Source organism: Streptomyces sp. NPDC127068 (assembly GCF_042724695.1).
GTDB lineage: Bacteria > Actinomycetota > Actinomycetes > Streptomycetales > Streptomycetaceae > Streptomyces.
Genome location: NZ_JBHXEN010000003.1, coordinates 35,641 through 150,983, shown reverse-complemented (window position 1 = coordinate 150,983; position 115,343 = coordinate 35,641). Strand labels below are relative to the sequence as shown.

General features: G+C 71.5%; 92 protein-coding genes and 1 pseudogene (1 of these 93 running past the window's edge). 40 read left to right on the top strand and 53 right to left on the bottom strand.

All coding sequences use genetic code 11. The features are described 5' to 3' along the window. The 3 genes in view from ACFWIA_RS02700 to ACFWIA_RS02690 are tightly spaced (each overlapping or abutting the next) and all read right to left on the bottom strand, a layout consistent with a single transcriptional unit that may run on beyond the window. Nucleotides 1–1,509 carry the 5' portion of a TIGR02680 family protein gene (locus ACFWIA_RS02700; protein ID WP_386999711.1) on the bottom strand. Its footprint begins 2,634 nt before the window's first position, so 1,509 of the gene's 4,143 nt are visible here — the first part of the coding sequence; its start codon is at nt 1,507–1,509; the stop codon falls past the left edge of the window. Then, complete coding sequence (locus tag ACFWIA_RS02695; protein ID WP_386999710.1) at nt 1,506–2,741, bottom strand: TIGR02678 family protein; 1,236 nt, start codon at nt 2,739–2,741, stop codon at nt 1,506–1,508. The genes ACFWIA_RS02700 and ACFWIA_RS02695 overlap by 4 nt, the downstream gene beginning before the upstream one ends. Continuing rightward, nucleotides 2,738–4,366 carry a TIGR02677 family protein gene (locus ACFWIA_RS02690; RefSeq protein ID WP_386999708.1) on the bottom strand — a complete coding sequence of 543 codons (1,629 nt, stop codon included), beginning with the start codon at nt 4,364–4,366 and terminating at the stop codon, nt 2,738–2,740. Before ACFWIA_RS02690 ends, ACFWIA_RS02695 begins: the two co-directional genes overlap by 4 nt. Nucleotides 4,367–4,504: 138 nt before the next feature. Between ACFWIA_RS02690 and ACFWIA_RS02685 the strand changes: the two genes are divergently transcribed. Together ACFWIA_RS02685 and ACFWIA_RS02680 are read left to right on the top strand one after the other, a co-directional pair. Beyond that, complete coding sequence (locus ACFWIA_RS02685) at nt 4,505–5,101, top strand: TetR/AcrR family transcriptional regulator (protein ID WP_386999706.1); 597 nt, start codon at nt 4,505–4,507, stop codon at nt 5,099–5,101. Between the two features lie 144 nt (nt 5,102–5,245). Further along, a complete protein-coding gene (locus ACFWIA_RS02680) occupies nt 5,246–6,439 on the top strand; it encodes an MFS transporter (RefSeq protein WP_386999704.1) in 1,194 nt (397 codons plus the stop codon). Nucleotides 6,440–6,487: 48 nt separating this feature from the next. Here the strand turns inward: ACFWIA_RS02680 and ACFWIA_RS02675 are convergent, their stop codons facing one another. Next, nucleotides 6,488–7,345: an NAD(P)H-binding protein gene (locus ACFWIA_RS02675; protein ID WP_386999702.1), complete on the bottom strand. Its 858-nt coding sequence runs from the start codon at nt 7,343–7,345 to the stop codon at nt 6,488–6,490. A 110-nt stretch (nt 7,346–7,455) separates the two neighbouring features. On the opposite strand from ACFWIA_RS02675, the gene ACFWIA_RS02670 reads away from it, so the two are divergent. Continuing rightward, nucleotides 7,456–8,247 carry a TetR/AcrR family transcriptional regulator C-terminal domain-containing protein gene (locus tag ACFWIA_RS02670; RefSeq protein WP_386999700.1) on the top strand — a complete coding sequence of 264 codons (792 nt, stop codon included), beginning with the start codon at nt 7,456–7,458 and terminating at the stop codon, nt 8,245–8,247. Between the two features lie 87 nt (nt 8,248–8,334). Here the strand turns inward: ACFWIA_RS02670 and ACFWIA_RS02665 are convergent, their stop codons facing one another. After that, on the bottom strand, nt 8,335–8,646 hold the full coding sequence (locus tag ACFWIA_RS02665) for a hypothetical protein (protein WP_386999698.1): 312 nt from the start codon (nt 8,644–8,646) through the stop codon (nt 8,335–8,337). Between the two features lie 196 nt (nt 8,647–8,842). Between ACFWIA_RS02665 and ACFWIA_RS02660 the strand changes: the two genes are divergently transcribed. The 4 genes from ACFWIA_RS02660 to ACFWIA_RS02645 are packed head-to-tail and all read left to right on the top strand — an operon-like array spanning nt 8,843 to nt 13,547. Further along, nucleotides 8,843–9,247, top strand: a complete 405-nt coding sequence (locus ACFWIA_RS02660) for a hypothetical protein (protein WP_386999696.1) — start codon at nt 8,843–8,845, stop codon at nt 9,245–9,247. Nucleotides 9,248–9,261: 14 nt separating this feature from the next. Further along, nucleotides 9,262–9,465: a hypothetical protein gene (locus tag ACFWIA_RS02655; protein ID WP_386999694.1), complete on the top strand. Its 204-nt coding sequence runs from the start codon at nt 9,262–9,264 to the stop codon at nt 9,463–9,465. Further along, the gene (locus ACFWIA_RS02650; protein ID WP_386999692.1) at nt 9,428–10,303 is read left to right on the top strand and encodes a cupin-like domain-containing protein; all 876 of its coding nucleotides are present in this window, start codon (nt 9,428–9,430) and stop codon (nt 10,301–10,303) included. Before ACFWIA_RS02655 ends, ACFWIA_RS02650 begins: the two co-directional genes overlap by 38 nt. A gap of 13 nt (nt 10,304–10,316) precedes the next feature. Further along, nucleotides 10,317–13,547, top strand: a complete 3,231-nt coding sequence (locus ACFWIA_RS02645) for a lantibiotic dehydratase (RefSeq protein ID WP_386999690.1) — start codon at nt 10,317–10,319, stop codon at nt 13,545–13,547. Here the strand turns inward: ACFWIA_RS02645 and ACFWIA_RS02640 are convergent. Beyond that, nucleotides 13,495–14,127, bottom strand: a complete 633-nt coding sequence (locus ACFWIA_RS02640) for a class I SAM-dependent methyltransferase (RefSeq protein ID WP_386999688.1) — start codon at nt 14,125–14,127, stop codon at nt 13,495–13,497. The two genes, ACFWIA_RS02645 and ACFWIA_RS02640, sit on opposite strands and share 53 nt — an antisense overlap. A 200-nt stretch (nt 14,128–14,327) precedes the next feature. Here ACFWIA_RS02640 and ACFWIA_RS02635 point away from each other — a divergent pair, with 200 nt between their 5' ends. The 5 genes from ACFWIA_RS02635 to ACFWIA_RS02615 all read left to right on the top strand — a co-directional run bounded on the left by ACFWIA_RS02635 (nt 14,328) and on the right by ACFWIA_RS02615 (nt 19,434). After that, nucleotides 14,328–14,954: a flavoprotein gene (locus tag ACFWIA_RS02635; RefSeq protein WP_386999686.1), complete on the top strand. Its 627-nt coding sequence runs from the start codon at nt 14,328–14,330 to the stop codon at nt 14,952–14,954. Further along, nucleotides 14,951–15,676, top strand: coding sequence for a hypothetical protein (locus tag ACFWIA_RS02630; protein WP_386999685.1), 726 nt, complete (start codon nt 14,951–14,953; stop codon nt 15,674–15,676). The genes ACFWIA_RS02635 and ACFWIA_RS02630 overlap by 4 nt, the downstream gene beginning before the upstream one ends. 7 nt (nt 15,677–15,683) lie before the next feature. Next, entirely contained in the window at nt 15,684–17,249 is a 1,566-nt protein-coding gene (locus tag ACFWIA_RS02625) for a radical SAM protein (RefSeq protein WP_386999683.1), read from the top strand. Next, nucleotides 17,246–18,085: a hypothetical protein gene (locus ACFWIA_RS02620; protein WP_386999681.1), complete on the top strand. Its 840-nt coding sequence runs from the start codon at nt 17,246–17,248 to the stop codon at nt 18,083–18,085. Before ACFWIA_RS02625 ends, ACFWIA_RS02620 begins: the two co-directional genes overlap by 4 nt. Nucleotides 18,086–18,261: 176 nt before the next feature. Continuing rightward, entirely contained in the window at nt 18,262–19,434 is a 1,173-nt protein-coding gene (locus ACFWIA_RS02615; RefSeq protein ID WP_386999679.1) for an RCC1 domain-containing protein, read from the top strand. A 57-nt stretch (nt 19,435–19,491) separates the two neighbouring features. Here ACFWIA_RS02615 and ACFWIA_RS02610 read toward each other — a convergent pair whose 3' ends face one another. The 23 genes and pseudogenes from ACFWIA_RS02610 to ACFWIA_RS02500 form a co-directional block, all read right to left on the bottom strand. Beyond that, the gene (locus ACFWIA_RS02610; protein ID WP_386999677.1) at nt 19,492–20,121 is read right to left on the bottom strand and encodes a DUF3710 domain-containing protein; all 630 of its coding nucleotides are present in this window, start codon (nt 20,119–20,121) and stop codon (nt 19,492–19,494) included. Nucleotides 20,122–20,208: 87 nt separating this feature from the next. Further along, entirely contained in the window at nt 20,209–20,739 is a 531-nt protein-coding gene (locus tag ACFWIA_RS02605; protein WP_386999675.1) for a hypothetical protein, read from the bottom strand. 20 nt (nt 20,740–20,759) lie between these two features. Beyond that, the gene (locus tag ACFWIA_RS02600) at nt 20,760–21,692 is read right to left on the bottom strand and encodes an alpha/beta hydrolase (protein WP_386999673.1); all 933 of its coding nucleotides are present in this window, start codon (nt 21,690–21,692) and stop codon (nt 20,760–20,762) included. A 139-nt stretch (nt 21,693–21,831) separates the two neighbouring features. Next, nucleotides 21,832–22,575, bottom strand: coding sequence for a 2-hydroxychromene-2-carboxylate isomerase (locus ACFWIA_RS02595; protein WP_386999672.1), 744 nt, complete (start codon nt 22,573–22,575; stop codon nt 21,832–21,834). Further along, nucleotides 22,572–23,312: a 3-oxoacyl-[acyl-carrier-protein] reductase gene (gene fabG, locus ACFWIA_RS02590; RefSeq protein WP_386999670.1), complete on the bottom strand. Its 741-nt coding sequence runs from the start codon at nt 23,310–23,312 to the stop codon at nt 22,572–22,574. Before fabG ends, ACFWIA_RS02595 begins: the two co-directional genes overlap by 4 nt. An 8-nt stretch (nt 23,313–23,320) precedes the next feature. After that, nucleotides 23,321–24,274 (bottom strand): 3-hydroxyacyl-ACP dehydratase FabZ family protein, encoded by a 954-nt coding sequence (locus ACFWIA_RS02585; RefSeq protein WP_386999668.1) that lies wholly within the window; start codon nt 24,272–24,274, stop codon nt 23,321–23,323. After that, nucleotides 24,274–24,531 (bottom strand): acyl carrier protein, encoded by a 258-nt coding sequence (locus tag ACFWIA_RS02580; protein WP_385488310.1) that lies wholly within the window; start codon nt 24,529–24,531, stop codon nt 24,274–24,276. The genes ACFWIA_RS02585 and ACFWIA_RS02580 overlap by 1 nt, the downstream gene beginning before the upstream one ends. Before the next feature lie 94 nt (nt 24,532–24,625). After that, nucleotides 24,626–25,564, bottom strand: coding sequence for an ACP S-malonyltransferase (locus ACFWIA_RS02575; RefSeq protein ID WP_386999664.1), 939 nt, complete (start codon nt 25,562–25,564; stop codon nt 24,626–24,628). Continuing rightward, a complete protein-coding gene (locus ACFWIA_RS02570) occupies nt 25,561–26,673 on the bottom strand; it encodes a beta-ketoacyl synthase N-terminal-like domain-containing protein (RefSeq protein ID WP_386999662.1) in 1,113 nt (370 codons plus the stop codon). The genes ACFWIA_RS02575 and ACFWIA_RS02570 overlap by 4 nt, the downstream gene beginning before the upstream one ends. Before the next feature lie 32 nt (nt 26,674–26,705). Continuing rightward, nucleotides 26,706–27,107 (bottom strand): hypothetical protein, encoded by a 402-nt coding sequence (locus tag ACFWIA_RS02565; RefSeq protein ID WP_386999660.1) that lies wholly within the window; start codon nt 27,105–27,107, stop codon nt 26,706–26,708. Between the two features lies 1 nt (nt 27,108). Next, complete coding sequence (locus ACFWIA_RS02560; protein ID WP_386999658.1) at nt 27,109–27,516, bottom strand: hypothetical protein; 408 nt, start codon at nt 27,514–27,516, stop codon at nt 27,109–27,111. Continuing rightward, nucleotides 27,516–27,842: a hypothetical protein gene (locus ACFWIA_RS02555; protein ID WP_386999657.1), complete on the bottom strand. Its 327-nt coding sequence runs from the start codon at nt 27,840–27,842 to the stop codon at nt 27,516–27,518. The genes ACFWIA_RS02560 and ACFWIA_RS02555 overlap by 1 nt, the downstream gene beginning before the upstream one ends. Further along, entirely contained in the window at nt 27,835–28,839 is a 1,005-nt protein-coding gene (locus tag ACFWIA_RS02550; protein WP_386999655.1) for an alpha/beta hydrolase, read from the bottom strand. The genes ACFWIA_RS02555 and ACFWIA_RS02550 overlap by 8 nt, the downstream gene beginning before the upstream one ends. After that, complete coding sequence (locus ACFWIA_RS02545; RefSeq protein WP_386999653.1) at nt 28,839–29,633, bottom strand: SDR family oxidoreductase; 795 nt, start codon at nt 29,631–29,633, stop codon at nt 28,839–28,841. The genes ACFWIA_RS02550 and ACFWIA_RS02545 overlap by 1 nt, the downstream gene beginning before the upstream one ends. Before the next feature lie 39 nt (nt 29,634–29,672). Beyond that, a complete protein-coding gene (locus ACFWIA_RS02540) occupies nt 29,673–30,740 on the bottom strand; it encodes a beta-ketoacyl synthase N-terminal-like domain-containing protein (protein ID WP_386999651.1) in 1,068 nt (355 codons plus the stop codon). After that, nucleotides 30,737–31,942, bottom strand: coding sequence for a beta-ketoacyl-[acyl-carrier-protein] synthase family protein (locus ACFWIA_RS02535; RefSeq protein ID WP_386999648.1), 1,206 nt, complete (start codon nt 31,940–31,942; stop codon nt 30,737–30,739). Before ACFWIA_RS02535 ends, ACFWIA_RS02540 begins: the two co-directional genes overlap by 4 nt. 45 nt (nt 31,943–31,987) lie before the next feature. Further along, nucleotides 31,988–33,043 (bottom strand): hypothetical protein, encoded by a 1,056-nt coding sequence (locus ACFWIA_RS02530; protein ID WP_386999841.1) that lies wholly within the window; start codon nt 33,041–33,043, stop codon nt 31,988–31,990. A gap of 87 nt (nt 33,044–33,130) precedes the next feature. Then, nucleotides 33,131–33,985 (bottom strand): annotated as a pseudogene (locus tag ACFWIA_RS02525) (alpha/beta fold hydrolase); the annotation flags it as partial. After that, nucleotides 33,982–34,956 (bottom strand): beta-ketoacyl synthase N-terminal-like domain-containing protein, encoded by a 975-nt coding sequence (locus ACFWIA_RS02520; RefSeq protein WP_386999645.1) that lies wholly within the window; start codon nt 34,954–34,956, stop codon nt 33,982–33,984. The pseudogene ACFWIA_RS02525 and the gene ACFWIA_RS02520, both read right to left, overlap by 4 nt. Then, nucleotides 34,953–36,110 carry a beta-ketoacyl-[acyl-carrier-protein] synthase family protein gene (locus ACFWIA_RS02515; RefSeq protein WP_386999642.1) on the bottom strand — a complete coding sequence of 386 codons (1,158 nt, stop codon included), beginning with the start codon at nt 36,108–36,110 and terminating at the stop codon, nt 34,953–34,955. Before ACFWIA_RS02515 ends, ACFWIA_RS02520 begins: the two co-directional genes overlap by 4 nt. Before the next feature lie 34 nt (nt 36,111–36,144). Further along, nucleotides 36,145–37,371, bottom strand: a complete 1,227-nt coding sequence (locus ACFWIA_RS02510) for a beta-ketoacyl-[acyl-carrier-protein] synthase family protein (RefSeq protein WP_386999640.1) — start codon at nt 37,369–37,371, stop codon at nt 36,145–36,147. A 19-nt stretch (nt 37,372–37,390) separates the two neighbouring features. Next, nucleotides 37,391–37,642, bottom strand: a complete 252-nt coding sequence (locus ACFWIA_RS02505; RefSeq protein ID WP_385488345.1) for an acyl carrier protein — start codon at nt 37,640–37,642, stop codon at nt 37,391–37,393. A 343-nt stretch (nt 37,643–37,985) separates the two neighbouring features. Next, complete coding sequence (locus tag ACFWIA_RS02500) at nt 37,986–39,671, bottom strand: MFS transporter (RefSeq protein ID WP_386999638.1); 1,686 nt, start codon at nt 39,669–39,671, stop codon at nt 37,986–37,988. A 745-nt stretch (nt 39,672–40,416) separates the two neighbouring features. Between ACFWIA_RS02500 and ACFWIA_RS02495 the strand changes: the two genes are divergently transcribed. After that, on the top strand, nt 40,417–41,091 hold the full coding sequence (locus tag ACFWIA_RS02495; protein ID WP_386999636.1) for a hypothetical protein: 675 nt from the start codon (nt 40,417–40,419) through the stop codon (nt 41,089–41,091). Nucleotides 41,092–41,225: 134 nt separating this feature from the next. Here ACFWIA_RS02495 and ACFWIA_RS02490 read toward each other — a convergent pair whose 3' ends face one another. From ACFWIA_RS02490 to ACFWIA_RS02480, 3 genes are all read right to left on the bottom strand, one after another. Next, entirely contained in the window at nt 41,226–42,500 is a 1,275-nt protein-coding gene (locus ACFWIA_RS02490; protein WP_386999634.1) for an NAD(P)/FAD-dependent oxidoreductase, read from the bottom strand. Then, the gene (locus ACFWIA_RS02485; protein ID WP_386999631.1) at nt 42,500–42,823 is read right to left on the bottom strand and encodes a 2Fe-2S iron-sulfur cluster-binding protein; all 324 of its coding nucleotides are present in this window, start codon (nt 42,821–42,823) and stop codon (nt 42,500–42,502) included. The genes ACFWIA_RS02490 and ACFWIA_RS02485 overlap by 1 nt, the downstream gene beginning before the upstream one ends. Nucleotides 42,824–43,046: 223 nt before the next feature. Next, the gene (locus ACFWIA_RS02480; protein WP_386999629.1) at nt 43,047–43,982 is read right to left on the bottom strand and encodes a LysR family transcriptional regulator; all 936 of its coding nucleotides are present in this window, start codon (nt 43,980–43,982) and stop codon (nt 43,047–43,049) included. Nucleotides 43,983–44,226: 244 nt separating this feature from the next. Here ACFWIA_RS02480 and ACFWIA_RS02475 point away from each other — a divergent pair, with 244 nt between their 5' ends. The 4 genes from ACFWIA_RS02475 to cydC all read left to right on the top strand — a co-directional run bounded on the left by ACFWIA_RS02475 (nt 44,227) and on the right by cydC (nt 49,998). After that, nucleotides 44,227–45,513 (top strand): cytochrome ubiquinol oxidase subunit I, encoded by a 1,287-nt coding sequence (locus ACFWIA_RS02475; RefSeq protein WP_386999626.1) that lies wholly within the window; start codon nt 44,227–44,229, stop codon nt 45,511–45,513. Nucleotides 45,514–45,575: 62 nt separating this feature from the next. Further along, nucleotides 45,576–46,601 (top strand): cytochrome d ubiquinol oxidase subunit II, encoded by a 1,026-nt coding sequence (locus tag ACFWIA_RS02470; protein WP_386999624.1) that lies wholly within the window; start codon nt 45,576–45,578, stop codon nt 46,599–46,601. Nucleotides 46,602–46,630: 29 nt separating this feature from the next. After that, complete coding sequence (gene cydD, locus ACFWIA_RS02465) at nt 46,631–48,310, top strand: thiol reductant ABC exporter subunit CydD (RefSeq protein ID WP_386999622.1); 1,680 nt, start codon at nt 46,631–46,633, stop codon at nt 48,308–48,310. After that, on the top strand, nt 48,307–49,998 hold the full coding sequence (cydC, locus tag ACFWIA_RS02460; RefSeq protein ID WP_386999620.1) for a thiol reductant ABC exporter subunit CydC: 1,692 nt from the start codon (nt 48,307–48,309) through the stop codon (nt 49,996–49,998). The genes cydD and cydC overlap by 4 nt, the downstream gene beginning before the upstream one ends. A 17-nt stretch (nt 49,999–50,015) precedes the next feature. Here the strand turns inward: cydC and ACFWIA_RS02455 are convergent, their stop codons facing one another. The 3 genes from ACFWIA_RS02455 to ACFWIA_RS02445 all read right to left on the bottom strand — a co-directional run bounded on the left by ACFWIA_RS02455 (nt 50,016) and on the right by ACFWIA_RS02445 (nt 52,123). Then, nucleotides 50,016–50,588: a GNAT family N-acetyltransferase gene (locus ACFWIA_RS02455; protein WP_386999617.1), complete on the bottom strand. Its 573-nt coding sequence runs from the start codon at nt 50,586–50,588 to the stop codon at nt 50,016–50,018. A gap of 31 nt (nt 50,589–50,619) precedes the next feature. Continuing rightward, a complete protein-coding gene (locus ACFWIA_RS02450; RefSeq protein WP_386999615.1) occupies nt 50,620–51,075 on the bottom strand; it encodes an NUDIX domain-containing protein in 456 nt (151 codons plus the stop codon). Nucleotides 51,076–51,247: 172 nt separating this feature from the next. Continuing rightward, nucleotides 51,248–52,123 carry a hypothetical protein gene (locus ACFWIA_RS02445; RefSeq protein ID WP_386999613.1) on the bottom strand — a complete coding sequence of 292 codons (876 nt, stop codon included), beginning with the start codon at nt 52,121–52,123 and terminating at the stop codon, nt 51,248–51,250. 499 nt (nt 52,124–52,622) lie between these two features. Between ACFWIA_RS02445 and ACFWIA_RS02440 the strand changes: the two genes are divergently transcribed. The 3 genes from ACFWIA_RS02440 to ACFWIA_RS02430 are packed head-to-tail and all read left to right on the top strand — an operon-like array spanning nt 52,623 to nt 54,750. Beyond that, the gene (locus tag ACFWIA_RS02440) at nt 52,623–52,895 is read left to right on the top strand and encodes an FAD-dependent oxidoreductase (RefSeq protein ID WP_386999611.1); all 273 of its coding nucleotides are present in this window, start codon (nt 52,623–52,625) and stop codon (nt 52,893–52,895) included. Beyond that, complete coding sequence (locus tag ACFWIA_RS02435; protein WP_386999609.1) at nt 52,892–53,851, top strand: NAD(P)/FAD-dependent oxidoreductase; 960 nt, start codon at nt 52,892–52,894, stop codon at nt 53,849–53,851. Before ACFWIA_RS02440 ends, ACFWIA_RS02435 begins: the two co-directional genes overlap by 4 nt. Next, nucleotides 53,848–54,750, top strand: a complete 903-nt coding sequence (locus ACFWIA_RS02430; RefSeq protein WP_386999607.1) for an RNA polymerase sigma-70 factor — start codon at nt 53,848–53,850, stop codon at nt 54,748–54,750. The genes ACFWIA_RS02435 and ACFWIA_RS02430 overlap by 4 nt, the downstream gene beginning before the upstream one ends. 64 nt (nt 54,751–54,814) lie before the next feature. On the opposite strand, the gene aztD is transcribed toward ACFWIA_RS02430, so the two are convergent. The 4 genes from aztD to aztB form a co-directional block, all read right to left on the bottom strand. Then, on the bottom strand, nt 54,815–56,050 hold the full coding sequence (gene aztD, locus ACFWIA_RS02425) for a zinc metallochaperone AztD (RefSeq protein ID WP_386999839.1): 1,236 nt from the start codon (nt 56,048–56,050) through the stop codon (nt 54,815–54,817). A 143-nt stretch (nt 56,051–56,193) separates the two neighbouring features. Next, nucleotides 56,194–57,126: a zinc ABC transporter substrate-binding protein AztC gene (gene aztC / locus ACFWIA_RS02420; RefSeq protein WP_386999605.1), complete on the bottom strand. Its 933-nt coding sequence runs from the start codon at nt 57,124–57,126 to the stop codon at nt 56,194–56,196. 23 nt (nt 57,127–57,149) lie between these two features. Then, nucleotides 57,150–58,439 carry a hypothetical protein gene (locus ACFWIA_RS02415; RefSeq protein WP_386999603.1) on the bottom strand — a complete coding sequence of 430 codons (1,290 nt, stop codon included), beginning with the start codon at nt 58,437–58,439 and terminating at the stop codon, nt 57,150–57,152. Nucleotides 58,440–58,458: 19 nt separating this feature from the next. Beyond that, complete coding sequence (gene aztB / locus ACFWIA_RS02410; RefSeq protein ID WP_386999601.1) at nt 58,459–59,355, bottom strand: zinc ABC transporter permease AztB; 897 nt, start codon at nt 59,353–59,355, stop codon at nt 58,459–58,461. 48 nt (nt 59,356–59,403) lie between these two features. Between aztB and aztA the strand changes: the two genes are divergently transcribed. The 3 genes from aztA (at nt 59,404) to pglX (ending at nt 68,548) form a co-directional block, all read left to right on the top strand. Then, a complete protein-coding gene (aztA, locus tag ACFWIA_RS02405; protein WP_386999599.1) occupies nt 59,404–60,090 on the top strand; it encodes a zinc ABC transporter ATP-binding protein AztA in 687 nt (228 codons plus the stop codon). A 143-nt stretch (nt 60,091–60,233) separates the two neighbouring features. Further along, a complete protein-coding gene (gene pglW, locus ACFWIA_RS02400; protein WP_386999597.1) occupies nt 60,234–64,919 on the top strand; it encodes a BREX system serine/threonine kinase PglW in 4,686 nt (1,561 codons plus the stop codon). Then, a complete protein-coding gene (gene pglX / locus ACFWIA_RS02395; protein WP_386999595.1) occupies nt 64,916–68,548 on the top strand; it encodes a BREX-2 system adenine-specific DNA-methyltransferase PglX in 3,633 nt (1,210 codons plus the stop codon). Before pglW ends, pglX begins: the two co-directional genes overlap by 4 nt. 66 nt (nt 68,549–68,614) lie before the next feature. On the opposite strand, the gene ACFWIA_RS02390 is transcribed toward pglX, so the two are convergent. Beyond that, nucleotides 68,615–68,824: a DUF397 domain-containing protein gene (locus tag ACFWIA_RS02390; protein ID WP_386999593.1), complete on the bottom strand. Its 210-nt coding sequence runs from the start codon at nt 68,822–68,824 to the stop codon at nt 68,615–68,617. Then, nucleotides 68,812–69,648 (bottom strand): helix-turn-helix domain-containing protein, encoded by an 837-nt coding sequence (locus ACFWIA_RS02385; protein ID WP_386999591.1) that lies wholly within the window; start codon nt 69,646–69,648, stop codon nt 68,812–68,814. The genes ACFWIA_RS02390 and ACFWIA_RS02385 overlap by 13 nt, the downstream gene beginning before the upstream one ends. Nucleotides 69,649–70,076: 428 nt before the next feature. On the opposite strand from ACFWIA_RS02385, the gene ACFWIA_RS02380 reads away from it, so the two are divergent. The 9 genes from ACFWIA_RS02380 to ACFWIA_RS02340 all read left to right on the top strand — a co-directional run bounded on the left by ACFWIA_RS02380 (nt 70,077) and on the right by ACFWIA_RS02340 (nt 85,842). Next, a complete protein-coding gene (locus ACFWIA_RS02380) occupies nt 70,077–70,352 on the top strand; it encodes a hypothetical protein (RefSeq protein ID WP_386999589.1) in 276 nt (91 codons plus the stop codon). Then, nucleotides 70,349–70,609, top strand: coding sequence for a hypothetical protein (locus ACFWIA_RS02375; RefSeq protein WP_386999587.1), 261 nt, complete (start codon nt 70,349–70,351; stop codon nt 70,607–70,609). The genes ACFWIA_RS02380 and ACFWIA_RS02375 overlap by 4 nt, the downstream gene beginning before the upstream one ends. Nucleotides 70,610–70,826: 217 nt before the next feature. Further along, a complete protein-coding gene (locus tag ACFWIA_RS02370) occupies nt 70,827–74,750 on the top strand; it encodes a phage resistance protein (protein ID WP_386999585.1) in 3,924 nt (1,307 codons plus the stop codon). After that, nucleotides 74,747–77,653: a BREX-2 system phosphatase PglZ gene (gene pglZ, locus ACFWIA_RS02365; protein ID WP_386999583.1), complete on the top strand. Its 2,907-nt coding sequence runs from the start codon at nt 74,747–74,749 to the stop codon at nt 77,651–77,653. The genes ACFWIA_RS02370 and pglZ overlap by 4 nt, the downstream gene beginning before the upstream one ends. Before the next feature lie 64 nt (nt 77,654–77,717). Next, nucleotides 77,718–79,049: a BREX system ATP-binding protein BrxD gene (gene brxD, locus ACFWIA_RS02360; protein ID WP_386999581.1), complete on the top strand. Its 1,332-nt coding sequence runs from the start codon at nt 77,718–77,720 to the stop codon at nt 79,047–79,049. After that, nucleotides 79,049–81,226 (top strand): DEAD/DEAH box helicase, encoded by a 2,178-nt coding sequence (locus ACFWIA_RS02355; protein WP_386999579.1) that lies wholly within the window; start codon nt 79,049–79,051, stop codon nt 81,224–81,226. Before brxD ends, ACFWIA_RS02355 begins: the two co-directional genes overlap by 1 nt. A 181-nt stretch (nt 81,227–81,407) precedes the next feature. After that, nucleotides 81,408–83,279, top strand: coding sequence for a DNA/RNA helicase domain-containing protein (locus ACFWIA_RS02350; protein ID WP_386999577.1), 1,872 nt, complete (start codon nt 81,408–81,410; stop codon nt 83,277–83,279). A gap of 146 nt (nt 83,280–83,425) precedes the next feature. Further along, on the top strand, nt 83,426–84,619 hold the full coding sequence (locus ACFWIA_RS02345; protein ID WP_386999575.1) for a serine hydrolase domain-containing protein: 1,194 nt from the start codon (nt 83,426–83,428) through the stop codon (nt 84,617–84,619). Between the two features lie 128 nt (nt 84,620–84,747). Then, nucleotides 84,748–85,842, top strand: a complete 1,095-nt coding sequence (locus ACFWIA_RS02340) for a DNA alkylation repair protein (protein WP_386999573.1) — start codon at nt 84,748–84,750, stop codon at nt 85,840–85,842. Between the two features lie 76 nt (nt 85,843–85,918). Here ACFWIA_RS02340 and ACFWIA_RS02335 read toward each other — a convergent pair whose 3' ends face one another. Next, nucleotides 85,919–86,467: an ATP-binding protein gene (locus tag ACFWIA_RS02335; protein ID WP_386999571.1), complete on the bottom strand. Its 549-nt coding sequence runs from the start codon at nt 86,465–86,467 to the stop codon at nt 85,919–85,921. Between the two features lie 198 nt (nt 86,468–86,665). On the opposite strand from ACFWIA_RS02335, the gene ACFWIA_RS02330 reads away from it, so the two are divergent. The 3 genes from ACFWIA_RS02330 to ACFWIA_RS02320 are packed head-to-tail and all read left to right on the top strand — an operon-like array spanning nt 86,666 to nt 88,028. Further along, nucleotides 86,666–87,544: a helix-turn-helix transcriptional regulator gene (locus ACFWIA_RS02330; RefSeq protein WP_386999569.1), complete on the top strand. Its 879-nt coding sequence runs from the start codon at nt 86,666–86,668 to the stop codon at nt 87,542–87,544. Continuing rightward, nucleotides 87,541–87,756, top strand: coding sequence for a DUF397 domain-containing protein (locus ACFWIA_RS02325; RefSeq protein ID WP_386999567.1), 216 nt, complete (start codon nt 87,541–87,543; stop codon nt 87,754–87,756). Before ACFWIA_RS02330 ends, ACFWIA_RS02325 begins: the two co-directional genes overlap by 4 nt. Nucleotides 87,757–87,812: 56 nt before the next feature. Further along, nucleotides 87,813–88,028 (top strand): DUF397 domain-containing protein, encoded by a 216-nt coding sequence (locus ACFWIA_RS02320; RefSeq protein ID WP_386999565.1) that lies wholly within the window; start codon nt 87,813–87,815, stop codon nt 88,026–88,028. A gap of 189 nt (nt 88,029–88,217) precedes the next feature. Here the strand turns inward: ACFWIA_RS02320 and ACFWIA_RS02315 are convergent, their stop codons facing one another. Both ACFWIA_RS02315 and ACFWIA_RS02310 read right to left on the bottom strand, forming a co-directional pair. After that, nucleotides 88,218–90,479 carry a DUF2786 domain-containing protein gene (locus ACFWIA_RS02315; RefSeq protein ID WP_386999563.1) on the bottom strand — a complete coding sequence of 754 codons (2,262 nt, stop codon included), beginning with the start codon at nt 90,477–90,479 and terminating at the stop codon, nt 88,218–88,220. A gap of 209 nt (nt 90,480–90,688) precedes the next feature. Continuing rightward, complete coding sequence (locus tag ACFWIA_RS02310) at nt 90,689–93,253, bottom strand: serine/threonine protein kinase (protein WP_386999561.1); 2,565 nt, start codon at nt 93,251–93,253, stop codon at nt 90,689–90,691. Between the two features lie 1,127 nt (nt 93,254–94,380). Here ACFWIA_RS02310 and ACFWIA_RS02305 point away from each other — a divergent pair. Further along, nucleotides 94,381–95,691 carry a cation:proton antiporter gene (locus ACFWIA_RS02305; RefSeq protein ID WP_386999559.1) on the top strand — a complete coding sequence of 437 codons (1,311 nt, stop codon included), beginning with the start codon at nt 94,381–94,383 and terminating at the stop codon, nt 95,689–95,691. Nucleotides 95,692–95,934: 243 nt separating this feature from the next. After that, a complete protein-coding gene (locus ACFWIA_RS02300; protein WP_386999557.1) occupies nt 95,935–96,618 on the top strand; it encodes a TetR/AcrR family transcriptional regulator in 684 nt (227 codons plus the stop codon). A 43-nt stretch (nt 96,619–96,661) separates the two neighbouring features. On the opposite strand, the gene ACFWIA_RS02295 is transcribed toward ACFWIA_RS02300, so the two are convergent. The 8 genes from ACFWIA_RS02295 to ACFWIA_RS02260 form a co-directional block, all read right to left on the bottom strand. After that, entirely contained in the window at nt 96,662–98,380 is a 1,719-nt protein-coding gene (locus ACFWIA_RS02295) for an ABC transporter ATP-binding protein (protein WP_386999555.1), read from the bottom strand. After that, a complete protein-coding gene (locus ACFWIA_RS02290; protein ID WP_386999553.1) occupies nt 98,377–98,712 on the bottom strand; it encodes an ATP-binding cassette domain-containing protein in 336 nt (111 codons plus the stop codon). Before ACFWIA_RS02290 ends, ACFWIA_RS02295 begins: the two co-directional genes overlap by 4 nt. After that, nucleotides 98,709–100,172: an ABC transporter ATP-binding protein gene (locus ACFWIA_RS02285; RefSeq protein ID WP_386999551.1), complete on the bottom strand. Its 1,464-nt coding sequence runs from the start codon at nt 100,170–100,172 to the stop codon at nt 98,709–98,711. The genes ACFWIA_RS02290 and ACFWIA_RS02285 overlap by 4 nt, the downstream gene beginning before the upstream one ends. A gap of 176 nt (nt 100,173–100,348) precedes the next feature. After that, on the bottom strand, nt 100,349–100,567 hold the full coding sequence (locus tag ACFWIA_RS02280; protein ID WP_386999549.1) for a transposase: 219 nt from the start codon (nt 100,565–100,567) through the stop codon (nt 100,349–100,351). Nucleotides 100,568–100,716: 149 nt separating this feature from the next. Beyond that, nucleotides 100,717–103,491 (bottom strand): pPIWI_RE module domain-containing protein, encoded by a 2,775-nt coding sequence (locus tag ACFWIA_RS02275; RefSeq protein WP_386999547.1) that lies wholly within the window; start codon nt 103,489–103,491, stop codon nt 100,717–100,719. A 10-nt stretch (nt 103,492–103,501) separates the two neighbouring features. Further along, complete coding sequence (locus ACFWIA_RS02270; protein ID WP_386999545.1) at nt 103,502–107,044, bottom strand: hypothetical protein; 3,543 nt, start codon at nt 107,042–107,044, stop codon at nt 103,502–103,504. Then, nucleotides 107,037–108,185, bottom strand: coding sequence for a hypothetical protein (locus ACFWIA_RS02265; protein WP_386999543.1), 1,149 nt, complete (start codon nt 108,183–108,185; stop codon nt 107,037–107,039). Before ACFWIA_RS02265 ends, ACFWIA_RS02270 begins: the two co-directional genes overlap by 8 nt. Next, entirely contained in the window at nt 108,182–109,456 is a 1,275-nt protein-coding gene (locus ACFWIA_RS02260) for a PD-(D/E)XK nuclease family protein (protein WP_386999541.1), read from the bottom strand. Before ACFWIA_RS02260 ends, ACFWIA_RS02265 begins: the two co-directional genes overlap by 4 nt. A gap of 331 nt (nt 109,457–109,787) precedes the next feature. On the opposite strand from ACFWIA_RS02260, the gene ACFWIA_RS02255 reads away from it, so the two are divergent. Beyond that, nucleotides 109,788–110,690 (top strand): serine/threonine protein kinase, encoded by a 903-nt coding sequence (locus ACFWIA_RS02255; protein WP_386999837.1) that lies wholly within the window; start codon nt 109,788–109,790, stop codon nt 110,688–110,690. 29 nt (nt 110,691–110,719) lie between these two features. On the opposite strand, the gene ACFWIA_RS02250 is transcribed toward ACFWIA_RS02255, so the two are convergent. After that, nucleotides 110,720–113,443, bottom strand: a complete 2,724-nt coding sequence (locus tag ACFWIA_RS02250) for a tetratricopeptide repeat protein (protein WP_386999539.1) — start codon at nt 113,441–113,443, stop codon at nt 110,720–110,722. Between the two features lie 715 nt (nt 113,444–114,158). Between ACFWIA_RS02250 and ACFWIA_RS02245 the strand changes: the two genes are divergently transcribed. Together ACFWIA_RS02245 and ACFWIA_RS02240 are read left to right on the top strand one after the other, a co-directional pair. Then, a complete protein-coding gene (locus ACFWIA_RS02245; RefSeq protein WP_386999537.1) occupies nt 114,159–114,920 on the top strand; it encodes a hypothetical protein in 762 nt (253 codons plus the stop codon). Further along, nucleotides 114,917–115,186 carry a helix-turn-helix domain-containing protein gene (locus tag ACFWIA_RS02240; RefSeq protein WP_386999535.1) on the top strand — a complete coding sequence of 90 codons (270 nt, stop codon included), beginning with the start codon at nt 114,917–114,919 and terminating at the stop codon, nt 115,184–115,186. Before ACFWIA_RS02245 ends, ACFWIA_RS02240 begins: the two co-directional genes overlap by 4 nt. Nucleotides 115,187–115,343: the final 157 nt, after the last annotated feature.

The window sequence follows — 115,343 nt, the reverse complement described above, 5'->3', positions numbered from 1 at the left end:
GACCTCGTCCAGCAGGGCCCGGCCCGCCGTCTCGACGCCCTGCTCCGCCTCCTGTTGGGCCTCGGCCGCGTGAGCGAGGTCGGCGGCTGCCTCGTCCAGCCGGACGGCGTCGCGACGGCGGTGCTCGGCGGCCTCGTCGGCGACCCTCGCGAGGGCGTCGAGGTGGTCCACGGCCCGGTGTCGTCGTTCCCGGGCGGCGTCCGCGGCCCGACGCAGTTCCGGGACCGGGAGCCGGTCGTCGGCGGGCAGTTCGGTGCTGGCCGCCGACGCCGTGTCGCGGGCCTGTCGGAAGGTGTCCTCGGCGAGCCGCGCCGCGCTGTCGAGTCGTTGCTCGGCGGCGCCGAGCCGCTGGACGGCCCGGGTGTGGTGGGCGACGGCCTGCTGTCGGTCCTCCAGGGCGCGGCTGCGGGCTTGTGCGGTGCTGCGTACGGTCAGGGCCGCCCGGTCGAGTTCCTTGGCGCTGCGCATCTCGGGGCCTTCGCGCAGCGCTGCGTCCTGTGCGGAGAGACGGGTGTGGGTGTCCTCCAGGTCGGTGATGCGGGTTTCGGCCGCTGCTCTGGCCTCCTCCGCTTCGGCGCGGCGGGACTGGGCGTCGGAAAGGTCGCGTTGCAGCTGTTCGTAGCGGGAGTGTTCGGTGCGCGGCAGACGGGCCCGGCGACGGGCGGCGATCCGTGCGTACCGCCGGTAGTGCTCCAGGAACGCGGCGGAGGCCCGCTCGGCGGAGGTCGCGGCCGTCAGTTCGTCCTTCTCCTCGTCCAGGGAGCGGAACGCCTCGGCCACATCGGCGATGACGGCCTGGTCCATGGGGGGCAGCGCCTCGGTGAGGGCCCGCGACAGCGCCTTCTCGTTGGGGCGTTTGGAGAGTTGCGGTTGGCGCAGTTGGATCAGGAGGTCGACCAGGGCCGCGTAGCGCTGGGGTCCCAGGCCGAAGAGCGTTTCGTCCACCGCCCGGCGGTAGGTCCTGGCCTGGTCGTACACCATGCCGTGGTCGGCCACCGCCTCGGCCAGCCGGTCCCGGGACAGGGCGGTGCCGGTGGCGTCCAGCAGGCTCAGGGTGCCCTCGCCGGGTCCGCTGCCGCGGTGGTCGACGCGCTGGCTGGTGACGGCGTACCAGTGCCGGGCGATGCCGCGTCCGCTGACGGCCTTGAGTCCGCACAGCAGGGTGCGGAAGTGGTGTTCGCCGGTGGTCTCGTCGCGCCTGCCGAACTCGATCCAGGTGTAGCCGAGGCGCTCGGAGTGCGGGTGCTCCCCGCCGAGCAGCAGGTTCCACTCCATCCGTTTGCCGGGGTCGCCGTCGGGCTCGACCCGCCGGGGGCTGAGGTCGCCGTCGAGCAGGAACGGCAGGGTGAGGGCGAGCACCTTGGACTTGCCGGTGCCGTTGTTCCCGCGCAGCAGCAGGCGGCCGGCACGGAAGTGGAACTCCTCGACGTCGTAGTGGAAGAGGTCGACGAGTCCGATGCGCTGGGGTTGCCAGCGTGCGCGGTCCGGGGTGGGCAGGGCGGTGGTCACGGCCGGCGGGCCTTTCGCTGGGCCGGCGGGCGGGGGCTGCCGGGTTCGAGTACGACGGGTGCCCCGACCGCGTAGCGGGCCAGGGCGGGACGCGGTTCCACCCCGCGGTCGGTGGAGGTGACCAGACCGAGTGCGGTGAGGCGGGACACGGCATGGCCGACGAGTTCGTTCTCGGTGCCCGGTTCGCGGGCCGACTTCGCCCAGAACCCGCCGTGTTCGTCGGCCAGTTCGCGCACCCGGCGGGCGAGTTCCGCGGGGGTGACGGGGCCGGCGGCGCGGGAGAGGTGTTCGGCGAGGAGCAGGGTCACATGGCCGTGGGTGCCCTGTTCCGGCATCCGGAGGTCGGTGAGGTCGTCCTCGGGGTCGACCATGGCGATGCCCTCGGCGCGGATCTCGGGGACCAGTCCGGTGAGTTCGGTGATGCGGGTGGTGAGGAAACCGCGTTGCCGGGTGAGGTAGCCGAGTTCGGCGTCGGTCAGCTCGTCGTAGTAGACGACCGGGTCGTCCAGGAGCCGGCGGGTGAGCGTGTGGCGCATCGCCCGGAACCGCAGTTCGTCGCTGTCGAGGAAGGTCTCCGCGGCGAGTTCGTCGATCCGTGCGTCGAGGGTGCGGGCCTGCACGGTGGAGGGCCCGCGGTGGCCGGCGAGCAGTCCGGCGAGCACCCGCCGCTCGACGTCGTACAGCACGTCTCCCGCTCCGCTGACGTAGGCGTCCTCGTCGCCGGAGACCCGGCGCAGGACGCCCAGGTGCAGCAGGAGGCGGACGACGGCGGCGAGGTCGAGCCGTTCGTCACGCCGGTCGAGGGTGAACTCGATTCCGTGGGAGGCGAGTTCGGGGTCGGCGGCATCGAGGACGACTTGGTCGGCGAGGCGGCCGAGGGCGATCTGCGACTCGCCCCGTTCCAGGGCGGCCAGGGCGAGGCACAGCAGGACGTAGCGTCGCCGGGTGAAGGGGGCGCCGGAACGGGTGGCCTCGCGCGCCGGGTGGGTGGGGTCGCTGCGGACCCCGGGTATCTTGCGCAGCCGGGCGGCCTGGGCGTCGACCTGGAGGGGCCAGCCGGTGTTGCGGTCGAACCACTGTCTGAGGTCGGCGGCGTGCCGGCGGACCAGCCGGAACTCGTCGGCGTACCGGCCGCGGGCGAGCAGGAGGGGCTGTTTCAGCAGGGCGCGGGCCGCCCTGCGCAGTTCGGCGGCGTGCTGCCCGTCGAGTACCTCTGCGAGCGGCGTGGTCACCGTTCTTCCCTTCCGTCGTCCGTGTCGTCGGCCGGTGCCGGGGCGTCCACGACCAAGGGGCCTGCGGGGCCGGCGGTGCGGTCGGTGATCTCGATGCGGTGGTCGGGCCCCCGGAAGACGCCGCCCGGGGTGCGGACCTCGGCGGTGCCGCCGTCGTCGAGGAGGCTGAGGCGGATCTGTAGGGAACCGTCGTTGCTGGTGGCGACGGTGTGTCGGAGGCCGGGTCGCCAGGTGGCCAGGGCATCGCCGAGGAGGCGCAGGAAGAGCCCGAAGGCGGCGGGGTCGAGTTCGCCGAGTTCGGACAGCCGGCCCGCGCCCCGGGCGGCGAGCCGGGCCCGGGCCGCGGCCGTTTCGGCGGTCTGTCGGGCCGCGACCTCGGCCAGGTGGCGGCGCTGCTCCCGGCGGTCCTCCACCTTGCGGGGCTTGCCGCGCCGTTCGTAGCTGCCGGTGCGGCGCAGTTGCGGACTGATCCGCAGGGGCTCGGCCGCCGCCCAGCCGGTGGCGGCGGGTACCGGTCGGTCGGCGCGGGCGGCGAGGGTGTCGGCGTCGACGGTGAGGTGGCGGGCGGGGTAGAGACCGAAGGCGGTGCGCCAGAGCCGGTGCCGGGAGGCGTCGTCGGGGGCCTCGGCGAACCAGCGGGCCAGGGTCCGGAGGTCGGCCGAACGGTCGGAGCGACCGGCCCGGCGCTCCCCGAGCACGCGGACCACGGCCAGCAGTTGGGGCACCGCGCCCAGCGCCCGGCCGCGCAGCAGCCGGGCTTGGGACTCCCGGCCGTCGCGGGTGATGAACCAGGACCCGAGTCCGGTCCAGCGGGCGGCCCAGCGGTGGTACGCCTCCTGGGTCGCGCGTTCCGTCTCGGCGCCTTCCCCGGGGGCGGCGTCGAGGGCTTCGCGGACCGCGGCGGCCCGCAGCAGCGCTTCGATCCGGCCGTCCCGCTCCAGTTCCTGGATCAGCTGGGCGATCCGGCCGCCGAGGGTGATCAGGTCCTGGATGAAGCGCTCCAGGTACTGGATGAGCCGGTCCTTGTAGGCGAGGAACGCCTCCTCCGTGACGTCGTGCAGGTCGATGGTGCGTTGCAGGGACCCCATGAACGCCCGGGCGTTGTCGGCGAGCGCGCCGAACCGGCTGGCCAGGGCGTCGAGCGCGAGGTGCACCCGGGCCGGGTCGGGCGGCTCGTCCGAGGCGAGCACCAGCAGGGCCCGGAGTTGGGTGACGATGTCGTGGAGGGCCACCGCCTGGAGTGCGCCGCGCCGGCCGAGCGCCTCGTCGTAGCCGGTCAGCGCCTCTTCGGCGGCCTCGCCCGCCCGGGTGAGTTGGTAGATGAACCGCTTCCGGTAGAAGTCCTCGACGGCGGTGACGCGTCCGGTGTCGGCGTCCGCCCGGAGGTTCCCCCAACCGACGAGGCTGTCCAGTGCTTTGACCACGGCGTCCGGATCGGCGGGCCGTTCCTCGACCGGCAGCGCGGCGTGCACGTCCTCCGGCCTCAGGTGCACCGCGTAGCGTTGCTTGGCTTCGACGAACACCCGCATCACCTGCCGGTAGAGCGCGGTGTTCTGGACGGTCAGGTGGGCGAAGGGGCTGTAGCCGTTCGGACGGGGTCCGGTGCCGGCGGTACTCACGGTCATTGCCGGTCATTCTGTCTCATCGCGCGGCAGCCGTGGGGGGAACCGGTCAGCCTGCCCGTTCGCCGGGCCGCGGGAGTGACGGGAGCCGCATCGGACCAAGTATTGTTCTAGACGTTCCAAAACAGTAGAGTCACCGACGTGGGCAGACCGCGGACATTCGACGAGGGCCGGGCCGTGGAGGCCGCGTGCCGGGTCTTCTGGCTCAAGGGGTACGAGGGGGCGACGACGGAGGACCTGTGTCAGGCCACCGGACTCGGACGCAGCAGCGTGTACAACACCTTCACCTCCAAGTCGCACCTGTTCCGCCGCTGCCTCAGCCACTACATGGACACCACCGGCGCCCGACAGGTCAGCATCATGGAGAACGCCGGCCCGGACGGACTCGGCCGGGTCCAGGCACTCCTGGAGGCCATCGTCGAGGCGGAGTTGGAGAGTCGACGCGAGGGTTACGGGTCCGGCTGCTTCACGGTGAACACCATCACCGCACTGGCGTACGACGACCCCGAGACGGCCGCGATCCTGGACAAGGACAAGGAACGGCGACTCCTCGCGCTACGGTCCGTCATCCGGGGCGGGCAGCGGGACGGCTCCATCACCTCGCCCGAGGACCCCCACGCCCTCGCCTGGTACGTGGCGTCCACGATCTACGGCATGCGGGTCGCGGCCCAGTCGGGCGCACCGGAGGACATCCTGCGGCGGATCGTCGCCACCGGAGCGGTCGCCCTGGCCCCCTGACCCCCGACCGCCACCCACCACCTGCACTGCCCGCACCACCCGCATTACCCACTTCCTCGTCCACACCACCCCCGGACACCCCGGGGGTCGCTTTTCGGGTTTGTTTTGTTCTGAGCGTTACAAAAAACTGAGACGGAGAGTTCCGTGCCCGTTCCCGTGTACCTCATGGCCCTAGGCATCTTCGCCATGGTCACCAGCGAGTTCCTCGTCGGTGGACTCATGCCGCAGATCGCCGAGGACCTCGACGTCACCATCCCCCAAGTCGGCTACCTCATCACCGCGTTCGCCCTGGCCATGACGATCGGCGGGCCCCTGGCGACCATGGCCCTGCTGAAGCTGCGTCCGAAGACGGCGCTGCTCACCCTGTTCGCCGTCTTCCTGGCGGGCAACGCGCTCGCCGGCCTGTCGACCTCGTACGGAGTGATGGTGGTGGCCCGGGTGATCACCGGCGCGGCCTCCTCCGCCTTCTTCGGCGTCTCCCTGTCGGTGGTCGCGCAGATCACCAAGCCGGAGATGCGCGGACGGGCCACCGGAGTGGCCATGCAGGGGCTCATGGTGGGCACCCTGCTCGGCCTGCCGATCTCCATCCTGGTCGGCGAACAGTGGGGCTGGCGCGCCGGGTTCGGCGCGGTCGGCGTGATCGCCGTCATCGCCGCGATCGCCACGGCGGTGGCCGTCCCCGCGCTCGACCACTCCGCGGACACCGTCGACTTCGCCGAGGAGGTCAGGGTGTTCCGGTCGGCCAAGCTGTGGTTGGCCCTGGCCACGTCCATGCTCATCATCGGGGCGACCTTCGCGGCGTTCTCCTACTTCACCCCGATCCTCACCGAAGTCACCGGATTCTCCCGCAGCATGATCCCGTTGCTGCTGCTCGCCTACGGCGCGGCCACGGTGATCGGCAATGTCGTGGTGGCCCGGCTGGCCGATGCGCACGCCGTGCGCGTGCTGGTCACCGGACTCGCCCTCAACCTGGTCTTCCTGGTGGTCTTCGCCCTGGTGGTGGAACTCAAGACGCCCACGGTGCTGGCCATGCTGGGCGTGGGCTTCGTCGGCGTGACCATGAACCCCGCCATGATCAGCCGGGTGCAGCAGATCGCCAACGCCCGGCCGCTGCTCAACACCGTCCACTCCTCGTGCATCACCCTCGGCGTGGTCATCGGCTCCTGGGTCGGCGGTCTCGGGATCAACGCCTTCGGGCTCACCGCGCCGCTGTGGGTCGGCGCGGTCCTCGCCGTACTGGCCCTCGTCACCCTCCTGCCCGACCTGCGGCAGCTGCGGCGGCGCCGCCCGGTGCAGGTGCTCAGCGTCGCGCCCGCCGTGGAGCGCGAACGGGTCTGACGGCCGGCCCCGCCGACCCGCGCGGGTCGGCGGGGCCCGTGGACAGGATCAACTGAATGCCGCGGCATGGTCGTTGACCCACTGGCGGAACGTGCGGGCCGGTCGGCCGGTGACCTCCTCGACGGTGTTCCACACGGGCTGCTCCAGCGCGGCCATCGCGGCGTAGGCGGTGAACATGCCGTCGATGTCGGGGTCCGACCACCCCTCGACGCGCATCCGCTCCCGGAGCACGTCCAACGGGACCTCCTCGAACCGGACCGGGCGCCCGAGCACCTCGCCGATCACCCGTACCTGCTCCACCTGACTGATCGGGGCGGGGCCACTGAGCATCAGCCGCCGACCGCCGTACCCGTCGCCGGTGAGGGCGCGCACCGCGACGGCGGCGATGTCCCGCTCGTGGATGAGCGTCCTGCTGGACCCCCCGAACGCCTCGCGCACCACGCCCTCACGGACCTGGTCGCCCCATTCCAGGATCGACGTGGCGAAGCTGGTGCACCGGAGGAAGGTCCAGCCGGTACCGGACTCCTCGATCAGCCGCTCCAGGCCGGCGTGGAAGTGGTTGATCGGGTCGGCCTGCTCGTCCCGGTCGTCATCGATGCCCGCGGAGGACAGGTACACGATCCGTCGATCGCCCTCGGCGAGCGCGTCCACCACCGCGGGCGCGGTGGCGAGCGGCAGGGACGGCCAGACCAGGAAGACCGACCGGACGCCGTCCAGGGCCGGCCGCAGGGTCTCGGGCGAGGTCAGGTCACCCCGGAACACCTCGACCGGCTCCGGGAGTCGAGCCGTCTCCGGCGTGCGCACCAGCGCCCGGACGGCACGCCCCTCGTCCAGGAGCCCCCGGACGACCTGCCGTCCGACGTTCCCGGTCGCCCCGATCACCAACATGACGTCCTGCCGTGTCACGACACTGCCCTCCCACTCCCCAGAAGCGTACGACGTACGCTTGCGTACAGCATACCCATGCGTACGATGTCCTCACCAGACGCACGGGGAACGAGGAGACGGAAGTGGTCATGTCCGGGAGCGGGTCCGGAAGCACGTCGAGCACCGGGGCGTCCGACGCGTCCGACGTCCTGTGGCTACGCCCGCAGCGCGCCCGGCGGCAGCCTCACGTGGCCCTCTCCCAGGACGAGATCGCCCGGGTCGCGGTGGCGATCGCGGACGCCGAGGGCACCGATGCGCTGACCATGCGGCGCATCGCACAGGACCTGGGCTGCGGCACGATGTCGCTGTACCGCCACGTCCGCACCAAGGACGAGGTGTTCGACCTGATCGTGGACACGGCCCTCGGCGAGGTGGAACGGCCGGCCGCGCCCTCGGGTGACTGGCTGGCGGACCTACGGCAGCTGGCGGTGGCCAAGCGCACGGTCCTGCTCGCCCACCCCTGGCTGGCACGACTCCTCGCGGGACGGCCCCTGGTGGGCCCCCGTGCGCTCGCCTCCACGGAGTACGCGCTGCGGGTGGTGGCGGAGCTGGGACTCTCCATGGACGACCGGGTGCGGGTGATCAACACCCTGCACTCCTTCGTCAACGGGTTCGTCCAGACCGAGTGGGAGGAGCGCACCTGGCGCCGCCCCGCGGACGAAGCGACCGGCGGGGGCGGCGCGATCGACCGGGACGGTGACCCGGCGGACGACTGGCGGGCGCGCACCCTGCCGTACCTGCGGCACGTGCTCGACAGCGGCAGGTACCCGTACTTCAGCGCCATGGTGGACGAGGCGACCTCGCACCCCGACCCCGAAGCGGACTTCGCCTGGCAGCTCCAGCGCGTGTTGGACGGCCTGGCCACGGTCGTGAACGGCTGACCCGACCCGCAGCGGACGGTACGCGGGCCACCCGCTCGTCCGTCCGCTGCGGTGCGCGCATCGGTCCTCGTCGCGGTCCCGGCGGGCTCAACCGTCCTGCGGCCCGTGCTTGTAGAGCCACAGGTACGCGCGGCGCTCGTTGGGGACGACCGTCGCGACGATGCAGATGGGGCTCGCCTTGAGGCCGACGTGGTGGTTGGCGACGGTCGTCGTCACCGTCCAGTCGGGACCGACCTCCTCGATCTGCTCAGCGAGTACACCGACCGGGTCGTGCAGGAGCTCTTCGAACGGCTCGGTGCCGGTCTTCCACTCCCGCCAGTACAGGCTCCACGGTTCTTCTCGGATCTCCTGCGACACATCGTCGATCTTGGTCCAGGAGGCATTGCCGTGCGTGGCCATCGGGGGCCTTTCTGAGGTGGGGGTACGTCAGGACGAACCAACACCGGACACCCGGCCCGCACCATTCGGTCTGCGCCGCTTGGCGCAGCCCCGCTCACCCGCCGTGCACCGGCAGTTCCCCTCCGGTTGCGACCTGTGGGGCGCGCACGGATGCTGAGCGGGTCACTCCCCCACCGGCACGAGCGAGGAGTCAGCCGTGGACACAGACACCCCGTCATCCAGGGCCACGGAGCGGGCCGCCCTCGCGAAGGACCCGCCGTACTCCGAGGGACCGGTGTGGTCGGTGCAGTTCATGCGGGCCGAGCGGGGACGGACGCTCTCCTACCTGGCGTCCCTGCGTTCCGGGTGGAAGCCCGTGATGGAGGCGGCCAAGGAGAAGGGCCTGATCCTCGGCTACCGGGTCCTGATCTCCCCGCTCGCCCACCCGGACGACTGGGACGTGGTGCTCGTGATCGAACTGCCGAACATGGCCGCACTGGACGGCTACAACGAGAAGCTGCGGGAGCTGGGCGGCGGCCTGGCCGCCCCGGGGAACCCGGACGGTTCCGCGCTCCATGAACTCATGGGGATGAAGCTCCTCCGCGAAGCGATCCTCACCTAGGAGGGGTACGACCCGTGAGCCCGACCGAAGAGACGACCCAGGAATCAACCGGAGAACCGCTTCCGGTGGGGAAGCTCGCGCTGAAGCGCGAGGTCGTCGGGGAACTGACCGACGAGTTGCTGACGACCCAGGGGCACAGCCTCTGGACCTGCGACGAGACCATGCACGAGGACGCCGACGATGGACCTGGTCCCCGTCCCGCGCGTCACGCACCATGACTTCCGGCCGTCGCGCCGCGGCGGTCAGCCGAGGGTCGTCGTCGACTGTCCGCCGGGGCGGGTGGCGCCGCAGCTGTGGGACCCCGCGTACCTGCGGACAGTGATCGGCGCGCACGAAGTGCCGGTGCGGGAGACGCACGGCCCGCCGATCAACATCTTCCAGAACCTCGCCCGCGGCGGTTCGTTGCCCTTCGGGCACTACCTGGACTGGGTCGTCGAGACCGCCCGGGCCGTGGGCCACCTCGCCGAGGGGCACCCCACCGCGCGGGAGGTCACCCGTGCGGTCCGACGGCTGCGGCTCGACCACTTCTACTACCTGGACGTGAAGTTGGACCGGTTCCCACGGGCCCTGCGGGACGGCGCTCCCGTCCCGGACTGGTACCACGCCGAGCCCGTGGACACCAACCTCTGGTGCGGCGTGCTGGGAACGTCCTGCGGGCTGCACTGCGATGTGACGCCCAACTGCAACACGCAGATCATCGGGCGCAAGGAGTTCGTGCTCTTCCCGCCGTCGCAGTCCCGGTACCTCTACCGCCTCCCGGGCCGGACCCACTGCCGGTTCGACCCCAACGCACCGGACTTCCAGCGGTTCCCGCTGGCCCGGCGTGCCACCGGATGGCACTGCACCCTGCGCCCCGGCGAGTCGCTGTACATCCCGGTCGGCTGGTTCCACCAGGTCACCGTGGTCTCGGACTGGGCGGTGAACGTGAACTTCTTCTGGCCCCGCCCCTTCCCCCAAGGGCTCGCGATCCCCGGGCTGTGGCGCTTCCTGCTGCGGCGGGGGCGGGCCCGACTGCGCACCGCGCTGCGGCCGGCCCCGCACAGTGGTCCCCGTTGACTCCGGGCGGGCCGTGCCGGCGACGCCGTCGACCTGGGTCCCCGCGGACTTCTTCGTCCTGCGCACCCCCTTGCTCCCCCTCGACGCCCTGCTCTCCCTGGGCGACGGGCTGGAGGCTCCCGGCTGCACGGACCCCGCGGACCTCGACGCGGCGCTGACCCGCGACCGGCTACGGGTGCGCGAGCGGCTGCGCCGGCTGTACGCACGTCCCGACGTGGCCGAGGCGCTGGCCGTGGCCTCGCCCTCCCTCGCCCGTGCCCTGGAGCGGTGGCAGCGGGACGCGGATTCCGCACGGGGCCGGAAGGTGGAGCGGAGCCTGCTGCGCTACCTCGCGCGCATGGCGGCCCGACCCACCCCGTTCGGTCTGTTCGCCGGCTGCTCGACTGGGGTGACCGGGGCCGCTGGCGAGCCCACCGAGCTGCGGTTGGCTCCCGCCCGGCAGTACCGTCGCCACACCCGCCTGGACTGCCGTTACCTGACCGCCCTGTGCGACGTGCTGCAACGCGACCCACAGGTACGCCGGTCCCTGCGGTACGTGCCCAACTCCAGTCTGTACGGGGCGCCGGGCGGCCACCGCTACGCCGAGGCCCGGACCACTGACCGGGGCAGGTCCTACGCCCTGGTGACCGTGGCGGGGCAGGAGCCCTTGGATCGGGCGCTGGCCCGGGCCGCCCGTGGTGGTGCGCGACCGGTGGAACTGGCGGCGGCGGTCCGCGCCGGCGCCCCGACGGCCACACCGGGCGAAGCCCTCGCATACATCAGAGAACTGATGGATCATCAGGTCATCACTCCCGTGCTGGAGCCCTCGGTGAGCGGCTCCGAACCGATGCGGGCGGTGCACTCGCTGTTGACGGAGCTGCGCGGCTGTCCCCCCGCCGAACGGGCCGCCGGCGCGCTGGCCCGGGTCACCGACCAGCTCCACGCACTGGACCTGCGACCACCCGGCGGAACGGACCGGGCCGCGTACCGCCGGGCCGTCGACGCCCTGGCCGCGCTGCCCGTGGAGGCCGAGCGCACCGGGCTGTTCCGGGTCGACCTGGTGAAGCCGACCGTCGCCGCCACCCTGGGCGGTGAGGTGCTGGACGAGATCGGCCGGGGCGCGCACCTCCTCCACCAGGTCTCCGGCCGGCGCCCGTCGCCCTCCCTCGACCTGTTCCGGGAGGCGTTCCGCGAGCGCTACGGACGCCGCGAGGTGCCGCTGTGCGAGGCCCTGGACCCGGAGGCCGGCATCGGCTTCCCCGCCGCACCGGGCGGCGGCGCCGGCGCGCCGTCCGGGGCCCGTGACGCGCTGCTCCTGGAATGGCTCGGTTCGGCGCTGCGCACCGGCGCCGACGAGATCGCGCTCGGGGCCGAGGAGCAACGGGCACTGGCCGCCGCGACGGACCGGCCACCGCCCCTGCCCGATGCGTTCGGCGTGTTGGCCACCGTGCTCGCCGGCACTGCCCAGGAGGTGGCCCGGGGGAGGTTCCGGGTGCTGATCGCCGGCGTGAGCGGGCCGTCCGGAGCCAATCTGCTGGGTCGCTTCTGCCACGGCGAGGGGCCGTTGCGCGAGCGGGTGCGCGCCCATCTGCGGGCCGAGGAGGCGCTGCGGCCGGACGCGGTCTTCGCGGAGGTCGTCCACCTCCCCGAGGGCCGCATCGGCAACGTGCTGGCCCGGCCGCGGCTGCGCGACCACGAGATCCCCTACCTGGGCCGGTCCACCGCTTCCCCCGGGCGTCAGATCCCCGTGACCGATCTGCTGGTGTCCGTGATCGGCGACCGGGTGGTACTGCGTTCTGCGCGTCTGGGTCGCGAGGTCGTTCCCCGGGTGACGACGGCGCACGACCATCGCGGCGCCGAGAACCTCGGAACGTACCGCTTCCTGTGCGCCCTCCAGCACCAGGGGCGATCCAGCGGGCTGTCCTTCTCCTTCGGCGCCCTGGCGGGCGCGCCCTTCCTCCCGAGGGTCACGGCCGGTCGCCTCGTCCTGTCCCGGGCCCGGTGGAACCTGTCCCCGCGGGTGCTCGGTGCGCTCGGTGGACCGTCCGACGGGCGGCGGCTCCGCACCGCGGTGCGCGAGCTGCGCGCGACCCTGCGCCTGCCCCGCCGGGTCGCCGTCGCGGAGGGGGACCAGCTCCTGCCGGTCGACCTGGACGACGGGCTGTCCGTGGAGGTCTTCGCCTCGCTCGTGCGCAACCGGGCCCGGGTGACGCTGGTGGAGTCGTTCCACGGCCCGGACGAGGTGTTCGTCTCGGGGCCGGAAGGACGGTTCGTGCACGAGCTGGTGGTCCCGTTCGTCCGGTCACCGGTCCCCGCGCCCCCTGCGCTTCCGGCACCGCCACCGCCCCGACCCGCTCGGTCGGTCGCTCCGGTGCGCCGCTGCTTCCACCCCGGCTCCGAGTGGCTGCACGCCCAGCTCTACACCGGTGCGGCCACCGCCGACTCGGTCCTTCGGGAGCTGGTCGGCCCGCTGTTGCGGCGCTTCCTGGCCGAGGGCGCCGTGGACGACTGGTTCTTCGTCCGCTACGCCGACCCCGACTGGCACCTGCGGCTCCGCCTCCACGGCGCACCGGGCCGACTGCTCGGCGAGGTGCTCCCCGCCCTGCACGACGGGATCGTCCGACCGCGGGCCGACGGCACCGTGCGGCGGCTACGGATCGACGGTTACGAGCGGGAGGTCGAGCGCTTCGGCGGCGCGGCGGGCATCGTCCTCGCGGAGCGGCTCTTCCGCGCGGACAGCGAGGCCGCCCTGCGCCTGGTGGCGACCGTGCCCCACCACGACCGCTGGCGCACCGCGCTGTTGGGCGTGGACCGGCTGTTGACGGACTTCGGCCTGGACCTGGCGGGCAAACGGGCCGTGGTGGGCGCCGCCCGGGAGCAACTGGGCGCGGAGCACCCGTTGGACCCGCAGGCGCGGCGCCGGCTGGACTCCCGCTACCGGGCCGAACGCGCGCAACTGACGGCGCTGTTGTCCTCGTCCCGGCCCCGGACGGCGGTGGACTCCGTGTTCGCCGCCCGCTCCGCCGCCTTCGGTCCCGTCGTCGCCGAACTGCGCACGGCAGCGCGGGCCGGACGGCTCACCCGGCCCCTCCCGGTGCTGGCCGGCACGCTCACCCATCTGCATGCGAACCGGGTCCTGCGCACGGCCTCCCGGTCCCAGGAGCTGGCCCTCCACGGCTTCCTGTGCCGGCTCTACGACTCCGCGCCCTTCCTCAACCGTGGCGCAGAACCGTGCCGTCCGTCCCCTGCCGGTGAACGGGGGTGAAGCCCGCTCCAACGAACAGGTCCGCGCACCGCGGATGGGCGTAGACCACGTGGAAGGGGCGCGGTGCCCGCCACAGCGAGGCGAGGATGCGGTCGATCGCGACCCGAACGGTGTCCGGCCCGAACGGGTTGAAGAGGTAGCCCACGGTGATGTCGTCGGGGACGGGGAAGTCCCGGACGTCCGCATGGTGCACTTCGACGAAGGGGCCCGGCCGTCGGCGCAGCCAGCGTGCGACGTTCCGCTCCGCGATCGCGCAGAGCTCGGCGGACCTCTCCACCCCCACCACCACGGGGAAGCCGTGCCGCGCGGCCAGCAGCAGGGCCCGCCCCTTGCCGGCGCCGAAGTCCAGGAACCCGCCACGGGTGGCCTCCGGGCCGAGACGGGCCAGGAGTTCCGCGAAGACCAGCGGGTTCGTTCCCTCGTGCCGGGGCGGGTCCACGCCCGTGTCGGTCCCGTTCCGCAGGTCGAACGCGAGTTCGCTCAGCCCGAGGTGCAGCCCACGGGCCACCCCTCGGCTCCGGCACACCCCGGGGAGCGATCGGGTGACCAGCCGTACCTGGCCCGGTGTCTTGCCGTCCATGGCGACCCGTCTAGCATCCCGGGGCGCCGGAGGCGTCGCGGCCCGCCGCGGCGTCCGCCGTCCGGATGTTCGTGCGGCGGTGCGGCGGCATGCCCCGTTTCGATCGCGCGGCCCGCTGGTACGGATGGCGCGTCGCGGCGGTCCGGCCGCGCCCCGCGTGACGACGGAACGTGCTCCGCCCAGGATGATCCGGAGGCCAGATGATCGGCGACATCGGATGCGTCTCACCGAAGCTCACCGAGTCGTTCGCCGAGCGGGCCGCCCGCGACGGGCTCACCGTCGTGATCGGCACCGGCTCCGTGGCCGCCGTGAACCTCGGCGGGCTGCTGCACGAACTCGACCGAGTGGAACCCGGGCCCACCGTCGTCGTCCTCACCGCGGCGGCCCGGCAGTTCGTGACGCCGGCCGCCCTCGGCCATCTGGGGCGCTGCCCGGTACTGACCGGGGAGACTGTGGGGCCGTCCCTCGGGCCCCTGCACGTCTGGCTCACCGACGTCGCCCGACGGCTGCTCGTCTACCCCGCATCGGCGGGGTTCCTGGCGCGTGCCGCGGCCGGCACGGCGAGCGACCTGGCCTCCACCACCCTGCTCTGCGCCACCGGCGTCCCGACCCTGATGGTTCCGTCGATGCACCCGCGGATGTGGGCCGGTGCCCTCGTCCAGCGGAACGTACGGCGGCTGCGGGAGGCCGGCGCGCACGTACTGGACCCGTGCGGCGGCGCGGCGCCGCCCGTGGCACAGGTGGCCGCTGCGCTGATCGCCCTGTCCGCCCCGGAGACGGACCGACCGTCCGGTGTGAACCACCCGAGAAGGGAACCCCAGCGATGACCACGACGAAACCCGAGAGCGTCCCGCTCATCCAGATCGAGGTGCTCGTACCGGTGGACGTGCCGGCGGAGAAACGCGCCAGGTTCGAACACTCCCTGGCCCGCTTCCTCTTCGGCAACGACCGGGTGCGCCCCGAACTGCGCACGGCCCTCACCGACGCCGGCATCGACTTCAACCACCTCGCGACCCTGTCCGAACAGCGGCCCCTCGGTCTGTGCCCGTCCCCGGGCGCGGTGGAGTTCGTTCCGACGGAACGCCTCGCCCGGGTCTGCCGCGAGCACGGCATCGACCTCACCTCGGGCGGCTGTGCCCTGATGACGTTCGGGTACGGCGCCTACGAGGGCAAGCAGCAGCCGCCAGACGCCCTGGAGATCGACATCAGGCTGCCGCGGGGCGCCGAGCGGGACGTCGCCGCCTCGCCCGAGCTGACCCGTGACCTGGTCACCGCCCTGTTCGGCGACTGCCAACTGCCCGAGGCGGCGCGGGCGTACCTGCGCACGCACGGGGTGGATCTGGGGGAGGTGGCGGCCCGGAACGCGGACGCTCTGGGCGGGCCGGAGGTGCCCTTCACCTCACGGGTGAGCCCGGAGATCCACCACTACCTCAAGACGAACGGCTTCGACGTGGACCGCTACGGCCGGTTCGACGTGCGGGCGGTGGACCGGACCACCACGGAACTGCCCAACGGCGGCGCCGCCTGGTCCAAGACCACGTGCTGCTGACCGCCCGATGAGGTACAGCATCGCTCCGCTCCCCCGCTGGGAGGACGTGGACGGCGGCGACCGGGTACGGGTGGCGCGGCACTACCGCGTCCCGGTGCCGGAGGACGACGTCCTGCTCCTCCCGCACGGCCGGCCGGGCTGGCTCCGGCTGCCGGCCTCCGTGTACCCGCTGCTGGACGCGCTCGACGGGACCACCGTGGCCGCGTTCACTGCGTGGCCGGGCTTCCCCGACGCCGCCGACACCGTGCGCGCGCTCTACGACGCCGGCCTGCTGTTCATCGGCGGGCGGACCGGGCTGCGCGCGGTGCCGACCCAGCGGGGCGCCGGCCCCGGGGACGAACCGCCCACCGCCCTCCTGCTGAAGCTCACCGGCGCCTGCGACATCGCCTGTGACTACTGCTACGACTACGACAGCGGGCGTTGGCCGGGGCGGATGAGTTCCGAGCTGGCCCGCCGACTCATCACCGAGTGCCTGCTGCCTGGCCGTCGGCTCACCCTGATGTTCCACGGTGGGGAACCGATGCTGCGGTTCGCGCAGATCCGCGAGCTGGTCGCGTTCGCGCGGGCCCGCGCCGACGAGGTCGGCGCGTCGGTGGCCTTCACCCTCCAGACCAACGGACGGCACTTCGACGAGTCCGCCGTCGACTTCCTCCGGTCGCACGACTTCACCGTGGGCGTCTCCCTGGACGGACCCGAGGAAATCAACGACCGGCACCGCGTCGACCGCCGCGGCAACGGCACCTTCGGCCGTATCGCCGAGACCTTCGCACGCTTCCCCGACTTCATGCGCGACGAAGTGGGGTACCTGTCGGTCGCCGGCACCGACACCACCAGGGACGATCTCGACCGCTGCTGGACATTCTTCCGCGAACTGGGCGTGCTGAGCTGGAAGTTGCTGCCGGCCGACGCCGAGGGACGGGCCCGGGACCGGCCGGAGACGCAGCGGTTCCGGGAGGAGTTCGTCGACTTCCTCGCGGCCCGTCTGACGGCCGTGCTCGACGGCGACCTCGACCCGCCGTACCTCACCAACCTGGTGCAGCTGATCGAGCCGTTCCTGTCCGTGGACCGCCCCAACATGTGCATGAAGATGCCCTGCGGAGCGTCGACCGATCTGCTGGTGCTGGACGCCGTGGGGACCGTGCGGGCCTGCGACTGTAGTTACCACCCGGCCTTCCAACTGCTGCCCGCGGCGGCGGTGGGCCCGCCTCCCGGTCGGACCCCACTGCCGTTCGTCGGCACCGGCCGGCCGCCGGCGGGGGACCTGGTCGCGCGCAGCCGGGACACCCCCTCGGCGGGCGCCCTGCGGGACCGGGAGCGTTGGCTCCTGAACGACGCGCCGTGCGCCTCCTGCGCCTGGCTCCACCAGTGCGCGGGCACCTGCCCGGCGCGGGCCCTCATCAACAACGGCTCGCTGTTCTCCGTCGACGACCTGGAGTGCACCACCCGGCTCCGGCTCTTCCCCCGCATCCTCGAAGACGTGTCCCGGTCCGGCTCGGCCCTGCGGGAGTACCACGCACGGGCCAAACACCGGGCCGGCAAGGCCCTCGACGCGGCGGCGGCGCCACCACGGTGAGCATCCGGGTGACGGGCTCCGACTGGGACGTCTGCGTGCTGCGGGCCCTCGAAGCGGCTCCACCGCCCCCCGCCCGGGCGGCCGAGGAGCGCCACGCGCACGTCGTGCGGCTGCTGGTACGCACGATCGGCGCGGACCTGAAGCTGTTCCTGCACTGTCACGGCGCGGCCTACCTCGCCCGGTGGCCCCACCCGTCCGACCCGGTCGTGGCGCTGGTGAGCTGGCTGGCCCGGTACTACCTGTGCCTCCACGACGTCCTGCGGGCCGGCCCCCGGCACGCGTTCCCCGGCTGGTCCGAGGCCGTGCGGGAGGCGGGCGCCCTGGGCGACACGGCCCGGCTCGTGCTCACCACCCAGTGGGGACACGCCCTGTTGCTCCCGCTGCTCCTGGAGGAGGCCACGGGGCGCCCGGTGTTCCCGATCGTGCACGACCGGAACCCGCAGGTGCTGGACCTGTACCGGCGGCGGTTGCGCCTCGGCGAACCACTGCTGCTCACCCGCTTGGGCACGCCCGAGATCCGGCGCTGGCTGCGCTCGGACGGGATCGTCGTCGCGAACCTCGACACCTGCTACCCGGGCACCAGCCGCATCCGGGAACTCCCCCTGTTCGGTGCTCGACTGCACGTCCCGACCGGACTGCTCGCCCTCGCCACCCGACGTTCCCTGGAGGTCAGGATCGCGGCCGTCCCGGAGGTCAGGGGCCGCCCCGCCCCCCGGGTCAGCGCCCGGCTGCCCGGTGACGTGGACGGGGCGCTCACCGCCTACGCCGATCAGCTGGAGGAGTGGGTGGGCGCCTTGCCGGAACAGTGGATGGCCTGGGGCAGCCTGGCCCGTTGACGGGGCCCCGCACACCGTCAGCTTCGGGGACGACACGCTCGTCGTTCCGGTGAATCCGACCCCCGGGACGGCGCTCCGACGCGTCGCGGGTGCCCGATGACGGTATCTGTGCACGGGTGGGTGACAGGGGAGGTCCGGATGGCCCCCTGCGCCACGCCATTCAGGTGAGGAACGACATGAACGCACACCCCCACGGCCGGGGACGCGGCGCCCGCGCGCTGTCGACACTGCTGGCGCTCCTCGCGGTCCTCGCCGCCTGGGCCCTGCTGCCCACGGCGACCGCCACCGCCCAGGAGGGCCGCGTCAAGGGCTGGGGCGCCAATGACAACTACCAGCTCGGCGGCACCGTCACCGGCGCCAAGTACAAGCCGGTGACCGTCCCGGGAGTGACCGGGGGCGACGTCGACAGCCTCGCCGCCGGCTACTTCCACAGTCTCGCCCTCCTCTCCAACGGCACCGTGGAGAGCTGGGGCCGCAACGCGGAGGGGCAGCTCGGCATCGGCAGCACCGCCGCCCAGGACCAGGCGTCCACCGTCACCGGGCTGCGCGGCGTGGTCGCCGTCGCCGCGGGCTACCAGCACAGCCTGGCGCTGCTCGCCGACGGCACGGTGCGCTCCTGGGGCCGCAACACGGAGGGCCAGCTCGGGGACAACAGCACGGCCCAGCGCAACAATCCGGTGACCGTCTCCGGGCTCACCAACGTCGAGGCGATCGCCGCCGGCGCCTTCCACAGCCTGGCCGTCCTCTCCGACGGCACGGTCAAGACCTGGGGCTACAACAGCAACGGCCAGATCGGCGACAACACCGTCACCAACCGCCTCACCCCGGTGACCGTGCCGGGCCTGTCCGGCGTCCGCAGCGTCGCGGGCGGCCACTACCACAGCCTCGCCCGGCTCGCGGACGGCACCGTCTGGTCCTGGGGCCGCGGTTCCGAGGGCCAGCTCGGGGACAACACCACCACCCAGCGCACCGCCCCCGTGAAGGTCGACGGCATCACCACCGCCCGGGAGATCTCTGCGGGCGTCTACCACAGCGTCGCCCGGCTCGCCGACGGGACCGTGAAGACCTGGGGTTACAACGTCCAGGGCCAGCAGGGCGACGGCACCACCACCAACCGCCCCGCCCCCATCACCCTCGACGGCGCCGCCAACGTCCGCGCCATCTCGGCCGGCGGGTACCACACCCTGCTGCTCGACCGGGACGGCAAGGTCAGCGCCGTCGGCTACAACAACAACGGGCAGCTCGGGGACGGCAGCGCCACCAACCGGACCGCCCTGGTCACCCCGGTGAACAGCCTCAGCAGCATCTCGCTGATCGCCGGTGGCGGCGAGTTCAGCCTCGCCGGCTGACACCCGCACCACCCCGGGGGCCGGTGCACACCGGCCCCCGCCACTCTCGGGGCGCGCTCAGACCCGCCGTCTCCGCAGCCGGAGCCGGGGGCGCCCGTTCCTCGGGAGCCGGACCGGCTGCTCCGGCTCGGGATCGTCGACCGGTTCCATGGCGGCGTCGGGCAGGTGCAGGGGGATCGTCTCCCCGGGCTCCCTCGGATGCCCGGGGGGCACCACCACGGTCCGCCGGAAGGACTCCGCCAGCGGGCCGGCCAGTCGCCCCGGACGCCGGGCGAGCAAGCCGGAGAAGACTCCGCGCAGCGTCCAGCCCGGGCCGTCCACCCCGGCGAAGCGGACCTCCTGCCAGTACCGGGTGCCGTCGGGTTCCTCCTGGTGCACCCGCGCCCGCACTTCCGGCCCGAAGGTCCCCGGTGCCACGACCGCGGTACCGCCCCGGGCGACGATGCCGTGCACGAGCCCGGCGCGTAACTCCTCCCAGGCACCGTGTTCCGGCGCGGCGAACGCCTGGAGCTGCACGGCGCTGCCTCCCAGGACGACGGTCGCGGCGACGATCACCCCGTCCACGACCTCGACGCGCAACTCCCCCTCGTCCGGAACCGGGACGAGCAGCCCGCCGAGGTCGAATCGCCCCTCGGCGGGGTCGGGCACTTCGGAGACGTCCCAGGGTCCGGCGGGGCGGTGTGTCATGCGATCACTCCCGTGGGGCGGGCCACCGTTCGGCCGCGGTCCGTACGAGGAGTGTCCCGCCGGGCAGGACGCGACGTCCAGGCCCGGTCAGCGCCCTTCGGCCAGCTTGCGCAGTACGTGGAGCTGACGTTGCATCATCAGGAGGTCGCCCCAGGCCATCAGGGGTCTGCGCAACCGGCGCAGCACGCCGTCGTCGTCACCGACCACGAGTTTGGCCACCAGCCGGCTCACCCCGGGGGACTCCTCGGTGACCAGGTAGGTCAGGGCGAAGCCCCCGAACAGCTTGAGTGCGCGCTCCTTGTCGAGCAGCACGGTGAGGTGTCGATCGGGCGCGTAGTCGACCAGCCGGAAGATCGTCATGACGCGTTGGCCGACCTCCAGCCGTTCCGCGCCGGGGGTGAGCCGGCGCGGGCTGCGCCGCCCCAGGTTGTCCAGCAGGTCGTAGCTGTAGGGTGCCACCTTGAGTTGGCACAGCCAGCGGAAGACGACTCCGGGCTCGGCCCGGACGGTCACCGCCCGGACCCAGTGCTCCCGGGGCCTGACCAACAGGGTGTCGCAGGGGTAGGACGCGCGGACCTCCGCCTCGCGCGCGCCCCACACCTGGGGCATTCCGCTCATGCGCTTCATTGCGCACCCCGTCACTTCAGGGCGCGCTGGAGGAACTCCAGCACCGCGTCGACGTACTGTTCCCGTGCTTCCTTCAGCCCGAGGAGGTGTCCGACCCCGGGCAGGATGTGCGCCTCGGCGTGCGAGTAGCGGCTGGCCAGCGCGTCCACCGAGGAGGCCGGCAGGATGCGGTCCTCCTCGCCGGCGATGAACAGCAGCGGGGTGGTGGTGTACCGCCCCTCGGCCGGCGGGGGCCACTGGGAGCGGAGCATGGCCTTGCCCGCGCGGCACAGGGTGCCCTCCAGCGCGTAGCGGGCGGGCTTGGCGCGCAGCGGGGCGGGCACCGGGAGGACTCCGGCGTCGAGGAAGTTCGCGAAGAGCGGGCCGAGTTCCTCACCGGGGCCGCTGTCGCAGATCACCGCGTTGACCTCGGTGTCGGCGTCCCTGAGCGCGTAGAACATCGGGAAGGTGGAGAAGGAGAAGCCGTACACGGCCACCTTCGCCGTCCGGTGCACCTCGCGGGACCTCAGCAGTTTCACGATCGCCAGCACATCGGTGGTGAAGCGGTCGCTGAGGCCGGTGACCGAGCGGTCCTGGCTGCTGCTGCCGTGGTTGCGGTGGTCGAAGAGGCACACCGTGTACCCCGCGTCGTGCAGGAACTTGGCGTGGCCGAGGGTGGCCGACTTGCTCAGCCCCATGCCGTGTCCGATCACCACGACGCGTTCGGGATCGCCGGGACAGAGCCAGGCGTGGACGTGCTTGCCGCCGCCGACCGGGACCCGTAGCACCTCCGGTTCGGGCAGGCCCACGTCCACCGGGCGCTTGTGGTGTGGGCGGCGCGGCGGGTGGAAGAGCGCATAGGCCAGCGCCAGTCCGCCCAAGGGCGCCAGCGGCAACGCGAGCGCCGACAGGGCATGGGTCAACGGTGAGAAGCGGGTGGTGCTCTCACCTACGGCTCGTGGCATGTCTCTCTCCTTCACCCACGTGAACGTTCCTCGCTGCGACGCGGGGAGTCCGACGCCCGGACGGCGCCCTCCGGTGTCGGGTGCGCGCCCCGATCGGCCCGGGCGCCCCCTCAGCCGGGGGCGCGCGGCGGACGGGCGGTCACCCGCAGCCGCCGGCGTGTCCCTGGTCCCCGCCCTGGCCCGTGGTCGGCGGCTCGACCTGCCGCGGCTCAACGTCCGTTGGTGCGGGTGCCGTTGCGGTGCTCCCGCGGACCGACGCGGCGAACGCCTCCAGTCGGTCCACCCCCCAGAACTTGTCGAAGCCGTGGACGAGGAACGGAACGCCGAAGACGCCGTCCCGGTCGACGTCGAGCAGGGCTGCCGCTCCCCTGCGCCGCATCTCGGGATCGTCGGCCGCTTCGACCAGCGGTTCCTCGGCCACCCCCAACTCCTTTGCCATTGCAGAGATCGTAGCCGAGTCGCAGATGTCCCGACCTTCGATCCACCGCTTGCGGTAGGCGAGTTGGACGAAGTCCGGCCCCCGCCCGGCGTCCACGGCCGCCAGGTACGCGAGGTGCGGGACCTCCCACCGGGGGTCGCGGTCCACCGGCCAGGTCGACTCCAGACCGCGTTCCCGCACCAGTCGACGTACGTCCTGGAGGATGTACAGGTGCTTGGCGCGGGACATGGCCACGTAGGGGAAGTCGCCGCCGGCGTCCGTCAGCAGCTTCCGCGACCGTTCGTCCGGCTCCCAGAACGGGCGCCACTCCACCAGTGCCGCCACGTCCGGATGGTGCCGCATCAGGTCGTGGTGGGCCAGCCACGAGTACGGGCTGCGCAGCGAGAAGTAGAACCGCGGCGGTTTCGTCCCGCGGCGCTTGCGGCCGTCCGCGGCGCCGCTCACAGGACGATGCCGCCGTCGATCTGGAACACCGAGCCGGTCACGTAGGTGGCCCGGGTGAGGTACGAGATCAGCTCGGCGACCTCCTCGGGCCGTCCCAGGCGCCGCAGCGGGATCTGTCCCACGGCCTGCTCGCGCACCTTGTCGGTGAGGCCCGCGGTCATGTCGGTCTCGATGAAGCCGGGGGCGACCACGTTGGCGCGGATGCCGTAGGGGCCGACCTCCTTGGCGACGGCCTTGGTGAAGCCGATGATGCCGGCCTTGGACGCGGAGTAGTTGCTCTGCGTCGGGTTGCCGTGGACGCCGGCGACCGAGGACACGTTGACGATGCACCCCGATTTGCGCTTCATCATCTCGAAGATCGCGTAACGGCACACGTAGTAGGTCCCGTTGAGGTTGACGTCGATGACGCGGTTCCAGTCGTCGTCCTTCATCATCAGCAGCGGGTTGTCCCGGACGATGCCGGCAGAGGTGACCAGCACGTCCAGCGCGCCGAACTCCTCCTGGGCGGTGGTGACCAGGGACTTGGCCGAGGCGGCGTCGGAGACGTCGGCCTGGAGGGCCAGCACCCGCACCCCGCGTTCGGTGATCTCCTTCTCCAACTCCCTTGCGGCGTCGGCGTTCGCGGTGTAGCAGAACGCCACGTCGTAGCCGTCGTCGGCGAGCCGCAGCGCGGTCGCCCGGCCCAGGCCGCGCGAGCCGCCGGTGATGAGTGCGGTGCGGGACGAGCTGTCGGACATGTGATCCCCTAGCTGCTCTCTTCGGTGCGCGCGGGCGCGTGTGCGGTCAGTTCGGAGGCCGGGCGCATCGCCATGACGACCCGGCCGATCTCCGCCACCACCTCGCCGTCCACCAGGCATTCGCCCTCGAAGACGACGGTGTCGGACAGGGCGCGGGACAGTCGCACGTGGTGCTCCATCACCTGGCCGGGCCGTACCCGTCCGGTGAACCGGATGTCGGAGATGCTGCCGAAGAGCATCACCTGGCCGCTGAGCACGTCCGGGTTGGGGCGTTCGGCGGCGATGAGGATGCCGGCCGACTGGCACCAGGACTCGACCAGCAGGACGTGCGGATAGGCGTGGTCGTCCTCGGTGGCCTGCGGGGGCAGGTCCTGGTACCAGGGTTCGTTGCAGGTCACCGCCTTGTGCGCGATGAGGTGTTCGCCGGGCACCCGGCGCAGCACCCGGTCGACCAGCAGCATCGGGTAGCGGTGCGGGAGCACCTGCTTGATGGCGGCGGCCCCCATCGCGGTGGCCCCGTCCGGTCGGGTCGGCGCCTGGGCGCGGGCCGCGGCGGTCGGGGCCACGGTGCCGGGGGCGGTGGCGGCCTCGTAGCGCAGTCTGACCTGGGCGGCGGTGCCGCGCTGCGAGGCGGCGACCGCCTTGCAGCGCCAGGCGTCGCCGACCCGGGACCAGGTCAGCTCGATGGTCAGGGTGTCCCCGGGGAAGACCGGCGAGAGGAACCGGGTGCTCTCCACCGCGGCCAGCTCCCAGCCTGCCCCGGCGGCGCCCTCCTGGTCCGGCAGCGTGTCCAGCGCACTGCGGTGGACGTGCTCGACGATGCAGACGCCGGGGAAGATCGGGAACCCGGGGTAGTGACCGGCGAAGACCCGCTCTTCGGCCGCCACCGTCACGACGGTGGCGGTCTGCGAGGAGTCCAGGGGCTTCGGGGTGCCCTGGACGGGGGTGCAGGCGGCGGGCATCAGCTGACCCCGAGCTTCCCGCCGAGCAGGTCGTACGCCTTCTTCAGGGTGGTGACCTCCTTGAGCTCGTCCTCGCCGAGCTTGACGTCGTACTTCTTCTCCAGCACGACCATGACCTCCAGCGCCATCAGCGAATCGACGCCGAGCGTCTCCACGAAGTGGGCGTCGTCGGTCAGCTCCTCCTCCTCGACGTCGAGGATGTCGGCGACGGTCTGCCGCAGGTCTTCGAGGTCCAGTACCCGGGTGTTCTCGGACATCGTCGTGTCTCTCCTTCGGTGTGCACTGTTTCGGCTTCTGTTGCTACGGCTGGGTGGTGCGGTCCGGTCCGCCCGGTCGACGGCTCGGTCCGGTCTAGTGGAGCGGTGCGGTGGGGGTGTTGACGGTGACGACGGTCGCGTCGGACAGCGTGCGGCGGACCATTCCCGTCAGTGCGCGCCCGGGCCCCAGCTCCAGGAAGCGCACGCAGCCCAGCGTGTCGTGGAGGGTGCGCACCCCGCGCTCCCACAGGACGGGGCTGGTGAGTTGGCGCACCTCCAGTTCCGGCCAGTCCACGTCCCCGCCCCGGTAGGCGCGGGCGTCGACGTTGGCGACGACCGGCGCGTGGGACGCGGCGAACGGCACCGCCAGCAGGGCCCGCGCCAGTTCCTCGCCCGCGGGGGCCATCAACGGGGTGTGGAAGGCGCCGCCCACGGCGACCCGCAGCACCTTCGCGTCGTGGTCACCGGCGCGGGACTCGACGTGGTCGATGCCCTCGTGGCTGCCGGAGACCACGACCTGCCCGGGGGCGTTCAGGTTCGCCACCCACACCCGGTGTCCGGCGGTCCGGGCCGCCTCCACCATCGTGTGGGCGGTCTCCGCGTCGGCCCGCACCAGGACGGCCATCGTGCCCGGGTCCCGCTGGGCGGCCTGCCGCATGGCACGGCCCCGGACGGCGACCAACCGGGCGGCGTCCGGCAGGGTCAGCGCGCCCGCCGCGTACAGGGCCACGTACTCGCCCAGGCTGTGTCCGGCGTACGCGACGACCCCTGACGGCTCCTCCGGGTCCTCCCGGCCGCGCACGTGGTGCAGCACGATCACGGAGAGGGAGAAGACCGCCAACTGCGCCAGATCGGTCTCGCGCAGGGTCGCGTCATCGGCCTTGAGGAGCAGTTCCTCGACGTCGGTCCCGGTGTGCGCGGAGATCTCCTCGGCGAGGCGCCACGCCTCGACGTCCCGCCACGGCTCCCCCATGGCCGCGCGTTGGGCGCCCTGCCCGGGGAACAGCAGCGCCGTCGGCGGTGCCCCGCTCACCGCTCCTCCCCGCCCAGCAGCCGGAAGACCCCGGCGGCGACCACGCCGTCCCGTTCGACCGAGGTGACCAGTGCGGTGCGGCCCGCCGACGACCCGTCCCGTTCGGCCTCGGCGAGCACGGTGGTGATCTGGAAGGCGGCCGAGGCGGCGTAGGTGTCGCCGATCAGCTCGGCGCAGGGCAGGGTACGGGGCTGTGCGTCCCCCAACACCTCGTGCAGGGCCGCCTGTTCGGCCTCCCCTTCGGGCCCGGGCAGCTGGGAGGTGGCCACCGCCCACAGTTCGTCGGGGCCGAGGCCGCCGCGCTCGCCGAGGGCCCGCAGGCACCCTGCCAACACCGACCGGATCTCCTCGGGCCCGGTGGCGAAGCCGAACTCCAGGCCCTCGACCGTCGCCAGTCCGCTGCGGCCGTGTTCCCGGGCCGTTTCCGCGGTCTCCATCAGCCACACCGCGGCGCCCTCGCCGAGCGGTGTCCCGCCCGTGACCCCGCCACGGCTGTGCCAGTCCAGCCACGCCCGTGCGGTGGAGTACTCCTCCACCGCGCCGCACAGCACGGTGGAGGCCCGCTCGGCCCGCTGGAGCCGCAGCGCGTACTGGAGGGCGAGCAGCCCGGTGGCCCGACCGCCGGCGATGGTGGTGTTGGGCCCCTTCAACCCGTGCCAGATCGCGGACTGTCCGGCCGCGCAGTTCATCACCGTGTTGGGGAAGCGCGCCGGGTCCACGAAGAACGGCTTCTCCCCCACCAGGGAGTCACGGGTGAAGTCCATGATGCTCTGGGCGCTGCCCGTGCTGGTGCCCAGGGCCAGCCCGGTGTCCGGTCCGATGCCGGGCAACCGGTCCTCGCCGCCGACCAGTTGGCCGAGCGCGGTCACCGCGAGACCGGTGACCCGGTCCATCGAGCGGGTGCCCTTGCGGCCCAGGCTCTCCCGGATGTCGAAGTCCGGGACCAGGCACGCCGAGGGCTGCGGCACGGACCAGCGGTCGGTGTCGACCGCCGCTTCGGTGGCCCGGGCCCCGTGCAGTCCGGCGCGGAACCCGGTGGCGTCGCGTCCCCACGGCGAGACGGCGGCCCACGCGGAGATCAACGGTCCCCGTTCGGCAAGGGTGGTCATCGGCGGTGCTCCTTCGGTCGTGGTGGGCGGCGTCACATGAACCACACCCGGTGGTACGAGGACCAGCTGCGGGCCAGTTCGCCGGGGCCGGCGAGGCGGGCGCCCGGCAACAGCCGGTCCGCCGCCCCCGGGCCCAGCCTCTCCAGGTCCGTCCGCTCGACCCAGACCGCCGTGCCCTCCTCCAGCAGGGTGCGCACCGAACGGCGCGGATCGGGCAGGGTGTCCAGCTCGCGGCTGCCCAACTGCACCGAGGGCGTGTGCTCGGGGGCGGTGAGGGCGTAGGTCACGGCGTCGCCGCGGAGCGCCAGGTGCAGCCCGCCGACCTGGCGGTTCAGCTCCCGGATGAAGTAGAGGACGTCGGCGAACTGGGTCTCCACCGAGCCGCGGTAGGCGCGGTCGATCATGACCAGGGCGGGGTGGGCGGCGCTCTCCACCTCAGCACACCCCCAGGGACAAGGTCTTGTCGGCGGCCACGGCGTGTTCCCAGAAGGTGAACGGGGGACGCCGGCGCACCTCGGGGATCTGCTCGGCCGTGCCCCGCTCGTCGGAGCAGAAGCGGCAGACGTACCAGCGCAGTCGGTCCGGGTGCTCGGCGAGCAGTCCGCGGGCCAGGGTGGGCGTCGAGGGGTAGTCCCCGGCCCAGTCCACGACGTTGCGCGGTTTGCTGTCGCCGAGGCTGAGGCGGGTGAGGCCGGTGGCGTCCCCGCAGGTCCAGATCTGTACGGTGGCGCCGCGGCCGAGCAGGGCGTGCGTCATGCGGAACGCGGTGGTCACCAGCTCCGTGCGGTGCGGGCCGCCGAACAGGGCGAGCAGCACGTCGCTGCGGGCGATCCTCGGGGCCATCAGTGCCACACCACCCGGGTGCCGTGCTCCAGGAGCAGGGCGGCGACCTCGTCCATCTCCACCAGTCGCGCGCCCGGCAGCAGGTGGTCAGGGGCGAGGGCGCGCTGGTGGAAGGCGTACGCGTCGACCAGCAGTTCCCCGCCGCTGCCGGTGAAGTCGGCGACCTCGTCACACGCTCCGGGGAGCGCGGCGAAGACGGCGTTGTCGACCAGGAGCAGTGCGGTGGTCCCGCCGGCGCGGACCAGGTGCGCGGCATCGGTGACGAACCGGGTGGCACCGGGCCCGTAGGCGGGGCCCTCGCTCTCGATCAGGAGGTGTTCAGGCACGGTGGGCCTCCGTGGTGGGGCGGGGGGTCGGGTGCCGGTCCGGCCCGGCGAAGGACTCGGCCAGGAAGGTCAGCACCTGAGACTCGTACTCCCGTCGGTCGAAGCGGATGGCGTTCATGTGCATCGCGGTGGGCGCGACCCACAGGTGCGCCCCGGGGAGCGCGCGGGCGACGCGGCGCACCTGGTCCTCGGTCACCAGCGGGTCCGCGGCGCCGGCGACGAACATCAGCCGGGTGGGCACTCCGGTGAGGTCGGGCGGCCAGCGGCGCAGCGCCAGCATCCGCAGTGCGACCAGCCGGAACGTGTGCCGGTAGCAGGCGAACGCGGGTCCGCCCCGTACCCAGGCGGGCAGGCTGGCGCGGCGCAGCGTGGCGAAGTTGGCCAGCCCGGCGCCGATGTCGTAGAGCGGTCCGCTGTCCGCGACCACCGCGCACACCGGGGGCGCGCCGGGGGTGGTGAGGACCCGGAGGGAGGGCCAGGCCGAGAAGGAGAAGCCGAGCAGGGCGAGCTTGCCGCGGCCCAGTTCGGGATCGGCGGCCACCTGGCGCAGCACGTCCCGCAGGTCGCTGGTGTAGCGCCGGGCCATCCGGCCCAGTCGGCGGTCGCCGGTGCTCTCGCCGTGGTTGCGCATGTCGTAGGCGACGACGTGGTAGCCGGCCCCGTGGAGGAGGGCGATGTGGCTGAGGGTGCTGGACTTGGACCGTTCCACGCCGTGGCAGACCACCACCGTGTGCGGGCCGGTGCTCGGCACCACCCAGGCTTCCAGGGTGACCCCGTCCATCCGGGTGGTCACCTGCATCCGGCGCATCGGCAGCTTCTTGTGCTCCGGGGTGCGCCCCACCTTGCTGTTCTCGGGGTGGTAGAGCCGGTGGGCGTGGCGGGCGCCGAGCCCGACGGCCCGCAGCAGTCGCCAGGGCACCGTCAGCGTCCGGCGGGCGGCCCCGAGCGGGCCGCCGGTCCGGCGGCGGCCGGTCTCCTTCGTCTCCGTGTTCTCCATCAGGCGGTCAGGACTTCCCCGCCGTCGACCCCGATGACGTTGCCGGTGATCCACGAGGTCTCGGCGCGGGAGAGCAGTGCCACGGCCTCCCCGACGTCTTCGGGTCGGGTGAGGCGGCCGTGCGGGTTGGTGCGGGTCGCCCGCTCGACGAGCTCCGCGCTCTCCGGGATGCGCTCCAGCGAGGGGGTGACGGTCACCCCGGCCCGCAGGGCGTTGACGGCGACCCCGCTGGGCGCCAACTCGACCGCGAGTTGCCGGACATGGGCTTCCAGTGCGCACTTGGCGGCGGACACGGCACCGTAGTGGGAGGCCACCTTGGCGTTGCCGGCGCTGGTCATGGCGTAGACCTTGGAGCCGGCGCGCAGCAGCCCGGCCGCGTGGAGGTCCTGGGTCCAGTACACGAGGGAGTGGGCCATCACGTCGAGGGTCATGTTCATCTGCCGTTCGGACAGGCCGGGCCGTCCGTCCTTGGCGATGAAGGGGACCAGGGTGCCGAAGGCCAGCGAGTGGACCAGGATGCGGATGCCCCGGTCACCGGTGAGCTCCCGGAAGAGGGGGACCAGTTCGGCGCGGGTGGCGGCGCGGGCCGCGTTGGCGTTGTGGAAGTGCACCTGGACGCCCAGGGACCGCAGTTCCTCGGCGGCCGTCGCGGCCTTCTCCTGGCCGCTGGCGGTGTCGAAGTGCACGCCGAGCACGTTGACGCCCTCGTGGGCCAGTTGCCGTGCCACGGCGAGCCCCATGCCGCTGGAGACTCCGAGCACCAGCGCCCAGGATCCTTCGAGCGGTGTTGCCATTGCCCTACTCCTCATGTGTCGTGGTGCCGGGTCGGGGGGTCACGCGACCGAGCCGGCAGGCGCCGGTTCGGCCCGCGCGGTCCGGTCCGGGGCAGTGCGCTCGTCGTGCGCCGCACGCTCGTGGGCGCGCTCGTCGTGCGTACGGTCGTCGTGGGCCGGGAGGACCCAGCAGACGGCGACGTTGCCCTGGGCGGACGCGGTGACGACGGCCCCGGGGCGGTCCGGGTGCCGGCCCACCGTGCCGACCGCCTGGAGCAGCGGTTCCAGGGCGCCGGAGCCCGCGGGGACGCGCCGGGCGTCCGGGCCGAGGACCTGGTGCACCGCCGTGGCGACCGTCGATCCGTCCAGCACCGCGGTCACGTCCCCGGGTTCCGTCGCACCGGCCCCGGCGGGGCGGTCGGCGAGCAGTCGGGCCACCCGGGCGCGGGCCTCGTCCGAGGGCGCGTCCGGCGGTACGTAGCAGGAGCGCACGGCCAGGTGTCCCAGGGCGGTGCCGCCCCGGGCGCGGAGCAGGTCCGTCCGCTCCAGCACCAGGGCGACCGCGCCGACCTCCGACCGGGCGGCGCCCGGGTCGCGCGGGTCCAGGGCCTCTTCGGTGGCGCCGGCCAGCAGCCAGGAGGCCCGGCCGAGCCGTAGCGAGCGCAGCCCGGTCTGGAGGGCCTCCAACCCGGCGATGCGCGGGGTGGTGAGGGTGAGGTTGAAACCCTGGAGCCGGTGCTCCATGGCCATCCGGCTGCCGAACAGGTTGATCGAGAAGTACGGGGCGGTGGCCGGACTCAGATCGGCGGCGCCGGCCGTGATGACCGTCTCGTCCATCGCGGTGTGCAGGGCCTCGGCGGCGCTGTTCGTGCCGACCGCCGCGCCGCGGTCCTCCGCCGGCACCGTCGGTCCGCCGGCCGCCGCGAGCGCGCGGTTGGCCGCGGCGAGGTAGTACTGCGCCGCCGGGGGGAGGTACTTGTAGCCCCGGCGCCCCAGTTCGGTGCGGTAGTCGAACCAGTCGCCCGGCGCGTCCGGGCGGGGGGCGTCGGCGGCGGACGCGTCGCCGCCGCGCGGGGTCACCACCCCGATGCCGGTCACCGCCACGTCGGTGGCGTCGAAGCCGGTCATGCGGCCACCTCCTGGAGGACGAGGGAGACGTTGTTGCCGCCGAAGGCATAGGCGTTGACCAGGACCGATCCGCCCTTCAGCGGGCTGGCGCGCTCCGGCAGGAGCACGCCGCACTCGGGATCGGGGTGCTGCCGGGCGACGTTCGGGGGCACTTCGCGGTGGTGCACGATGAGGGCCGCCGACAGCGCGGCGAGCGCCCCCGCGGCGCCACCGGTGTGGCCGATCAGCGACTTGAGGCTGTACAGCGGGCGCTCGTCCACCAGGGGGCCGAGCAGGCCCGCCAGGGCACGGCTCTCCACCGTGTCGTTGATCAGGGTGCCGGTGCCGTGCGGCACCACGCAGCCGAGGTCCTGCACCCCGATCCCGGCTTCCGCGACCGCGCGCCGCATGGCCCGGGTGATCTGCGTGCCCTCCGGCTCGATGGCCGTGGTGTGGTGCGCGTCGCAGCTCCACCCCGCGCCGGCCAGTCGGGCGTACACCCGCTCCGGGGAGCGGCGGCGGGCGTGCGCGGCGGACTCCAGCACCAGCGCGGCGGCGCCCTCCCCGAACACGGTTCCGGCCCGGTCGGCGTCGAAGGGGCGGCAGCGCAGCGGATCGACGGCGCCCAGCCGGTTGAAGCAGCCGAGGGCGACCCGGGAGTACGCTTCGGCGCCGCCGGCCACCACCACGTCGGCTTCGCCGGAGCGGATCAGGTCCGCGGCCAGGGACACCGCGAAGCCGCTGGCCGCGCAGGCGTTGCTGACGCTGGTGTTGGGCCCCTCGGCGCCGACGAGCCGGCCCACGGCGGAGGCCACCGAGAAGGTCGGGCTCCAGGCGTCGCGCGCCGGGCGGGACCCGACCCGCCACTCCTCGTGGAGACCGGCGTCGCCCATGCCCGTGCCGATGACGACGGCCACCCGCCGGGGGTCGGCGTCCACGGCGCCCCGGCCCTCGCCGGTCAGCCCCGCGTCGGCCAGGGCCTGTCGGGTGACGTCCAGGGCGTAGCGCGAACCGTCGCCCAGCGGCTGGCCGTCGAGCGTCTCGCTGCCGGTGGGCACGCTGTCCGTGGGCACGGAGTACATCAGCGGGACGGCCATGCGGGCGGCCGGGTCCGTCGTCGGTCGCGGTGCGCTGGTGGCCTTCGCCAGGCCGTCCCGGAAGGCGTCGACACCCCTGCCCAGGCAGCTGAGGACACCGAGTCCGGTGATGAGTACGTCGTCCATTCGTCTCTCCGAGGAGTGCGTGGGGTGCGGACGTCCGGTCGGACCTCAGCCGGCCGTGGCGGGGGCGTCCTCGCCCTTCAGGGCCCGGATCACGTGGTCGTCGAAGTTGACCAGCGACCAGTCGCGGCGGTTCTCGATCACCGCGTAGCCGTGGGTGATCCGTCCGGTCGCGGTCTGCACGAGGACGCCGTCACGGACGACGTAGCAGTCCATCCGGGAGGTGTAGGTGAGGTCCTTGAACACGTCCTCCACCGTGTAGACGGTGTAGAGGTCCTCCTCCATCAGCGCCTCGTCGAGGATCTGGATGCGGGAGTGCGGCACGACCGGTATCCAGCGGCGGTCGTCCAGCAGGGTGCGGATGGAGATGCCCCGGTCGGCGAGGAAGAGGTCCACGACCTCCTCCATCTGCCGCAGGTAGCCGGACATCTGGAGGCGCTCCGTGAAGTGGCAGTAGGGGTAGGGGATGCGCCACTTCCAGCCGAACGCGTTGGTGTCGCCGACGAGTCGGGCCAGCACCGGGTCGGTCGCCCCGTGCGTTCCGCGGCCCTCGCCGAGCGCGGTGGTGTCGGCGCTCTCCACGGCGACCCCGTGGGCGGTGGTCTCCGCGGTGGTGCCCGCGAGGTGGGCGCCGAGCCGCTGCGCCACGTAGGGCGCGAGTTCGGTGGGCGGCTGCTCCGCGCTCTGGAGGTAGCCGTCGGGGCGCAGCGAGACCCGGACCTTGGAGGCGACGGCCTTGACCGGGGCGCCGTCCCGCTCGATGGTGAGCGTCACCCGGAAGCCGAGGGTGTCGGCGCCGTCCTTGGTGTCGGGGACGACCTTCGCCTCGGCGGTGTCGTCGAGGTGGAAGGCGTGCAGGATGCGGGTGTCCAGGTCGACGAGGTCGAGTCCGAGTCCGAACTCCTCGTACAGCGAGCGGGAGGACAGCCCGGCGCTGCGGAAGTGGTCCAGGACGGCTTCTTCCACGAGGTAGTTGACGTGCTTGAAGCCGATCCAGGTGCAGATGTTGGAGCCCTCGTAGCGGGGCCGTACGGTCACCGTGGTGGTGGTGTTCAACAGTGCCTTGGCGCCGGTGGCCACCGTGGCGTCGAGTGTCTCGGTCATCAGGGGGTGCTCCAGGGCGTGGACGGGGCCCGGCTGGTTGCGGGCCGTGAGGTCGTGGACGAGGCCGTTGGTGAGGGACGCGAAGGTCTCGGGCTGCTCGACCATGGAGAAGTGGCCGGCGCCCTCCAGGACGTGCAGGGCGGCGTCGGGGAGCCGGCCGGTCAGGGCGTGTGCGTCGCCCGTCCGGGCCGCGAAGTCCTCGCTGCCGCTGATCAGCAGGAACGGCAGGCGCATCGCCGGGGTCCGCAGGTCCGGTGTGGACAGGTAGGTGTCGAAGAACCGCATCCACCCGTGGCAGCCGACCCGGTCCCGGACCTTGACGGCCATTCGTCGTTGCACGTCGGCGGGGAGCCGGCCGCCGGAGCGGACCCGGACGCCGTCTTCGAGGATGTCTTCGAAGTGGTTGAGGTAGTAGGAGAGGGCGTCCCAGCCGAAGTCGGCCGCCGCCGCGCGGTAGAACGGCGCGGCGAGCACGACCCCGCGCAGCGCGCCGCGCCCGGTCGGGTTCTGCCCTCTCGGGCCCTGCCCGCTCGGGTCGTGCGCCCGCGGGCCGGTGCCGGGTTCGGGTCGCGCCGACGGGTCGACGGGGTCCGGCGCGCCGGAGGTCTCGGCGTCGAGCCAGCTCAGCACCGCGCCGGCGCCGAAGGAGTGGGCGACGAGGACGGTGGGGCCGCCGGGCACCGCGGCGACGGCCTCCCGGACCCACTGGGCGGGCGGGGTGCGCCACCAGTCGGGCGTGCCGGAGCCGCGCCAGGGCAGTTCCGCGGTCCACACCTCGCAGGCCGGGTCGAGCAGGGGGACGAGTCGGGCCCAGGTGTCGGAGCTGGCGGCCAGCCCGTGCAGCAGCAGGACGCGCGGTCCGTCGACGCCGGTCCCCGCCCGGGCCCGGGTGACCAGGACGGGGGTGTCGGGCGGGACGGCGAGCCCCCGGGCACTGCTCATCGGCCCCGCTCCCCCGTTCGGCGCAGCAGCAGTCCGGCGACCGCGTCGCCGTCGTCGTCGCCGTTGGTGAGCAGGACGGTGCCGGGGCCGTCCGCGGTGAGCAGGCCGACCGCCGCGGCGCACTGGGCGACGCCCAACGCGCCCGAGGCGTGGCCCAGTACGGCGTCCAGTGCGTGGCGGGGCATCCCGTCCGTGCCGGGGACCGCCCGGTCGCCGTCGAGGCCCTCGGAGGTGAACCACGCGCCGGGCGCCGGTCCGGGGGCCGCCAGCAGCGCGGCGACGCAGGCGTCCACCGATCCCCGGCGGGTCTGGTCGCCCAGCTCGGCGACGAGGGGCACCGTGCGTCGCTCCGCCGCGGTGACGCCCTCCAGCACCAGGGCCACCGCACCGTCCAGTGCGCTCGCGGCGGGGTGTCCGGTGAGTGCCTCGGTGACCTCGTTGTGGGTCTCGACCCCGATGACCACCGCGCGTTCGGCGCGTCCGGCGCGGATCAGTCGGGCGGCCCAACGGACGCTGTCCAGGCCGCCGGTGGCGCCGTTGCACACCATCAGGTTGGGGCCGCGCAGTCCGAACCGGATGGCGACCGAGGAGGCCACCACGTTGCTGGAGGCGTTGGGCAGGCCCATCGGGCTGATGCCCTCGACCGATTCGGTGGCGATGGCGGAGGCCGTGCGGCAGACGGTGTCGAGGTTGCCCAGGTTGGAGCTGGCGACCACGGCCGTGCTGGCGCCCAGCTCGCACCGTTCGCCGTCGTCGGGGATCAGCCGGGAGTCCCGTAGCGCGTCACGGACGGCGACCAGGGCGAGTTGGGTGGCCCGGTCCTTGTAGCGCAGGCCCTTGCGGCCGATGCGGTCGGCGGGCACGACCGGCTCGCCGGCCGGGCCGGTGGTGGCCCGCAGCAGGTCGGCGGGGTCGTCGACGCCGGGCAGGGCGAGCCCCACCCCGGTGATGCCCACGCGGAAGTCGCTCATGTCGCGGTCCTGCCCTTCTGGGTCCGCTCGACGACGGCCACCGTGTTGACTCCGCCGAAGCCGAAGGCGTCGACCTGAGCCAGCGTCAGTTCGGTTGCCCGGTGGTCCCGTTCGCGGACGAACCGGAACCTGCCGGCCTCCGCGACCGGCTCGTCCAGGCCGAGGGTCGCCGGGACGCGCCCGGTGGCCATCGCCCTCAGCGCCACGATCAGGCTGAGCAGCCCGGAGCCGCCGGAGGTGTGCCCGGTCATGGACTTGAGTGCGGTCATCAGGGGGCGGGTGACGTCCTCGCCGAAGACCGTGGCGACCGCCGCGGCCTCCGCCTCGTCGTTCAGCAGGGTGCCGGTGCCGTGCAGCATCACCAGGTCGATGTCCGCGGGCTTCACGCCCGCCCGGTCGTGGGCCTCCCGGACCGCTTCGGTGATGCCGGCCGGGTCGGGTGCGGTGACGTGGTGCGCGTCGCAGTTCATGCTGACCGACCGCAGTCGGCCGAGGGACCCGGTCGCGGGGCAGTCCTCACGGCGGAGCACCACGGCGACCGCGCCCTCGCCCATCAGCACGCCCTTGCGCGCCCGGTCGAAGGGCTGCACGCGCTGCGGCGGCTCCATGTGGACCCGGTCCAACAGGCCGTACATGCTCTCGGTCAGCGTGTCGACGCCGGCCACGACCACCGTGTCGCTCTCGCCCGCCTCGATCAGGTCCGCGCCCAGGGCGAGGGCGTGGAGCGACGCGGAGCAGGCGTTGGAGAAGGTGTGGCTCTGCACCGCGCCGAACCGCTCGCGCAGTGCGGTACCGAAGTGCAGCCGGTCGACGCCGAAGGCGGCGCCGTCGCGCCAGGCCAGCTCCGCGGAGCGCAGTTCCCGCAGTCCGGTGCCGACGAGCACCGGCACGTCACCGAGGTCTTCACCGAGGCCCGCCTGCCGGGTGGCCTCCCCGACCGCCGAGAGCAGCCAGTCGGTGGCCCGGTAGGGCCGGTCCCGGCGGCCCGGGGGCCGGTCGTCGATCTCGTACGCGTGTCGGGTCCGGTACCGGGCGGCGTCGAAGCCGCGCAGCTCGGCCAGTCCGCTCCGTCCCGCGCACAGGGAGTCAAAGACCTCGTCCACGTCACCGCCGATGCTGGCCTTCGCACCGGCTCCGGTCACCAACACGCTCATCTCGCCCCTCCCGGGCACGTCAGGCGGACCCGCATCACTTGCCCTCGTACCTGCCGTAGATCACGACGGAGTTGTTGCCGCCGAAGGCGAGTCCGTTGTTCTGCACCACCCGCAGGTCGGCCTCGACCGCCTGGTTGGGTACGCAGTCCACGGCGCACTCCGGGTCCGTCTCGACGTGGTTGATGGTCGGCGGGATGAACCCCTCGGTGAGGGAGAGCGCGCAGGCGATGGAGGCCAGCGCGCTGGCGGCGCCCATGCTGTGCCCGATCATCGACTTGATGGAGACCGTGCGCGGCGGCTGCTGTCCGAAGACCTGGCGGATCGCGGCGGCCTCGGTCACGTCGTTCGCCCGGGTGCCGGTGCCGTGGGCGGAGATGAAGTCGACCTCCGACGGCTTCACCCCGGCGTCGTCCAGGGCGAGTTGCATGCACCGGGCGACGCTGTCCTGGTTGGGCGCCACCGGGTGGTGGGCGTCGCAGTTCAGGCCGTAGCCGAGCACCTCGGCGTAGATCCGCGCCCCGCGTGCCAGGGCGGACTCCAGGCTCTCCATCAGCAGGACGCCGGCGCCCTCACCGGTGAGGATGCCCTTGCGGTTCAGGTCGAACGGCTGGCAGCGCTCGGGGGCGATGGTGCCCAGCCGGTAGAACCCGGTGAACGTCTTGCGGCACAGCGAGTCCGCCCCGCCGCACAGGGCGTACGTGACGTCTCCGCTGCGGATCGCGTCGTAGCCGTAGCCGATGGCGTAGTTGCCGGCGGCGCACGCGGTCGGCAGGGTGACGGCCTCCACCCGGGACAGCCCCAACTCCTGGGCCACGGCGCCGGACAGCCGGCCGGCCGGTACCCGGCGGGCCACCGTGGCGTCCATCGACTCGGGTCCCCGCCTGACCTCGGACTCGACGAGCTGGTCGAGGTCGCGGGACTCCCCGTCGGTGGTGCCGATCGACGTCAGACAGCGGTGCCGCCGCAGTTCGTCCTCGTCCAGCCCCGCGTCGGCGACGGCCATCCGCGCGGCCGAGGTGGAGAACTGGCTCGCCCGACCGAGGCTCTCGGGGTCGAGTCGGCGTATCCACCGGCTGGAGTCGAAGTCCTCGATCTCACAGCCGATGGAGTACGCGAAGCCGGTCGTGTCGAAGGCCGTGATGGGTCGCGCCGCACTACGTCCGGCACGCAGGCCGGTCAGGAACTCCTGAGTTCCGATACCGATACTCGACACCGTGCCGAGCCCGGTGATGACGACCCTGCGGGCCGATTCCTGGAGCATGGTCTCCCCGATTCTCCGACTACCAACCGGCGGCTTCGGAAACGACCTCGTAGACGCCGTTGAGGTTCACCATGCGACCCAGCTCGGACTGGTCGATGACGATGTTGAAGGACTTCTCCAAAGACGCGAGGATCTCGATCGCGCGCAGCGAGTCCGCGTCGTGGTCCTCTTTGAAGAGGCTTTCCTGGGTCACCTCTTCCGGTTCCAGTTCGAGAATGTCGCAGACAATGTCGCGGATCTTCGCCTGACGCTCGTCCACCACAGTGCTCATAGGTCTCCTACCTCCGCTTCTGGAATTCCTTTCCAGCGCGCTCCACGTTAGGACCGGGCGGGAATCCCATCAAGGCGGATGGCCTCTAACTGCCGCGCCCGGTTCGCGGGTGGCCGTGAGCCGCGCAATCACCGCAGAAGTTGCCAGCCGACGGCGCAACTGCCCGTGCCTCAGGCCGTTTGGTGCCACGGGTCGCCGGAGCGGGAAGCAGTCGACGGTGACGGTCCTTCAGCACTGCGCCGGCGTACGCTCCGAGCGCTCGGGGGGCGCACGGGGAACACGCGTACGCCCCCGCCGCGGGGCGGGGGCGTAGGGCTGCGGTGGCGGGCCGCGGGTCAGCGGGTCAGCGGGGGGCCTGCGCGTCCGTGGGCGGCGCGGGCTTCGGCACCGCGCCCGGGCCGCCGTCGTCAGCGCGGGCGCGGGCGGGGGCGTCGGGGTGGTCGCCGCCGTCGGGGGGTTCGCTGCCGCTGCCGGTCGCGGGGCTCCGGGAGAGGTCACCGGCGAAGGTGAACAGGATGATCAGCGCACCCGCCACCGCCATGGCGCCACCGATCACGGTGGTGACGTGCATGGACTGCAAGAAGCTGTCGTTCGCGGCCTGGACCAGGTGGGGCAGGTTCGCCTGCTCGGCCAGGTACCGGGCGCCTTCGGGGGAGTTCTCCGCCTGCTCCACCGCCCGGGGCGGCAGCCCGGCGAGGTCCGGCCCGATCCGGTCCCGGTAGACGCTGACGAGCACGGTCCCCAGGACCGCCACCCCGAGCACGCCGCCGATCTGGCGCATCGAGTTGTTGACCGCCGACCCGACCCCGGTGCGGTCCGCGGGGAGCGCCGCGATGATCACTTCGGTGGTGGGCGCGACGCTGGCGCCGAGCCCGAGCCCCTGGACCACCAGCAGCAGCCAGAACCAGGGCAACGGGGTGTCGGTGTCGAAGAAGACGTAACCGAAGAAGGTGGCGGCGGCGATCAGCATGCCTCCGGCCACCACGAGGCGGGCCCCCCAGCGCTTGACCAGGACCGCCGAGACGGGGGCGCCGAGGAGGACGCCGAGCGCCACCGGGGCGAGGGTCATGCCCGCCTCGAACGGGGTCTGGCCGCGCGGTCCCTGGAGGTAGAAGGTCGCGTAGTACTGGGAGCCGGTCAGCCCGAAGAAGGTGAGCATGACCGCCACGCTCGCCCCGGTGAACCTCCGGTTGCGGAACAGCCGGATGTCGAAGCTCGGGTACGGGATGCGCAGCTCCACGAGCACGAAGACGACCAGGAGCAGCAGGCCCAGCACGATCAGGCCGACGACGTCCCAGGCCAACCACTCGTTGCGGTGGCCGCCCTCGATGACGCCGTAGACGACGGCCAGCACGCCCAGCGTCGACAACAGCACGCCCACCGGGTCGAAGCGCTGCCGGGTGAGGGAACGCGCGACGGGCAGCAGCAGGTACCCGCCGATCACCGAGACGAGCACCAGGGGAACGTTGATCAGGAAGACGGACCCCCACCAGAAGTGCTCCAGCAGGGCCCCGCTGAGCAGGGGGCCGGCCGCGATGGCGAGCCCGCTGCACCCGGACCAGATCGCGATCGCCTTGGCGCGGTGTCGCGCGTCGAACACCTCGGCGATCAGGGAGAGCGTCGCGGGCATGATCAACGCGCTGCCGACGCCCATGACCGCACGGGCGAGGATCAGTTCGCCCGGCGAGTCGGCCCAGGCGGCCCAGGCGGAACAGACGCCGAAGACGCCGAGTCCGATCAGCAGGACGCGGCGTTGGCCGTAGCGGTCGGCCAGCACTCCGCCGGTGAAGAGCAGTACGGCGAAGACCAGGGTGTACGAGCTGATGCTCCACTGGAGTTCGTTCGGGGTGGCGCCCAGGCCCTCGTCCGGGTCGGCCAGGGTCTTGAGCGCGACGTTGAGGATGGTGTTGTCCAACCACACCGCGAGCTGGGCGAGGACCAGCACGGACAGGGCCAGCCACTGCCGTGGGGTCGGGGAGGCGGGGGCCGGGTCAGCCGGCCCTTCGATGGTCCGATCTCTTGCGCTCACGAGTTCCGTTCCTCAGAGGGGGGCGCCGTCGGCGCGCTCCCGCCTGGACGTCGACGTCGTCTGGGGGGGATGCCTGCTACCCGAAAGTGACAACAACGGGCCTCGTGACACCCGAACAAGCCCTTACTTGGCAGTAAGTGTGGGTGGAGGCGCCGGCCACGTTCAAGATTCACAGGAATTCTGACAACTACCTGCCAGTGGACAACGCGCCGCCTCCTGCTTCGACATGACCGGGGAGCCGGCGACAACAACCCGCCCGCGACCCGCGACAGGATAGCCGGATACGCCCGGCCGACCTCCGATCGGGAACACCCGGGGAATGCGATCACACACCGCAACCACCGCACACGCGCAATCACACAGAGTTCCTTGAAGATGCAACCATAGCCCTGACCTCCATAGACCATTCCCTCTGCGTGCTACGCTCACGGGTGGTTCACATATAACCAGCGAGCACTTCTTCCACAAGCGATCCGAAGCCAACTGACGGCATCTGAAAGCACATCCGAACCGCGTCACCAATCGCCTCCGACGGCAGGGTGAAGGATTACCACGGGTCTTGAACCCATGGGTGACGCGGCACGAAGAGCGGGGGAATGGAAAGTTGCTACAGGATTACAGAGATTCGGTCGACGGATTCGCAACTCGAAGCTCACCATGGAGAAACAGCGTTGTCGAAAACCTGACGCGCCAGGAGCCGGTCCCCCACACCCCCGCACGCGGCACTCGACACATCACCGGGGCGGTGGAGTCCACCGACGCGGAAGCCTCGATTCGCTGGATGGCGCGGCTCGTCCTCACCGCGGAAGAGAGCGTGATGTGGTGTTTGGGTGACATCCTGCCCTCGGTCCCCGACGAAAGCGTCACCAAGCGACTGCGCATCGTCAGGCGGGCCGTCACCGAACTCGCCGACCACGGCGTCGAGATCAAACTGATCTGCCGTCAGGAAGCCCTCAACGACAACAGAATCCTCCAGCAGTTGAAGGCCATGCAGCCACAGGCCCTCATCGTCGGCGGTTCCCCCTACAACATCGCCATAGTCGACTCGGAAATGGCCGTGTTCCGGCACGGCACCGCGGACAGCCCGCAGGCACCGGGGGGCATCGTCATCCACGACTCCACCGTGGCCAGCGCGTTCCACCACCTCATGGCGATCGGTGAGCAACCGGAGGAGTCGCACCCCGCCTACCTGGACACCACGGCCGACGCGGCCCGGCACCGCAACCTCGTCCGGGTCCTCGACCTGATGAGCAAGGGGTTCACGGACGACGCGGCGGCCAAGGCGACCGGGATGTCCGTGCGCACCTACCGTCGCCACGTCGCCACGCTCATGAACGAGTTAGGTGCACGATCCCGCTTCCAGGCGGGTGTCCTTGCCGCCCGTACCGGTCTCCTCACCCCCGCCCTCAGACCGCACTAGTCGATCCACCGCAGCAACCCTCACCCCCAGCGCGACCAGGCAACACCCTTATGTGCGAAGGGTGTTGCCCCACCCCTGTGACGCACCCCTGCCGTCCCGCGGACCAGCAGGACGGAAGCGGGCCCGCCACTCGTTCAGCGGACCACGGGGGTCGTGGACCCTCCCGCCCGGTGGGCCAGGTGCCCCCGGAGCGAGAACCCCTCCGCGCCGACGTCCTCCGGACGGAGTCCCACCCTCCGTTGCAGGATCTGACGCGCCGCCAGATGGTCCACGGGTCGGTTCACCGACTCGACCGCCAGCAGCGCATCCCCGCGGAAGAGGAGCACGGAGAACGCCTCGGGGTCCTCGTCGCCCCACAGCACTTCCGCGTCGTGACCCCCACCGAGTCCCGCGATCTGTAGGTTCGCCGTGAACTGATCACTCCAGAACCAGGGCACCTCGCCGTAGTGCTCCGGCGACCCGGTGAGCCGTGCGGCGACCGACCGGGCGTGACCGACGGCGTTCTGCACCGACTCGATCCGCTGCCGGTTCCCCGAGCGCACCTGAGGGAACGCCGCGCAGTCACCGACCGCGGAGACATGCGGATCGCCGGTCAGCAGCCGGGAGTCGACGGTGATGCCGTCGTCCACCGGGAGGCCGGCCGCCGTGGCCAGCTCGGTGCACGGGCGGACACCGGCCCCGATCAGCACCAGGTCGGCGGGCAGCCGATCACCGTCCGCCGACTCCACCTCCGCGACCCGGCCCCGGCGGTCACCGTGCAGGGCGGCCACCCCCCGGCCGAACAGCAACCGGGTGCCCTGCCGCTGGTGGAGCCGGGTGACGTACCCGGCGGTCCGCTCCGATACGACCCGGGCCAGCGGCCGATCGAGCGCTTCCAGGACGGTCACCTCACGACCCGACGCACGGGCCACGGCGGCGCATTCGAGACCGATGAACCCGGCCCCCACCACCACGACGCGCCGCGCGGACTCCAGCGAGGCCCGGAGCGCGGCGGCGTCCCGTGCGGTGCGCAGGGTGTGCACACCGCGCAGCCCGGCCCCCGGCACCCCGAGGGTGCGCGGCCGGGCCCCGGTGGCCAGCACCAGATGACCGTACGCGTACCCGGAACCGTCAGCGAGGCGCACCGTGCGGCTGACCCGGTCGATCTCCGTGACCGTACCCCTGACCAGGTCGATCGACCGGCGTACGAAGTACGTGGCGGGCCGCAGCCACAGCTCCGCCTCGGTCACCTCGCCCTTGAGGTACGCCTTGGACAGCGGTGGACGCTCGTAGGGCAGCGCGTCCTCGTCGCTGATGAGCGTGATGCGCCCCGGGTAGCCGTGTTCGCGCAGGGACGCCGCCGTCTGGTACCCGCCCTGGCCGGCGCCCACGATGACCACGGACGCGGGCCCCGCCCCGTCGGCCGCCATCAGTACTGCCGCTCGGGGAGGTGGACGATCAGGCCGTCCAGGGCGGCGGTGACCTTGAGTTGGCAGCTCAGTCGGCTGCCCGGCCGGCGCGGGGCGGCGGTGAAGTCGAGCATGTGCTCCTCCTTCGGCTCCACGGGCTCCAGCTGGTCCAGGGAGGTCTCGTCCACGTAGACGTGGCAGGTGGCGCACTGCGCATTGCCGCCGCACTGGGCGACGATGCCGTCCAGGTCGTGGGTGACGGCACCGCGCATGACGCTGGTGTCGGACGGCACGTCGATCGTGCGCTCCGTCCCGTCGACGGCGACATAGGTGATTTCGGGCATGCCGGAACTCCTCGCAGGCATCGGCCCGCACGCGAGTACGCCGGGGGGGCGGATGCCGGTCAAGTGGGTGGTGGGAAGGGAGCGATCAGCGGCCGGTGGGGGACGCGACACCCCTGCCGACCCGCCTGCGACAGCCGACCGTTCGGACACGCGACGTCCTCGGCCCGGCATGCGGCGGCAAGCGCGGTGAACCGTACCAGAGGAGTTCCGGGCGGGCTAGGGCCTACTGCTCCGGGACGTCGTGGCCGCGACCCCGGTGGGGGTCGGGCAGACGATGGGTCATGAACGGCCGACTGGTGGTGAACTCACGGAACTTCAGGGCCGCTTCGGACAGGTAGGTGTCGCGGTTCCACACCAGGGTCAGCACCCGGTGGCAGTCGGGCACGTCGAGGTGGACCCAGGCGACCGGGACATGAGCCTCCGTACCGATCCGACGGGAGATCGCCGGGATGAGGCCGATGCCCAGACCCGCGCTGATCATGTCCTGACTGGCGCCCGGTTCGTCGCCCTCGCAGGACACCAGCGGGGCCAGCCCTTCGGACGAGAACAGCCGGTCGAGGAGGGCGCGCTGCCAGTGGCCCGGGCGGGTGGTGACGAAGGGCTGGTCGGCGATCTCGGGAATCGTCACGCTCTCCCGTCCGTCGAGCCGGTGGCCGCGGGGAACCGCGAGCAGCACCTCTTCCCTGGCCAGCTCGATCGACTGGAGGTTGGCCCCGGCCAGCGGTTGCGAAGCGACGCAGAAGTCCACCTCCCGGACGCGGAGTTGGCGCTCCATCTCCTCCGCGTTCGACTGGAAGAGCCGCACGTCGGCACGGGGATGGGCGTCCCGGAAGCTGCCCAGCAGCCGAGTGATCGTCAGCAGGGTCTCGGAGGCGACACTGACCCGACCGAGCCCCGTGTCACGGGCCTCACGGACGGCCCTGCGGCCGTCGTCGAGTTCGCTCAGGGCACGGTCCACATGGCGCAGGAACATCGCCCCGTACTGGTTGAGCCGGATGCGGCGGCCGTGCCGGTGGAAGAGCGGGGAGCCCAATTCGGCCTCCAAGCGGGCGATGCTCCGGCTGAGCGAGGGTTGGGCGACCCGCAGCTCCTCCGCGGCCCGGCTCATGTGCTCGTAACGGGCGACGGTCCGGAAGTAGCGCAACTGCAACAGGTCCACGTTCCACCTCCACTCATGCCTTCCGGGTCATCTTCACATGGCAAAAACGGTCTTGGAAATGCATGAGGGGTTCTCCCTACGGTCGTCACCGGGGTCACCGCACAGGTGCCACGGACAACGGCGTCCGACACCTGCACACGCGAAGCGGTGCCCCCGCACCACCCGCACGACACGCACCACCCGCACGACATGGCATGACACGACATGACATCCACCCCGACCCCGTGCCCAGGAAGGTCGCACCATGAGCGCTGTGGAGCTGGCCCGACTCCAGTTCGCGGCCACGACCGGCATCCACTGGCTGTTCGTGATCCTCACCATGGGGCTCGTCCCCCTCGTGGCGATCATGCACACCCGGGCCGCCTACACCCGTGACCCCGCGAAGAGAGCCGTCCGGGAGCGCATGACCCGCTTCTGGGCCCAGCTCTACGTCATCAACTACGCGGTCGGCATCGTCACCGGCCTCGTCATGGAGTTCCAGTTCGGGCTGAGTTGGAGCGGCCTGAGCAAGTTCGCGGGCAATGTCTTCGGCGCCCCGCTGGCCCTGGAAACCCTCATCGCCTTCTTCGCCGAGTCCACCTTCCTCGGGATGTGGATCTTCGGCTGGGGCCGGCTGCGCCGCGGCGTCCACGTCACCCTCATCTGGCTGGTGACGCTGACCGCCTACGCATCGGGCTACTGGATCATGGTCGCCAATGGCTTCATGCAGCACCCCGTCGGATACGAAGTACGGGACGGCGTAGCCTACTTGACGGATTTCGGAGCGCTGCTCACCAACCCGAACGCCCTGGTCGCGCTCGCCCACATCACGCTCGCCGCGCTCACGACGGGCACCGTCCTCGTCCTGGGGATCAGCGCCCACCACCTGGCCCGGGGCACCCCGGACACCGAGCTGTTCCGCGGCTCGCTGCGCCTGGCGCTCCTGGTGGGCACCCCCGCCGCCTGGTTCGTCGCCACCGTCGGCGAGATGCAGGTCCCCCTGATCCGCCGCAGCCAGCCGATGAAGGCGGCGGCCCTGGAGGGCGGCGACATCGACCGGGTGCAAGCCGAGCTGGTCCACGAGCACGGACCGGACGACTACGTGTTCGCGCACGACTGGCTGCGGTTCTCGATGGAGAGCATGACCCTCATCGGCTACGCCGTCTCCACCGTCACCCTCATCGCCGTACTCCTGCTGTGGAAGGGCCGGTTGTGGCGCTGGCGCCCCTTCGCCCACCTCCTGACCCTCATGATCCCGTTCCCCTTCCTCGCCTCCCTGGCCGGCTGGGCCCTACGCGAGATGGGTCGCCAACCCTGGATCATCTACGGCGAGTTGACGGTGGAGGACGCACTCTCCCCGGTCAGCAGGACCTCCCTGCTGGTGTCCTGCACCGTCTTCGTCGCGATCTTCGTCGCCCTGGCGGTGACGAACTGGACACTGATCGCCCGCTTCGCCCGCCGCGGCCCGGACGCCACCCAGCTCGGCGCCACGGAACCGCTCGGTGACCCGCCCGGCGGCACCGAGGCGAAACAACCGGTGCCGACCTACTGAGGCCGGCGCCGCCCCCGTACCCGTCACGACCCCTCCTACTGGAGCGAGGAAGGCTGAGCGAAATGAGTCTGGAGACCCTGTGGCTGGCCCTACTGGGCCTGCTGCTCGCCGGGTACTTCGTGCTCGGCGGCTACGACTACGGCGTGCAGATGCTGCACCCCCTCCTCGCCGACCGCACACCCCCACCCGCCGGGACCGCCGGCCGGAACGCCGCGCTGGCCGCCATCGCACCGTTCTTCCTGGGCAACGAGGTCTGGCTGGTCGCCTTCACCGGCGTCCTCTTCGGTGCCTTCCCCTACCTCGAAGGCACCCTGCTGACCGCTCTGTACCCGCTGATCGTGGCGATCCTCGTCGGCCTGGTCCTCGGCAACGCCGCGATCCAGCTGCGCGGACGCGCCCGCGGCGCCCGCGCCCGACGGTACGGGGACGCCCTGATCGTGTGCGGCGGCGCGCTCCCCGCCCTGGGGTGGGGGCTCGTCCTGGGCCTCCTGCTGCACGGGGTACCGCGCCGCGCCGACGGGACCTTCCACCTCGACACCGACACGGTCCTCACCCCGTTCGTGCTGGTCTGCGGGGTGACCACCGCCCTGCTCTTCGCGGCGCACGGAGCGGCCTTCGCCGCCCTGCGGTCCACCCCGGCCCTCGCCTCCCGGGCCCGGCGGACGGGCGCGAAGCTCCTGGGCGCGGTCGGCGCCACGGGCTCCCTCGCCCTGATGCTGACGCTGTTCGGCGCGGGCGCCTCGATGACGAACCGCACCACCTCGGCGGTGATCGCCGCCCTGCTCGCCGCGGCGCTCCTCGCCGCCCACCGGTGCCTGTCCCGCGGACACCTCGGCCGGGCCTTCACCGCCACCTGCTGCGCGACCCTGCTCCCGGTCCTCCTCGTCGGCGCCGGCCACTACCCGTACGTGCTGATCAGCTCCGCCGGCTCCGGCATGACCCTCGATCAGGGAGCCGCCGACAGTGCCACCCTGAAGGTGCTGACCGCATTCGGCGTCATCGTGATCCCGCTGATCCTCGCCTACCAGAGCTGGAGTTGGTGGGCCTTCCGGGGCCGCACCGGCCGCCGCCACCCCCACTACTTCTGAGCCGTCCAGGCACACGAGAGGGCTCCGGCATGAAACCGGTGGAACGCCGACTGCTGAAGGAACTCCCCGCACTGCGGCGCCACACGGCGTACGCTGCGGCGCTGGCGCTCCTGAGCGCAGGACTCATCGTCACCCAAGCGAACCTGCTGGCCACGGCCCTCGCCGACGGCTTCTCCGGGCCTGCGCTTCCACTCGCACCGCTGGCCCTGCTGGGCGTCGTCCTGGGCCTGCGCGCGCTGCTGAGCTGGTCCCGGTCGGTGCTCGCGCACCGCGCAGCGGCCGACGCCAAGCGCACCCTGCGCGACCGGATCACCGGCCGACTGCGACACACCGGCCCGCTCCGGCCCGCAGCCCACCGCCACGGCGAGACGGCCACCCTGCTCACCCGCGGCCTCGACGCCCTGGACCCCTACGTCATCGGCTACCTGCCCACCCGAGCGGCCACCGCGGTGGTACCGCTGACGATCGTCGGCTGGCTGGCGTGGACCGATTGGACCTCGGCGCTCGTCGTCCTCGTCACCCTGCCGCTGATCCCCGTCTTCGGTGCACTGGTCGGCCTGCACACCGCGCAACGCACGGCGCAGCAATGGCAGTTGCTGTCGCGACTGGGCGGCCACTTCCTGGACGTGGTGGCCGGGCTGCCGACGCTGCGGGCGTTCGGCCGGGAGCGGCACCAGACCCGGGTGGTCGGCGAGATGGCCGACGCCCACCGCCGCACCACGCTGCGGACCCTGCGCGTGGCCTTCCTGTCCTCCCTGGTCCTGGAGACCGTCGCCACCTTCTCCGTCGCCCTGGTCGCCGTCCCGGTCGGCCTACGACTGCTGGGCGGCAGCACGGACCTGCGGACCGCCCTCGTCGTCCTCTTCCTCGCCCCCGAGGCGTACGCCCCGTTGCGCGCGGCGGGCGCGGCCTTCCACACCAGCGCCGAGGGCATCGCCGTCGCCGAGCGGGTGTTCGCCCTCCTCGACGCCGAGGCCACGCCCACCGCCGGCCCCGCCGCCCGTACCCCGGTCCCCGACACCCGTACCGCGCCCCTGCACCTGGACGGGGTCACCGTCCAGTACCCGGACCGTGCCGCGCCCGCCCTCCAGCACGTCTCCCTCACCGTCCGCCCCGGGGAACGGCTCGCCCTGGTCGGCCCGAGCGGTGCCGGCAAGTCCACGCTCCTGGCACTGCTCCTCGGGTTCGTGGCCCCGGAGTCGGGCCGCGTCACGGTGGGCGGCACCGATCTCGCCCGCCTGGACCTCGAAGCCTGGCGCACCCGGTTGGCATGGGTGCCGCAACGCCCGCACCTGTTCGCGGCGTCCGTCGCGGACAACATCCGGCTGGGCTGCCCCGACGCGACCGACGCCGAGGTACGGCGAGCGGCCCGCGCCGCCTCGGCGGACTCCTTCGTCCGGGCGCTGCCCCGGGGGTACGACACCCTGCTCGGCGAAGACGGTGCAGGACTGTCCGCCGGCCAACGCCAACGCATCGCCCTGGCCCGGGCGTTCCTCGTCGACGCGCCGATCCTGCTGCTGGACGAACCGACCGCCCACCTCGACCCGGAGAGCGAGGCCGCCGTGACCCGTGCCACGGTCCGACTGATGCGCGGCCGGACCTCCGTCGTGGTCGCCCACCGCACGAGCCTGCTGCCGCACGCCGACCGGATCGTCACCGTACGCGCGGGCCGTCTCGTCGCCCCCGAACCGACGCGGGTGACCGCATGACCACGGCCGCCCGACTCACGCCACCCGCCCCGCGCCCCACCGTCCGGCTCCTGCGGCACCTCCTCCCCCACTGGCGCCGCCTGTTGCCGGCCGCACTCGCCGCAGCCGCCAGCGACCTCGCGGGCGCCGCACTGATGGCCACCGCCGCCTGGCTGATCACCCGCGCCGCCGAACAGCCCCCGCTCGCCGCGATCAGCCTCGCGATCGTCGCCGTGCGCGCCCTGGCCCTGGGCCGCGGGGTGCTGCGCTACGCCGACCGGCTGCTCGGTCACGACGGTGCGCTGCGGGCCGTCGCCGGATTCCGCACCCGGGTGTACGAGGCCCTGGTGCCGCTGGCTCCGGCGGGCATCCCGGCCTTCCGCAGCGGCGACCTCCTGACCCGACTCGTGGATGACGTCGACGCCGCCCAGGACCTCCTGCTGCGGGTCCTGGTTCCGGCATCGGCCGCCCTCGTCGTGGCGACCGCCGCCACCGCGACGACCGCGGTACTGCTGCCGGAGGCGGGCGTCCTCCTCGGTGTGCTGCTGGCCGTGGCCGGCCTCGCGGTACCCACCCTGGTGCTCACCGTGTCCCACCGCACCGGCCGTGCAGCGAAGTCCAGCCGCGCCGAACTCACTACGCACACCTTGGACTTGACCCGGGGCGCCGCGGACCTCGCCGCGTACGGCGGCCTGCGCCGCGCCGAGGAACGGGCCCGCCGCGCCGCAGCCCGCATCGCCACCCTGGAGCGCCGGGCGGCCCTGACCACCACCCTGGCGTCCACCGCGGTGCTGCTGCTCCAGGGCGCGGCCGTGGTCGGTGTCACCTGGCTGGCGCTGCGCTCGCACGCCACGGGTGCGCTGCCCGCCGTGCACCTCACCGTCCTCGCGGTCCTCGCCCTGGTCGCCTTCGACGCCCTGACTCCGTTGCCCGCCGCGGCCCAGCGGTTCACCGAAGTACGGGCATCGGCCCACCGGCTGGCCGCCCTGTTCGACACCCCGCCCCCGGTCGCCGAGCCGACCGCGCCGGTCCCGGTCCGCGCCGCGGGCCCACTCGACGTCGAGATCACCGACCTGCGGGTACGCCACGCCCCGGCCGGTCCGCCCGCCCTCGACGGACTGACCCTACGGATTCCGGCCGGCCGGCGGGTCGTGCTGCTCGGCGCCAGCGGCTCCGGCAAGTCGACGCTGATCGCGACGCTGATGCGGTTCGTCCCGTACGAGGCGGGGAGCGTCCGGGTCGGCGGGCGCGAGTTGCGGGCCTGCGCGGGCGCCGAGGTCCGGCGGGTGATCACCGGAGTGACCGAGTCCGCGCACGTCTTCCACACCACGATCCGCGCGAACCTGCTGCTGGCCCGCCCCGGGGCCACGGACGCCGAGCTGCGGGCGGTGGCCGACCGGGCCCGCCTCCTGGACTGGATCGATTCGCTGCCCGACCGCTGGGACACCCTCCTCGGCGAGGACGGCACCGCGATGTCCGGCGGCCAGCGTCAACGCCTGCTGCTGGCCCGTGCGTTGTTGGCCGACCCGCCGGTCCTCGTACTGGACGAACCCACCGAAGGGCTCGACCCCGACTCCGCCGCCGCCGTGCTCGCCGACGTCCTCGACGCCACCCGCGGCCGTACCACCCTCCTGGTCACCCACGAGCGGGCCGGCCTCGCCGCCGCCGACGAGATCCTGACCTTGGACCGCGGCCGGCTCCTCCCGTAGCGAGGCGCACCGATCCGTCAGCGCAGGTCGAGCCGCATCAGGACCCGGGGGTGACCGGCGAGCACCGAGGTGGTGTCGGCCGCGTGCGTGAACCCGGCGCGTTCGAAGTTCTTCCGGATGCCGGCGTACGCCATCGTCAGGTCGACCCGGGCGTCACCGTTGTCGAGCGGGTACGCCTCGATCGCCGGTGCGCCGTGGGCACGGGCGAACTCGACGCCACCGGCGATCAGGGCGTGCGAGATCCCCTTCTTGCGGTGACCCGGCCGGACCCGGATGCACCACAGCGACCAGACCGGCAGGTCGTCGACGTACGGCACCTTGCGGCTGCGCGCGAAGGAGGTGTTCGCGCGCGGCGCCACGGCCGCCCAGCCCACCGGCTCGTCACCGTCGTACGCGAGCACGCCCGGCGGGGGCTCCGCACGGCACAGCCCGGCGACGTACTCACCACGGGCCGGCCCGCGCAGCTCGTTGTTGAGCTTCGACGGAATCCGGTAGCTCAGACACCAACAGACGTTCGCGGTCGGCGACCTCGGGCCGATCAGGGTACGGACGTCCTCGAAGGTCGAGGCGGGGCGCACGGCGATGGTCATGACGTCACGATGTCATGACGTGCCCGTGGGCTCACCGATCGGCGCGGGAGTCGTGCCAGTGCACGGACACCGGTTCGCCCTTGATGTAGTGGCCGATGCCGAGGGAGTTGTAGCGGACGGTGTCGTGCGGGAGCTGGTCGCGGTGGTGCCAGGCGATGCCGGCGCATGTGTGGGGCTCCGCGTTGACCGGTTCGCCGTCCCACTCGCCCGTGGCGAAGAACCATCCGACCCTGGTCTGCCCTTCGGGGTTGCGGAAGTACATGACGTGGACGAGCCGCAGCGCCTCGCGCCGGACGCGGACGCCGATCTCCTCAGCTGCTTCGCGGATGATCGCGTCGTAGACGTCCTCGTCGTGTTCGACCTTGCCGGACGGCAGGTTCAGGAGCCCGTCGGCGTACCCCGTGTTCTGCCGTTCGGCCAGGAGCAGCGTGTCCCCCCGTTCGAGGATGAGCATGACGTCGTTCACCGGACGGCGGGGATGTGGCACAGGTCCTCCAACGGCAACGGTCGCCGCCGGGGACTCTAGCGCCGGCCCATGGGCGGAGATGCATCCGGCGAACGCGCCTTCACGCGGCTGAAGTCCTGGCGACTGTTACGGCGAGCCAGATCCATGGCGCCTTCACCGACCGCTGATGGGAGGCCGCGAGCTGGCGTTCCGGTCAATTCATGGCAGCGTCAGGCTCTTTTCCTTGCTGAGCCTGGTCGGCACGCTCGACGGAGGTGCGGAGCAGCCTGGGCAGCAGGGTGTCGGCGGACTCCCCGGATGTCACGACCCTGACCAGCACGCTGTCGGTGCGGGCGAACGCCTCAAACTCCGGATCTGAGGACGTGGAACTGTCCTGCTCGACCGCCACTCGTTCGTTTCCGATCTGCGCGATGTCTAGCTTCCTGTCGCCTTTGAGCTCGCGAACTATCTGCGCATAGACGTCGGAGGCGGCACCACTGGACGTGAAGGCGATGACTTGCACGCCTGCCGTCCCTCCCTCCGGAATGTCCCATTCCGACTCTGCTTGCGCAAAAGCTCCCTGGCAATTCCTCTCCGGCGGACATTTTTCCACCTCTGGCCCGTGAGTCACTTCCCAGCCTCGGGGCAGACCGTCCCCAGAGGGGAGGACCTTCTGGGTCAGGGCCGCGCTGTCCAGCGGTTCCGCTGTGCCGGCGTCATCAGTCGATCGCGAAAGCAGGTAGCCGCCCACGGCCAGGACGGCCAGGAGCCCCGCAATAGCCAGCCACGCCGCGAGCGGGTTCTTGTGAATGATCGATTGATCACCGCCTACGACGTTCACCCCTTTGAGGCGATTTCGCGTCCCGCGGATGTCGACACCGTGATTTGGTCCACCCGAAGACGGTGTCAGCGAGTGCAGGGCGGCGCTGAGCTCGGACAGCAGTTCCGGATCGCGCTCCACCTCCGCGAGCAGCACTGTCCGCGCATTGTCCTGCACCGCCGCTGCGGTGGTCTCGTCCGGCGGGTTCGCACCCAGGGCCACCTGGGCAGCGCGCCCCTGCGGTGTCATGCCCAGCCGATCGGAGACCATGTCTCCCAGTCGTGTCCCTACTGCGGCCGCAGCTCCCGAACCTATGGGCGCCGCCACCATTCGAACCACTTCGGTAACTACCGCAAAAGGCTCCATGCTTCCCCCGGTTTGTCACCATCCCTGACCCTCAAGTATGCATGTGTGAGGGTGAGTTGACCTCGGAATCGTTCTCATGCGTGGGGAGTCCGGAGTCATCGGCTCGATGTCGCCCGTGCCGCTGTCGTCGGTACCGGGACTACTCGCACGCGAGAAATCGACCTGGCCTTCGCGGCTGCGCTTGAGCATGGCTCGTCCAGGGCGGGGGCGTCGGCCGTATCGACACGTCACCAAGGAGATCCCAACAGGCTCGCCGCCTCGGCTGAACGCCCAGCCGCTGCCCGTGGTGTCGGTGGAAGGGGGGCGTGTTCGCGCACCCAGGCCCGGACGATGTGCGGGGTTGTCACAACGAGGGACCCGGCGGTGTCTTGAGGCCGAACCCCCTTGAGGCGAAGGAGACACCATGCCCCAGAACGTCGAAGTGGTCGTGATCGGCGGCGGATACGCCGGCGTCATGGCCGCCAACCGGCTGACGCAGCGCCCGGACGTGACGGTGACGCTGGTCAACCCGCGCCCGCACTTCGTCGAGCGCATCCGTCTGCACCAGTTGGTGGGCGGCTCCCACCCGGCGGTCGTCGACTACCGCAAGGTGCTGGCCGGCGGCGTCGGTCTGGTGGTCGACAGCGTGCAGCGGATCGACGCGGCCGAGCGCGGCGTGACCTTGAGCGCGGCGTGACCTTGGCGGCCGGCGGCACGGTCGGCTACGACTACCTGATCTACGCGGTGGGCAGCGCCAGCACCGCACCGCGGGTGCCCGGAGCGGCCGGGTTCGCCTACCCGATCGCCGACCTGGAGGAGGCGCAGCGGCTGCGGGCGGCCGTGGACGCCGCGCCCCCGACGGCCGCGGTGACGGTCGTCGGGGGCGGTTCGACCGGGATCGAGACGGCCGCCGAACTGGCGGAGGAGGGCCGCACCGTGACCCTGGTGTGCGGCGGGGTGCTCGGCGCGAGCCTGCACCCCCGGGGCCGACGCTCGGTGGCCCGGCGGCTGACCGCGCTCGGTGTGAGCGTCCTCGAAGGCGCCGGTGCGCGGGTGACGGCCGTGACGCGCGATGCCGTGCGGTTGGGCGACGGCCGCGAACTGCCCAGTGCGGTGACCGTGTGGGCCACCGGGTTCGGGGTGCCCGACCTGGCCGACCGCAGCGGGTTCAGCACGGACGGAGTGGGCCGCCTCCTCACCGACGAGACGTTGACGAGCGTGGACGACGTACGGGTCGTCGCGGCCGGGGACGCGGCGGCCCCCTCGGGTCTCCCGTTCCGGATGAGTTGCCAGGCCGCGGTGCAGCTGGGCCCGCAGGCCGCCGAGACGGTGCTCAGCCGGATCGCCGGTGAGGACCCCGCCCCCGTCGACGTGGGGTTCTTCAGCCAGTGCATCAGCCTGGGGCGGCGCGCCGGTGTCCTCCAGCTCGCCGGCAGGGACGACACCGCACGGAGGCACCACCTCGGCGGCCGGACGGGCGCCGGGCTGAAGGAGTTCATCTGCAAGGGCGTCGTCTGGCAGTTGTCGTACGAGGCGCGCCGTCCCGGTACGCGCACTTGGTGGGTCAAGGACGCCAAGCGCCGGCAGTTGCTGGAGGAGCGGCGGGACGCGGCGCCGGCCGACCCGGAACGGGCCACGAGGGGGCCGCGGTGACGAGCGACGCCCACACCGCTGACCGGGCGACCGATGCCTTCCTGGCCCACCGCAACCTGCTCTTCACCGTCGCGTACGAGCTGCTCGGCTCGGCGGTCGACGCCGAAGACGTCCTCCAGGAGACCTGGCTGCGGTGGGTCGAGGTCGACCTGCCGCGGGTGCGCGACCCGCGAGCCTACCTGGTCAGGATCACCACCCGGCAGTCGCTCAACCGACTGCGGGCGAGGAAACGCCGCAAGGAGGCGTACGTCGGTTCCTGGCTGCCGGAGCCGATGCTGACCGCGCCGGACGTGGCCGAGGACGTCGAACTCACCGAGAGCGTGTCGCTGGCGCTCCTGCTCGTCCTCGAAACGCTGTCGCCGACCGAACGTGCCGTCTTCGTGCTGCGCGAGGCGTTCGACGTCAGCTACGACGAGATCGCCACCGCCCTCGGCAAGAGCCCCGCGGCCGTCCGTCAGATCGCGCACCGCGCCCGGGGACACGTCCATGCCCGTCGTCCGCGGACGGCCGTCGCCCCGGGGGAGGTCCGGGCGGCCGTGGATTCGCTCCAGCGCGCATTCGAGAACGGCGACCTGCAAGCCGTTCTGGACGTGCTCGCCCCCGACGTCGTGCTGGTGAGTGACGGCGGGGGCGTCAAGCAGGCCGCGCTGCGGCCGATCGCCGGCGCCGCGAAGGTGGGCCGCTTCATCATCGGCGGCACCGGCAAGGCGGGCAGCAGGCTCACCGGCGTCCCCACCGTGGTCAACGGCAGCCCCGCGCTCCTCGTCCAGCTGGACGGCAAGGTCGACGGTGTGATGGCGGTGCGCGTCCAGGACGCCCGCATCACCGGCATCTACTACATCCGCAACCCGGCGAAACTGTCCCGCATCGCGTCCGAGGTCCCGCTCACCCTGCGCTGAACGGGGCGCGCCGGGGCCGCGGCAGTGACCCCGGCGCGCCACGGTGCCGGTCGGGCGCCGACCGTCAGTGGCCAGCGACGACGCCGGTCAGCTCGTTCGGCGCGTCCGGCAGCGTGACGGACGCCTTCTTCTCACCGGATTCGATGTCGAAGGCGTGCAGCTTCCGCTTGCCGGGCTCGCTGACGTACGCGGTGTGGTCACGGACGAAGAGCACCGGCCGGGGCTGCTGCCAGTCCAGCGGCTCCTTCCACGCGCCGACCGCCGGAACGGTCCTGGTGACCTTGCCCTGCTCCGGGTCGATGACGTGGACGGCGCCGTCCGTGCCCAGGACGAGCGCCTCGCCGTGCGGTCCGCGGGCCAGGGAGCGGAACGAGTAGCTGGTGCCGAGGTCGACCAGGCGCAGCTTGCCGGTCCGGGTGTCGATCAGGGACACCCGCTCGGGTCGTTCGAGTTCCGCTTCGGGGTCGGTCTTGTAGTCGCCGAGCAGGATCGGTGACGCGTCGCTGCCGGCCTGGTTGCCTATCCGGCCGTAGGCGTCGGGGGACTCGACCTTGGTGAACTTGCCGTCCCGGTAGATCAGGACCCCGTCCTCGCAACCGAGGGCGATCGCCTCGCCCTTGGCCGCGGCCTCCCCGTGGACGCCGGGGCAGTCCTCGCTACGGGCGACCTCCTTGTCGTCCTCGTCCAGGACGACGGCGCCCACCCGCTTCTCCTCGTCGCCGAGGGTGGTGAGCAGTTCGCCGTTCGCCAGCTCGACGGCGACTCCGTGGTGCGGCTCCTCGGTGGTGTGGGTGCGCCCCTTCGGCTTCTTGCCGGTGGCCAGCTCGGCCGGGTCGAAGACGTGGACCTCGCCGGTGCCGTCGGTGAAGAGGACGGTCTTGCCCGCGTGGCGGACGACGTGGCCGGGCTTGGCGCCCTTGAACTCGATGTCGGTGAGGGTCTGCGCGGAGGCGTCGAGGGCCCGGAATCCGCTGTCGGTGGAGAGCATCACATGGGTGTCGTCACCGGCGGGGCTGACGCGGTTGAAGCCGGGCAGGTCGATGGTCTTGCCGAGCTTCAGCGACTCGCCGTCCAGCAGGTGGAGGCCGCCGTCGAAGGTGGCGACCAGCGGCTCCCGCAGTGCGGCGGCGGACGGGCTGCTCGGCGCCGCCTTCGCGGCATCCGCTCGTGTTCCTGCCTGCGCGGAGTCCGCCTTCTTCTCCTCCGTGCCGCAGGCGGTGAGGGCTACGGACACGGCGAGGGCGAGAGCGGCGCCGGTGACGGCACGACTGCGCACGGGGTGCTTCGCCGGGTTCTTCACGGGGGTCTTCGCTGGGGTGTTCGCTGGGGTGTTCACGGGGATGTTCACTGGGGAGTTCCTTTCTTCGCCGCGGTGCGGCACGGTCATTCATGGGGATGGGGATGGGGGTGGGGTGTCCGGTCGAGCGGGACCGCAGGGGGTGGTCAACTCGCGGTCAGGCCGGTGGTCATGGCCTCGGTGTTGGCGCGCATCATCGTCAGATAGGTGTCCGCGCCGCCTCCCTCTTCGGTCAGCGACTCGGAGTGGAGCGCGACGACGCTCACCTCTCCCCCCGTCTCCTGGCGCAGGACCTCGGCCAGGCGCTGGGGGCGGGAGGAATCCGCGAAGATCGTCCGTACGCCTGCCGCGCGCATCGCCCGGGTGAGGGAGCGCAGGTCGGAGGAGCTGGGCGAGGCGAGGGTGGTGCCGCTGGGGATGACGGCTCCGACGACCCGGAAGCCGAAGCGGTCGGCTAGGTAGCCGAAGACGTGGTGGTTGGTCACCAACGCCCGGCGGTCCTCGGGGACGCGGTCGAAGGACCGCGTCATCCAGGACGTGAGGTCCGTCAACTCCTGTGCGTAGCGCTGGGCGTTGCGGTGCACGGCGCTCCGCTCGACGCCGTCCACGTGCGCGGTGATCTGGTCGGCGAGGAGGTCGACGGCCTTCCTGACCCGGTCGGGGTCGGTCCAGAAGTGCGGATCGGGCTGCCCGTCGTCGGCCTCGGGGCCGCCGTCCTCGGACCGGTAGGCGAGCGGTTCGACCGCCTTGCCGACCTCGAAGGTGGCCACGCCGGCCCGGCGTGCGTTGTCGACGTGCCTCAGGACGTTCTCCTCCAGGCCGAGTCCGTTGAAGACCACCAAGTCGGCCCGTTCCAGGGTGGCCGCCTCGGCCGCCGACAGTCCGAAGGAGTGCGGGTCGGCGTTCGGCTTCATCAGGACGGCGACCTCGGCTTCACCGCCGACGACCTCACGGGTGATGTCGCCGAGGATGTTGGTCGTCACCACGATCTGCGGCCGGTCGGCGTCCCCGGCGGCACAGGCCGGCACCGTCCCCACCACGATGAGGAGGCCGAGCAGGAGTCGGGCCGAACGGCGCATCGGTGGGCGCCTGTTGCCCGGTGTCATCGTCCGGTCTCCACCATCAGGCCCGGCCGGATGTCCAGGTCGAAGGAGCGGGCGACGCGCAGCGAGTCGTTGTAGTCGATCTCGTCGACCCGTTTCGCCGCGGGGTTGCTGACGTAGGCACGGCTGTGGTCGACGGCGATGTCCGGCGCACCGGCGTCCCCGGCACGGATGCCGTCCCGGGCTGCGTTCCGGACGCCGTCCCGGGCGGGGAGGGCGCGCAGGGCGGCTTGGTCGGTGCGCTCGCCCGTGTCGACGTCGAAGCCGCGCAGCGTGCCGTCGGTGCCGAGGGCGAGCAGGGGCGCGCCCTCGCCGGCGGTGTTGGCGGCGAGCACGGGTCCCGTTTCGACCCGCTTCCACGCTCGGTCCGTGACGTCCAGTACCCAGACGGAGGTGTCACCGGCGAGCGCCGTGAGCGTGTCGCTGCCGGGCCGGAGCCGGAAGTCCCGGGCCCGCTCGCCCGGGGGCACGTCCTGCGGGTACGGGATCTTGACCGCGGTGAACTCCTCGCCCCGGGCCCGGACCAGCAGGGCTCCGTCGGCGCAGCCCAGCACGACACCGCGCCGGGTCACCGCCTCCCCCCGCGGGTCACGGCACTCCGCCTTCAGCGACGCCGTCTCCTCGCCCGCCCGGTCCAGGACCGTGACCCCGGCCCCCGCGGCGCGCGGCACGGCCACCACGTGATCGCGGAAGGGGACCACGGCGGCGTGCCGGCCGGTGAGGGGGCGCCCGGCGCCGATCCGCCCCTGCTCCAGATCGCCGCGCCGGTGGAGCACCGTGCCCCGGCTCCCGGTCGTCACGGCGACGTGCGTCCCGTCGCCCCTGCTGACCCGGGCGTCGCCACCGTGGGGGGTCAGCCGGCCGAGGGTGCGGATGTCGGCCCGGTAGTAGTGGACGTGGTCGCCGTGGTCCACCATCCAGGCACCGGTGTCCAGCACCGAGACACCGGCGGGGGCGTGGAAGTACCCGAACCGGCCGTCCGTGGTGAGGGCGGTGGCGCCCTTGACCCCTTCGACCCGGTGCACCTTCTCGGTGATCAGGTCCAGCACCCGCGCCGCGCCGGTGGCGGGGTCGCTCAGTACGAGGCGTGCCTGCTGTTCGGCGGACTCCCGGGCGCCCTCGACGTGACCGTGCGGCGGGGAGCCCGACGGTTCCGGTTCGTTCCCGGACCCGCCGCCCGTCGTACATCCGACGGCGAGAACGGCCACGAGAACGGTGACGAGCGCGCGGGGCAGTGGGGCGTGAGGTAGCGGGGCGCGGCGGCGGGCCGGGTCCCTGTGGATCGTCACGAGCGGTGAACTCCCTTGTCTACGGCGTCTGGTGGGTCGGCTGCGGTACGGGGGCGGGCGCGACCGGCACGGCCGGGTCGGTCCGGGCAGCCGGGGCGGTCAGTCGCCGGAGGACATCGGCGGCGGTGCGGGAGAGGAAGAACTGGGCCACGGCGACCGCGGCGATGGTCGCCCCGGCGGCGGTGTCCAGGTGCCAGGACAGCAACAGCCCGAGGAACGTGGCACTCGCGCCCAGCGCCGCCGCCCCCGCCATCACCGCGGGCACGCTGCGCGCCCACGGGAGCACCGACGCGGGCGGGGCGATGAGCAAGCCGAGCACCAACAGGGTCCCCACGATGTGGAACGAGGCGACGATCGCCAGCGTCAGCAGGCCCAGCAGCAGTGCGTGGGCCCAGCGCGGACGCAGTCCCAGGGTGTGGGCCTTGCGCTCGTCGAAGGCCAGCGCGACGAAGGCCCGGTGGCCCAGTACGGCGACGGTCGACGCCACGGCGAGGGCGACGGCCAGGGCGACCAGGTCCCCTTCCCCGACGGCCAGGACGTCCCCGAAGAGGAACCCGGTCAGGTCGACGGCGAAGGACTGGGAGCGGGACACGATGATCACGCCGAGCGAGAGCATCCCCACGAAGAGCAGTCCGATGCCGGTGTCCTGGCTGAGGCGCGGGGTGCGCCCGAGGACGCTGACCCCGGCGGCCATCACCACCGCGCTCGCCGCGGCGCCGACCAGCAGATTGCCGCCGAGCAGCGCCGCGACGGCGACCCCCGGCAGCAGCCCGTGGGACATCGCGTCACCGAGGAAGGCCATCCCCCGGAGCACCACCCAGGTCCCGGCCAGCGCCGTGATCGCGGACACCAGGAGCCCGCCGAACAGCGCCCTTTGCACGAAGGTCACCTCGAAGGGACCCGTCAACCATTCCATGCCGCAACACTATAATGAAAACGATTATCACTACAGATAGGTTTCACCGTGGACGCTTCACCCCGCCCTCCCCGCATCCGCCTGACGGCGATCGACGCGGGATACGCCGACAAACCGGTGCTCCACCAAGTCACCCTGGAGATACCGGCGTTGGGCATCACGTCCTTGATCGGCCCGAACGGCAGCGGCAAGTCGACGCTGCTCGGCGTCGTCGCCGGTGTGATCCAGCCGACATCCGGAACCGTCCACTACGCGGGCAGCCCCGCCCCCGCCTTCGTCCCGCAGCGCAGCACCGTGAGCGATGCGCTGCCGCTCACCGTGCGGCAGACCGTCGAGATGGCCCGCTGGCGCAGCCGGGGCCCGTGGCGACGCCTGACGAAGAGCGATCACGCCACGGTCGACGAGGCGCTGGAGCGGCTGGGCATCGCCCACCTCGCACCCCGACAGCTGGGCGAACTGTCGGGCGGGCAACGTCAACGCGCCTTCATCGCCCAGGGCATCGCCCAGCGCTCCGATCTGCTCCTCCTGGACGAACCCGGTACGGGGCTCGACCCCGAGGCGCGGCACGGCATCGAACGGCTGCTGACCGACCTCACCGCCGACGACATCACCGTGGTCCAGGCCACGCACGACCTGTCCTCGGCGCGCGCCGGGCACCACTGCCTCCTGCTGCGCGACGGCCGCCTCGAAGCCGCCGGCCCCCCGGCGGACGTCCTGACCGCCGCGTCCCTCTGAGGCCGCGATGCCGTGCCCGTTTCGTCGCGGCTGCCCGGTTGTCGGAACCCGCCACTAGGATCTCCGGGGAGCCTTCGGCCGCCCCCTGATCCGAGGCGGCGGCTCGTCAGCGCGGAAGTCCGACAGCGGGGGGGGGACGGCACATGCGGGATGGCCGGTGGACGACGGTCACCGAATCCGGATTCGATCCTGAGCGCCGCGGTCTGGAGGCCATCAGGGAGAAGCTGCCGGACTCCGATCCGTGGCGCGCCTGGTCCAACTTCACCTTCACCGCGAACACCGGGCACGTCCGCGAGGTCGATCTGCTCGTCATCGCCCCCGGCGGTGTCTGCATGATCGAGCTGAAGGACTGGCACGGCTCGCTGACCAGCGAGAACGGCACCTGGGTCCAGACCACCCCGAACGGCCACCGCCGCCCGCACGGCAACCCGCTGCACCTCGTCAACAAGAAGGCCAAGGAACTGGCCGGCCTCCTCGGGCAGCACGGCAAGCGGGTGTGGGTCGCCGAGGCGGTCTGCTTCACCGGCGGCGGACTGCGCATCCGGCTGCCCGCCCACGACGAACACGGCGTGTACACCGTGGACGAGCTGATCGCGATGCTGAAGCAGCCCCCGCGCGACGAGCGGCGGCGCATCACGGCCATCGACTCCCGCGAGGTCAAGGCCGCCCTGGATCGGGTCGGCATCCGCCGCAGCGACGCCGAGTACCGCGTCGGCCCCTACCAGCTGGAGCGGAAGTCCTTCGACTCCGGGGAGACCTGGGCCGACTACCTGGCCCGGCACACCGAACTCCCCGAGTCGGCGCGCGTCCGCATCTACCTGCGCGAACGCGGCTCCGATGCGACGATACGGAAGTCCGTGGAGAACGCCGCCCGGCGGGAGGCGGCGGTCCTGCGCCGCTTCCGCCACCCCGGCGCCGTCCAGTTGCGGCAGTACGACCCGGCCGGGCACTCGGCGGGCCCCGCGCTGATCTTCGACTACCACCCGGGGACCCTCCGCCTGGACGCGTACCTCCTCCAGTACGGGGAACGGCTCGACATCCTCGGCCGGGTGGCACTCGTCCGCCAGCTCGCCGAGACCATGCGCTCCGCGCACTCCAGCCGCATCCACCACCGGGCGCTCGCGGCCAGGTCCGTCCACGTGGTCCCGCGGGCCCGGGGCGGCCGGGCGCAGTCCGGCGCAGAGGACGCTGCGTGGCTGACCCCGCACCTCCAGATCTCCGACTGGCAGATCGCCACCCAGCGCGCCACCGGAACGGGCTCCGGTGAGGGGCCGACCCGGTTCGCCCCGACGGCGCTCTCCGCAATGCACCTGTCCAAGGGCTCCGACCCGTACTTCGCCCCCGAGTTGACCGCGCTGAGCGCCGATCCGGTGTCGCTGGACGTGTACGGCCTCGGCGTCCTCACCTACCTCCTCGTCACCGGGAAGGCACCGGCGGCCAGCCAGGCCGAACTGCTGGCCCGACTGGAGGCGGGCGAGGGTCTGCGCCCCAGTTCGCTGGTCGACGGGCTCTCCGAGGACATCGACGACCTGGTGCAGGCGGCCACCGCCTACCGTCCCGGGCAGCGGCTGTCCTCGGTGGACGAGTTCCTGGAGATGCTGGAACTCGTCGAGGACGCCCTCACCGCCCCGGCCGCCGCCCCCGCCTCCCCGCAGGCCCCCGAGAAGGACCCCCTGGAGGCCGTGGCGGGCGATGTGCTGGGCGGGCGGTGGGAGATCCGCCGCCGGCTCGGCACCGGCTCCACCAGCCGGGCCTTCCTCGTCCGCGACCTGGAGGCCGAGGCCCGTCGCACCCGCCCGCTGGCCGTACTGAAGGTCGCCCTGTCCGACAGCCGGGGCGAAATCCTGGTGCACGAGGCCCGGGTGATGGGCACGCTCCGCCCGGACTCCCGCGTCATCCGCCTGGTGGAGCGGGAACCCCTGCGCATCGGCGGACGTACCGTCCTCGCCCTGGAGTACGTGGGCGACGAACGGGAGGAGCCCCCGGCCGACCAGGTCCCGGGCCCCACCGAACCGGGCACCGCCCGCACCCGGCGCCGTGAGGAGACCGTCGCCCGCCAGCTGCGCGAACGCGGCCGACTCCTGATCGACGAGTTGGAGGCGTACGGCGACTACCTGTTCGGCGCCGTCGACTTCCTGGAGGGCGAGAGCGTCTGGCACCGCGACATCAAGCCCGACAACATCGCCATCCGCATCCGCCCCAACCGCACCCGCGAACTGGTCCTCATCGACTTCTCCCTCGCCGGCTACCCGGCGCGGGACTACGAGGCCGGCACCGAGGGCTACCTCGACCCGTTCATCGGCGGACTGAGCCGCACCGCCTACGACGCGCACGCCGAGCGGTACGCGGTCGCCGTCACCCTGCACCAGATGGCCTCCGGCGAACTGCCCAAGTGGGGCGACGGCTCGGTCCTGCCCCGGATGACGGACGAGAAGAAGCACCCCCATCCGACGATCGCCGCCGACGCCTTCGACCCGGCGGTCCGCGACGCCCTGGTCGCCTTCTTCCAGAAGGCACTGCACCGGGACGCCGCACGCCGCTTCGCCGAGCTGAAGCCGATGCGGGACGCCTGGAAGAAGATCTTCCTGGACGCCTCGCAGACCGTGCCGTCCGCCCACCGCTCCCGCCACCCCGAGCCGTCCGACTCCCCGCAGCCCGGACGACCCGGCCAGCCCGGGATCGCGGACGCCGAACCGCTCACCGCGGAACAACAGCGCGAACAGCGGGCCGCGGACGTCACCCGTGACACGCACCTGTCCGCGGCGGGCCTCACCCCGGCCGCCGAGTCCTTCCTCTACGGACTGGGCGTCACCACCGTCGGCGAACTGCTCGACCACAGCCGCCGCAAGCTCGTCAACGCACCCGGCCTGGGCGCGAAGACCCGCAGCGAGGTGCAGCGGCGCCAGCGCGAGTGGGGCGACCGGCTCCGCGAGACACCCGTCTCCCCGCTGACCCCCCGGGGCCGCGCCGAGGCGAAGGAGGAACTGGCGCAGCTCTCGGCCACCGAGTCGGCACTGCTCGGCCGGCTCGGCACCGACGAGGGCACGGACGGCCTGGTCAGCCCCGTGCTGCGCTCGGTCAGCCTGGACACCCTCGCCACGATCTTCGTCCCGGAGCTGAACAACAACGGCGCCAACCGCAACAAGGTCGAGATGGTCCGGCTGCTGCTGCGCCTGCCCAACGAGCGGGGCGAACTCCCCGACATCGGGGTCTGGCCCAAGCAGAAGGACGTCGCCGACGCGCTCGCCCTGTCGGCGGGCCGCATCCCGCAGATGCTGAAGGAGGAGCGCAAGCGCTGGAAGAAGCACCCGGCGGTGCGGGCGCTGCGCGCGGAGATCATGGATCTCCTGCTGGACCTGGGCCGGGTCGCCCCCGCGGCGGAGATCGCCGACGCCCTCGCCGTGCGGCGGGGGACCCAGCTCGCCGAGCGGGAGCAGCGGCGGGCGCTGGCGCTGGCCGCCGTCCGGGCCGTGCTGGAGGTGGAGCAGTTGGAGCCGGCGGAGGCCCCGTTCCGACACCAGCCCAACCGCAAGGCCACCGAAGAGGCCCTGGGCGCGGGGCTGTTGGCCCTGGACGTCCGGGAGGGCGACGCCCCCGACACCCCGACCGCGCCGGGTCTCCTCGACTACGCGATGCGGCTCGGCCGCCGCGCCGACCGGCTCGCCGAGCTGGACACCCTGCCGACCGCGACGACGGTCCTGGGCGAGCTGGGCGAGCTGCCCCCGGCGCCGGGCACGGTCGAGTGGGACGAACGCCGGCTGGTGGAACTGGCCGCCGCCGCCTCCCTGAACGCGGCGGCGACCCCCCGACTGGAGATCTACCGCCGTGACCTCCCGCTGGTCCGGGCGCTGCGGCTCACCCAGGCCGGCCTGGTGCGGCTGATCCCGGGGGTGCCCGAGGGCCGGCAGCCCGGGGTCACCGCCGAGGACGTCCACGAGCGGGTACGGGCCCGCTTCCCGGAACTGGTCCTGCGGGACGCGCGCGGCGCCGTCACCCACGAACTCCCGACGGACGCCCCGCTCACCAAGGCCCTGCGGGACGCCGGTTTCGACCTCACCCTCGCCACCCGTGAGGACACCCGCACCTCCCGCTACCTCCCCACCCGCCTGGACAGCGCGTCCAGCTACCTGACGACCGGTGCGTGGCGCCAGGCCACCGACGTGGGCGCGGTGACGCGCTACTCCGACGATCCGCTGCTGGCCGGCGCGGCCCGCGCCGAGGAACGGCTGACGGCTTCCGCCCGCCGGGACGGGTACCGGGTGCTGACGGTGCACCGGGACCGTTCCCGCGACGCGGTACGGGCCCTGCGTGCCGACCGCATCGGCGCCCGGGTGGTGTCGGTGACGGAACTGTTCCTGGAGGCCATGCACGCCCTGGCCCCGGAGGGCTCCAAGCCGACCTGGGAGACCCTGCTCAAGGCCGATGTGGCGGAGGCGGGCTCACGCGGCGCGATGAAGTTCGCGGAGTACGCGCGCACCGCCTGGGGTTCCGTGGAGCCCCGGGTACGCGTGCTGCTGGACGCCGGCGCCGGCTCGGGCCCGGTGCTGCTGACGGAGGCCACGGCGTTCGCCCGGTACGACGCGATGGGCGTCCTGGACCGGCTCGCGGAGGCGGCCCGGCAGGGCGGCCGGGGCCTGTGGCTGCTCGTACCGCAGGCCGACCCGTCTCGGGAACCGAGGCTGGGGCAGTTGGCGGTCGCCTACCAGGCGGGGCTGGGCGAGTGGATCGAGCTACCGGACTCGTGGGTGGACAACAAGCACCGCGGCGGCGAGCCGGGCGCGAGTACGACCGAAACGCACGACGACAACACCGAGGGAGACGTCAAGTGATCGACCGCAAGACCCTGTTGGACGACCTGAAGCAGCAGGTCAAAGCGGTCGAGACGGATCTGTCGAAGCAGGTGAAGGCCGTCGAGGAGGTCGGCACCCGACTGCGCGCCGAGTACGACCGGGCCCGCAAGCTGGGCCGTACCGCCGCCACCTGGAACTCCTGGCTGGACGAGCGGGTCACCCAGGTCGCGGTGGCGTGGGTGCTGGGTACGGTGTTCGTCCGCTTCTGCGAGGACAACCGTCTCATCCCCGAGCCGTACGTGACGGCCCCCGAGGACGACCGCCGGGACCTGGCGCTGGCCCGGTACGAGGAGTACCTGTCGACCGCCGACGACCCCACCTTCCGCGGCTGGCTGGAGCAGGCGTTCGCGGAGTTGGGCGCCGGGCAGGCGGGGCGGCTCCTGTTCGACCGCAAGCACAACCCGCTGTTCCAGATCCCGGTCTCGCACGACGGGGCCCGGGAGCTGATCGCGTTCTGGCGCGAACGCGACGAGGCGGGCGTACTCGTCCACGACTTCACGGACCCCCTGAACGAGGACGGCACCGAGGGCTGGGACACCCGCTTCCTGGGCGACCTGTACCAGGACCTCAGCGAGGCCGCGCGGAAGACGTACGCCCTGCTCCAGACCCCGGAGTTCGTGGAGGAGTTCATCCTCGACCGCACGATGGACCCGGCGGTGCGGGAGTTCGGCTACGAGGACCTGAAGATGATCGACCCCACCTGCGGGTCCGGTCACTTCGTCCTCGGCGCGTTCCGACGGTTGGTCCGCCTGTGGGGCGAGGGCCAGCCGGGACGTGACCTGCACGAGCGGGTACGGGCCGCGCTGGACTCGGTCCACGGGGTGGACCTCAACCCGTTCGCTGTGGCCATCGCCCGGTTCCGGTTGCTGGTGGCCGCGATGGCTGCGAGTGGGGTGCGGACGGTTGCGGAGGTTGCGCGGTACGACTGGCCCATTCACTTGGCTGTGGGCGACTCGCTGATCAAGCACCGGCACGTTCAGGGGAACTTGTTCGAGGGCGCGGAGGGCGAGGGCGTCGACGAGCTGGCCGAGTTCAAGTACGTGACGGAGGACGTGCACGAACACCCGGACATCCTGCGCCAGGGGCGGTACCACGTGGTGGTGGGCAATCCGCCTTACATCACGGTGAAGGACCGGAAGCTCAACGAGCTGTACCGGGGGCTTTACGACGCTTGCACTGGGAAGTACGCATTGTCGGTGCCGTTTGCTCAGCGATTTTTTGAGCTTTCCAAGAGCGGGGACGCCGAGAGCGGGCGCGGGTACGGGATGGTCGGGCAGATCACAGCGAACTCGTTCATGAAGCGGGAGTTCGGAACACGGCTCATTGAGACGTACTTCGCGCATGAAGTCGAGCTGACTGAGGTCATCGACACCTCGGGGGCATACATTCCCGGGCATGGAACCCCTACAGTCATCCTAGTCGGAAGGCGACGCGCGGCCGGCGAGCGAACACGAAGCATCCGCACGGTACGTAGCATTCAGGGTGAGCCTATGGCTCCGGACAAGCCCGAGGACGGGCAGGTCTGGAGTGCTATCACGCATCAAATCGACAATCCTGGCTCGGTAAGTCAATGGGTATCCGTGGACGACTTGGACAGAGGTCGATACTTCGGCACTCAGCCATGGGTCCTGACAAATGGCGGACTGGAGATGCTCGAACAGATCAGCAATTCAGGACAAGGCACCCTAAAGTACAGAGTTTCCCGTATTGGATTCTATGGAATTCCCGCTGCCGATGACGCAATGACTGCACCTCTGGAGGCTTTCTTGCGGGCCCGAGCAGAGCCCGAGGCCGTCAGACGCCTTATCGTCGGTGATGAAGTTCGCGATTTCACATTCACCGGCTGCGATTACATTTTCCACCCATACGATTCTGAGCGCAACCTAAAAGACCTCAAAGCACTTCCACATCTCGCATCCTGGATTTGGCCTTCTCGTTCCGAGTTGGGAATGCGAGCAACCTTTTCAGGAGGAACCTACTTCAGCGACAGTCGGCCATGGTGGGAATGGCACCAGATCCCCAAAGACACCGACACACACAAATGGTCGCTCAATTTCGCCTTCGTTGCAACACATAACCATTTCACCCTTGACCGTAGCGGTGCCGCGTTCACACGCACCGCGCCATTGATCAAGTTGAACGCCGAGGCAACCGAGGAAGATCACCTCAACCTGTTCGGCTTGCTCAATAGCTCAACCGCGTGTTTTTGGCTCAAGATGACGAGCCACAATAAGGGAAGCACGGTGGACGCTAAAGGCGCCCGCCAGTCGACCATTCCGTTCGAAGATTTCTATGAGTTCACTGGCACAAAGCTCCAATCTCTTCCCCTTCCCTCGTCATACCCGATCGAGCTTGGCACCCGCATGGACGGCCTCGCCCAACGGGTAGGCGCTACCGTGCCCTCTGCTGTGGCCACAGAGGGCACGCCAAACACTCCCGAACTCCGGGATTCCCAGGCCGCCTGGCTGTCCATTCGTGCTCAAATGATCGCCCTACAGGAAGAACTAGACTGGCAGGTCTACTCCCTCTACAAGCTGCACCCCGAAGACCTCCGGGTATCCGAGGACCCCGAGTCACCCGACATTCCCGAACTGGCCCTCGGTGAGCGGGCGTTCGAGATCGTGCTTGCCCGGCGGGTTGCCGCGGGCGAGGCGAGCGGCGAGTGGTTCAAGCGGCACGGGTCCACTCCGATCACCGAGATCCCCGAGCACTGGCCCGCTGCCTATCGTGAGGTGGTGCAGAAGCGGATCGACGCGATTGAGTCGTCCCGTGCAATCGGCATGGTCGAGCGGCCCGAGTACAAGCGGCGGTGGGCGACCGAGGGGTGGGACTCGCTTCAGGACAAGGCGCTCCGCTCATGGCTGCTCGACCGGATCGAGAAGCGTGACCACTGGTTCGACGAGAACGACATGCCCGCGCTCGTCACCCTGTCCCGGCTCACGGACGCCCTGTCCCGTGACGAGGACTTCGCCTCCGTCGCGAAGATCTACGCGCCGCGCAAGGACCTGCCCGCGGTCATCGCGGAGTTGATGACGGACGAACACGTACCGTTTTTGTCCGCCCTGCGGTACAAGCCCGCCGGACTCAAGAAGCGCCAGGACTGGGAACACGTCTGGGACCTCCAGCGTCAGGAGGACGCCGCACCGGACGAGCCGGCCAAGCGGAAGATCCGTGACAGCATCCCCGTACCGCCCAAGTACACGTCAGTGGACTTCCTACGCCCCTCCTACTGGAAAGCTCGCGGAAAGCTGGACGTGCCCAAGGAGCGGTTCATCTCGTACGGGCAGACCAACGCGGCCACGCCGGAGCTGTACGGCTGGGCCGGCTGGGACCACCAGGAGCAGGCGTTCGCGCTGGACGCGTACATCGCCTCGCACGAGGCGTTGACCTCCGAGGAGTTGACCCCGTTCCTCGCCGGGCTGCTGGAACTCCAGCCCTGGTTGGACCAGTGGCACGACGACTTCGACCCGGCCTTCGGAGCGTCCCCGGCCGCGTACTTCCGGGGCGACCGCCAGATGGTGCAGGGCGAACACGGCCTGGCCGACGACGATCTGCGCGGTTGGCGCCCGGCCGCGGCGACCCGAGGACGGCGCGCCACGAAGAAGTAGCGCCCCGGGAACAGTGACGGCCCCCGTGAACAGCAGGACGCGAGTCCATCACGGGGGCCGTACGGCTCAGATGCTGAGGCGGTCGCCCTTGACCGCGGCTACGAAGTACGACCAGTCATCCGCAGGGAACACAAGCACCGGACCGTGCGGGATCTTGCTGTCCCGCACGGGTATGACAGCGGTGAAGTCGTCCGAGACCTCAACGCACTGGCCGCCGTCCGGGTTGCTGTAGCTGCTCTTACGCCAGTTTGCGGCACTCAGCTCTAGGGATCGCACGGCACTTCCTCCAACAAACGCAGGACGAACTTCCGCGACTCGGCCGGGGACAACGCCATGTCGCGTACCGCATCGTACCGACGCTGCAAACGCTCCACGGCCGCGTTTTCCTCGATCAGTTCACCACAGTAGGCGGACTCGGTGTACGCCACGGTACGCGCGTCCATTAGCCGCAGGAACATGATGTCTGTGCTGACCAGGGCGTGCGGCCCAACGCTCTCTGGGAGGACATGAATCGTCACGTTTCGACGCTCGGCTGTACCCGCCAGATACTCCAGTTGCTTCCGCCACGCGTGGCTGTCCCGCAACCCCATCCTCAATGTCGCCTCGGACAAGATCGTCCGAAACGGCGGCGGAGAGTCCCCGTCCAGCGCCTCCTGCCGACCTATCCGCGCCTCCACCTGCTGCGTCAACTCATCTCCGTCAAAGCCGCCTGCGGCCAGAACCTCACGCGCGTACCCGGGGGTCTGGAGCAAGCCCGGCACAATACTGACCGCGAAGTGCCACAGGCTTACCGCCTCAGCCTCCAAGCTCATGTACCGCCGGTAGCGCTCGCGGAACTGCGACTTGTCCCCCACCGCCAGTTCCCACAAGGCGAGCAACAGCCCCGGCGTCTCGTAGTACGTGTCGAGGGCCTGGACGACCTCGGGGCTGCCGAGCGTCTCGCCCTTCTCCATCTTGCCGAAGAGCGACCAGTCCCAGCCCAGTCGCTCCCCGAGTTGGCGCAGGCTCGCGCCGCGCGCCGTCCGCATCCGCCGCAGTTCCTCCGCGTACCGCTGGCGCGGTTGCTGGCTGCGGCCGGTGATCACCCGCCTCGGCGGCATCTCGGCTCCCCTCCGTGGTGTCGGTGGAAGGTGGGAAGTGGCGCCGGGCGGTGCGGGAGGGGCAGGTTGGTGCACGTCCACGTCGTTCGGCGGCCTTCTCCGGATCATCCCCGTCATGTCCGGACTACGCACAGTAATTCACTCCGTGCGCTCCGTGCGCCGGAATCCGAGAAGATCCGGCTCGGCGTCGCAGGAGCACGACCACGTACGGGAGGACCAGCCCAGGTCCGCCCCGCCACTCCGCTCCGGGTGCCGCACGCACCGGTGGAAGGTGTGGAAGTAACGCCGGTCGGCGGGGAGGTGAGCGGACGACCACGAGGTCAGGGGCCTGCCGCGGATTCATTCTCGTCATGTCCCGACTACGCACGGTAGATCATCGCGTGTGGTCGGGGCAGCGGAATCCGAGGAACGTCAGAGGAGCCCCCACCGTGAGCGAAGAGCGACCAACCGCAGCCGGAGTCCCCAGCCGGCACACCGGCGGACCCGTGCCCATCACCTCCCTACGGCCCGCGATCGACGAGGCCCTGGACGCCCGGGACGCGCTGGTCGCGGCACTGCGGCTCGCGGGCGTCGCGTTGCCCTCGGTGGACGTCCGCACCCCCTGGCCGGAGGAGGGCCGGGACGCGCTCGTACACCTCGGACCGTGTTCCTCGCGCACCGCCTGGACGCTGGCGACGGTGATCGCGAAGGGCGTCGCGCGGTGACGGACGAGGTGGCGGGCCAGCCGTACACCGAGAACCGGCGGCCCGAGGTCGGGGAGACAGTGCGGGACGCGCGGCTCGGCCGGATCGGCGTGGTGATGGGCGGCATCGGACCGTACGTGCAGCTACGGCCCCTCTACGGCGGCCGGGAGTGGGACGTCGCCCCGGAACACGTGGAGCCGGTGACCGTGCTGGAGGTGCTGAGCGCACGGGTGGCGGAGGTCAACGAGCGCAGCCGCAAGGGCGTGCTGCCGGACTGAGGGGCCGGGGCCAGGGAGTCCCGGGCGGGCGGCCGGGGCCGTGGTGACGAGCCGGGCGGGGGCACTGTCAGTGGCCGGTGTCACGCTGGGAGTCAGGAGAGTGCTGACCCACGGCCCCGGATTCCGCATCGGTGTCGGAGAATGTCCCGAGAAACGTCGACCGATACCGGACCGGACAGCGACGGCGGGTGCCGTCAGAAGGTGAGCGAGACGCGCGATGGCCCAGCAGCCGCCCCTGCTCCGCGATGTCATCCACATCAAGGAGTCGATCTCGACCTCCGACTTCGTGCTCCAACTCTCCGAGGCCACGACCCCCGGGGGCGCCGCGGGCGCGCTGCGGGACTACGTGGTCACGGAGCGGCTGTTGGAGAACTTCGACGAGGCGATCGGGCTGATCAAGGCGGCGCTGGACGGCCACACGTCCAAGGCCGCCTATCTGCACGGGTCGTTCGGTTCGGGTAAGTCGCACTTCATGGCGGTGCTGCACGCACTGCTGAGCGGCAGCCCGGCCGCGCGGGGCCGGGGCGACTTCGACCCGGTGCTCAGCAAGCACGAGTGGCTCGGCGCGGACGGGAAGAAGTTCCTGCTCGTGCCGTACCACATGCTCGGGGCGAAGGCCCTGGAACAGCGGGTCCTCGGGACGTACGTCAGTCACGTCAAGAAGCTCCACCCCGAGGCCCCCACCCCGCGGGTCTACCGGACGGACGCGTTGTTCGCGGACATCACGGCCATGCGGGAGCGCATGGGCGACGCCGCGGTCATCCGGGGGCTCGGCCCGGAGTCCGGCGGCGGTGCCGACGAGGACGACGAATGGGGGGAGTCCTTCGCGTGGAACGCGGCGCTCCTGGACACCGCGCTCGGCGCCGAGGAGATCCACGAGACGGGCTACGCGCTCAACCTCGTCAGCCCGTCCACCCCGGTGGAACTGCGGGCCCGGCTCGTGCAGGACGCCAGTACGCACCTGCTGCCGGGCTTCGCGCAGAACGCCGCGGAGAGCGAGCACGGGTTCGTGTCGCTGGACGCGGGCCTGTCCGTGATCGCCGCGCACGCCAAGGAGCTGGGGTACGACGGTCTGATCCTCTTCCTCGACGAGCTGATCCTCTGGCTGGCGACCCTCATCCACGACCAGAAGTTCGTGGGGCGCGAGGCCGGCAAGATCACCAACTTCGTGGAGGGCGCGGACGCCCGCCGGGCCATCCCCGTCGTCTCGTTCATCGCCCGTCAGCGGGATCTGCGCGAACTGGTCGGCGAGGAGTTGTCCGGCGCGGCCGAGTCGTCCATCCAGGACACGTTGAACCAGGCGTCGGGCCGCTTCGACAAGATCACCCTGGAGGACCGCAACCTCCCCCAGGTCGCGCACGCCCGGCTCCTCCAGCCGAAGGACGCGGAGGCGGCGGCGCTGCTCTCCGGCGAGTTCGAGAAGACCCGCAAGCTCCGCCGGGAGGTGTGGGACACCCTGCTCGGCTCCGACCGGGGGGCCGACGGGGTCGGGGCGGACGAGGAGAGCTTCCGGCTGACGTATCCGTTCTCGCCCGCCTTCATGGACACCCTGGTGCAGGTGTCGTCCGCGCTCCAGCGCAACCGGACCGGCATGAAGCTGATGGGGCAGCTCCTCGCCGACCACCGCGACCAGCTCCGCCTGGGCGATCTGATCCCGGTGGGCGATCTGTACCCGCTGATCACCGCCGGCGGCGACAAGCCGTTCACGGACAGCCTGAAGGTCGTCTTCGAGGCGGCGGACAAGCTGTACCGGACCAAGCTGCGCCCGTACCTGCTCGCCACGTACAACGTGTCGGAGGAGGACGTCGAGCAGTACACGCACCGCCCGGACAGCGTCACCGACCCGGAGCTGCGGGGCCGGGTGAAGACCTTCGTCGGGGACAACCGGATCATCGGCACCCTGCTGCTGTCCGCGCTCGCGCCGAGCGTGCCCGCCCTGGCGGACCTCACGATCCGCCGGCTGTCCGCACTCAACTACGGCTCGGTGGTGGCCCCGATCCCGGGGCGTGAGTACGGCATCCTGAAGAACAAGGTCGCCGAGTGGGCGGGCCGCTTCCCGGAGATCAAGGAGACCGGGACCGAGGCCAATCCGGGCGTCCGGCTGGAGCTGTCCGGCGTCGACGTGGACTCGGTCATCGCCAACGCCAACGTCAACGACAACCCGGGCAACCGGCAGGCCCTCGCCAAGCGGCTGCTCGCCGAGGAGCTGGGCATCGCCCAGGGCCGGTTGGTCGACGAGCTGAACTTCGTGTGGCGGGGCACCGACCGCGCCGTCGAAGTGGTCTTCGGGAACCTGGCGGACGAGGACGACCTCCCCGACCACGCCCTCATGCCGCAGGAGGAGGGCCGCTGGCGCATCGCCGTCGACCTGCCCTTCAACGACGGGGCGTACGAGCCCGTCGACGGCGCCCACCGGGTACGCCGACTCGCCGAGAGGCAGCAGGGCGAGCGGTCCCGTACCGTCGCCTGGCTGCCCACCCACCTCTCCGCCCAGCGGTACGGCGACTTCCGTCGGCTCGTCGTCATCGACCGGGCCCTCGCTGACGGCGGGCGCTTCGACAGCCTGTACGCGGGTCACCTCAACGCCGACAACCGGGCGCGCGCCAAGGGCCTGTTGGAGACCCAGCGGGAATCCCTGCTCAAGAACGTCAAGGCGGCGTTCAAGCAGGCGTACGGGCTCGCGGAGAAGAAGCCCGCCGACATCGCGCTCGGCTTCGGTGACCATCTGACGTCCCTGCGCGAAGTGGACGGCCTCACCCTCTCCTTCGGGCAGTCCCTCCGCGACGGCGTCCGGCACCTCGCCGGCAAGCTCCTCGCCACCCAGTACCCCGACCACCCCGACCTCGACCCCGACAACACCGGGACGACGCTCAAGCCCAGCGACGCCCGCAAGGTGTTCACCCACGTCCGGGCCGCCGCCGAGGCCCGCGACGGCCGTACCGAGATCCCCGCCGGTGACCGGGCGTTGATGCGGCGGCTCGCCGGGCCGCTGCTGCTCGGCCAGCAGAAGGAGGCGTACTTCGAGCTGTCCCCGTACTGGGCCGACCACTTCCGGCAGCTCGCCCGGGAAAAGGGCGTCACCGGTGACCTGACCCTGATCACCCTCACCGACTGGACGGACCGGCCCGCCCCGCGCGGTCTGCCCGACTTCCTCGCCCGGCTCGTCGTCGCCTCGTTCGCCGAGATGGACGACCGGGTGTGGGTGCGCGAGGGCATGCCGCTCGACCCGGCACCCGAGCTGTCGCAGGTCAAGGACCGCGACGCGCTGCGCAACCAGCCGCTGCCCTCGCCGCAGGACTGGGAGTCCGCCCGGCAACGCTTCGCGGTGGTCTTCGGGTCCCCGGCGCCCACCCTGCTGCGCGGGCGCATCGTCAACCAGTTCGCCCGGCAGATCAGCGAACAGGCCGCGGCCTACCGGGAGCCCGCCGCCGAACTGGTGCGCAGGCTGGAGGAGCACGCGGGTTTCCTCCACTTGGACGAGACGGACGACAGCGGGCGTCTGGCGCTCGCCCGGCGGGCCCTCGCCCTGCTGAAGGCGCTCACCCAGGGCTCGGGGCAGGGCGCGGCCGGGGCGAAGAAGACGGTGGAGGCCCTGGCCGGCTTCGACCTCGAACCGGTCGGCGCCGACCGGTTCGGGACGTCGATCAAGCAGGCGGCCAAGGTGGCCCAGGCGCTCGGTACGGCGCCCTGGGAGATCCTGGGACTGGCCTCGGCCAAGGGCCCCGAAGGGCAGGCCCTCCTCGAATCCCTGCGCAACACCGCCGGAGCCGACCAACGGAGCAACGACCTCGTCGCCGCCCTGGAGCGCACCCGGGTCGAGGTCGTCGCGCTGTTGAAGCGCACCGAGGCGACCCCCGAGCCGCCGCCGCCCGCCCCCGGAGCCGGAGACATCCCGCTGAACCGCGGGACCAGCGACCCGCGGATCGAGTGGCACCGCGACGAACCGTCCCCCACCGGCCCGGGCTCCGGTTCGGCCACCGGCACCAGCACGGGAGCCGGCGCCGGCCGAGCACCGCGCTCCGGCGAACGACGGACCACCGCGGCCCGCGCGGTCAGTGAACTCCGCGACGAACTGGCCGAGTTGGTCGCCCGGGACCCCGACGCCGCCATCGAGATCAGCTGGCGGGTCGTCGAGCGATGACCACACCCGCCGCCACCGTCGCCGTACGGCTGAACCTCGCCACCGTCACCCAGTACCTGTCGTCCCAACGTTCGCTCGCCGCCTCCCTGGCGGGGGGCGGCAGACGGCGGGTGGTCCTGTTGCGCTCGGCGCCCCAGTGGGACGGCCCCGCCGAGCCGGTGTGGGGGGACGGGCTGACCGCCCGGATCGTCGCCGCGCCCTCCCCGCTCGCCGTCCACGAACTCCTGCTCGGCCACCTGGGCGCCGAGGCGTCCGGTGCGGGCGGCGACGGCCCGGCGGTCCTCGTCGTGCTCACCGACCGGGAGCAGAACGAGATCGACCCGGCGATCCTCGCCCGCGCCCACAAACCCCGCATCGAGCACGTGGACAGCTGGGACCTGGTCCGCGACGCCTTCGGCGCCGAACAGGTCGACCCGCGGCTCAAGGACACCAACTGGGCCGCGGAGGCCCTGCTCGGCGCCGCCCCGCCGGGCGGCTGGCCGCCCCTGGCCGGCGGCATGCTCTCCCGGCGCGCCGCCCTGTCCGCCCTGGCCCTGCGCCGCCTGCGCCTCGGCAGGTACGACACCGAGGCGGCGGGCGCGGAACGCATCTCGACCGGCGACAGCCTCGACACCCACACGCTGCTCGCCTGGTCCCTGACCCCGGGCGGACCGGAACGACTGCTGGAACTGCGGGCCCCGGAACGCGCCGGGCTGGCGGAATTCCTCGGCGCGGAGGACCAGGCCGGCCCCACCGGACGGGTGCTGCTCGCGCTGGTCGAGGCCGAACACGGGCCGGACGCCGTGGCCTTCGGCCTGGTCTGCGCCGCGCTCTGGCTGCACGGCGAACCGGACGCCGCCGCCTACCGGGCGCGGGGCCGCGCCGAGCGCTGGTTCGGCGAGCGGCCCCCGGCCGTCGGAGACGAACTCGACGCCCTGGTGTCCCGCTTCGCCCGGGCCGCCGAGGAATACGTGCGCACCCTGCTCGCGACCGTCGCCCGCGGCACGACCGTCGACAAGGACGAGGTCCGTGCGGCCCGGCGGCTCAGTGACACCGTGCTGGACCGGGCGTCGCTGCTGGTCCGCCAGTTCGGCGCCGAGACGGCCGCCGAGGCCAGCCCGGTCCTGGCGGCGGGCCTGGAGGCCCGGTTCGCCGCGGTGGGACGTGCTCTCACCGGCGGGCGGCCCGCCGCCGTCGCGGAAGCGGTCCGCGCCCTGGGCGACCACCAGCGCGCCGACGGGCCGGGAGCCCGGGCCCGGCTGGAACGCGCCCGCATGGCCCAGCGGCTCGGCCGGTGGCTGGCCGGCGACCCCGCGACCGAGTGCGAGACGGTGGCCGCCGCGATACACCGGCAGTTCGCCGAGACCGGCTGGGTCGACCGGGCGTTGGAGCACATCGAGGCGGGCGGCGACCCGGACCCCACCCTGCGGTCCGCGTACGACGCGCTCGGCAGCCGGGTGCGCCGCGTCCGGCACGAGATCGACCGCGGCTTCGCCCGCGCGCTGGCCACCTGGACCGCGGCGGGCACCCCGGCCGGCTCGATGCTCACCGTGGAGACCTTCCTCGACCGGGTCGTCAAGCCCGTGGTGCGGGACGCCGGCGCCCGACGCGTCCTGCTGCTCGTCCTGGACGGGATGAGCACCGCCATCGCCACCGAACTCGGCGAGGAACTACGCGCCACCTGGGCCGAGTTCGACCCGATCAAGGAAGGCGTACCGGCCCGTCGCACGATGGCGGCGGCACTGCCCACCCTGACCGCGGTCTGCCGCACCTCCCTCTTCGCCGGACGGCTGACGCACGGGTCGCAGGCCGACGAACGGAAACTGTTCCCCGCGCACGCCTTCTGGGGCGGCGCACCGGCCGCCGTGTTCCACAAGGACGACCTGCGTCCCGAGGCCCCCGGACACGTCTTCGGCCCCGCCCTCGCGGAAGCCCTCGATGACGAACGCACCCACGTCGCCGTGGTCCTCAACACCGTGGACGACCGCCTCGGCAAGGAACAGAAGCTCGGTGACGGCGCCTGGCGCCTCGACGAGATAGGGCGGCTGCTCGACCTGCTGCGGGCCGCCGCCGAGCGGGGCATGGCGGTGATCCTGACCAGCGACCACGGGCACGTGGTGGACCGGCACGGGGACAAGGTGGAAGCGGAGCGACCGGACTCCGCCCGTCACCGCGCCCCCGGCGGTCCGCTGGACGCCGCCGAGATCGCACTCGCCGGGCCCCGGGTGGTCTGGCCCGAGCCCGGGGCGTCGATCGTCGCCCTGTGGGACGCGGATTCCCGTTACACCGCCCGCAAGGCCGGCTACCACGGGGGCGCGGCGCTCAGCGAGTTCACCATCCCGGTGCTCGCGTTCCTGCCCTTCGGTGCCACGCCCCCCGCCGACTGGCGGGAACTGGGCGACCCCAGCCCCGACTGGTGGCTCCCGGAGGGCCGGAGCACCCGCCCCCAGCCGCTCGGCGAACCCGTCGGCCTCCCGGACCCGCCGCCACGCCGCACACGACCGACCAAGGCCCAGGCCACGCTCGCCGAGACGCACGACTCGCTCTTTGACGTGGACCTGGTGCCGGCCGACCCGGGAGAGGCGACCCTGGTCACCCCGGTGTTGGTCTCCCCGGACGACGCCCTCGTAGCCGCACTGTTCGCCTCGGACATCCTCAAGGACCAGGTGGGGCTCCTGGCCCGCAAACCACCGATGGACCGGGTCGAGAAGGCCGTCCGCGCCCTCCTCGACGCCGGGGGCACCCTCCCGGTGACCGCACTGGCGCAACGCGTCGACTACCCGGTCACCCGGGCGGACGGCTTCGCGGCGGTCCTGCGTCAGCTCCTCAACTACGACGGGGTGCAGGTGCTGGAGACCCTGCCCGACGGGCGGACCCTGAGACTGCACACCGCCCTGCTGCGCGCCCAGTTCGACCTGGGCTGACCGGCGGGCGGGCGGGGCGGTGAGCGGGCGGACGGCGGTCGGGGCCGGATGGGAGGATGGGGCGGTGATCGAGCCCCGTCCCACCAGTACCTCCGTGTCCGCCGCCCGTCGCCGCACCGTGCTCGACGCGCTGCGTCGCGGCGCCGTGCCCGACAGCGGACTGGACCTGCTGGCCACCGGCCTGGACCGGTACGAAAGCGCCCTCAACGCGGAGCTGGACGCGGTCGCCTCGGGGGCGTCGGTGTTCAAGGCGGTGCGGGGCGAGTACGGCTCGGGCAAGACCTTCTTCACCCGCTGGCTGGGCGAACGGGCCAAGCGTCGCGGGCTCGCCGTCGCCGAGATCCAGATCTCCGAGACGGAGACCCCGTTGCACCGACTGGAGACGGTGTACCGGCGGCTCACCGAGCGATTGGCGACCGCCAGCTTCCCGCCGAGCGCCCTGCGGCCGGTGGTGGACGCCTGGTTCTACGCACTGGAGGAGGACGCCCTCGCCGCCGGCGCCGACGAGGACGCGCTGCCGCAGGAGGTCGAGAAGCTGCTGATCGCGCGGCTCGCGGAGGTGTCCCGACACGCCCCCTCCTTCGCGACCGCCCTGCGCGGCTACCGCTCCGCCCTCGCCGATGGGGACGAGGCCACCGCCGCGGCCGTCCTTTCCTGGCTCGGCGGCCAGCCCCACGTGGCCGCGGCGGCCCGCCGGTCCGCCGGGGTCCGCGGCGACCTCGACCACTTCGGGGCCTTCGGGTTCCTCCAAGGGCTGCTGACCGTGCTGCGCGACTCCGGCCACCGGGGACTGTTCGTCGTCCTGGACGAGGTGGAGACCCTCCAGCGCGTCCGGTCCGACGCCCGGGACAAGGCCCTGAACGCCCTGCGGCAACTCATCGACGAAGTCCACTCGGGACGCTTCCCCGGCCTCTACCTGGTGATCACCGGGACGCCCGCGTTCTACGACGGCCCGCAGGGCGTGCAGCGCCTCGCCCCGCTCGCCCAGCGGCTCGCCACCGACTTCACCACCGACCCGCGCTTCGACAACCCGCGTGCCGTGCAACTGCGGCTGCCCGGCTTCACCCAGGAGTCACTGGTCGACCTGGGGACGACCATCCGCGACCTGTACGCGGAAGGCGCCGGTGCCCCCGACCGGGTAAGGACGCTCGCGGACGACGCCTACATCGCCGATCTCGCCCGTGCCGTCGGCGGAGCCCTCGGCGGGAAGGCCGGGGTCGCACCCCGTCTCTTCCTCAAGAAGCTGGTCGGTGACGTCCTCGACCGGATCGACCAGTTCGAGGACTTCGACCCCCGCCAGCACTACCGGCTCACGGTGACGGGCAGCGAACTCACCGCCGTCGAGCGGAACCTCGCCTCGGCCGTGTCCGCCGGTGACATCGACCTGGACGTGTGATGCACGGAGCCGACGGTCCCGACGAGCCCACTGCCCGCCCGTCCCTGCCCGACCCCGTCGACCGGTTGGACCCCGTCGTCCTGCACCACGTGGTGAACACGCTCGGCTGGCCCGATCTGCGTCCCCTGCAACGGGCCGCGATCCACCCGCTGATGGACGGCGAGGACGCGGTGCTCCTGGCGCCCACCGCGGGCGGGAAGACCGAGGCCGCCTGCCTGCCGATCCTCTCGGCCATGTCCGCACAGCGCTGGACCGGCACCTCGGTGCTCTACCTGTGCCCCCTCAAAGCGCTGCTCAACAACCTGGTCACCCGCGTCGACTCCTACGCCCAGTGGCTCGGGCGCCGCGCGGAGCTGTGGCACGGCGACACCAAGGAGTCCCAGCGGCGCCGCATCCGGGTCCAGGGCCCGGACGTCCTGCTCACCACCCCCGAGTCGCTTGAGGCCATGCTCATCGGGGTGAAGACGGATCACGCCCGGCTGCTCGGTGGCGTCCGGGCGGTGGTGGTGGACGAGGTGCACGCCTTCGCCGGCGACGACCGCGGCTGGCACCTGCTGGCCGTACTGGAGCGACTGGAGCGGGTCACCGGGCGCCCCGTGCAACGGATCGGACTGTCAGCGACCGTCGGGAACCCCCACCAACTCCTCACCTGGCTCCAGGGCTCCGGCGCGGGCACCCGCCCGGGACGGGTCATCGCCCCCGACCTCGCTCCGGCCCCCGGCACCGTACGAGGGGATGCGTCCCCGCCGCCGGGCGAGGTGGAGTTGGACTACGTTGGCTCGCTGGGCAACGCCGCCCGGCTGATCGCCGCCCTGCACCGGGGCGAGAAGCGCTTGGTGTTCTGCGAGTCCCGGCGACAGGTGGAGGAGCTGGGCGCGGCGCTACGGGCCCGCGAGGTGACGGTGTTCCTGTCCCACGCCTCCCTGTCGGCCGAGGAACGGGCCCGGTCGGAACAGGCGTTCGCCGAGGCTCGGGACTGTGTGATCGTCTCCACCTCCACCCTGGAACTGGGCATCGACGTGGGCGATCTGGACCGCGTCATCCAGATCGACTCGCCCCGCACCGTCGCCGCGTTCCTCCAGCGCATCGGACGCACAGGGCGACGGCCAGGCAGCACCCGCAACTGTCTGCTGCTCGCCACCACCAAGGACGCGCTGCTCCAAGCCGCGGCGCTGCTGCTGCTCTGGGGGCGCGGCTGGATCGAAGCGGTGACCCCGCCGCCGGAGCCCCGGCACCTCGTGGCACAACAACTACTCGCCGCCACCCTGCAGCACCACCGGATCGGCGACCGGCTGTGGCCCGAGCTGTGGAACGGGCTGGCGCCCTTCGATCGCTCGGCCGCTCCCGTCCTCCGGCACCTGACGGACGAGGGCTTCCTCGACGCGGACGGCGGCATGCTGTTCATCGGTCCCGAGGCGGAACGCAGGTTCGGCCGCCGCCACTTCATCGAACTGACCGCCTCGTTCACCGCGCCCCCACAGTTCACCGTCCTGTCGGGGCGCAAGGAGATCGGACGGACCGATCCCTCCGTGCTGACGGAGGAACGACCGGGACCCCGACGGCTGCTGCTCGGCGGACGCAGCTGGCAGGTGACGTTCATCGACTGGGGCCGCCGCCGGGTCTTCGTGGAGCCCGCCGAGAGCGGCGGCGTCGCCAAGTGGACGGGCGGTTCCCTCGCCGGACTGTCGCACACCCTCACCCGCGCGATGCGCGAAGTGCTGCTCGGCGCGGACCCGTCCGTCTCACTGACCCGGCGGGCCGTGGCCTGCCTGGCCGAGTGGCGCGAGGAGGACGCCCCGCAGATGGTCCACCCCGGCGGCACCCTGGTCTCCCGCCACGGAACCGACGTCCGCTGGTGGACCTGGGCCGGCTACCGCGCGAACGCGACCCTCGCGGCCACCCTCCGGTCGATCACCGACCCCGTCCAACAGCCGACCGACTGCTGGGTGCGGCTCCGGGAGGACGTGACCCCCGCATTGTGGCGAACGGCCCACGAAGGGACCGACGGTGGTACCGCGCTGGTCCTCCCTGACGTCGACCGCCGGGCGGTGCGCGGGCTGAAGTTCTCCGCCGCGCTCCCCGAACGGCTCGCGGTCGCGACCCTGGCCGCGCGGCTCGCCGACTTCGAGGGAGCCCGCGCAGCGCTACGGGAACCGGTGCGGTTCCAGACGAACTGAATCCCTCCCGGCACGCAGAGCAGGGCCGCCTGTCAAGGGCCCGCGGCCTTACCGGGACGAAGAGTTCTAGAATGGCGAGAACCATCTCAGCGGCCCGACGGGCTTCCGCTCCACTTCCGTGGAACCGAAGGACACGCCCCCACCCGCGCGAGTCACTTCGTGCTGCCTGGGGGCGACCTCCTTGCTGTTCCGTGAGTCCGCGGCGTCATTGGCCCAACGCACCCATGTCGAAGGACGGATCTCGGAGGTCCTCGCCGAGAACTTCCTGCACCGCCACCACCATCAGCCCCACCCGTCGGAGGTGCGTTCCTGGGAGCGCAGCATCCCCGCCCTCGCCAACACGTTGGTCGAGGCCGGGCTCGGCGCGGTTGAAGTGCTCCTGGAGTACAGCCTGCCCCTGACCAGCAAGCGCGCCGACGTGATACTCGCCGGGGTGCATCCCGGCACGGGCGAGCCTTCGTACGTGGTGGTGGAGCTCAAGCAGTGGAGCGAGGCACACCCGGAGGACAGCGACCCGTTGCGCTGCCGCGTCGACGCGTACCCCGAGCCGGTTCTCCACCCCGTCGCACAGGTACGGGGCTACTGTGACTACCTGGTGTCGTTCAACGGGGCGTTGGAACAGAGCCCGGACTCGGTCGCCGGTGTGGCGTACCTGCACAACGCCACCGAGTTCGGGGTGGCCGGGTTGCGCACCGTCGTCGAAGACCACCGGGGGAGGATGTTCACCGGCGAGCAGCGCGGCGCCCTCCAGCACCACCTGCGCGCCCTGCTGGCGCCCAAGTCGGGCGCCGACGCGGCCGACGCACTGCTCCAGGGCAAGGCCCGGCCGTCCAGGCAGCTGATGAAGGTCGCAGCCGACGAGGTACGCACCCGGGAGCAGTTCGTGCTCCTGGACGAGCAGCGGCTCGCCTACGAGACGGTGATGTCCGCGGTGCGGAAGGCTCGACGGTCCAACCACAAGCAGGTGGTCGTGGTGGCCGGCGGTCCGGGTTCGGGCAAGAGCGTGATCGCTCTGTCCCTCCTGGGGGACCTCTACCGCCGTGGGGTGCCCGCCCTGCACGCGACCGGCTCGCAGTCGTTCACCAAGACGATGCGGAAGGTCGCCGGCGCGCGGAAGCCCGAGGTCCAGCACCTCTTCCGCTACTTCAACAGCTTCATGGAGGCGGAACCCAATGACCTCGACGTGCTCGTCTGCGACGAGGCCCACCGGCTGCGCAGGACTTCCGCCAACCGCTACACCCGGGCCGCTCTGCGCACCGGCCGCCCGCAGGTGGCGGAGCTGATGGACGCCGCCCGGGTACCGGTGTTCTTGTTGGACCAGCACCAGGTGGTGCGTCCGGGCGAGATGGGCACGGTGGACGAGATCCGAGAAGCCGCGGCCGCGCAGGGCTTGGAGTGCACGGTCGTTCGTCTGGACAGCCAGTTCCGCTGCGGTGGCAGTGAGGCGTACCTGGGGTGGGTCACCGGCCTGCTGGGCCTCGAGGGCGACGGGCCGACGGTCTGGGAGCCGGACGGCAAGGTGCAGTTGCTGACCGTGGACAGCCCGCACGAGCTGGAGGAGTTGCTGGCTGCGCGGCGGGCCGAGGGCTACGGTGCGCGGATGTCGGCCGGCTACTGCTGGAAGTGGACCAAGAAGATCACTCCCGGCATGACGGCGTTGCCTCCGGACGTGGTCATCGGCGGCTGGGAAAGGCCGTGGAACCTCTTCGGGGATCGGTCCCTGCTCGGTGCGCCGCCCGCTGCCCTGTGGGCCACCGATCCCGCTGGCTTCGGTCAGGTCGGATGCGTCTACACCGCGCAGGGCTTCGAGTACGACTGGTCGGGCGTGATCATGGGGCCGGACCTGGTCTGGCGGACCGACCGCTGGGTGGTGGACCGTACCGCCTCCAAGGACCCGGTCTTCACCAAGGCCACCCCGGACGAGGACGTCGACCGGCTCGTCCGCAACACCTACAAGGTCCTGTTGACCCGAGGCATGATCGGAACGGTCGTCTACTCGACGGACCCGGAAACCCGCGAGAAGCTGCGTTCGCTCATGCCTGCTGACGCATAGCCCACCGGCTCACGAGCGCGCCGGAATCAACCTTCCCCTCTCCCTTCGCGGTCTGTCGCAGTGCAGGGGCAGTCGCGACTGCGCCCGGCATCGTGACCGTGCGGCCCAATCCGGCCACGGCACGACGAACCGCGAGGGAGCCGTCCATGGCAGCACGACGAGGTGGAGCACGTACGGGTGCGGTGGGACTGGTGGCGGCGGCACTGGCCGCTTCCGCCTTCACGGCACCGGCGCAGGCGGCGGCCCACCCGGACGGCGCCGAACGCGATCACCGGGCCACCCAACGGGCCCTGGAGGGCATCGTCCGGGGCGGCATCCCCGGTGTCACGGGACAGGCCCTGACCGAAGCCGGCGCCTGGCGGGGCACCGCGGGCGTCGGCAACCTCAAGACCGGCGCCCCGCGCAAGGCCGACGACCGGTTCCGCATCGCCAGCATCACCAAGACGTTCGTCGCCACCGTGATGCTCCAGTTGGAGTCCGAGGGTCGCCTGGACCTCGACGACACGGTCGAGACCTGGCTCCCGGGCGCGGTGCGCGGCCACGGGCACGACGGGCGCAAGATCACCGTACGGCAGTTGCTCAACCACACCAGCGGGGTCTTCGACTTCATCAACGACCCGGCCTACGGCCGGAAGTACCTCGAACCCGGCTTCCACGTGAACCGCTTCAAGACCAGGACGCCGCAGGAGGCGGTCGACGCCGCGATGGCCAATCCCCCGACGTTCGCGCCCGGCACGGACTACGCGTACTCGAACACCAACTACGTGCTGGCCGCGCTGATCATGGAGGAGGTCACCGGCCGAACCTACGAGCGTGAGGTCCGCGACCGCATCATCAAGCCCCTGAAGCTGCGCGCCACCGTCATGCCCGGTAACAGCTCGCTGATGCCGCGACCGAGCAGCCGGGCGTACTCGAAGCTGACCCGTGACCCGGCCGCGACGAAGATCTACGACGTCACCTTGCAGAACGCGTCCCAGACCTGGGCCGAGGGCGACATGATCTCCAGCGCGGGTGACCTCACCCGCTTCTACAGCGCCCTCATGAAGGGCAAGCTCCTCTCCCCGCGGCAGTTGAAGGCCATGAAGACCACGCCGCCCGGCTCGGACTACGGCTTGGGCCTCGAACGGCACACGGCGAGCTGCAACAAGACGCTGTGGGGACACGGGGGAGGCTGGGTCGGTTCGGTCTCGTACGCGACGACGACCGAGGACGGTCGCCACGCGTTCGCCTTCAACCTCAACGGGGACTGGAGCACCGAGGGGATGTTCGACGCCCTGGAGGCCGAGTTCTGCGGCGTCGAGCCCGGAACGGCGAGGGGGTCGGCTTCCGTCCCGCGCTGAGCGAGGGTCTCCTGCGCTGCTCGGACGTCGATGTCAGTGGTGGGTGACAGGGTGTCCTGCGGCGGCACTGCCGGTGCCGCCGCACGCCCCTGCACCCGTACGCCCGTACCGCGAGGAGACCCCAGGCCGTGTCCCTGGCAGAACGACTACTGAACACCGACACCACCACCGCCCTGGCCCGGTGCCTGGTCCGGGCCGGCCGGGACGAGGGTGTCACCGCGGAGCGCACCCGCGCCTGCGGCGACGAACTGGGCGGGTTGAGCTTCACCGGCCGGGTCACCGCGATCCGGGACGCCGTACTGGCCGACCTGCCCACCGACTACCCGGCCTTCGCCCGGGTCCTGCACACCGCCCTCGGCGACGAGGAGTTCACCGGCTGGATGATCTACCCGGCGGCCGAAGCGGTCGCCGTGCGCGGCCTGGACGCCTTCGAACCCGCCCTCGCCCTCCTCGCGGACCTGACCCCGCGGCTCACCGCGGAGACCGGGGTGCGCCCGTTCCTCCTCGCCGATCTGGAGCGGGCGCTCACGGCCATGACGCCCTGGACCGCGCACCCCGACCCGCACGTCCGGCGGCTGGCGAGCGAGGGCACCCGGCCCCGGCTGCCCTGGGCACCCCAGATCCCCGCGCTCATCCGGGACCCGAGCCCGACGGTGCCCCTCCTGGACGCCCTGTACCGGGACGAGTCCGAGTACGTACGCAGATCCGTGTCCAACCACCTCAACGACATCAGCCGTGACCATCCCGCACTCGCCGTCGAGGTGGCGGCCCGCTGGCTGGACGCGCCCGAGCCCACCACCGACCGGGTGGTGCGCCACGGCCTGCGCACCCTGATCAAGGCGGGCGACCCCGGGGCACTCACCCTGCTGGGCCACTCCCCCGACCTCCCCGTCACCGTCGAGGGCCCGCACGTCACCACGCCCGAGATCCGGGTCGGCGACCACCTGGTGTTCGACTGCGCGGTGACCAACGCCTCCGACCGGCCCGCCGAGGTGGTCATCGACTACGTCATCCACCACCGCAAGGCCAACGGCAGCCTCACCCCGAAGGTGTTCAAGCTGACCACCCGCTCGCTCGCCCCAGGTGAGACCTGGCGGACCACCCGCCGGCACTCCTTCAAGCCGATCTCCACCCGGCGCTACCACCCGGGCGGCCACCTCGTGCAGATCCAGGTCAACGGCCGCCCCCACCAACAGGCCGCCTTCCACCTGCACACCGATTGACCGACGCCGTGCGGCAGTTGCCGATCGATCAGGCTGCGGCGGTCGTCGACGAGCCGGGAAGACCCGGGGCACCGCGTCACCCGTGATGGCGGGCCTCCCCTGCCGGACGGCCGGACCGGTCGCCCTCCCTCAACGCGCACTCCGCCCACACCGTCTTGCCCGGGGTGTCGGGCCGCGGGTGCCAGCCCCAGCGGGTGGCAAGACCGGCGACGAGGAGCAGCCCCCGACCGCCGGTGTCCTCGTCGCCGGGCGCGCACAGGGCTTCCGGACGGGGCGGCACCCGCCCGGACCGGTTGTCCGTGACCTCGATCCGCACGGTCCGCCCCGGGTCGACCACGCGCAGGCACAGGTCGAAGTCCCGGCCCGGGACGTGGCCGTGCCGCACGGCGTTCGCGGTCAGCTCGGCGACCACCAGCACGATCGCCTCGTGCGGCTCGCTCCCGTACGGGACGCCCCACGCGTCCAGCCGGTGCCCGACCAACCGCCGGGCGAGGCGGGCGCCGCGCGCCGTGGAGGTGAAGCGCATCGCGAAGGCCAGACGGAGGGGGACGGACCGAGGGGCCGAGGGGCGCACGGCACGGGTGCATCGGTCAGCACGGCGGAATTCGCCCGGTTCGTGGATCATGCCGCCAACCGTTCCGCCCGGCGCCTGCCGTGACCAGCTTCACCGCTCTCACGCACCGTTCTGTACGCGTGACGGCGACACCTGTACGCGGCGCGCGGCGTGACGCCGTCCCCGGCAACGGAGTTGTGCAGGGGACGGCGGTACCAGCGACGGGGGTGCGGTGTGACCGGATGCACGGACGACGAGGGCGGAAACGCGATGACGACGGACGAGAAGAGGACGCCCCTCGGGGACGGTTGGGACGGAAACGACGGAGCGGGCGGTCGCGCGGCGGACAGATCCGGCCAGGGGGTGGTCCTGGCCTTCGGGCAGAGCATGAAGACCCTGCGGCTACGGGCCGGCCTGGAACGCGAGGAGTTCGGCCGGCGCCTGGGCTACTCGGCGTCCAGCATCGCGTCCTTCGAGCAGGGCCGACGCATTCCGTCCCCCAGGACGATCGACAAGGCGGACGAGGTCTTGGGCGCGGGCGGGCTGCTCACCCTGTGGAAGGACCAGGTGGAACGGGCCCAGTACTCGGTGTTCTTCCAGGGCATGGCGGCGCTGGAGAAGGAGTGCGTCGAACTGCTTGCGTACGACGCTCTCGTGGTCAACGGGCTGCTTCAGAACGAGGACTACATGCGTGCGCTGCTCGCCATGTGGCGCCCCCTCCTGGATCAGGAAACGATCGACCAACGCGTGACCGCGCGACTGGCCAGGCAAGACATCTTCGAACGCCGGCCAACCCCCCTGCTGAGCTTCGTGATGGGTGAGGCAGTGCTAAGGCATCGCTACGGCGGTACGGGCGTCCTGCGCGGGCAACTGGAACACCTCCTCCTGATCGGCCAGAAGGGGAACGTCGAGATCCAGGTCATGCCACTGGTCTGCGAGGACAATCCGGGCGTGGACGGGCCGTTCACCGTGGTCACCCGCAAGGACGGCAAGAAGTTCGTGTACTCGGAGACGTACACCACCAGCGCTCTTGAGACCGACCCGGAACAGACGGTCCTCACCGCCGCCCGCTATGGGATTATCCGCTCGCAGGCTCTCACGCCACGGGAGTCGTTGAAGTTCATCGAAGGGTTGCTGGGAGAGCTATGAACATCGCTGAAACCTCGACCGACGCACCCCGCCTCACCTGGTTCAAAAGCAGCCACAGCGGAACCCAAGGCGGCCAGTGCGTAGAGGTCGCGGCCAGTACAGGAGTCGTGCACGTCCGCGACTCCAAAACCGCGACCGGACCGGTCCTCCGCGTATCACCTCACGCCTGGGCGGACTTCGTCAACGTCGCTTCGTCCGAGCGGAACGCCTGACGGTCGTACGCACCACGGGAGTCGTTGGAGTTCATCGAGAGGTGACTGGGAGAGCTATGAACATCGCTGAAACCTCGACCGACGCACCCCGCCTCACCTGGTTCAGGAGCAGCTACAGCGGAACCCAGGGCGGCGATTGCGTAGAGGTCGCCGCCGGTACGGGAATCGTGCACGTCCGCGACTCCAAAACCGCGACCGGACCGGTCCTCCGCGTATCACCTCACGCCTGGGCTGACCTCGTCGACATCGCCTCGTCCGAGCGCGACACCTGACGGTCGTACGTACCACGGGAGCCCTGTCGTCCTCATCGGGCGGCAGGGTTCTTGCGCGCTGCGGTTCAGGCGCCGGTGCGCTCCAGGGGGCTCGTGTCCCCGTCCGAAGTCCGCACCACGCATCGCCCCTCTCGCTGCACACGACGAAGTGGGCCGCGGCCTCGCCGACCCTCGCCCCACCGACCGCACTCAGTGGGCGAGTTGCGCCACGTCCTCCTCATCGGCGAGGGCCGACCCGCCGATCTCCGCGTGCTTCCCGTCCGCCACCCCCTGCCAGTAGCCCGTGCCCTTGAACTTGGTCGGACGCGCCTTGCCGAGCTTCGGGTAGCGGGCCGAGACCCGGTTCTCGACGACGGCGGAGCGGTCCGCGAGGACCAGGGCCACACTGCGCCCGCCCGGTCCCGACCGCAGCGGGTCGGTCTGCTGCTCGGCATCGGCGGCTGCCCGCGCCGCCCCCTGGGCCGCACCGATGCGCAGGGTGACCTCGCGGACGAACCCGAGCATCCAGGACCGCTTGTACGCCCGCGCGTCCTCGCCCTGCGGCCGGTGTCGGGCGTCGGCCGCGTCCGCCCCGCTCAGCATCTGGAGGCGAAGACTCGTGAAGAGGACCGCGGTCGCCTGGAGGTCCGCTTCGAAACCGAACAGGTGCACCCGGTGCCGGTGCTCCGTGCCTCCGGGGTACACGGCACGGCACCGCATCTCGTTCGCGATCCAGCTGAGCAGGCGTCGGCCCTCCGTGACGTACGGAGGATGCACGTCCACGACCCTGTCCACCGGCCGGTCCGGCTCCATCTCGTCGTCGAGCATGGCCTGTTCGATGCCGTACTTGGCCATCAGCTCGGTGGCCTTGTCCAGGAACGTGCGCGCCTCCTGCTCCGTGACGCCCGGGTCCTCGGCCTGCCGCAACAGCGCCCTGACCCTGCTGAGGAGCGCGGGCGGCAGGCCGCCGGAGGGGGCGCGCGCAGTGTGCTCCTCGGGCGTCCCGCGCGCCTGAGGGCCCTCCTCGTCGTCCGGCCCCTGATGATCCGCACCGCCGTCGTCACCCTGCCGGGTGATCGCGTCGGCGAGGTCCTCGGGCTCGGGGGCGAGTACCGCGAGGGCCGCCAGTGCCCAGCGCCGCCAGCCGAGGCGGTCCTCCTCCCGGACCCGGGCGAGGACCGTACGCAGTCGCTGGACTCCGCCGTCGGCTCCCACGGTGAGGAACTCCAGCCGGGCGTAACCGAGTCGGGCCACGGCCAACAGCGCACCGAGGTCGAAGGCGCTGCCGCCGTCGTAGGAGACGTCGATGCCGGGTTCCGGGTACCACTCGGACTCGGGCTCGGGCTCCGGCACGGGTTCGGCACCGGTCCTGACGCGCAGGACGGACGGTGACGGCGCTCCCGAGTACGCCTTCGCCGCCGCCTTCTCCTGCGAGGAGGTGACGACGTGGTACCAGACCGGCAGGGAACCCTCCATCCCTTGCCAGGTGGTCCTGCCCCGTGCCACGAAATCCGCCGCCCGGGAAGCGGCCCCCTCCTCGCCCGGGGCTTTGCCCTGCCAGTCGAGGAAGTCGAGGAAGGCGTCCAGGTAGTCGGCGGCGGAACGCCGTGGACCGTGCCTGCTGTCGCCCAGGAGGGCGCGCTCGCAGTCGGACAGTGCGTCGATCACGGGCTGGAGGACGACGGACACGTACCTCTTGACCGCCTCGGACAGTTCGGCGAGGAAGCCGCGCGTCGCGTCCGACCCCACCGCCTGCTGGGCGCGTCGCCAGGCTTCGAGCTGTGCGACGCACGCCTGCTGCTCGGCGATCCACGTCAGGTGCCCGGCGCCCTGGAGGAGTTCCTCACGCAGCAGGACGGCGTCCTGGACCTCCGCGGTCGTCTCCGGTGCGTCGAGCACGGCCCGCGCGAGCAGGCCGAGCGGTTCGGGCTCGTGGACGAAGAACCCCGCCAGGGTGCGCAGTTCCCGGCCGTGGCGGCGCGGCGCCCGCTCGGGGTGGTCGTGGGGACCGTCCCACCGGAAGTCCACCGACCACCGTGAACCCCACTCGGCGACGTCCCGCTCCCGGTGGGCGGTGCCGGGCTGGTTCCGCCCCCACCACCACAGCAGCAGGTCCGCCCACGGTCCCGCGTTCCAGGACCACAGCGCCGGCTCGTCGCCGGGAACGAGCCGGCCGCGCAGTTCCCGCACCGAAGCCGTCAGCTCGTGGGGACGGCCCCCGGGGATCAGTCGCTCAAGCCAGCGAACCGTGTCGCCCACGGGCCGAGCACTGGCGTGGTCCGCCGCCACGCGGGCGGTGGTGGCTGCCGCGACGCACCACTGATCGCCGAGATCGCGGGGAAGCAGGCCGTACAGCTGGGCTCCGTCCCTCTCCAGGACCTTGGTGAGGTCCTGGACCCGGGCTTCCAGCCACTTCTGCCGGGCCTCCCCGAAGGCACCCTCCGCTGGTGGTTCCGAGCCCCGCAAGCTCATCTGCTCCCCCTCTTCCCGGGCGTCCCGCGTCCCCACCGGAGAGGCCCCTGTCGTCCGTGCGACCGCCCAGTCTTCCGCATGACGCGGGTCTCCGGACGGGGACGCCGCAACCGTGGCCGAGGAGCGTCGTCCACGGCGCCGGACCACGTGCGATCCGGTAGGAGACGACTCCCTCGGAAGTCAAGACGGCACCTCCCGAACGGAGTCGGTCACCACAACTCCGTCGTTTCCGCCGGCATCACCTCGGTCGGCCACCCGTCGTAGGCGGGACCGATCAGCGTCACCAACACCACCAGGACGATCACGGTACGGGCCCTGGTCGCCCAGGGGGAGCAGCGCCCGTAGGGGCGCACCGCCCGGCGGTCCGCCCAGCGCCCGATGCCGTACAGGCAGGCCAACCCGATCACGGCGGCCACGGAGGCGGTGGTTCCTGGATGCTCCAGGACGCCCGGCCGTGTCGCCAGCTCCCGCAGGAGGTCCCGGAAGCCCGATCCGGGCAGGTACGGGAAGCGGAGGTGGTGTTGTTCGCCCTCCCACAACAGTCTGGCGACCACCACGCCGGACGCCACGACGAGCCACCCGGCGGACTTGGCCGCCGGGGCGGGCGTGCGGTGGCACACGACCAGCGCGAGCAGTACCGCGGCCAGCGGAACGCTCAACTGGTACTGCACGTGCGCCGCGATCGTCGCGTACGCGTGGAGGTCGGTCGCCGGCCGGTCCCCGGACCAGGTGAGCGAGGCCACGACCGCCACGTACAGGGCGACGAGCGAGACGCAGAACAGCAGGGCCACGGTGAGGAGGTCCGAGCACAGCCGCAGCACGGACGCCCCCGCCCGCCGCGCGACCTCCTCGGCCCTGGCCCGCCGGCGTTCCCTGGGGCCGTCCGGCTTGCGCCGTTCCCGGAGCCCGTCGGCCTTCGCCTGGGGCAGCAGTACCTGCGCGAGCAGGAGCGGCGCCAGGGAGTCGCGATCGCGCAGGGCCCTGTCGGACAGGTCCATCCACCAGGCGCAGGCGCGCGGTCGCGATGCCGCGCGCTGCCCCTGGACGCTCCACCGCAACCGCCGTTGGCTCGCCGGATCGAGGACCGTGCGCAGGCACAGCACGCGCAGTTCGCGGTGGTGGGACAGTCCGCGCAGGGTGTCGGCCAGGCCGGCCGTCGCCGTGCCCTGCGTGCGCGAGGTCAGGGCCGTGATCTCCCGCGCGAGCCTCGCCTCCTCTTCCGGCAGCGTCTCGGCGGCCCGCGCGAGGACCCGGCAGTTCCCGCCGCACTGCCGGTGGCCGGGCGCGCCGGGGGTGGCACAGGGGTGGGACGCGAAGACGTGCAGCAGTTCGCCGCTGACCACGGCGATCAGCCGCCGGTCCGCCGCGCTGGTGGACGCCGCCAACTCGGCCAGCCCCGCGGCGTCGGCGCGGTGGCCGGCGAACCTCGGCGGGGCACCCTTCAGGACCGCCGCGCGGAAGGCCGCGGCCCGTACGGCCGCGGCCCGCGCGTCCTGGGCCGGCTGCTCGACGAGTTCACCGGGGATGCCGCCGCCGTCGAACTCCTTCTCCAGCCAGGCGCGCACGGTGGCGAGCCAGCCGGCCGACAGGAACGGGCTGCGGGCCACGGGCCAGGCCGAGTCCGCCATGGCCTCGGCCAGGTCGGCCAGGTCGTCGTAGGTCGCGCCGCCGACCCGCAGCGGCTTGGCGCCCCGGGGCGTCGGCGCACGGTGCACCCCCGGGCTGGCGCCCCGGAGCCAGGCGCACACCTGCCCGTACTGCCACCGGTGCTCGGGTGCCCGGGTCAGCAGTCCCGCGCACAGCAGCCGCCACCGGGCGTCCTCGACACCGCTCAGGTCGACGTCGTGCGTGGTCAGGTGATCGAACAGCACCTCGGGACCGGACCAGCCACCGACGCCGCCGTCATTGGGGTTCCGGCCGGTGAGCATCTCCACGACCACCACGCCGAGCGACCACCAGTCCTGGGCGGCACGCCGATCCGCCCGGCGCCAGGTCTCCGGTGCCTGGTACTTCCAACTGCCCGCGACCATGTGGGTCTGCCGGGTCTCGCGGGTCTCCGCGACGAGACCGAAGTCGGCCAGGGCCACCTCCAAGCCGGCGGCGTTCTCGCCGCGCAGCAGGATGTTGGCGGGTTTCACGTCCCGGTGCGCGGCGCCCCTGCGGTCGGCGACGCGCAGTTCGGTGTGCAGGTAGTGCAGTGCCCGGGCGGTCTGCGTCAGGACCGCGCGCACATCGTTCTCGTGGCACGCCCCGCGCTGGTGCAGCAGCGCCCCGAGCGAGCCGCCGGGTACGTACTCCAGCACCTCCCAGGGCCAGTCGGTGCCGTGGGCGTCCCGCTCCGAACCGAAGTCCCGGACGTGGACGACGTTCGGGTGGTCCGCCTCCTTCAGCGCCGTCATGACCGGGGCGTTGCGACGGGGCGAGCCCCGGTAGAGCTTCACCACCCACTCCGAGCCGTCCCGGCGGTCCCTGACGTGCTGCACGGCGACGGTCTCACCACCGGCAGGCAACGGCTGGACGATCTCGTAACGTTCGTTGATGACGGTCGGTACGTGGATCCAGCCCGCCGCCGGGGGCGCCCCGCCCCCGGGTCGGGTCTCGACGCGCGTGGCGTCGGTGGCCCCCGGCACCGTCTCCCGCCGGGTGACGTCCGTACGGCCGCCCGCGCCGCCCACAGCTTCGACCCTGGTGATGTCCTCCGCGTTGCTCGGCGCTCCGGCCGCCCGGAAGTCCTGCGTCGGATCCCCGTCCGACGGTTCTGGTACGACGGTCATGCTCCCCCTACGGACCTTCGCGTGTGCGTTCCTGTCGCGCATGTCAGCGCGACGCACGTCTTGCGGTGGCCCGCACTGTAACGGCGCCTCGAACCGCGAGGTCCGCCGTTCGAGAGAACTCGCCCCCTCGAAGGGGTGGTGGGGCGTGAGCGTCGCCGTGCACCCGGTGTCCCCCTTGATCCGGAGCGTGCCGGTGAGGTCGTCCACGACACCGGAGCCGGGCTTAGCGTCACCCGGTGCCGGGAGGATGACCTCGGACCAGTGGGCGCCGCGCTTCGGCGGAGGCTTCTGCTGCCAGGCGCTCAACAGGAGCGTGTCGTCGGTCACCCGGTAGAGGTTGAGACGCTTCGCGTCGTTCGAGCCGCAGCCCCCCGGTGATCAGGGCCTCCCCTGCGAACGATCCCCACGGCTGTCCGCCAGACCGGGTGGCCGATCTTCGCGTGGTCCACTGCGTGCAGGTGGCCTCGGTCGTCTCCTTGGTGTCCACGCGTACGCGTCCCGTCCCGGTGCTCTCGGGACGGATGTCGTAGACCGGCACTCCGGCCACATGGCCGGCCGACCGGAACGGACCCAGTTCCGTCTGCTTCCTCTTGCCGACGAGCAGGTAGGTGACGGCATGGCCACGCGCAACCCCTGGTCGCACGCGCTCGCTGCGGGCCAACAGAACAGGACCTCCAGCGTGTTGGGCGGCGGCGAATCCCACAGGTCCTTCACCGCAGACCACAAGGCACTTCCTCGATTCCCGAAGGGCTACGCGCCGGCGCACACCAGGCAGGAAGCTCCGGAATGAGTCGCATTGCCGGTGCCCCGGAATGGCAATGTTGAGGGCTTGCACATCGGGGCGACTCTTGTGATATTTGTTTCGACTTTAATCGTCTGTTCGTGGGGGATTCGAGGAGATCACGACAGAGGAGTTCCAGCGTCGAGGACCGGACACCGTAGCGGGAAGCGGCGCAATACCACCTGTGAACGTCCACGATGTTCTCCGCATCCCCAACATTCCCCTGCACCACGCGACTCCCAACGTGTCCTAGCTGGCGCCCTCCACGAGCCGCCCCGGCCCCGATTCACGCGTGCACTCAGCCAGAGCCTCAGCAAACTCCAGCCCCTCTTCACGGAGGCCGGTCATGGCGGATTTATCCGCTCAGAATTCAGAACTGCTCATCGCCGTCACGATGGCCGATATCGCCATCATCCTCGTCGCCGGCTCGATCCTGGGTTGGCTGGTCCGATACGTGCGCCAGCCTCCCGTCGTCGGGGAGATCATCGCCGGCATCGCCTTGGGGCCGAGCCTCCTCGGCCTGCTCCCCGGCGATCTCCCTTCCCACATCTTCCCGGGCGAGGTGCGGCCGTACCTGTCGGCGATAGCTCAAGTCGGGCTGCTCATCTTCATGTTCGGCGTGGGCTGGGGGTTCGACAAGAGGTTGCTGCAAGGTCGACACGGCACCGCCGCCGCCGTCTCGATCGCCTCAGTCGTGGTCTCCTTCGGCCTGGCCATCGGACTCGCGGCGCTGCTGTACGACCGGCACGACACCGTCAACGGACATCACATCTCCTTCACCGCGTTCGCACTCTTCATGGGCGCGGCGATGTCGATCACCGCATTTCCGGTCCTGGCTCGGATGCTGACCGAACACCGGATGATGGGAACGCGCGTCGGCGCCTTGGCTCTGGCCAGCGCGGCCATCGACGACGTCCTCGCCTGGTGCCTGCTCGCGCTGGTGGCAGCGATCGTGACGGCGTCCGGCGGTTCCGGGCAGTTCGCGCAAACGGTTCTCCTTTCCGTGCTCTACGTCACGGTGATGCTGTTCGTCGTGCGCCCGCTCCTGTCGTCCCTCGTACGCCGCTGGGTCCGAGACCGGGTGCCGCCGCAGCTCTTCGTGGTTTTCGTCGCCGGCCTGTTCCTGTCTTCCTACGCGACGACGTGGATCGGAATCCACGCGATATTCGGTGCGTTCGCGTTCGGCTTCGTGATGCCGAGGGAGCCGCTCGGCGTGCTCAGCGAAGGAGTGAAACGGCCGTTCGACGGGATCAGCCTGGTGCTGCTGCCGGTCTTCTTCATCGTCACCGGACTGAACGTGAACATCGGTGCGCTGTCCGGACGCGACCTGATCGAACTGGTCGCCATCATCGCCGTCGCCTGCGCCGGCAAGCTGATCGGGGCCTCGGTTCCCGGGAGGCTGGCCGGAATGCCGTGGCGGGAGGCCGGCACCCTCGGCATCCTGATGAACACGCGCGGCCTCACCGAACTGATCATCCTGAATGCCGGCGTGAGCCTCGGCGTCCTGGACGGCCGCATGTTCACCATGATGGTCGTGATGGCCTTGTTCACGACTGCGCTCACCGGACCGTTCCTTCCGAGGGTTCCGGTACGCGTCGAGCAGGTCGGACCACGGGCCCGATCGGAGGGATCGGCCACAGCGCCCCCGTCGGTGTAGGCCGCCGCGTCGAGACGTGCCCGCGGGCCGGGTTCGATGTGATCACCGGCCGGTGCCGCGAGGATCACTGCGGGGATGGACATCATCCGCGGGAACGTGTCACCGCTCAGCGCCAGGCGGGGGGAAGCAGGAGGTGCTTTCTTTCATGACGCCTTCTCAAATAAGGCAAGAACGCACGCACATGACCCACCCAACAGCAAAGGCTTGGAATGCTAGAGTTTCCCCGCCCATATGGAGGATGAGATGCCCGCAGAAAAGTCCCGCGCCAAGGCCGTCGGTCGACCACCTCACTTGTCTCTCGATGTCATCATCGCCGCGGCGGATCGCATCCTCCAGACCGAGGGCGCGGAAAAACTCTCGATGCGGCGCCTGGCGAACGAATTGGACAGCGCACCGATGGCGCTCTACTACCACGTGCGCGACAAGGACGAGCTGCTTCTCCTCCTGATGGAAACTCAGGCTCAGGGCATACCTCGCCCGGAACTGCCGGAGGACCCGCGCGAACGGCTCGTCGCCGTGTCACTCATGCTCTACGAGCTGCTCGCCGACCGGCTGTGGATCGTCCAGGTACTGGCCAGTGACGACCTCGTCGCCCCCTCGGCCCTCTGGTTCGTCGAGGAGATGATCGGCGCCACGGTGGAGTACGGCCACACTCCGGAACACGCCGTGTTCGTGTACCGCACGATCTGGTTCTCCATCGTCGGCGACCTGATCATCCGCGTGAACGGCGAGCGCCGACGCGATCGGTCCACCGGGCCGACCCATGAGGACCAGGTCGTCGCCGGCCTGACGAGCGACACGCACCCCCAGTTGGCGGCGGTCGCCGGTCGATGGGCAGAACTCAATGCCCGTGACACTCATCGGCAGGGCCTGGCGGCGGTCATCGACGGGTTGTTGCGCGCGAAGGAGACCGCGAACAACCGGTAGTCGCTTCGCACCAGGTGAGGTAAGCCCGCCTGAGCGTTGCCAGTCATTCGCTCGCCACCGGCGGCGCCATGGACATGTTCCAGAAGTCGGCGTAACGGCCGCTTCGGCGCAGGAGTTCGTCGTGGCTGCCTTCCTCCACGATACGGCCGCCTTCCAGGAAGAGCACGTGGTCAGCGCGTTGCACGGTCCGCATCCGGTGCGCGACCGTCACCACGGTCCGCCCGGCCATCAGGCGTTCGACGCCCTCGTGGACGGCCGCCTCGTTGACCGGGTCGAGGGCGGAGGTCACCTCGTCCAACAGGACGACGGGCGCGTCCTTCAGCAGCGCCCGCGCGATCGAGACGCGCTGACGTTCACCACCCGACAGCAGTGCCCCGCCCTCGCCGACGTCCGCCGCCCATCCCCCGGGCAGTCGCTCGATCACCTCGTCCAGCCGTGCCGCGGTCGCCGCCGCCCGGACATCGGCTTCGTCAGCGTCGGGACGGCCGAGGCGCACGTTCTGCTCGATGGTGCCGTCGAAGAGGTACACGTCCTGGAAGACGATGGCGATCTGCGCCATCAGCACCTCCGTGTGGATCTCGCGCACGTCCACGCCGCCCATGCGTACCGCGCCCCCGTCCACGTCGTGGAACCGCGCGAGCAACTGCAACAGTGTGCTCTTGCCGGCGCCCGACGGTCCGACGACGGCGAGCCGCTGTCCTCGGGGCACGGAGAACGACACCTCGTCGAACACCGTGCGTTCGCCGTGCCGGAAGGTGACCGACTCGAACGCCAGGTCGTGGCGGACCGGCTGGACGGGTTCGCGGGGTTCCGGCAGCGGCTCGGTGCGCAGGACTTGGTCCAGTCTCGCCAACTCGGAGCGTGCGCCGCGCAGTTCGCCACCCAGGTCCGACAGTGACAGCAGCGGGTCGGCGCAGCGGGCGGCGAGCACCAGGATCGTCAGGACCTCCGCCGCGCCGACGCTCCCGCCGAGTGCGAGGGAAGCACCCAGGGCCAGCAGCACGGTGAAGCCCACCTGCACCGTGAGCGTCAGGCCCACCGCGCCGGGCAGCATCGCCCGCACGGTTCGGCGGGACGCCCGCTGGACCTCCTGCAACGAGTCGTCGAGCAGTGCGAAGCGTTCCCCGGTCCGGTCGCCGGCCCGCAGCACCGGTTGGACCTGGAGGAACTCGATGACGCGGTCCGACGCCTCCCTGTCACGTGCGTGCCGCTCCGCGTCGATGCCGGCCAGCGCGCGTGCGGTCCGGGTCTGGACCGCCGCCACGAGGGGAGCGGCGAGCAGCGCGGCCAACCCCAGCTGCCAGTTGAAGGCGATCATCACGGCGACGATCGTCAGGGGTGTCACCAGGGCGGAGACGAACGGTGCCAGGAGGTGCGCGGCCACGCCCATCGCCTGGAGCAGGCCGCGGCTGGCCATGACGGACACCTCGCCGACCCGGCCGGCGTCGTACCAGCCGATGGGCAGCCGGGCCAGGTGCTCGCCCAGCCGGTGGTACATGCCGTGCAACATCGTCGTCCCGACGCGCATGCCGGACAGGTCGCTGACGTAGCGCAGCACGGCGTACACCGCGACCGCCGCCCCGAACGCGATCAGCCACGGCACGGCGTCGTCGGGCGTGCTGCCGAAGAGTTCGCGCAGCACCGGCACCAGTAGCGCGTAGGAGAGGCCCTCCACCACCGCGGTGGTCGTCATCAGGACCACGGTGCGGCGCATCGCGTGGGCGTACTCGGGTCCGAGCACGCGCAGCAGCGTTCTGATCATCGGGGCTCGCCTCCCTGGGATCGCCAGAATGCGGCGAACTCTCCGTCCCGCGCCAACAGTTCGGCGGGTTCGCCGTGCTCGACGATCGACCCGTTCTCCAGCATCACGACGGTGTCGGCGTCGGCGACCGTTTCCAGGCGGTGGGCGATGACCATGAGCGTCCGTTCGCCGCCCCGCGTCGCCAGGGCCCGTCGGATCGCCCGTTCGGTTTGCGGGTCCGCGAAGGCGGTCGCCTCGTCGAGCACCAGGACGGGCGTGTCGGCCAGCAGTGCGCGGGCGAGGGAGATCCGCTGGGCCTCGCCACCCGACAGTCCGACGTCCTCACCGATCACCGTTTCGTTCCGTCCGGCAGTTCGAGTATCCGGTCATGGACGTGCGCCAGCCGGGCCGCGCGCACCACGTCGTCGTGTGCGGCGTGCGGCACCGCCAGCGCGATGTTGTCCGCGACCGAGGCGCGTAACAGGCGGACGTCCTGGAAGACGAAGGAGATCGTGCGGGAGAGCTGCCGGCTCCCGATCTCACGCAGATCGACACCGCCCAGGACGACCGAGCCGTGGGTCGGGTCGAAGAACCGCGGCAGCAACTGCACCAACGTCGACTTCCCGCCACCGGACGGCCCGACGACCGCGGTGAACGTGCCCGGTTCGAGCACCAGGTCGATTCCGCGCAGCACCTCGCGATCGTCGTCGTAGCCGAAGCGGACGTCCCGTAGTTCCAGCCGGTGCCCCTGGGGCGTCACCGGGTGCGCGGGCTCCGGCAGCGGCTCGACGGCGAGCACGTCCCTGATCCGACCGAGCGCGCGACCGGCGGCCTGCACGTCGTCGAAGCCGTGGCCGAGTGCCGCCACCGGCGCGGTGAGCCCCAGGCCCAGCAGCAGGAAGGGCAGCAGGTCGGCCGGGGCCAGGCTCCCTGAGGTGATCAGGGGCGTACCGCCGATCAGGACGACGAGCAGCACGAACGGCGGTGACAGCACCAGTTGCATCCCGGCGGCGACGAGGGACATGCCGCGCACCCACCGGGAGAAGGTGCTGACGAAGTCGTCCGCGGCGGTGCGGAACGTCCCGTGGGCGCGCTCGGAGCCGCCGAACGCCTTGACCACCGAGATGCCCCGCACGAACTCGACGACGGAACTCGCGATCCGTCCCATGGCCGCATCGAACTCCTTCTGCTCGCGCGTCCTGGCGGGAAGCATCAGCAGCGGGACCAGTGCGACGGCCGTCACCACCGGGATCAGCGTGATCAGCGTCAGCCGCCAGTCGATGGTGAACAGGTAGACCAGCGAGACCAGGGGCACCACGAACGCGGAGACGAGTTCACCGGGCGCGTGGGCGACGAGGGGGTGCACGGCGCTCACGTCCTCCCCCACCACCTTGGCCAGCTCGCCGGTCCTGCGCCGGGCGAACCAGCCGATCGGCACGCGGCTCAGCCGCGCGGCCAGTTGTCGGCGGAACGTGAGCTGTACCCGGCCGTCGAGCACGTGCCCGAGTCCCGAGGACGCGGCCGTGCACAGCAGCCGCACGAACAGGCCGGCCGCACCCGCGGTCACCGTCCACCGGACGTGGTCCCCATCGATCGGGCCCGGCGCCAGCAGGGTGCGACCCAGTTCGACGACCGCCAGCAGCGGCACCAATCCCGCGAGGGCGCCCACCGCCTGAAGGATCGCCACGGCCGCGAAGCTCGGTACATGGGGACGTAGCAGTCCCGACAGGCTCTGCTCCCCGGCAGAGCCGGAACCGGAGCCGGACGTCGGCGTGGGCCGCTCCCCCGCCCCAACAGCGTCGATCGCGTTCATCACCCCTCCCGTCGTACGCGTACGAAAATGACTGTACTCGGTTGCCCATCCCCTCAACTAGGTCTTGGCCCGTGGCTCTTTGGCGATGCCACGCAGCCAGATCACGATGACCGCGGCGGCCAGGACACCGTGGAAGATGTAGTCGCGTTTGCCGTACCTGTCGCGAGGGATGGACATCAAGTGCTTTCTCTATCGGCATCCGTGATGTCGGACCCGGTCTGCAGCGCGTGAAGGATGACCGCCCACGTCCCATCGACCGACCAGCGACGGTGGCGTTCGTACGCAGTCCGCCAGGGACCGTATCGTTCGAGCAGGTCACGGAATCTCCGTCCGCGTGCGGTACCGAACCCCGTTGACCACCGTCCGGTGATCCGCCCAGCACCCGCCCGGCACACCCACCCCGGGCAGCAACGGCGCGATCAGCCCCCGCCGGAAGTCCGTCAGTTCGTGCCGGCCACCAAGCAGGGCTCGCAGCAGATCCACCCTCCGAACAAGGGCCATCAGAGAGGCCACGGGCGTCCACGAGAGAGCACCCGAGCCTGGCTCACGGAGCGGATGACAGGTTCCCCTCCTCCCTCGCTCTGGCGACCGGAAGCACGTACTGACCGGCGAGACGCGCCAGGTGCAGCGGGAGCGGCCGGGCGAGCGGTGGATAGTCGTCGTGGTAGCGCAGCTGGTGTGTGAGCGTCGCCCACTCGGCTGGCCGGTCGGGGAGATCCCCTTCACGCCCCGAGTCCGCCAGCGCCTTCTCCGACAGGCAGCCAAGCACGGTGATCTCCAGCTGTCCCGGGTTCCAGGCGGTCTTCCCGGGTGCTGTCCGGCCCTGCGCCGTAGGCGCCAGCTTCATGAGCCCCTTCGGCAGTTTCGCCACCGTATGCGGGGTCGAGGCCGTGCTTGCGAAGACACGGCTCTCCGTCTCCGCCCTCCCCCACACTCCCTCGGCGAAGCCGACCCTGTCCTTGGCGTCGTGGGCGTACCATTCAGCCACTTCCTCCCGCCCGTTGGCGTCCCGTACGAGCACCACCCGCAGATCGTCTCCGTAGAGCGTGTGGCGCTGGGCGGGTTCGACGCCGAAGCCGAGCATGTCACGGTCCAGTTCGCCGTTGCGCAGGCCGGGCCAGCACTGGCGCAGATTGCCGGCGTCCGCCAGCAGGAGCGTCGGGCGGTCGCGGAGCTGGAAGAGCAGCGCGCGGATCTGCCGCTCGGTCTCCCTCTGCCTGTGCTGCTCCACACCCGGGCGGGCGGCCGGCCGAAGCCTTCCCCGGGCGGCCGCGCTATCGTCAGGACCTCCCGGTTCCGCGCTCTCCCCCGCCACCGGTTCCACTGCCCGGGAGAGCATCAGCAACAGCTTCGGGTACGGCACCCATTCGGCGCGCTCGGTGTCCCAGCCGTCGATGACGCCCGGCCCGTCCCCCGGCCCGTCCCCCGGGCGGACCCGCACCGCGACCAGCCGGCGGACGGGGCACCGTGTGGGCCCCTTCCTGGTGTGGCGTACGAGCCAGAGTGCCACGTACTGCAGGTCCCCAGGGATTCCTGCTCCCACCCGGTGAGCGGGCGGGCTGATCGCGCCGAGCTGCCGGAAGGCGTCCAGCCAGGTCCACCTGGCCCGGTGCTCCAGGCCGCTCTCGGTATCGTCGGGAAGGTTGACGAACTGGCTGAGCCGACCCTGCCGCGCCCAGGCGATGCGCAACGCGTGCTTGGGGTCAGAGTCGGCCACGGCGGCGAAGCGCTCCCTACTAGCGATCTCCGCGATCACGACACCAAGCCCGTCGGGTCGGCCGACCGTCCCGTCCGCGATGAGCCGGCAACGCCCCTCGATGGCTTCGGCCAGCCGAACAGTCCTGGGGCGCCTGCGCTCACGAGAGACCGGCAGGGCGTCGGCGAGGGGCCCGGCAGGCCGGGCGCGTACGCGGATCTCGACTCCCTCGCCCCGCCACTGCCAGGTGTCGTCGTCGGCCGGTCCCACCTTCTCGCCGGGCGGGAGCCCGATGAGTTTCGGCAGCTCCGCGAGGATCGCGGCACGGGTCTCCGGGGCCTGCCAGAAGACCTCGACCTCCAGGGGGCGACCGTTCAGTGCGCGCGCCAGCGCTGAGCGCCGTTGCAGGGCCAACTGCGCGTCCCGGACGCCCGGTCCACTTCTCACACCCGAACGGGGCAGCAGCGAAGGGGTGTTGCTGCGGGTGACCCTTGTGAGGTCGGGGACCCGAGCCAGAAGGGGGCACAACCCTTCCTCAACCCAGGAGTCCAGTTCCGCCCGCTCCCGCGGCATGAGCCCGGGCCCGACCTGGTGCGGGCCGATCGACGGGTGGTAGACGATGCCCGCTGCCACGTTCCCGAATCCGTTGATCCAACGTTCCGGATCAGCGAAGAGCGTTGCAGGTTCGGGATACTTGCGCACAATATCCAGCTTGGGTGCAAGCGGTGCGGGGCTGTGGTGGCGCCAGGCCAGTTCCTTGAGCCGCCGGTCGTAGCCGAGGGTGTTCACCATCAGCCGGTGGCCCCGATCCGGTCCTCCCGGCCACGGGAGCGGAGCGTCGAGGAGGACCGTCGCCCCGCCGAGCTGGTGGGGGCGTACGTCCAGCCGGGTGGCCCACCGTCGTACCTGGGTGGACACATGGACACGGAACCGGGGGGTGAACGGCACGGTGTGGACGGTGATGTTGAGGCAGGCCGAGTAGTACCAGGTTCGTCCGCGGCGCTCGTACCGCTGCGGCGGCCAGGAAACAAGCCGCGCACCGTTGCCCGCACTCTCGACGCGGAAGTGGAGCGTGCTGCCCCCGGTGCGGAACGTACGGGCGGCCAGCCGGAAGGCGATCCATTCGGGCAACAGGCTGTAGAGCCGTGCGGCGGGTTCGGCGGTACCGCCTGCCGAGGTCACGGTCTCGGTGAGGTCGACCGATTCGTTCTCCCAGTGCGGAAGCGGCACGGCGGTGGCCGGATCCTCGGAGCGGAGCCTCTCCTCCAGATCGACGCCCTCGGCGTCGTCCTCCTCCCGGTGCATGCCCGCCGCCCAGGTGCCGATCACCGGAGCCAGCACCTCCGGCGGGACGGCTTCCCGTGCGTAGAGCCACGGCAGCCGGCCTTCCGTTCCCGCGTTGCGGCCGGTCGCGATGACCCCGGGGGCCATGGCGTGGAGCAGGGAGTTGAGCCTGCGTACCGGGAGCCGGTCGGGGCGGACGGAGTCCTTTCCGGCCTCGGTGTGTATCCGGGTGAGTTCCGTGTGCAGGTCCTCGCCGAGCCGGAGCACCTGCATGTCCTCCCGCCACGGTTCAGCGAACGGGTCGGGTTCATAGGCCGCGACACGAATGGTGTGGTACATGAAGTGCCTCCTAGCAGAGGGAGGAAGGCCCTTGCAGCTGAGTCGGGGTGGGATCCGGGGTGGGATCCGGGGTGAGCAAGCGGGTGAGCATGCGCCAGAGGGGTTCGTACAGGGCGCGGACGATGAATTGCTCCTCCGCGTTCTTCGTGCCGCCGTCGAAGTACGGGTCCAGGACGTCGAGCACGCTGTGCAGCAGGCTGGACTCAGGATCGTCGAGGCGTGCCGGTACGGCCCCTCGGTTCGGGGCGAAGGCGGCGTCAACGAAGACCACCCGGGCCGGCACGCCTCCGCGCACCAGCCTCCCGATCACCTGCCACATCAGGACCAGCATGTCCCAGGTGACCTGTTCCCGTTCCTCGTTGCCGAGGCGGCTCCACGCCATCGAGCGGGCGAGCACCTGGTACCAGCGCGAACGGGCGAGGCGGCGGACCTCGTCCGCGCCTTCCTCGACGGTGGCGTGTACTCGTACCCAGGTGGCGAAGTCACCGCTGGTGATGGCGCGGACGATCCAGTCGTTGACGGCGTGGACGGCAAGGGACAGGTCCTCGGGGTGCGGATTGGGCCGTGCCAGGAAGTAGACCGTGCCGATGGCCGCTTCGTCGTTGTCGTTGAGGATGTTGTGGCCCCGCTCCACGGCCAGCAGGGGTGCCACGAGGATGTCCGCGTCGAGGTCCTTCAGGTGCTCGACGTCACTCCGGCGCAGCGACCGAGCGCGGTAGGCGGATGGTGCCTCGTCCTCCGGGGCGATCTCCTCGTCGTCCGACACCAGACACAGCACGCTGTCACGCCAACGGGAGTTGAGGTTGTGCAGGGTGTCGGCCACGATGCGCGCCTCGGCGTAGCTACCGACCAACAGGAGGATCTGGTCGCGCCCTGGGGGGAGGGACAGCAACTCCTGCTCCAACGGGCCCCCTTCAAGGGCTTCCTCCTCGCCCGCGCCGAGGTGGGTGGCGATGCGGCGCAGCTTCTCGGGCCGGTCGTCCGGGTGGGTTCCCGACAGGCGCAGCTTCTCGTCGCCGTCGTCGATGAACTCGAAGCGCATCAGGCTCTCGTCCGCGATCCGTGCGGTCACCTCGGCCGGCGGCTCGATGATCACGCCGACCGGCACGCAGACGTGATAGCGGCTGGACGCGCCTGCCCAGCTGCTGCCGGACATGAGCAGCAGGTGGGCACCCGGCCTGCCGTCGACGGAGGCGAGGTGGGGCATGGCACGCAGCAGTTCTCGGCCGACGCCGCTACAGCGGAAGAAGGTCAGTTCGCCGCTGCGGACTCCGCCCTCGTCCTTGCCGGGGACCCGGAACTGAAAGCCGAGTACGTTGCCCATCGGGGCCTCGGGCACCATCGGACCGTAGTCGAGCGGCCGACGGTACATCGTGTTGTAGCCCAGGCTGAGGGCGGCCTCGACACGGGGCCACATGGCGTTGATCATGGCAAGCCTGGGTTCCAGGGCGCTCAGCAGCAGCGTGAACTCGAAGCGCTCGGCCAGTTCTTCCCGCCACTGCTCGGGGCTCTGGGGCGGTGGCTTGCCCTTCCGATGAGGCCCGCGCTTCTGCTGCCGATGCTCCTCCTGGCGCTGCCACTCCTCGTACTTCTCCTTGTATTCGTGTTGCCGTGCGGCCATGTACTCCGGGTCCAGATGGAAGACCTCGTCCATGACCTCTGTCAGATGGCGTCGGGTGTTCTCCGGATTGCCGGTGTGGAGCAGTTCGTTGAGCAACGCGGTCAGATGGCTGAAGTCCTCTTCCGTCCTACGACGGCGGTCACCGAAGGGGTTGTCCCGGAAGGCGTCGAGAAGCTTGCCCAGGGCTTCCCTGGGGGCGTGGTTCTTGTGCTCCGCCCCACTGCCCTCGGGGAGCTCGTAGCGTTCGTCGAGCAGCCCGAGCTGGAGCGTCCAGGCGCTGAAGTACCCCGCCCTCACCCAGTTGCGCAGCTCGTACCCGGCGACGAGCATCGCGTACAGCCGGTCCGTGGCCGATCCAGCGGTGTTGAGGGCTGCGGCGAAGGTCTCCACGTCCCGTTCGGAGAGCTGGGTGCGCCCGCTCGCCGCGAGTTCCCGAATCTTGTGCCGACTCAGCTGGTCGATGAGGCCCTTGTCCTCGTCGCTGGCGAGAACGACAGCAGGCGCAAAGGTCTGGTCGAGCTGCATTTGCACGCGGTCGGCCTCGTCGATGATCACGAGATCGCTGCGGCAGCAGGCCAGTTCGAGGTAGCGGATGCGTTCACCGTTCTGAGGCCGGGGCGGCGAGGCATCGATCAGTCCGGCCGGCGTGGCAACCCAGATCAGGGCGCCGACCAGGGCCCGGGCTCCATGGTGTCGGGGGCACGCGGACCAGTACGGGCAGCTGGTCACCCTCTTCTGCCATGCGGACGCCCGTCCGCCCTGGGTGCGCCGCGGGTCCGACGGTGGCCGGAGCCGGGAGCAGGGGGCCTCGCCGAAGGCGACCGGCTCGGCGGCCAGCGGCGTGGCGATCCGCCGTCTGACGTTCAACACACAGGAGGTCCCGAGGTAGGCGAAGGCTGGGTTCTCGTGGGCGAGTAGGCGGTGCTCGCCGCGTCCCGCCAGCCGACGGTGCAGCCGCTGGGCGTGTCGCTCCCGACCAGAGGAACCGAGCACGGGCGCGGCGGCTCCATCGGTGTAGAGGTTGTAGAGCCGGACGAGCTTCAGCACCTCCGCGACGTCGGTGACCACGATGGTGGTGCGTTTACCGAGTTTGGCGAGGTGGACGGCGATGATGTCACGCAGCGTGCTCTTGCCCGCGCCGACGATACCGAGCAGGTGCTGGATCCCGTCGACCGTGAACGTGAAGTCCTCGCCCTTGTCGGCCTTGCGGAACGTGCCGTTCTCCTTGGTGGACAGATCGAAGGCCCGCAGCCGCTCCAACCAGCGCGGCGGCCTTTCCCCGCTGGAGCGGGCGTACGTGGCGTCCATCTCGGCCGCGGTGTGCTCCAAGCCCTTCCCGGTGAAGACCAGGGGCTCTCCGCCACCGACCGGTTCCAGGGTCAAGTCATGGGCGACGAGAGGGGTGTGGGGAACGGGTGGCAGATCGACGACGGCCATGGTGCGGCTGACGGGAAAGGCGTGTGGGCCCTGTCCCGCGACCGCCATGGGCTTGCCTGCGAGCGGTGGCGCTGCACGCAGCAGCTGCTCGTAGACGGGGAAACGGTCGCCGGCGACGGAGAGTTCGCGGCGGATGGCGGGCGCCTCGGTGTCCGGTACGTCGTACCCGCGTACCCTGGGGGCGAGCAGCTGGTAGCTCTCCAACGCCTCGCGCCAGGTACGGCTCCTGCGCAGCGTCCATAGCGAGTACCGGGCGACACGCAACGTCTTCGTGATGTCCGGCGGCAGCGGCACTCCGTACGCCTCGGCGAACCCGTATCCGCTGAACAGCACCCAGGCGCTTCCTGCGGGGCTGCCCGGCATGAGTTTCTGCTGGAGGTACAGACCGAGTTCCACCTGGCAGAGGGCTTCCAGCGCGGGCTTGGGGACGGACGGCCCCAAGAACCCCTGAAGTGAGCGGAGTACGTCGGTCAAGGGCGGGGCGATGCTACGCATCGTCTCTCTCCTCTCGCTGGGCCGGGCCCAGATCGGGCACGAGGCCCACGGGTGTGGTGAGCACCAGCCGTTCCCGCAGAGAAACGGGAAGGGCTTCGGTGAAGGCCTCCCGGTAGCCGTCCCGCTCGGCGAGCGCCTCGGGGACCACGACGAGGGTGTGGTCCGCGAGTGGTGCGCCGTCGGTGAGATGGGCAGCGAGGAGGGCCGGTTGCAAGCGGTCGTACACCTGGATGCCGAGGACTTCGGGACCGGTGTCCCTCAGCCGGTAGGCGCACAGCGAACCCGGTACGAGCTCATAGCCGATTCGGGCGTGATCCAGTTCGTCCAGGACTGCTTCTTCGGTCAGGTGCGGCAGTGCGAGGAACACTCGCAACGAGCGCCGCAGGATCCACGTCTGATCCGGCTCACGGAGCAGTTCCGGAGGGCCGTCATGCGGACATTCCTCTCCCTCACACCAGATGTCCCTGCTGTCGGCGTACGGCCCGGGTAGGGGCGCGGCCTGTTCCCGGGGCAACGCCGGCAGCCCGCATGAGGGGCAGCGCAGGAGGACGCCGTCGACGAGCAGGGATTCGGGCAGCGGCCGGTAGAGCTCCTTGACCCGGCTCCACACGGCATTGCTCCAGCCGGGTCCGAAGCGGTCCTGCTGGTGGACCACTGGGTGACGGGCCAGGAACCTCCGGCACTGCCCGTAGCGCTCGCCCGCTCCACACCGCGCCTCCAGGTCGACCAGGAGCGTGCGGGCGTGCGCCGCCACGCCCCCGTCCGGCCCGTACGAGGCGACTTCGAGGCACGACCGGGTCGGCATCCGGCTGACCGGGTGCACCAGCGTCGCGCCCGGGGTGACCCGGGAGGCGGGAACCGCGAAGAGCGCATCGTCGGCCGGCCTGGTCCGACACCACTCCCACAACTCCGGCAGGCTCTTCGGCGGTTCCTCCCCGGTGTCGAGGCAGTGCATCACCATGCGGTCCAGGGCACGCTGGGCGAAGCCCGGGTAGGGCAGGGCGAACGAGCGGAGTCCCTGGATCTCGGCGAGGGCCGCCACCATGCGGGCGAGCTCGCAGAACAGATCGATCCCCACCATGCCCTCCGGCGCCACCCCGGTGTCCGGCCCGTCACCCCGGAGGGCCTCCCCCGCCCTCACGCCGCAGCCTCGGAAGTCGGCGACGCTGAGCACCAGCGGGCCATTTCGCACCGCCCGCAGGAAAGTCCGGGCAGGGCCGCGTAGTGGTCGTCCCCGTGCCAGTCGGCCACCATGGCCCGCAGGACTCCCTCCGCCGCGTCCCGATTGGCGGAGGCGAAGGGGTCGATGATCTCCAGGTCGGCACCGCCGGGACGCAGTACTTCCAGCTCGACCCGAGCACGGGACGGGGCACCGCCCAGGTCACCGCGGGCGATCAGCACCACCGCCAGGGCCAATTGGGGGTAGAGCTCCAGCAGTGGGCGGTTCGACCGCCGGTCGGTGGCCGAGGTCTTGGTCTCGCGCCACACCCACGAGTGTGCGTCCCGGTAGAGCAGATCGGGTGCGGCGATCACCACCACGTCGGCGCTGGTGTCGTACCGCACCACCCGGGGTTCGGTCCGTACGTCCGTGCCGTCCCCGACGCACCGCAGCGGGCATACCGCGGCGTGCCGTCGCAACAGGAGTGCACCGAGCGTACGTTCGCGGCCGGGCAGGTCGAATCCGTCCGGAACCCAATCCTCCGGGACCTCGACCGTGCACGGTCGAGGCGATCCGTGGCCGTGCCGGTCGGCGAGGTAGGCGTGCAGGGCCCGGCCACGCTCGGCCGTCACCTCACGCTCGACGGATTCCGCCGCGGGCAGGTGTAGCCGGCGCATGTGATCGCGAGCCGGGCAGGCTCGGTAGTTGCGCCCGTTGGTCACCGACCAGGTGCGACGCGGCCGGTCCCGCGCCTCGACCCCCAGCAGTCCGGGCGCCGCGCGCAGGGCCGGGCAGACCGACAGGTAGGGGCATCCCCCGCAGGCCGAACCGGGTTGGTACTCCTGTCCGTCCAGTACGGAGGCCAACGCGTTGGGCCCGTGCTCGCGGTACCGGGCGAGCGCCTGCGCCCGGCTGCCGGCGAAGAGCTCGCGTGTACGGCCGTCGAACAGTGCGAACTCCACGATCCGTACGTGCTCCGGCGGTGGCCCGGGGGCTCCCTCGGCCAGCACCAGCGCGACGGCGGCGGTGAACCCGTCGGGCGGCAGGTCCCGGTTGAGACGGTGCACGGGCAGGCGGATCTCCCGGTAGGCCCCGTCGGCCGACGCCAGGCAGCGGCCCCACACGGTGAAGCGGTACTCCTCGGCGTTCCGCGGGTCGGGGCCGGAGGTCCGGTAGCGGTACGCCCACGGCTCGGGAACCTCACTCAGCGGGCGCTCCGGGTCGGCGGGGAAGGCCGCTTCGTACGCTCGCACGCCATGCTCCGACCAGGTCCTCAGACCGTCGTGCGGGAGCTCGAAACGGGGGCGGGGCGGACTGCCGGAGGGCCTGGAACGAGCGTCGCAAGCGGCCATGAAGGGACCGAGGGCGAAGTGCTCCAATCGCTCTCGGCGGCGCGGTACGGGGTCGGCGGTGTGGTAACCGCGGGTCTTGAGGGCGTCGGATGCGGGGCACCGGAAGTCTCCTCCCTTGAACATGCCGGCGGATACCGTGATGACTGCGGAGGTGCGAGTCACCCCGTCAGGGGGCAGCCAAGGCTGTGACATTTCCTGCTCCTTCTCTGCGCGAAAGGAAAGACGGGTGACCATGCGGGAGATCGAGGAGATCGGCGATGTGGAGAAGCGCTACGAAGTGCTGGGCACGGTCGGTTGCGGCGGCCAAGGAGACCTCTTCCTTGGCCGTGATCGCAGGAGCGGCGAGAGGGTGGCGCTGAAGCTCCAGAAGGCCCGGGACCTCGGCCCCGAGAGCGACTTCCACTGGGCCGGCAGGAATCTCCTCGAAGAGGGCTCCCGCATGACGCTGCTGGCAGGAATTCAGGCCATCCCCGAAATCATCGCCAGCGGGACGCACAGGGGGCGCCGATGCCTGGTCATGGAATTCGTCGAGGGGCGCCAGTTGCAAGAGGTCCTGCTGGCAGCCCGGCCGGTAAGGCATCCTGGAACCGTCGCGTCAGTCATAGGCCAGCTGTGCGAAATTCTGTGGGAGGTACACGCCCGGAGTCTGGTGCACTGTGATCTCAAACCGGAGAACGTCATCGTTCAACCGGACGGCCGTCTCCGCCTCATCGACATGGGCCACGCGATCGTGGCGGGCGAGCGAACACAGTACGAGCGCGGCACGCGCGGCTGGGCCTCCCCAGAGCAGTCCGACGCGTGCCCCTCAGGTCTGACGCAGCGGGCGGACATCTTCGGGCTCGGCTGCATCCTGCTGGAGATGACCGTCATGCGGCTTCCCTACGGCGGACTGGAGGAGCGGGCGGAACGGGACGGCCCGGTGCTGCCGGCGGACCGGCTTGCCAAACTCCCCCCGGAGTTCGCGTCTCTCGCTTTGTGGATGGTCCGGTGGGAGGCGGAGGACCGCCCGGCGGATGTACGTGAGGTGTTCGACCAACTCCGCCCCCACCTGCCCCGCCTGGGCTCGCGGCGGCCGTCGAAGCGGCTGCGCCCCGACCCGACCGAGTACTACCGCACGCATTCGCCCCGGCTGTGACAGCAGCCGGGGGTCGCTGGCGGGGCGGGTCACCTCAATCCCTCCAGCAGCTCCCGGACCTCCCGTACGCCGGCTCCGCCCATCAGCTCGCGCAGCACGATGACCCGCTCCAGCTCCGCCACCGCCTTGACCGTTTCGCCGGCAGAGACCAGAACATCCGCGAAGAGCCGTCGCACCTTGTCCTCGTTGGGCCAGTTCCCCTGTTCGCGGTAGATGTCGCAGGCCCTCCGGTACAGGGAGATGGCCTCGTCCCGCTCAGAGCGGGCCAGGTGCACCTTGGCCATGGTGAACAGCACGTCGGCCAAACCACTGCGCTCCACCGTGCGCTCCACCGCCCCCAGGGCGTCCGCGCACCTGCGGAGCGCCTGCTCGTGATCGCTCCGGTCGTGGTAGAGCGCCCCGAGGGCGTTCAGAACGGCGGCTTCCCCGACCGGGTCGGACACCTCCCGGCACAACTCCAGTGCCTGGCCTAGCGCTTCCTCCGCCCCCGTCCCGTCGCCCTGCTTGCGCAGAGTGATCCCAAGGCGGTGCAGCGACCGGGCCAGACTCAGTCGGCCTTCCTCGCTGCTGTCCCCCTCACTGAGCAGGACCGCCCGGCGCAGGTTGCCCACAGCCGCGTCGTACATCCCGAGCCGCCACTGCGTTCCTGCCAGCATCCGGTGAACCATGGCGCAATCAACCGCCGCGGCGGCGGATTCCGCTGCCGCGGCGGCGTACCGGAGGTTCTTCAGCGCATCGTCGAGGAGGTGGCGGCGCCACTGGTAGGTAACCAGGGTCATCGAAAGCAGCCATTCATACCGTTTGATCCCCTGACCGGTGGCTAACCGGATGCCTCGCTGGACGGCGGCGTACTCCTCGTCCAGGAACGCCATCGCCTGTCCTGGTTCCGCGGGGTCGGTGACCGTGACCCGGTCGGGCTCGCCGATGGGCAGGGCGCGCTGACGGTCGAGGACGCGGTCACAGGCGCGGACGTTGTGCAGCTGATGTTCCAACACCTGCCGTACGGTCGCCCGCTCGATGTCCACCGTCTCTCCGTCCCGCCCTGGCTGCACGTGGTGGCGGGCGAACGCCCGCACGAGGTCGTGCAGACCGTAACGGTCGTCCTGGAGCTCCACTAGGTTCGCCGCTACGAGCTCCGCCAAGGCCCGGTCGGTGCGCGCCCCTTCACCCACCACCCGCCCGAGGTCCATCACCGCCTCCCACGAGGCGGTGGGGCCGGGGTGGACGGCAAGCTGCCAGAGCAGCAACCGGGCCTCTTCGCCGAGCACGCGGACAGAGCAGTTCAGCGCCGCACGGACCGACAGTTCATGTTCCGGCAGGTGCAGGGTGTCCAGCTTCGCGCGCTCCTGCTCCATCTCCCGTACCAGGGTGGGGATGGTACGCAGCGGACGCGCACCACCTTCCAGGAGTCGGGCCACCACGGCCAGGGCCAGCGGCAGCCTGCCGCAGAGGCGGACCAGATCGCTGAAGGCCTGGGCGTATCTCGACCGGTCCTTGTTCGATACCTTCTCCTGGAGCACCTCCAGGGCGTCCGCCTCGTGCAGCGGCTCCATCTTCCGGAACAGCACCTTCCTCTCGGACTGGAGGCGCAAGAGGTCGTTGCGGCTGGTGATGATCACGGCGCAGGTACCGTCCGTGGGGAGCAGCGGCAGCACCTGCCGGGCGTTGAGTGCGTCGTCGAGGACAATGAGCACCGAGCGGTGAGACAAGGCCGATCGCAGCGCACTGCTCTTGCTCTCCAGTCCGACCACCGTGGCGTAGGGCGGCAGCACGGCCAGGAACCCGTCCAGGACCTCATCCGGTTCGGCGGGCCGCACGTCTCCGTCGGCGAACCCGTTCAGCCCTGCGTAGAGCACTCCGTCGGGGAACCGCTCCCGCAGCCGACGGGCAAGGTGGTGGGCCACCGTACTCTTCCCGACACCCGCCATGCCGCTGATGAGGACCAACGCAAGGTTGCCGGCGTCCTGTTCCTCGCACACGACCTCGACGAGGCTGCGGATCAGCTGCTCCTGCCCGATGGGCCTGCGCTTACCACCGGGCAATTGGTCGGGCACCGGCGGCAGGAACGACCTGCCCGGTTGCCGGAGCTCTCCCCGGACGTGGTCGATGGCGCTCTGCAGGTCGACGTCCGGCTTTCCGTTGCGCTTCGTCCACTCCTTGATGAGCCGTTCACGCCGACGCTCCGGCAGGTCGTCGTGAGCGAGCAGGTAGAACTGGAGGATCTGAGGCAGTTGCGGTGCGCGCTCGAACCACTTCTCCGTCTCCTCACGAAGCCATTTCCGCTCCCAGGACCTCCAGGCGGCGTCCAGCCGGGCATACACGGCGGCCATCAACTCCGCCCGCAGCTCCTCCCGCCGTAGCTGAAAGCCGCTCTCGGTCAACCCGCGCAATGGCTCGTCGTCTTGCCACTCCTCCAGGGCCGCACCGAGCTGCTCGAAGCGCTCCGGAGGGCTCAGCCCGGCGGCTCTCGCCACCCCGGCGCGGAAGCGGAGCAAGTCGACGCTGCCCTCCGGGACACGGAGCGTGCAGTAGCCCGACCTGCCCTGAGGCACGATCTCTCGGCCCAGTTGCTTCCGCAGGTCGGAGACTGCCCGGTCCACCCGGCCGTCGGCGTTTCCCTCTCCCTCCCAGAGGACTTCGGCGATCTCCTTCCTTGTGCATTGGTAGCCCGGTGATGTCACCAAGAGGGCGAACAGCGCGGCTGCCTTCGAGCCTCCGAAGACCCGTCCGCCGCTGCTCCCTTCGGCTCTCACCGGGCCCAGCACATGCCCCTCCATAGCACTTCCCTTCTCCGCACCGGCAGCTGTGGTCCGGCCCCTCGACGACACCCCCTTCATCTGTGCGCTGCGGTGTACCGCTTCACACGTGCTTGCTCCTTCGCGCCCCCAGGCCTCAGTTCTCCCTCAGTTTCCGCTCCACGGCTTCCTTCCGCACCCGGGCACGATGGCACCAGCCGCTCGCAGGAACGCGAGATGTCGGCGTAGTCACCCATCGACCCATCAGGAAGGAAACACAGGTTCCATGAATAACCGTCAGCGCAACCGTCGGGCGAGCCTCCTGCGCCGGTCTCCCGACTGGCCGCCGAGCCGACGCCGTCGGGCTGCCGACCGGACCGAGGGCACCACCCCGGCTGCCCCGCGCCCCGAAACCCCGGACGCCCCGCCCTCCGAAACCGCCTGAGCTCCACAAGTTGGAGGGTGCCCGCCCCCGGGCGGGCGCCCTCCCCATCCCGGCCCCACCGTCCTTCCGAACCGGCGAACTCGCGGCCTGCCCACACCTGTTACCCGCTCGTGGTCCCAGGCGACGATTTCCGGTCGAAAAGACCAACACCGCGTACGTACGCATCAAAGTGGGGCGCCTGGGGCTGCTTCCCGTTTCCGCCCTTCCCGGGGTGGTGTGACCACCCCGCAGCGACTCCATCCGGTCCAGCACCTTCAGACGCACTCAGCCCAGGAAGGAAATCTCGTCATGCATCCACCCTCCAGCAGTATGTTCGCCTCGGTGAGTCGACACTTCGATGAACCTCGGGTCAGGGACGCGGTCCTCGTCACGGTTCCTCCGGATGCCGAGAGGACGGAGCCGGTCCGGTTGACCGCCGCCGAGGCATACGAGGCCTTGTACGGGCCGGACTCCGAACCGCAGTTCGCCGCTGCGGTCTGGAAAGAGGTACTCCGCACCGCGCCGACCGACGTCACCCCGCACGGCACGGGGAAGCTCCTGGTGATCTGGCTGGTCCTGCCTCGGCTGACCGGAACGGTCCAGCGCCTCTGCATGCGCCTGCGTGCCGAGCGGGCGGACGTCGAGGCCGAGATGGTCTTGGCCCTCCTGGAGGAGTTGGCCGCCCCGGACGCCGCCAGCCGTCTCTCCGACTCCTCCCTGGTCCACGCGGCTTGCGCCAAGGCGTGGCGCTTCACCCGCGACGGTCTGCGGGACCTCCCCTCCAGCCAGGTCAAGCCCACGGCCCAAGACCGCGCACTCACCGCGTCCGACGGGAAGGCGGACGCTCCGGGCGGGGAGAGTCTCGACGTGTGGGTCGACCGTCCGGATGGCCCGGAGGGGTTGCGCGCCCCGCTGCACTTCCGGGTGCGCCCGGATCATCTGTGCAAGGGCGCCTTCGCCGACACCGACGACGAGACGAGGGACCGTTCGGCCTGCGACGGCCCCCGGAAGCGACGGTCCAGGCGCCGCGCGGGCACCAGGCCGGTCCGCCCCGCGGGGAGGCGAGCATGAAGGACCCGGCAAAGGGCCGACTCAGTTTCACCGAGATGTTCGACCTGCCCGTCGCAGTGGACTTGCGGACGGCGGCCCGAGCGCTCGGGATCGGCTCAACGACCGCGTACCGGCTGATCCACAGGGATGAGTTTCCCTGCCCCGTCCTCCGCGTCGGCAGCAGGTACAGGATTCCGACCAACGAGCTGATGCGCGCCCTGGGCATCGAGGACCGTCCGCTGTACAGCGTGGAACTGGACGCGGACGGCCCGGGAACCGGCGTCTGACCAGGAAGGAAGAGGGGGCCCTCACATCCCCCACCACCGTGGGGGGCCGCGGGCGCACACCCCCCCCCGCCCCGCCCCCGCGCATCACACCCCCCCCCCCCCCGCACCCCGGGGGGGTTGGGGTAGAGGCCCGCGCCGCGGTGGGCGGGCAACCGCG

Bases quoted from the DNA above. Each gene is read 5' to 3' on its own strand.
- ACFWIA_RS02625 (WP_386999683.1), top strand. From the start codon at position 15,684: ATGAGGTACAGCATCGCTCCGCTCCCCCGCTGGGAGGACGTGGACGGC.
- ACFWIA_RS02520 (WP_386999645.1), bottom strand. From the start codon at position 34,956: ATGAGCGACTTCCGCGTGGGCATCACCGGGGTGGGGCTCGCCCTGCCC.
- ACFWIA_RS02355 (WP_386999579.1), top strand. From the start codon at position 79,049: ATGCACGGAGCCGACGGTCCCGACGAGCCCACTGCCCGCCCGTCCCTG.
- ACFWIA_RS02285 (WP_386999551.1), bottom strand. From the start codon at position 100,172: ATGAACGCGATCGACGCTGTTGGGGCGGGGGAGCGGCCCACGCCGACG.
- pglW (WP_386999597.1), top strand. From the start codon at position 60,234: ATGCGGGATGGCCGGTGGACGACGGTCACCGAATCCGGATTCGATCCT.
- aztB (WP_386999601.1), bottom strand. From the start codon at position 59,355: ATGGAATGGTTGACGGGTCCCTTCGAGGTGACCTTCGTGCAAAGGGCG.
- ACFWIA_RS02510 (WP_386999640.1), bottom strand. From the start codon at position 37,371: ATGCTCCAGGAATCGGCCCGCAGGGTCGTCATCACCGGGCTCGGCACG.
- ACFWIA_RS02345 (WP_386999575.1), top strand. From the start codon at position 83,426: ATGGCAGCACGACGAGGTGGAGCACGTACGGGTGCGGTGGGACTGGTG.
- ACFWIA_RS02255 (WP_386999837.1), top strand. From the start codon at position 109,788: ATGCGGGAGATCGAGGAGATCGGCGATGTGGAGAAGCGCTACGAAGTG.
- ACFWIA_RS02490 (WP_386999634.1), bottom strand. From the start codon at position 42,500: ATGGCGGCCGACGGGGCGGGGCCCGCGTCCGTGGTCATCGTGGGCGCC.
- ACFWIA_RS02665 (WP_386999698.1), bottom strand. From the start codon at position 8,646: ATGGCCACGCACGGCAATGCCTCCTGGACCAAGATCGACGATGTGTCG.
- ACFWIA_RS02640 (WP_386999688.1), bottom strand. From the start codon at position 14,127: ATGGACGGCAAGACACCGGGCCAGGTACGGCTGGTCACCCGATCGCTC.
- ACFWIA_RS02470 (WP_386999624.1), top strand. From the start codon at position 45,576: ATGAGTCTGGAGACCCTGTGGCTGGCCCTACTGGGCCTGCTGCTCGCC.
- ACFWIA_RS02635 (WP_386999686.1), top strand. From the start codon at position 14,328: ATGATCGGCGACATCGGATGCGTCTCACCGAAGCTCACCGAGTCGTTC.
- aztC (WP_386999605.1), bottom strand. From the start codon at position 57,126: ATGCGCCGTTCGGCCCGACTCCTGCTCGGCCTCCTCATCGTGGTGGGG.
- ACFWIA_RS02300 (WP_386999557.1), top strand. From the start codon at position 95,935: ATGCCCGCAGAAAAGTCCCGCGCCAAGGCCGTCGGTCGACCACCTCAC.
- ACFWIA_RS02540 (WP_386999651.1), bottom strand. From the start codon at position 30,740: ATGACCGGCTTCGACGCCACCGACGTGGCGGTGACCGGCATCGGGGTG.
- ACFWIA_RS02270 (WP_386999545.1), bottom strand. From the start codon at position 107,044: ATGCGTAGCATCGCCCCGCCCTTGACCGACGTACTCCGCTCACTTCAG.
- cydC (WP_386999620.1), top strand. From the start codon at position 48,307: ATGACCACGGCCGCCCGACTCACGCCACCCGCCCCGCGCCCCACCGTC.
- pglZ (WP_386999583.1), top strand. From the start codon at position 74,747: ATGACCACACCCGCCGCCACCGTCGCCGTACGGCTGAACCTCGCCACC.
- ACFWIA_RS02505 (WP_385488345.1), bottom strand. From the start codon at position 37,642: ATGAGCACTGTGGTGGACGAGCGTCAGGCGAAGATCCGCGACATTGTC.
- ACFWIA_RS02475 (WP_386999626.1), top strand. From the start codon at position 44,227: ATGAGCGCTGTGGAGCTGGCCCGACTCCAGTTCGCGGCCACGACCGGC.
- ACFWIA_RS02440 (WP_386999611.1), top strand. From the start codon at position 52,623: ATGCCCCAGAACGTCGAAGTGGTCGTGATCGGCGGCGGATACGCCGGC.
- ACFWIA_RS02310 (WP_386999561.1), bottom strand. From the start codon at position 93,253: ATGACCGTCGTACCAGAACCGTCGGACGGGGATCCGACGCAGGACTTC.
- ACFWIA_RS02320 (WP_386999565.1), top strand. From the start codon at position 87,813: ATGAACATCGCTGAAACCTCGACCGACGCACCCCGCCTCACCTGGTTC.
- ACFWIA_RS02580 (WP_385488310.1), bottom strand. From the start codon at position 24,531: ATGTCCGAGAACACCCGGGTACTGGACCTCGAAGACCTGCGGCAGACC.
- ACFWIA_RS02330 (WP_386999569.1), top strand. From the start codon at position 86,666: ATGACGACGGACGAGAAGAGGACGCCCCTCGGGGACGGTTGGGACGGA.
- ACFWIA_RS02385 (WP_386999591.1), bottom strand. From the start codon at position 69,648: ATGCCGCCGAGGCGGGTGATCACCGGCCGCAGCCAGCAACCGCGCCAG.
- ACFWIA_RS02585 (WP_386999668.1), bottom strand. From the start codon at position 24,274: ATGCCCGCCGCCTGCACCCCCGTCCAGGGCACCCCGAAGCCCCTGGAC.
- ACFWIA_RS02615 (WP_386999679.1), top strand. From the start codon at position 18,262: ATGAACGCACACCCCCACGGCCGGGGACGCGGCGCCCGCGCGCTGTCG.
- ACFWIA_RS02610 (WP_386999677.1), bottom strand. From the start codon at position 20,121: ATGACACACCGCCCCGCCGGACCCTGGGACGTCTCCGAAGTGCCCGAC.
- ACFWIA_RS02325 (WP_386999567.1), top strand. From the start codon at position 87,541: ATGAACATCGCTGAAACCTCGACCGACGCACCCCGCCTCACCTGGTTC.
- ACFWIA_RS02600 (WP_386999673.1), bottom strand. From the start codon at position 21,692: ATGCCACGAGCCGTAGGTGAGAGCACCACCCGCTTCTCACCGTTGACC.
- ACFWIA_RS02690 (WP_386999708.1), bottom strand. From the start codon at position 4,366: ATGACCGTGAGTACCGCCGGCACCGGACCCCGTCCGAACGGCTACAGC.
- ACFWIA_RS02240 (WP_386999535.1), top strand. From the start codon at position 114,917: ATGAAGGACCCGGCAAAGGGCCGACTCAGTTTCACCGAGATGTTCGAC.
- fabG (WP_386999670.1), bottom strand. From the start codon at position 23,312: ATGTCCGACAGCTCGTCCCGCACCGCACTCATCACCGGCGGCTCGCGC.
- ACFWIA_RS02650 (WP_386999692.1), top strand. From the start codon at position 9,428: ATGGACCTGGTCCCCGTCCCGCGCGTCACGCACCATGACTTCCGGCCG.
- ACFWIA_RS02530 (WP_386999841.1), bottom strand. From the start codon at position 33,043: ATGACCGAGACACTCGACGCCACGGTGGCCACCGGCGCCAAGGCACTG.
- ACFWIA_RS02245 (WP_386999537.1), top strand. From the start codon at position 114,159: ATGCATCCACCCTCCAGCAGTATGTTCGCCTCGGTGAGTCGACACTTC.
- ACFWIA_RS02570 (WP_386999662.1), bottom strand. From the start codon at position 26,673: ATGACCACCCTTGCCGAACGGGGACCGTTGATCTCCGCGTGGGCCGCC.
- ACFWIA_RS02605 (WP_386999675.1), bottom strand. From the start codon at position 20,739: ATGAGCGGAATGCCCCAGGTGTGGGGCGCGCGCGAGGCGGAGGTCCGC.
- ACFWIA_RS02335 (WP_386999571.1), bottom strand. From the start codon at position 86,467: ATGATCCACGAACCGGGCGAATTCCGCCGTGCTGACCGATGCACCCGT.
- ACFWIA_RS02370 (WP_386999585.1), top strand. From the start codon at position 70,827: ATGGCCCAGCAGCCGCCCCTGCTCCGCGATGTCATCCACATCAAGGAG.
- ACFWIA_RS02545 (WP_386999653.1), bottom strand. From the start codon at position 29,633: ATGGCAACACCGCTCGAAGGATCCTGGGCGCTGGTGCTCGGAGTCTCC.
- ACFWIA_RS02670 (WP_386999700.1), top strand. From the start codon at position 7,456: ATGTCCGGGAGCGGGTCCGGAAGCACGTCGAGCACCGGGGCGTCCGAC.
- ACFWIA_RS02485 (WP_386999631.1), bottom strand. From the start codon at position 42,823: ATGCCCGAAATCACCTATGTCGCCGTCGACGGGACGGAGCGCACGATC.
- ACFWIA_RS02630 (WP_386999685.1), top strand. From the start codon at position 14,951: ATGACCACGACGAAACCCGAGAGCGTCCCGCTCATCCAGATCGAGGTG.
- ACFWIA_RS02315 (WP_386999563.1), bottom strand. From the start codon at position 90,479: ATGAGCTTGCGGGGCTCGGAACCACCAGCGGAGGGTGCCTTCGGGGAG.
- ACFWIA_RS02560 (WP_386999658.1), bottom strand. From the start codon at position 27,516: ATGGCCCCGAGGATCGCCCGCAGCGACGTGCTGCTCGCCCTGTTCGGC.
- ACFWIA_RS02275 (WP_386999547.1), bottom strand. From the start codon at position 103,491: ATGTACCACACCATTCGTGTCGCGGCCTATGAACCCGACCCGTTCGCT.
- ACFWIA_RS02535 (WP_386999648.1), bottom strand. From the start codon at position 31,942: ATGGACGACGTACTCATCACCGGACTCGGTGTCCTCAGCTGCCTGGGC.
- ACFWIA_RS02515 (WP_386999642.1), bottom strand. From the start codon at position 36,110: ATGAGCGTGTTGGTGACCGGAGCCGGTGCGAAGGCCAGCATCGGCGGT.
- ACFWIA_RS02295 (WP_386999555.1), bottom strand. From the start codon at position 98,380: ATGATCAGAACGCTGCTGCGCGTGCTCGGACCCGAGTACGCCCACGCG.
- ACFWIA_RS02445 (WP_386999613.1), bottom strand. From the start codon at position 52,123: ATGGTCTCCGATCGGCTGGGCATGACACCGCAGGGGCGCGCTGCCCAG.
- ACFWIA_RS02455 (WP_386999617.1), bottom strand. From the start codon at position 50,588: ATGACCATCGCCGTGCGCCCCGCCTCGACCTTCGAGGACGTCCGTACC.
- ACFWIA_RS02305 (WP_386999559.1), top strand. From the start codon at position 94,381: ATGGCGGATTTATCCGCTCAGAATTCAGAACTGCTCATCGCCGTCACG.
- ACFWIA_RS02550 (WP_386999655.1), bottom strand. From the start codon at position 28,839: ATGGAGAACACGGAGACGAAGGAGACCGGCCGCCGCCGGACCGGCGGC.
- cydD (WP_386999622.1), top strand. From the start codon at position 46,631: ATGAAACCGGTGGAACGCCGACTGCTGAAGGAACTCCCCGCACTGCGG.